Source organism: Mesobacillus subterraneus, assembly GCF_003937825.1.
Lineage (GTDB): Bacteria > Bacillota > Bacilli > Bacillales > Cytobacillaceae > Mesobacillus > Mesobacillus subterraneus.
Genome location: NZ_RSFW01000017.1, coordinates 115344 through 228455, shown reverse-complemented (window position 1 = coordinate 228455; position 113112 = coordinate 115344). Strand labels below are relative to the sequence as shown.

Annotated in this window: 126 protein-coding genes, 1 tRNA gene, 1 pseudogene, 1 riboswitch and 2 other annotated features (2 of these 131 running past the window's edge); of the genes and pseudogenes, 89 read left to right on the top strand and 39 right to left on the bottom strand. The window is 42.2% G+C overall.

The window, feature by feature from the left end:
- The 4 genes from EJA10_RS15640 to EJA10_RS15625 form a co-directional block, all read left to right on the top strand.
- Positions 1-1089, top strand: partial view of a lmo1851 family serine protease gene (locus EJA10_RS15640; protein ID WP_425462101.1) — the 3' portion only. The gene continues 414 nt to the left of window position 1, outside the view; the window shows 1089 of its 1503 coding nt (coding positions 415-1503); the start codon falls outside the window, past its left edge; its stop codon occupies positions 1087-1089.
- A gap of 65 nt (positions 1090-1154) precedes the next feature.
- A complete protein-coding gene (locus tag EJA10_RS15635; protein WP_125480948.1) occupies positions 1155-2069 on the top strand; it encodes a CobW family GTP-binding protein in 915 nt (304 codons plus the stop codon).
- Between the two features lie 64 nt (positions 2070-2133).
- A complete protein-coding gene (locus tag EJA10_RS15630) occupies positions 2134-2313 on the top strand; it encodes a DUF2188 domain-containing protein (protein ID WP_125480947.1) in 180 nt (59 codons plus the stop codon).
- A gap of 530 nt (positions 2314-2843) precedes the next feature.
- Positions 2844-3689, top strand: coding sequence for a hypothetical protein (locus EJA10_RS15625; RefSeq protein WP_125480946.1), 846 nt, complete (start codon positions 2844-2846; stop codon positions 3687-3689).
- 72 nt (positions 3690-3761) lie between these two features.
- Here the strand turns inward: EJA10_RS15625 and EJA10_RS15620 are convergent, their stop codons facing one another.
- Positions 3762-4001: a DNA alkylation repair protein gene (locus EJA10_RS15620; RefSeq protein ID WP_125480945.1), complete on the bottom strand. Its 240-nt coding sequence runs from the start codon at positions 3999-4001 to the stop codon at positions 3762-3764.
- A gap of 119 nt (positions 4002-4120) precedes the next feature.
- On the opposite strand from EJA10_RS15620, the gene EJA10_RS15615 reads away from it, so the two are divergent.
- The 10 genes from EJA10_RS15615 (at position 4121) to EJA10_RS15570 (ending at position 10809) form a co-directional block, all read left to right on the top strand.
- Entirely contained in the window at positions 4121-4387 is a 267-nt protein-coding gene (locus EJA10_RS15615) for a hypothetical protein (RefSeq protein ID WP_125480944.1), read from the top strand.
- 194 nt (positions 4388-4581) lie between these two features.
- Complete coding sequence (locus EJA10_RS15610) at positions 4582-4908, top strand: rhodanese-like domain-containing protein (RefSeq protein WP_125480943.1); 327 nt, start codon at positions 4582-4584, stop codon at positions 4906-4908.
- 12 nt (positions 4909-4920) lie between these two features.
- Positions 4921-5184 (top strand): metal-sensitive transcriptional regulator, encoded by a 264-nt coding sequence (locus EJA10_RS15605; protein WP_125480942.1) that lies wholly within the window; start codon positions 4921-4923, stop codon positions 5182-5184.
- 120 nt (positions 5185-5304) lie between these two features.
- On the top strand, positions 5305-5670 hold the full coding sequence (locus tag EJA10_RS15600) for a rhodanese-like domain-containing protein (protein WP_125480941.1): 366 nt from the start codon (positions 5305-5307) through the stop codon (positions 5668-5670).
- A gap of 19 nt (positions 5671-5689) precedes the next feature.
- On the top strand, positions 5690-5983 hold the full coding sequence (locus EJA10_RS15595) for a rhodanese-like domain-containing protein (RefSeq protein ID WP_125480940.1): 294 nt from the start codon (positions 5690-5692) through the stop codon (positions 5981-5983).
- 160 nt (positions 5984-6143) lie between these two features.
- A complete protein-coding gene (locus EJA10_RS15590; protein ID WP_125480939.1) occupies positions 6144-7127 on the top strand; it encodes a YncE family protein in 984 nt (327 codons plus the stop codon).
- Positions 7114-7794: a response regulator transcription factor gene (locus EJA10_RS15585; RefSeq protein ID WP_125480938.1), complete on the top strand. Its 681-nt coding sequence runs from the start codon at positions 7114-7116 to the stop codon at positions 7792-7794. The genes EJA10_RS15590 and EJA10_RS15585 overlap by 14 nt, the downstream gene beginning before the upstream one ends.
- Positions 7791-9194 carry a sensor histidine kinase gene (locus EJA10_RS15580; protein ID WP_125480937.1) on the top strand — a complete coding sequence of 468 codons (1404 nt, stop codon included), beginning with the start codon at positions 7791-7793 and terminating at the stop codon, positions 9192-9194. Before EJA10_RS15585 ends, EJA10_RS15580 begins: the two co-directional genes overlap by 4 nt.
- 23 nt (positions 9195-9217) lie before the next feature.
- On the top strand, positions 9218-9691 hold the full coding sequence (locus EJA10_RS15575; protein WP_125480936.1) for a FixH family protein: 474 nt from the start codon (positions 9218-9220) through the stop codon (positions 9689-9691).
- A 383-nt stretch (positions 9692-10074) separates the two neighbouring features.
- Positions 10075-10809, top strand: coding sequence for a CAP domain-containing protein (locus EJA10_RS15570; RefSeq protein ID WP_125480935.1), 735 nt, complete (start codon positions 10075-10077; stop codon positions 10807-10809).
- 56 nt (positions 10810-10865) lie between these two features.
- Here the strand turns inward: EJA10_RS15570 and EJA10_RS15565 are convergent, their stop codons facing one another.
- A complete protein-coding gene (locus tag EJA10_RS15565) occupies positions 10866-11279 on the bottom strand; it encodes an Hsp20/alpha crystallin family protein (RefSeq protein WP_125480934.1) in 414 nt (137 codons plus the stop codon).
- Positions 11280-11552: 273 nt separating this feature from the next.
- On the opposite strand from EJA10_RS15565, the gene EJA10_RS15560 reads away from it, so the two are divergent.
- Both EJA10_RS15560 and EJA10_RS23455 read left to right on the top strand, forming a co-directional pair.
- On the top strand, positions 11553-12329 hold the full coding sequence (locus EJA10_RS15560; protein ID WP_125480933.1) for an SDR family oxidoreductase: 777 nt from the start codon (positions 11553-11555) through the stop codon (positions 12327-12329).
- Between the two features lie 238 nt (positions 12330-12567).
- Positions 12568-12732, top strand: coding sequence for a hypothetical protein (locus tag EJA10_RS23455; protein ID WP_170169149.1), 165 nt, complete (start codon positions 12568-12570; stop codon positions 12730-12732).
- A 43-nt stretch (positions 12733-12775) separates the two neighbouring features.
- On the opposite strand, the gene EJA10_RS15555 is transcribed toward EJA10_RS23455, so the two are convergent.
- Together EJA10_RS15555 and EJA10_RS15550 are read right to left on the bottom strand one after the other, a co-directional pair.
- Positions 12776-13336 (bottom strand): GNAT family N-acetyltransferase, encoded by a 561-nt coding sequence (locus EJA10_RS15555; RefSeq protein ID WP_125480932.1) that lies wholly within the window; start codon positions 13334-13336, stop codon positions 12776-12778.
- Between the two features lie 280 nt (positions 13337-13616).
- The gene (locus EJA10_RS15550) at positions 13617-14741 is read right to left on the bottom strand and encodes an amidohydrolase (RefSeq protein ID WP_125480931.1); all 1125 of its coding nucleotides are present in this window, start codon (positions 14739-14741) and stop codon (positions 13617-13619) included.
- Between the two features lie 245 nt (positions 14742-14986).
- Between EJA10_RS15550 and EJA10_RS15545 the strand changes: the two genes are divergently transcribed.
- The 8 genes from EJA10_RS15545 (at position 14987) to dapF (ending at position 22301) form a co-directional block, all read left to right on the top strand.
- Positions 14987-15307 carry a DUF4870 domain-containing protein gene (locus tag EJA10_RS15545; protein WP_125480930.1) on the top strand — a complete coding sequence of 107 codons (321 nt, stop codon included), beginning with the start codon at positions 14987-14989 and terminating at the stop codon, positions 15305-15307.
- 142 nt (positions 15308-15449) lie between these two features.
- Positions 15450-15650: a PLD nuclease N-terminal domain-containing protein gene (locus EJA10_RS15540; RefSeq protein ID WP_125480929.1), complete on the top strand. Its 201-nt coding sequence runs from the start codon at positions 15450-15452 to the stop codon at positions 15648-15650.
- A complete protein-coding gene (locus EJA10_RS15535) occupies positions 15650-16558 on the top strand; it encodes an ABC transporter ATP-binding protein (protein ID WP_125480928.1) in 909 nt (302 codons plus the stop codon). Before EJA10_RS15540 ends, EJA10_RS15535 begins: the two co-directional genes overlap by 1 nt.
- Complete coding sequence (locus EJA10_RS15530) at positions 16555-17334, top strand: ABC transporter permease (protein ID WP_125480927.1); 780 nt, start codon at positions 16555-16557, stop codon at positions 17332-17334. Before EJA10_RS15535 ends, EJA10_RS15530 begins: the two co-directional genes overlap by 4 nt.
- 289 nt (positions 17335-17623) lie before the next feature.
- The gene (locus EJA10_RS15525) at positions 17624-19012 is read left to right on the top strand and encodes a S8 family peptidase (RefSeq protein WP_125480926.1); all 1389 of its coding nucleotides are present in this window, start codon (positions 17624-17626) and stop codon (positions 19010-19012) included.
- A gap of 123 nt (positions 19013-19135) precedes the next feature.
- Positions 19136-19915 carry a hypothetical protein gene (locus EJA10_RS15520; protein WP_125480925.1) on the top strand — a complete coding sequence of 260 codons (780 nt, stop codon included), beginning with the start codon at positions 19136-19138 and terminating at the stop codon, positions 19913-19915.
- Positions 19916-20004: 89 nt separating this feature from the next.
- The gene (locus EJA10_RS15515; RefSeq protein ID WP_211340586.1) at positions 20005-20370 is read left to right on the top strand and encodes a four-helix bundle copper-binding protein; all 366 of its coding nucleotides are present in this window, start codon (positions 20005-20007) and stop codon (positions 20368-20370) included.
- A 950-nt stretch (positions 20371-21320) separates the two neighbouring features.
- Positions 21321-22301, top strand: coding sequence for a diaminopimelate epimerase (dapF, locus tag EJA10_RS15510; RefSeq protein WP_125480923.1), 981 nt, complete (start codon positions 21321-21323; stop codon positions 22299-22301).
- 41 nt (positions 22302-22342) lie between these two features.
- Here the strand turns inward: dapF and EJA10_RS15505 are convergent, their stop codons facing one another.
- Positions 22343-24172 carry a DNA ligase D gene (locus EJA10_RS15505; RefSeq protein WP_125480922.1) on the bottom strand — a complete coding sequence of 610 codons (1830 nt, stop codon included), beginning with the start codon at positions 24170-24172 and terminating at the stop codon, positions 22343-22345.
- Positions 24173-24309: 137 nt separating this feature from the next.
- Here EJA10_RS15505 and ku point away from each other — a divergent pair, with 137 nt between their 5' ends.
- A complete protein-coding gene (ku, locus tag EJA10_RS15500; RefSeq protein ID WP_125480921.1) occupies positions 24310-25164 on the top strand; it encodes a non-homologous end joining protein Ku in 855 nt (284 codons plus the stop codon).
- A gap of 117 nt (positions 25165-25281) precedes the next feature.
- Positions 25282-26172 carry an NAD-dependent epimerase/dehydratase family protein gene (locus tag EJA10_RS15495; RefSeq protein ID WP_125480920.1) on the top strand — a complete coding sequence of 297 codons (891 nt, stop codon included), beginning with the start codon at positions 25282-25284 and terminating at the stop codon, positions 26170-26172.
- A 36-nt stretch (positions 26173-26208) separates the two neighbouring features.
- Here EJA10_RS15495 and EJA10_RS15490 read toward each other — a convergent pair whose 3' ends face one another.
- Entirely contained in the window at positions 26209-27261 is a 1053-nt protein-coding gene (locus tag EJA10_RS15490) for a sulfite oxidase (RefSeq protein ID WP_125480919.1), read from the bottom strand.
- A 147-nt stretch (positions 27262-27408) separates the two neighbouring features.
- On the opposite strand from EJA10_RS15490, the gene EJA10_RS15485 reads away from it, so the two are divergent.
- The 3 genes from EJA10_RS15485 to EJA10_RS15475 all read left to right on the top strand — a co-directional run bounded on the left by EJA10_RS15485 (position 27409) and on the right by EJA10_RS15475 (position 29054).
- Complete coding sequence (locus tag EJA10_RS15485; RefSeq protein WP_125480918.1) at positions 27409-27936, top strand: hypothetical protein; 528 nt, start codon at positions 27409-27411, stop codon at positions 27934-27936.
- A gap of 46 nt (positions 27937-27982) precedes the next feature.
- Entirely contained in the window at positions 27983-28471 is a 489-nt protein-coding gene (locus EJA10_RS15480; protein ID WP_125480917.1) for a metallophosphoesterase family protein, read from the top strand.
- 187 nt (positions 28472-28658) lie between these two features.
- Complete coding sequence (locus EJA10_RS15475) at positions 28659-29054, top strand: cytosolic protein (protein ID WP_125480916.1); 396 nt, start codon at positions 28659-28661, stop codon at positions 29052-29054.
- Between the two features lie 27 nt (positions 29055-29081).
- Here EJA10_RS15475 and EJA10_RS15470 read toward each other — a convergent pair whose 3' ends face one another.
- On the bottom strand, positions 29082-29393 hold the full coding sequence (locus EJA10_RS15470; RefSeq protein WP_125480915.1) for a DUF6509 family protein: 312 nt from the start codon (positions 29391-29393) through the stop codon (positions 29082-29084).
- Positions 29394-29503: 110 nt separating this feature from the next.
- Positions 29504-30124 (bottom strand): LysE family transporter, encoded by a 621-nt coding sequence (locus EJA10_RS15465; RefSeq protein ID WP_125480914.1) that lies wholly within the window; start codon positions 30122-30124, stop codon positions 29504-29506.
- A 361-nt stretch (positions 30125-30485) separates the two neighbouring features.
- Between EJA10_RS15465 and EJA10_RS15460 the strand changes: the two genes are divergently transcribed.
- Positions 30486-30692 (top strand): cold-shock protein, encoded by a 207-nt coding sequence (locus EJA10_RS15460; protein WP_125480913.1) that lies wholly within the window; start codon positions 30486-30488, stop codon positions 30690-30692.
- Between the two features lie 73 nt (positions 30693-30765).
- Here EJA10_RS15460 and EJA10_RS23950 read toward each other — a convergent pair whose 3' ends face one another.
- Positions 30766-30900, bottom strand: coding sequence for a hypothetical protein (locus tag EJA10_RS23950; protein ID WP_281274523.1), 135 nt, complete (start codon positions 30898-30900; stop codon positions 30766-30768).
- Between the two features lie 250 nt (positions 30901-31150).
- Positions 31151-31234: transfer RNA gene (locus EJA10_RS15455), tRNA-Leu, on the bottom strand.
- A gap of 174 nt (positions 31235-31408) precedes the next feature.
- Between EJA10_RS15455 and EJA10_RS15450 the strand changes: the two genes are divergently transcribed.
- The 7 genes from EJA10_RS15450 to EJA10_RS15425 all read left to right on the top strand — a co-directional run bounded on the left by EJA10_RS15450 (position 31409) and on the right by EJA10_RS15425 (position 38078).
- Entirely contained in the window at positions 31409-32041 is a 633-nt protein-coding gene (locus tag EJA10_RS15450) for a LysE family transporter (protein WP_125480912.1), read from the top strand.
- A 196-nt stretch (positions 32042-32237) separates the two neighbouring features.
- The gene (locus tag EJA10_RS15445) at positions 32238-32990 is read left to right on the top strand and encodes a DeoR/GlpR family DNA-binding transcription regulator (RefSeq protein WP_125480911.1); all 753 of its coding nucleotides are present in this window, start codon (positions 32238-32240) and stop codon (positions 32988-32990) included.
- Entirely contained in the window at positions 32987-33898 is a 912-nt protein-coding gene (gene pfkB, locus EJA10_RS15440) for a 1-phosphofructokinase (protein WP_125480910.1), read from the top strand. The genes EJA10_RS15445 and pfkB overlap by 4 nt, the downstream gene beginning before the upstream one ends.
- Before the next feature lie 15 nt (positions 33899-33913).
- Positions 33914-35770, top strand: a complete 1857-nt coding sequence (locus tag EJA10_RS15435; RefSeq protein WP_125480909.1) for a PTS fructose transporter subunit IIABC — start codon at positions 33914-33916, stop codon at positions 35768-35770.
- Between the two features lie 247 nt (positions 35771-36017).
- Entirely contained in the window at positions 36018-36815 is a 798-nt protein-coding gene (locus tag EJA10_RS15430) for a DUF2935 domain-containing protein (protein ID WP_125480908.1), read from the top strand.
- A 158-nt stretch (positions 36816-36973) separates the two neighbouring features.
- The gene (locus tag EJA10_RS24085; protein ID WP_425462100.1) at positions 36974-37066 is read left to right on the top strand and encodes a putative holin-like toxin; all 93 of its coding nucleotides are present in this window, start codon (positions 36974-36976) and stop codon (positions 37064-37066) included.
- Positions 37067-37307: 241 nt separating this feature from the next.
- Positions 37308-38078: an alpha/beta fold hydrolase gene (locus EJA10_RS15425; RefSeq protein WP_211340582.1), complete on the top strand. Its 771-nt coding sequence runs from the start codon at positions 37308-37310 to the stop codon at positions 38076-38078.
- Positions 38079-38158: 80 nt separating this feature from the next.
- On the opposite strand, the gene bcbE is transcribed toward EJA10_RS15425, so the two are convergent.
- Complete coding sequence (bcbE, locus tag EJA10_RS15420) at positions 38159-39433, bottom strand: bacillibactin exporter BcbE (protein WP_125480906.1); 1275 nt, start codon at positions 39431-39433, stop codon at positions 38159-38161.
- Positions 39434-39575: 142 nt separating this feature from the next.
- On the opposite strand from bcbE, the gene EJA10_RS15415 reads away from it, so the two are divergent.
- The 8 genes from EJA10_RS15415 to trpA all read left to right on the top strand — a co-directional run bounded on the left by EJA10_RS15415 (position 39576) and on the right by trpA (position 47243).
- Entirely contained in the window at positions 39576-40217 is a 642-nt protein-coding gene (locus tag EJA10_RS15415) for an MOSC domain-containing protein (RefSeq protein ID WP_125480905.1), read from the top strand.
- A gap of 59 nt (positions 40218-40276) precedes the next feature.
- Positions 40277-40524, top strand: a binding site (T-box leader).
- A 53-nt stretch (positions 40525-40577) separates the two neighbouring features.
- Positions 40578-40826, top strand: a binding site (T-box leader).
- Positions 40827-40883: 57 nt separating this feature from the next.
- Positions 40884-42266 carry an anthranilate synthase component I gene (gene trpE, locus EJA10_RS15410; RefSeq protein WP_211340581.1) on the top strand — a complete coding sequence of 461 codons (1383 nt, stop codon included), beginning with the start codon at positions 40884-40886 and terminating at the stop codon, positions 42264-42266.
- A complete protein-coding gene (locus tag EJA10_RS15405) occupies positions 42263-42865 on the top strand; it encodes an anthranilate synthase component II (protein WP_125480904.1) in 603 nt (200 codons plus the stop codon). Before trpE ends, EJA10_RS15405 begins: the two co-directional genes overlap by 4 nt.
- Positions 42849-43874, top strand: coding sequence for an anthranilate phosphoribosyltransferase (trpD, locus tag EJA10_RS15400; protein WP_125480903.1), 1026 nt, complete (start codon positions 42849-42851; stop codon positions 43872-43874). Before EJA10_RS15405 ends, trpD begins: the two co-directional genes overlap by 17 nt.
- Position 43875: 1 nt before the next feature.
- Positions 43876-44664, top strand: a complete 789-nt coding sequence (gene trpC / locus EJA10_RS15395) for an indole-3-glycerol phosphate synthase TrpC (protein ID WP_125480902.1) — start codon at positions 43876-43878, stop codon at positions 44662-44664.
- Positions 44661-45266 carry a phosphoribosylanthranilate isomerase gene (locus EJA10_RS15390; RefSeq protein ID WP_125480901.1) on the top strand — a complete coding sequence of 202 codons (606 nt, stop codon included), beginning with the start codon at positions 44661-44663 and terminating at the stop codon, positions 45264-45266. The genes trpC and EJA10_RS15390 overlap by 4 nt, the downstream gene beginning before the upstream one ends.
- Before the next feature lie 13 nt (positions 45267-45279).
- The gene (trpB, locus tag EJA10_RS15385) at positions 45280-46482 is read left to right on the top strand and encodes a tryptophan synthase subunit beta (RefSeq protein WP_125480900.1); all 1203 of its coding nucleotides are present in this window, start codon (positions 45280-45282) and stop codon (positions 46480-46482) included.
- Complete coding sequence (gene trpA / locus EJA10_RS15380; protein ID WP_125480899.1) at positions 46479-47243, top strand: tryptophan synthase subunit alpha; 765 nt, start codon at positions 46479-46481, stop codon at positions 47241-47243. The genes trpB and trpA overlap by 4 nt, the downstream gene beginning before the upstream one ends.
- Positions 47244-47598: 355 nt before the next feature.
- Here trpA and EJA10_RS15375 read toward each other — a convergent pair whose 3' ends face one another.
- Positions 47599-48198 (bottom strand): SAM-dependent methyltransferase, encoded by a 600-nt coding sequence (locus EJA10_RS15375; protein WP_125480898.1) that lies wholly within the window; start codon positions 48196-48198, stop codon positions 47599-47601.
- 445 nt (positions 48199-48643) lie between these two features.
- On the opposite strand from EJA10_RS15375, the gene EJA10_RS15370 reads away from it, so the two are divergent.
- The 5 genes from EJA10_RS15370 (at position 48644) to odhB (ending at position 55249) form a co-directional block, all read left to right on the top strand.
- On the top strand, positions 48644-49216 hold the full coding sequence (locus EJA10_RS15370; protein ID WP_125480897.1) for a hypothetical protein: 573 nt from the start codon (positions 48644-48646) through the stop codon (positions 49214-49216).
- A gap of 186 nt (positions 49217-49402) precedes the next feature.
- The gene (mnmH, locus tag EJA10_RS15365; RefSeq protein WP_125480896.1) at positions 49403-50461 is read left to right on the top strand and encodes a tRNA 2-selenouridine(34) synthase MnmH; all 1059 of its coding nucleotides are present in this window, start codon (positions 49403-49405) and stop codon (positions 50459-50461) included.
- A gap of 131 nt (positions 50462-50592) precedes the next feature.
- Positions 50593-50829, top strand: a complete 237-nt coding sequence (locus EJA10_RS15360; protein WP_125480895.1) for a hypothetical protein — start codon at positions 50593-50595, stop codon at positions 50827-50829.
- A 282-nt stretch (positions 50830-51111) separates the two neighbouring features.
- On the top strand, positions 51112-53943 hold the full coding sequence (gene sucA / locus EJA10_RS15355; protein WP_125480894.1) for a 2-oxoglutarate dehydrogenase E1 component: 2832 nt from the start codon (positions 51112-51114) through the stop codon (positions 53941-53943).
- A gap of 13 nt (positions 53944-53956) precedes the next feature.
- Positions 53957-55249, top strand: a complete 1293-nt coding sequence (gene odhB / locus EJA10_RS15350) for a 2-oxoglutarate dehydrogenase complex dihydrolipoyllysine-residue succinyltransferase (RefSeq protein WP_125480893.1) — start codon at positions 53957-53959, stop codon at positions 55247-55249.
- Positions 55250-55306: 57 nt separating this feature from the next.
- Here the strand turns inward: odhB and sda are convergent, their stop codons facing one another.
- On the bottom strand, positions 55307-55441 hold the full coding sequence (gene sda / locus EJA10_RS15345; RefSeq protein WP_125480892.1) for a sporulation histidine kinase inhibitor Sda: 135 nt from the start codon (positions 55439-55441) through the stop codon (positions 55307-55309).
- Between the two features lie 309 nt (positions 55442-55750).
- Between sda and EJA10_RS15340 the strand changes: the two genes are divergently transcribed.
- From EJA10_RS15340 to EJA10_RS15285, 12 genes are all read left to right on the top strand, one after another.
- Positions 55751-56884, top strand: a complete 1134-nt coding sequence (locus tag EJA10_RS15340; protein ID WP_125480891.1) for an MBL fold metallo-hydrolase — start codon at positions 55751-55753, stop codon at positions 56882-56884.
- A gap of 427 nt (positions 56885-57311) precedes the next feature.
- On the top strand, positions 57312-57809 hold the full coding sequence (locus tag EJA10_RS15335) for an NAD(P)/FAD-dependent oxidoreductase (RefSeq protein ID WP_246017816.1): 498 nt from the start codon (positions 57312-57314) through the stop codon (positions 57807-57809).
- A gap of 144 nt (positions 57810-57953) precedes the next feature.
- Positions 57954-59594 carry an AMP-binding protein gene (locus tag EJA10_RS15330; RefSeq protein WP_125481020.1) on the top strand — a complete coding sequence of 547 codons (1641 nt, stop codon included), beginning with the start codon at positions 57954-57956 and terminating at the stop codon, positions 59592-59594.
- A gap of 768 nt (positions 59595-60362) precedes the next feature.
- A complete protein-coding gene (locus EJA10_RS15325) occupies positions 60363-60911 on the top strand; it encodes a GNAT family N-acetyltransferase (protein WP_125480890.1) in 549 nt (182 codons plus the stop codon).
- Positions 60912-60916: 5 nt separating this feature from the next.
- Positions 60917-62017 carry a threonine aldolase family protein gene (locus tag EJA10_RS15320; protein WP_125480889.1) on the top strand — a complete coding sequence of 367 codons (1101 nt, stop codon included), beginning with the start codon at positions 60917-60919 and terminating at the stop codon, positions 62015-62017.
- A gap of 184 nt (positions 62018-62201) precedes the next feature.
- The gene (locus tag EJA10_RS15315; RefSeq protein WP_125480888.1) at positions 62202-62474 is read left to right on the top strand and encodes a hypothetical protein; all 273 of its coding nucleotides are present in this window, start codon (positions 62202-62204) and stop codon (positions 62472-62474) included.
- A 116-nt stretch (positions 62475-62590) separates the two neighbouring features.
- On the top strand, positions 62591-63259 hold the full coding sequence (locus EJA10_RS15310) for an SOS response-associated peptidase (RefSeq protein ID WP_125480887.1): 669 nt from the start codon (positions 62591-62593) through the stop codon (positions 63257-63259).
- Positions 63260-63358: 99 nt separating this feature from the next.
- A complete protein-coding gene (locus EJA10_RS15305; RefSeq protein WP_125480886.1) occupies positions 63359-63562 on the top strand; it encodes a hypothetical protein in 204 nt (67 codons plus the stop codon).
- A gap of 69 nt (positions 63563-63631) precedes the next feature.
- Complete coding sequence (locus EJA10_RS15300; protein WP_125480885.1) at positions 63632-63838, top strand: DUF6501 family protein; 207 nt, start codon at positions 63632-63634, stop codon at positions 63836-63838.
- Positions 63839-64153: 315 nt separating this feature from the next.
- Positions 64154-64738 (top strand): GNAT family N-acetyltransferase, encoded by a 585-nt coding sequence (locus EJA10_RS15295; protein ID WP_125480884.1) that lies wholly within the window; start codon positions 64154-64156, stop codon positions 64736-64738.
- A gap of 22 nt (positions 64739-64760) precedes the next feature.
- Positions 64761-65159: a fluoride efflux transporter CrcB gene (crcB, locus tag EJA10_RS15290; RefSeq protein WP_125480883.1), complete on the top strand. Its 399-nt coding sequence runs from the start codon at positions 64761-64763 to the stop codon at positions 65157-65159.
- Positions 65156-65506 (top strand): fluoride efflux transporter FluC, encoded by a 351-nt coding sequence (locus tag EJA10_RS15285; protein WP_125480882.1) that lies wholly within the window; start codon positions 65156-65158, stop codon positions 65504-65506. Before crcB ends, EJA10_RS15285 begins: the two co-directional genes overlap by 4 nt.
- Before the next feature lie 40 nt (positions 65507-65546).
- On the opposite strand, the gene abc-f is transcribed toward EJA10_RS15285, so the two are convergent.
- From abc-f to EJA10_RS15270, 3 genes are all read right to left on the bottom strand, one after another.
- Positions 65547-67262, bottom strand: a complete 1716-nt coding sequence (abc-f, locus tag EJA10_RS15280; protein WP_125480881.1) for a ribosomal protection-like ABC-F family protein — start codon at positions 67260-67262, stop codon at positions 65547-65549.
- A 362-nt stretch (positions 67263-67624) separates the two neighbouring features.
- A complete protein-coding gene (gene yidC / locus EJA10_RS15275; protein ID WP_125480880.1) occupies positions 67625-68395 on the bottom strand; it encodes a membrane protein insertase YidC in 771 nt (256 codons plus the stop codon).
- Between the two features lie 16 nt (positions 68396-68411).
- Positions 68412-68702: a hypothetical protein gene (locus EJA10_RS15270; RefSeq protein ID WP_125480879.1), complete on the bottom strand. Its 291-nt coding sequence runs from the start codon at positions 68700-68702 to the stop codon at positions 68412-68414.
- 161 nt (positions 68703-68863) lie between these two features.
- Here EJA10_RS15270 and EJA10_RS15265 point away from each other — a divergent pair, with 161 nt between their 5' ends.
- On the top strand, positions 68864-69184 hold the full coding sequence (locus tag EJA10_RS15265) for a hypothetical protein (protein ID WP_246017815.1): 321 nt from the start codon (positions 68864-68866) through the stop codon (positions 69182-69184).
- Positions 69185-69249: 65 nt separating this feature from the next.
- On the opposite strand, the gene EJA10_RS15260 is transcribed toward EJA10_RS15265, so the two are convergent.
- The 4 genes from EJA10_RS15260 to EJA10_RS15245 form a co-directional block, all read right to left on the bottom strand.
- Positions 69250-69981 carry an urease accessory protein UreH domain-containing protein gene (locus EJA10_RS15260; protein ID WP_125480878.1) on the bottom strand — a complete coding sequence of 244 codons (732 nt, stop codon included), beginning with the start codon at positions 69979-69981 and terminating at the stop codon, positions 69250-69252.
- Positions 69982-70074: 93 nt separating this feature from the next.
- A complete protein-coding gene (gene pflA, locus EJA10_RS15255) occupies positions 70075-70818 on the bottom strand; it encodes a pyruvate formate-lyase-activating protein (RefSeq protein ID WP_125480877.1) in 744 nt (247 codons plus the stop codon).
- 81 nt (positions 70819-70899) lie between these two features.
- Positions 70900-73125, bottom strand: a complete 2226-nt coding sequence (gene pflB, locus EJA10_RS15250; RefSeq protein ID WP_125480876.1) for a formate C-acetyltransferase — start codon at positions 73123-73125, stop codon at positions 70900-70902.
- 529 nt (positions 73126-73654) lie between these two features.
- On the bottom strand, positions 73655-73993 hold the full coding sequence (locus EJA10_RS15245) for a cupredoxin domain-containing protein (protein WP_425462104.1): 339 nt from the start codon (positions 73991-73993) through the stop codon (positions 73655-73657).
- Positions 73994-74245: 252 nt separating this feature from the next.
- On the opposite strand from EJA10_RS15245, the gene EJA10_RS15240 reads away from it, so the two are divergent.
- The 4 genes from EJA10_RS15240 to EJA10_RS15225 all read left to right on the top strand — a co-directional run bounded on the left by EJA10_RS15240 (position 74246) and on the right by EJA10_RS15225 (position 79037).
- Positions 74246-75454 (top strand): DHH family phosphoesterase, encoded by a 1209-nt coding sequence (locus EJA10_RS15240; RefSeq protein ID WP_125480875.1) that lies wholly within the window; start codon positions 74246-74248, stop codon positions 75452-75454.
- 168 nt (positions 75455-75622) lie between these two features.
- Positions 75623-76789 carry a D-alanyl-D-alanine carboxypeptidase family protein gene (locus EJA10_RS15235; RefSeq protein ID WP_125480874.1) on the top strand — a complete coding sequence of 389 codons (1167 nt, stop codon included), beginning with the start codon at positions 75623-75625 and terminating at the stop codon, positions 76787-76789.
- 161 nt (positions 76790-76950) lie between these two features.
- Positions 76951-78324 (top strand): alkaline phosphatase, encoded by a 1374-nt coding sequence (locus EJA10_RS15230; RefSeq protein WP_425462099.1) that lies wholly within the window; start codon positions 76951-76953, stop codon positions 78322-78324.
- A 59-nt stretch (positions 78325-78383) separates the two neighbouring features.
- Complete coding sequence (locus EJA10_RS15225) at positions 78384-79037, top strand: lipoprotein (RefSeq protein WP_246017814.1); 654 nt, start codon at positions 78384-78386, stop codon at positions 79035-79037.
- A 172-nt stretch (positions 79038-79209) separates the two neighbouring features.
- On the opposite strand, the gene EJA10_RS15220 is transcribed toward EJA10_RS15225, so the two are convergent.
- Positions 79210-79461 (bottom strand): YkuS family protein, encoded by a 252-nt coding sequence (locus EJA10_RS15220; protein ID WP_125480873.1) that lies wholly within the window; start codon positions 79459-79461, stop codon positions 79210-79212.
- A gap of 102 nt (positions 79462-79563) precedes the next feature.
- On the opposite strand from EJA10_RS15220, the gene EJA10_RS15215 reads away from it, so the two are divergent.
- Positions 79564-79695: a YuzL family protein gene (locus EJA10_RS15215; RefSeq protein WP_125480872.1), complete on the top strand. Its 132-nt coding sequence runs from the start codon at positions 79564-79566 to the stop codon at positions 79693-79695.
- Between the two features lie 43 nt (positions 79696-79738).
- Here EJA10_RS15215 and EJA10_RS15210 read toward each other — a convergent pair whose 3' ends face one another.
- Positions 79739-81358 carry an ABC-F family ATP-binding cassette domain-containing protein gene (locus EJA10_RS15210; protein ID WP_125480871.1) on the bottom strand — a complete coding sequence of 540 codons (1620 nt, stop codon included), beginning with the start codon at positions 81356-81358 and terminating at the stop codon, positions 79739-79741.
- 343 nt (positions 81359-81701) lie between these two features.
- Here EJA10_RS15210 and EJA10_RS23450 point away from each other — a divergent pair, with 343 nt between their 5' ends.
- Complete coding sequence (locus EJA10_RS23450; RefSeq protein ID WP_170169161.1) at positions 81702-81839, top strand: hypothetical protein; 138 nt, start codon at positions 81702-81704, stop codon at positions 81837-81839.
- A 329-nt stretch (positions 81840-82168) separates the two neighbouring features.
- Here the strand turns inward: EJA10_RS23450 and EJA10_RS15205 are convergent, their stop codons facing one another.
- Positions 82169-82768, bottom strand: coding sequence for an SCO family protein (locus EJA10_RS15205; RefSeq protein WP_125480870.1), 600 nt, complete (start codon positions 82766-82768; stop codon positions 82169-82171).
- Between the two features lie 174 nt (positions 82769-82942).
- Here EJA10_RS15205 and EJA10_RS15200 point away from each other — a divergent pair, with 174 nt between their 5' ends.
- Both EJA10_RS15200 and EJA10_RS15195 read left to right on the top strand, forming a co-directional pair.
- Positions 82943-83341 carry a CidA/LrgA family protein gene (locus tag EJA10_RS15200; RefSeq protein ID WP_125480869.1) on the top strand — a complete coding sequence of 133 codons (399 nt, stop codon included), beginning with the start codon at positions 82943-82945 and terminating at the stop codon, positions 83339-83341.
- Positions 83316-84002 (top strand): LrgB family protein, encoded by a 687-nt coding sequence (locus EJA10_RS15195; RefSeq protein WP_125480868.1) that lies wholly within the window; start codon positions 83316-83318, stop codon positions 84000-84002. The genes EJA10_RS15200 and EJA10_RS15195 overlap by 26 nt, the downstream gene beginning before the upstream one ends.
- Before the next feature lie 75 nt (positions 84003-84077).
- Here the strand turns inward: EJA10_RS15195 and EJA10_RS15190 are convergent, their stop codons facing one another.
- Positions 84078-84779 carry a Crp/Fnr family transcriptional regulator gene (locus tag EJA10_RS15190; protein WP_125480867.1) on the bottom strand — a complete coding sequence of 234 codons (702 nt, stop codon included), beginning with the start codon at positions 84777-84779 and terminating at the stop codon, positions 84078-84080.
- Positions 84780-85253: 474 nt separating this feature from the next.
- On the opposite strand from EJA10_RS15190, the gene EJA10_RS15185 reads away from it, so the two are divergent.
- Both EJA10_RS15185 and EJA10_RS15180 read left to right on the top strand, forming a co-directional pair.
- Complete coding sequence (locus EJA10_RS15185) at positions 85254-87176, top strand: endonuclease MutS2 (protein WP_125480866.1); 1923 nt, start codon at positions 85254-85256, stop codon at positions 87174-87176.
- A gap of 447 nt (positions 87177-87623) precedes the next feature.
- Complete coding sequence (locus tag EJA10_RS15180; RefSeq protein WP_125480865.1) at positions 87624-88460, top strand: formate/nitrite transporter family protein; 837 nt, start codon at positions 87624-87626, stop codon at positions 88458-88460.
- Between the two features lie 44 nt (positions 88461-88504).
- Here EJA10_RS15180 and EJA10_RS15175 read toward each other — a convergent pair whose 3' ends face one another.
- Complete coding sequence (locus EJA10_RS15175; protein WP_125480864.1) at positions 88505-88675, bottom strand: XapX domain-containing protein; 171 nt, start codon at positions 88673-88675, stop codon at positions 88505-88507.
- Positions 88676-88891: 216 nt separating this feature from the next.
- On the opposite strand from EJA10_RS15175, the gene EJA10_RS15170 reads away from it, so the two are divergent.
- The 3 genes from EJA10_RS15170 (at position 88892) to EJA10_RS23445 (ending at position 90576) form a co-directional block, all read left to right on the top strand.
- Positions 88892-90067, top strand: coding sequence for an MFS transporter (locus EJA10_RS15170; protein WP_125480863.1), 1176 nt, complete (start codon positions 88892-88894; stop codon positions 90065-90067).
- 128 nt (positions 90068-90195) lie between these two features.
- The gene (locus EJA10_RS15165; RefSeq protein WP_211340580.1) at positions 90196-90396 is read left to right on the top strand and encodes a YozQ family protein; all 201 of its coding nucleotides are present in this window, start codon (positions 90196-90198) and stop codon (positions 90394-90396) included.
- Positions 90397-90417: 21 nt separating this feature from the next.
- The gene (locus EJA10_RS23445; RefSeq protein WP_170169148.1) at positions 90418-90576 is read left to right on the top strand and encodes a hypothetical protein; all 159 of its coding nucleotides are present in this window, start codon (positions 90418-90420) and stop codon (positions 90574-90576) included.
- 32 nt (positions 90577-90608) lie between these two features.
- Here the strand turns inward: EJA10_RS23445 and EJA10_RS15160 are convergent, their stop codons facing one another.
- The 4 genes from EJA10_RS15160 to yhfH form a co-directional block, all read right to left on the bottom strand.
- Positions 90609-91649 carry a class I SAM-dependent methyltransferase gene (locus EJA10_RS15160; RefSeq protein ID WP_246017813.1) on the bottom strand — a complete coding sequence of 347 codons (1041 nt, stop codon included), beginning with the start codon at positions 91647-91649 and terminating at the stop codon, positions 90609-90611.
- Between the two features lie 325 nt (positions 91650-91974).
- Positions 91975-92229: a transcriptional regulator SplA domain-containing protein gene (locus EJA10_RS15155; RefSeq protein WP_125480860.1), complete on the bottom strand. Its 255-nt coding sequence runs from the start codon at positions 92227-92229 to the stop codon at positions 91975-91977.
- Between the two features lie 18 nt (positions 92230-92247).
- A complete protein-coding gene (locus tag EJA10_RS23440; protein ID WP_170169160.1) occupies positions 92248-92415 on the bottom strand; it encodes a hypothetical protein in 168 nt (55 codons plus the stop codon).
- 868 nt (positions 92416-93283) lie between these two features.
- Positions 93284-93415, bottom strand: a complete 132-nt coding sequence (yhfH, locus tag EJA10_RS15150; RefSeq protein ID WP_125480859.1) for a protein YhfH — start codon at positions 93413-93415, stop codon at positions 93284-93286.
- Positions 93416-93771: 356 nt separating this feature from the next.
- Here yhfH and EJA10_RS15145 point away from each other — a divergent pair, with 356 nt between their 5' ends.
- The 3 genes from EJA10_RS15145 to EJA10_RS15130 all read left to right on the top strand — a co-directional run bounded on the left by EJA10_RS15145 (position 93772) and on the right by EJA10_RS15130 (position 99394).
- Positions 93772-95931 (top strand): PAS domain S-box protein, encoded by a 2160-nt coding sequence (locus EJA10_RS15145; RefSeq protein ID WP_125480858.1) that lies wholly within the window; start codon positions 93772-93774, stop codon positions 95929-95931.
- Positions 95932-96216: 285 nt separating this feature from the next.
- A complete protein-coding gene (fdhF, locus tag EJA10_RS15135; RefSeq protein ID WP_246017812.1) occupies positions 96217-98277 on the top strand; it encodes a formate dehydrogenase subunit alpha in 2061 nt (686 codons plus the stop codon).
- 355 nt (positions 98278-98632) lie between these two features.
- Positions 98633-99394, top strand: a complete 762-nt coding sequence (locus EJA10_RS15130) for a 3D domain-containing protein (protein WP_125480855.1) — start codon at positions 98633-98635, stop codon at positions 99392-99394.
- Between the two features lie 40 nt (positions 99395-99434).
- On the opposite strand, the gene EJA10_RS15125 is transcribed toward EJA10_RS15130, so the two are convergent.
- Positions 99435-100214, bottom strand: coding sequence for a hypothetical protein (locus tag EJA10_RS15125; protein ID WP_125480854.1), 780 nt, complete (start codon positions 100212-100214; stop codon positions 99435-99437).
- A 151-nt stretch (positions 100215-100365) separates the two neighbouring features.
- On the opposite strand from EJA10_RS15125, the gene EJA10_RS15120 reads away from it, so the two are divergent.
- Entirely contained in the window at positions 100366-101121 is a 756-nt protein-coding gene (locus EJA10_RS15120) for a TraR/DksA C4-type zinc finger protein (RefSeq protein ID WP_125480853.1), read from the top strand.
- Between the two features lie 141 nt (positions 101122-101262).
- Positions 101263-102108 (top strand): YihY/virulence factor BrkB family protein, encoded by an 846-nt coding sequence (locus EJA10_RS15115; protein ID WP_125481015.1) that lies wholly within the window; start codon positions 101263-101265, stop codon positions 102106-102108.
- A 60-nt stretch (positions 102109-102168) separates the two neighbouring features.
- Here the strand turns inward: EJA10_RS15115 and EJA10_RS15110 are convergent, their stop codons facing one another.
- Entirely contained in the window at positions 102169-102420 is a 252-nt protein-coding gene (locus EJA10_RS15110) for a sigma-G-dependent sporulation-specific acid-soluble spore protein CsgA (RefSeq protein ID WP_125480852.1), read from the bottom strand.
- A 3-nt stretch (positions 102421-102423) separates the two neighbouring features.
- Positions 102424-102624 carry a hypothetical protein gene (locus EJA10_RS15105; protein WP_125480851.1) on the bottom strand — a complete coding sequence of 67 codons (201 nt, stop codon included), beginning with the start codon at positions 102622-102624 and terminating at the stop codon, positions 102424-102426.
- A gap of 145 nt (positions 102625-102769) precedes the next feature.
- On the opposite strand from EJA10_RS15105, the gene EJA10_RS15100 reads away from it, so the two are divergent.
- Positions 102770-103903, top strand: coding sequence for a zinc-dependent alcohol dehydrogenase (locus EJA10_RS15100; RefSeq protein ID WP_125480850.1), 1134 nt, complete (start codon positions 102770-102772; stop codon positions 103901-103903).
- A gap of 206 nt (positions 103904-104109) precedes the next feature.
- Here the strand turns inward: EJA10_RS15100 and EJA10_RS23815 are convergent, their stop codons facing one another.
- Positions 104110-104271 (bottom strand): hypothetical protein, encoded by a 162-nt coding sequence (locus EJA10_RS23815; protein ID WP_246017825.1) that lies wholly within the window; start codon positions 104269-104271, stop codon positions 104110-104112.
- Between EJA10_RS23815 and EJA10_RS15095 the strand changes: the two genes are divergently transcribed.
- The 5 genes from EJA10_RS15095 to EJA10_RS15075 all read left to right on the top strand — a co-directional run bounded on the left by EJA10_RS15095 (position 104197) and on the right by EJA10_RS15075 (position 107816).
- Positions 104197-105009, top strand: coding sequence for a nuclease-related domain-containing protein (locus tag EJA10_RS15095; protein WP_246017820.1), 813 nt, complete (start codon positions 104197-104199; stop codon positions 105007-105009). The genes EJA10_RS23815 and EJA10_RS15095 overlap by 75 nt on opposite strands.
- A gap of 289 nt (positions 105010-105298) precedes the next feature.
- Positions 105299-105556, top strand: a complete 258-nt coding sequence (locus tag EJA10_RS15090; RefSeq protein ID WP_125480848.1) for a hypothetical protein — start codon at positions 105299-105301, stop codon at positions 105554-105556.
- A 63-nt stretch (positions 105557-105619) separates the two neighbouring features.
- The gene (locus EJA10_RS15085) at positions 105620-106219 is read left to right on the top strand and encodes a class I SAM-dependent methyltransferase (RefSeq protein ID WP_125480847.1); all 600 of its coding nucleotides are present in this window, start codon (positions 105620-105622) and stop codon (positions 106217-106219) included.
- Positions 106220-106283: 64 nt separating this feature from the next.
- Complete coding sequence (locus tag EJA10_RS15080; protein WP_125480846.1) at positions 106284-106712, top strand: ferritin-like domain-containing protein; 429 nt, start codon at positions 106284-106286, stop codon at positions 106710-106712.
- A gap of 174 nt (positions 106713-106886) precedes the next feature.
- A complete protein-coding gene (locus EJA10_RS15075; RefSeq protein WP_125480845.1) occupies positions 106887-107816 on the top strand; it encodes a c-type cytochrome in 930 nt (309 codons plus the stop codon).
- 38 nt (positions 107817-107854) lie between these two features.
- Here EJA10_RS15075 and EJA10_RS15070 read toward each other — a convergent pair whose 3' ends face one another.
- From EJA10_RS15070 to EJA10_RS15050, 5 genes are all read right to left on the bottom strand, one after another.
- Positions 107855-108634: an energy-coupling factor transporter transmembrane component T family protein gene (locus EJA10_RS15070; RefSeq protein ID WP_125480844.1), complete on the bottom strand. Its 780-nt coding sequence runs from the start codon at positions 108632-108634 to the stop codon at positions 107855-107857.
- Entirely contained in the window at positions 108621-110312 is a 1692-nt protein-coding gene (locus tag EJA10_RS15065) for an ABC transporter ATP-binding protein (protein WP_125480843.1), read from the bottom strand. The genes EJA10_RS15070 and EJA10_RS15065 overlap by 14 nt, the downstream gene beginning before the upstream one ends.
- Positions 110296-110892, bottom strand: coding sequence for an ECF transporter S component (locus tag EJA10_RS15060; protein ID WP_125481014.1), 597 nt, complete (start codon positions 110890-110892; stop codon positions 110296-110298). Before EJA10_RS15060 ends, EJA10_RS15065 begins: the two co-directional genes overlap by 17 nt.
- The gene (locus EJA10_RS15055) at positions 110892-111494 is read right to left on the bottom strand and encodes a YkoF family thiamine/hydroxymethylpyrimidine-binding protein (protein ID WP_125480842.1); all 603 of its coding nucleotides are present in this window, start codon (positions 111492-111494) and stop codon (positions 110892-110894) included. Before EJA10_RS15055 ends, EJA10_RS15060 begins: the two co-directional genes overlap by 1 nt.
- A 98-nt stretch (positions 111495-111592) precedes the next feature.
- A riboswitch (TPP riboswitch) is annotated at positions 111593-111691 on the bottom strand.
- A gap of 88 nt (positions 111692-111779) precedes the next feature.
- Positions 111780-112019, bottom strand: a complete 240-nt coding sequence (locus EJA10_RS15050; RefSeq protein ID WP_125480841.1) for a hypothetical protein — start codon at positions 112017-112019, stop codon at positions 111780-111782.
- A 225-nt stretch (positions 112020-112244) separates the two neighbouring features.
- Here EJA10_RS15050 and EJA10_RS15045 point away from each other — a divergent pair, with 225 nt between their 5' ends.
- Positions 112245-112433, top strand: a complete 189-nt coding sequence (locus EJA10_RS15045) for a hypothetical protein (RefSeq protein WP_125480840.1) — start codon at positions 112245-112247, stop codon at positions 112431-112433.
- 126 nt (positions 112434-112559) lie between these two features.
- Complete coding sequence (locus EJA10_RS15040) at positions 112560-112802, top strand: hypothetical protein (RefSeq protein ID WP_125480839.1); 243 nt, start codon at positions 112560-112562, stop codon at positions 112800-112802.
- A 139-nt stretch (positions 112803-112941) separates the two neighbouring features.
- Here EJA10_RS15040 and EJA10_RS15035 read toward each other — a convergent pair.
- Positions 112942-113112: pseudogene (locus tag EJA10_RS15035) on the bottom strand (transposase); its annotated part runs 401 nt beyond the window's last position; the annotation flags it as partial.

The window sequence follows — 113112 nt, the reverse complement described above, 5'->3', positions numbered from 1 at the left end:
GAAATCCAGGAAAGGGAAGGCAGTATCTTTGTCGTAACTCCTTTGAAAGGGTCCCCCGCTGAAAAAGCTGGACTCCAGCCTGAAGACAAAATCATGTCTGTAGATGGAAAAAGCCTTCAAGGTATGAGTTCAACAGAAGCAGTCTCACTCATCAGAGGAGAAAAAGGGACTGACGTTAAATTGTCCATCCTTCGCCAGGGTGCTGAAAAGCCAGTGGATGTCACAATTACCCGGGATACAATCCCGATTGAAACGGTTTATGGCGAGATGCTTGAAGATGGAATCGCTAAAGTTCAAATCACAAACTTCTCCCAGAACACTGCTACCGAGCTGGTCGACATCTTGAACGACCTGCAAAAGCAGGGGATGAAGGGGCTTGTCCTTGATCTCCGCCAAAATCCAGGTGGACTTCTTGACCAGGCAATCAAAATCTCCAGCCTGTTTGTTCCCGAAGGGGAAATTCTGTTCCAGGTGGAAGACAGGGCAGGCAATGTTGAAAAATATGGATCAGAAAACAAGAACAATCATGAACTTCCATTAGTCGTCCTGATCGACAAGGGAAGTGCTAGTGCCTCTGAAATCCTGGCTGGTGCAGTCAGTGAGTCAGCTGGTGTGCCTTTAGTAGGTGAAAAATCCTTCGGAAAAGGTACTGTGCAGAGAGCGGAAGATTTCTCTGATGGTTCCAATATGAAATTCACGACAGAAAAATGGCTGACACCAAAGGGCAACTGGATTCATAAGAAGGGCATTAAGCCAGACCATGAAGTTGGCATGCCGGAATATGCAAGCTTGCCTTTCATTGATCCGGATGCAGAACTTACTGTATCAACCGCTTCCGAGCAGGTGAGGACAGCCCAGAAAATGCTGAAGGCTCTTGGTTTTGATCCAGGCCGTGAAGATGGATATTTTGACGAGAAGACGAAGGATGCTGTCGTTGAATTCCAAAAATCTAAGGAACTGGAAGAAACAGGCTTGCTTAAAGGCAGCTCAACAATTGAATTGATGAATTCGCTTCGTGAGCAAATCAAACAAGATGATCCGCAGATTAAAAAAGCAATCGAAGTTCTAAAGCAGGAAATGAATAAATAATCGAGGATCTCCAGCTTTGGCTGGAGATTTTCCATATTACATACCCTAAATAAGGCGGAAAGCTAATGAAAAAAACTGAAGTGTACATTTTATCTGGTTTCCTGGGAACAGGGAAAACGACTTTATTGAAGCAAATTTTACAGCATGAACAAGAGACAGGACGTACCATTGCAGTCATGATGAATGAACTTGGAAGTGTGTCGATCGATTCGGATGCGGTGGATTCAGATGTTCCTTTAAAAGAACTTCTTGGAGGATGCATATGCTGCACAATTCAGGACAAGCTTGAGTCTCAGCTGCAAGGCTTGCTTTTTGACCATGCTCTTGATGCCATTTATATCGAAACAACTGGAGCGGCACATCCTGTCGAAGTTCTCGACGCAGTCTTGTCTCCTTTGTTTGCAGATAAGCTGACCATAAAAGGAATCATCACAACAGTGGATGGAACACAGTGGCTAAACCGATCGAGCCTTGATCCGCAAGTGCACCAGCTTTTGCTGGAACAGGTGAAGCATGCTGACCTGGTCATCGTGAATAAATCTGATATGATCAGTGATTCAGAACAGGCTCGAGTCAGCATGGAAATGCAGTCTTTGAATTCCAGTGCAAAATGTTTATTGAGTTCCTATTCGAAAATCCCAATGAAACTGCTTGAAGGCATATCATACAGTAAGAAAGCAGACAGTGCAGACGCCCATGTCCTGACAGATTTAAGACTAAGCACCTTTGTTTATAAGTTTGAAAACCCAATCAGCCAGGAGGCCTTTGAAGAGTTTCTCAGGTCTTTGCCAGATTCCATTTACCGGATCAAAGGATATGTTCTATTTAGACATTCTCAGTATCCTGACCTTTTCCAGTATTCGTACGGGATGCCTTTATATATGAAAGAGTACATGAAAATGCCTCTTAACCTTGTGTTCATCGGTCAAGTGCCAGACTGGGGACAGATTGAAGGGAAGCTGAGGGAGCTGGAAAAGTAAAACGGTTTGGTATCTTTGGCAAAGGGGAAAACAAGGTATATCTTCTATGGAAAGGATGAGCAAAATGCCTTGGACCAAAAATGACTATCCAGCTTCAATGAAGAACCTTGACCCCGCTGTCCGTGACAAAGCAATTGAGATTGCCAATGCGCTTGTAACGGAAGAGCACTATGAAGATGGGAAAGCCATCCCGATTGCGATCGATAAAGCAAAAGAATTTGTTGAAAACCATAAAAATGACTAAAAGGCAGGACTCCCTTTTTGGTTATTTTTTGCTTTAACCACAGTACTAGGTGCTGTGGTATTTTTATTTGCCTTCTGCGTTTAGTCCGTTAAACTTTGGCCAGTGATTGTAATGGGAAAGAAGGGTATTTTATTTTTCGAGGGAGCTATTTCAGAACTTACTGAACTATCCCTAAAAAAAACAGATTTTATCACTACTGAAATAACCTGAACCACTACGAAAATTAGCCTAATCTCTAGGATTACCGTCTTATTACTACTTTTCCCGTGTAATGGTTGATTTTCAACACAAACCCTAAAGGGGTCCACTCATATATCTCCATTAACCTGAATAGATAAAAGCAAAAACGCAAAAACTTTCATGAAGTAATTTTTTGTGTGTCGTCCACGTCAGGTAGATCATTTCAGACTTAAAGCATTCAGAGTTTTGTCTGGTATAGAATAACAAAAACATCGTCAAGCTTCCCGAAAATCTTGCTAGGTGCAGAGACGATTTTCTGGAAATCCAAGAGTAAAAAGAGTGATGAGAAAATGAAAGCATTAAAAATCCTTTTAGTTGTCATTGTCTTCATTTTTTTTTATGGGGAAGACATCTATGCAAAGAAGCAGTCAAAGAAGGATTCAATCAAGATGACACAGTGGGAGAAGGTTAATGAGATTCTGCCTAGATACAGTAAGTTCACTGTTGTTGACCTTGAAACGGGTTTAAGGTTCCGTGTTCAGCGAAGAGCCGGGAGTAATCATGCGGATGTTCAGCCGATCACTTCCAGGGACACTGCAATAATGAAAAGAATATATGACGGAAAATGGAGTTGGAAACGACGGGCAATCATTGTTCTTTCTGAAGACAGGAAAATTGCGGCTTCCATGCATGGAATGCCACACGGAGGAGGGGCATTGAAAAACAACTTCCCGGGGCATTTTTGCATTCACTTTTATGGCAGTACGACCCACAGGACGAACTTTATGGACTTATCCCATAAATTGATGATTCTGAAGTCCGCAGGCAAGCTTGAAAAATACATTGAGCAAACAGATCCTTATGACCTCGTAAACGCGTACATTGCCGGCATTAAACAGCAGGATCCCAAGATAGTGTCCTTGATATCGTTGCAGGAAATGGACTGGGATACGATATTTCCTAAAATTGAAAATATCCGGATTTCCAGAATGGAAGTCCTTCCTGCCGAAGATGTCGGCGATCAGCTTACCCTGACAGTTCCTGTTGAACTCAATTGGCAGCTTAAAGGCACAGGTGGAAGGAGCTTTACAGGATTGATCAAACTGGTCAGATTCATGCCGCATGAGCAATGGAAAGTCGATTCAGTACAATTTTTTGAAGAAAACAGAATTAAAGCAGAAAGAAAAAAAGCTTGAGAAGAGTCTCAAGCTTTTTTTGGCCATTCAGGAAATCAGAGGCTCTATATGACGGCGCTTGTTTTCAAACGGTTAACTTTCACCAAACTTCGCAAAGGTCTTTTCATCTTCCACCAATCCGCATGCAGCGCACTGAATCTTTAATTCTGGTCCCCTATAAGGAAGATGAAAAGGGTCGAGCTGATCGTTCGAATATTGTTCCACGACTTCGCCTGACTGAGGGTTTAATTTTACAGCTTGCGGCACCTGTGAGATCATATTGAAGCGAGTTCGATTAGTCTTGCAGTTTGGGCATCTGTACGGTGTGCTCATATTCATTCTCCTTTAATGAAATTTAACTTTATTTTTTGCATTGGCCGGCTGAAATATGTAAATATAACTAGAGAAGGTGAATCATCAACCTATTAAATGCAGGAGGCCGTGAGAACCTTATGAATTATGAAAATCTGCTCGATGAATATCGAATGATCTGGAACAACCGAAGGCTCGAATCCGAAAATGCTTCTGAAGAAATACTGAAAGAGGCAATTTCAAGAGATTTAAAAGATGAAAACGCCCATCCGAGGGCGAGGAGAAAGCTGATGGAGAAATATTACCTTGCGACCAAGAGAATCTTGGAATCATCCCTTTCCCATGAGAGCAAAGTAACGCTGATCCAGCTGCATATGGAGTTGGCAGAGGAAATTCAAAAAGGCTGAAGGTAAAAAAGAGAATCATTATATGTAAACTATTAAACAGTTCACATTCATCCCACACTCCCTCTTAAGAAAAGCGACCGCAAAAAAATGTCAAAAATGGTCATGCAAAAGTATTGCATTTATACCCCTTGTGGTATAATATAGTGATTGTAAGTTCAGTAATGAACAAGAACAATCAAGAGGTGAAGAATAAGTTGCTAACAGGTTTTATCATCATTCTCTTTCTGGTGACGATTATTTTCAATCGCTATGTTCCTGTAAAGAATGTACCACCGATTAAGGGTGAGGATCAGAATGCGGTTTTTGTCGACCTTAGAGATTATCAAGATTCAGCAAAGAACCCAGTAAATGGCGCAATCAATATCCCATGTGGATATCTTAAAAGATATATGAAAGAAATTCCCGACAAGCAGATTGTCATTATTGCCTCCAACGAAGTAGAAAAGAACTTTGGCGCAAGGCTCCTAAAAAAATATGGTTATCATGTTAAAGGATATACAATTACAGGCCCATCACAATAGGAGGTGGCAAATTTGGAGTACAATAAAGAGGTCATCAATCGTTTGAAAAGAATTGAGGGACAGGTACGCGGGAGCATCCGTTTAATCGAAGAGCAGGATGAATGCAAATCTGTCGTCACACAGCTATCGGCGATCCGGTCCGCAGTTGACCGGGCGATTGCCTTGATTGTAAGCAAAAATCTTGAGCAATGCCTGATCAATGATCTCCAGGAAGGCAGGGAAACTTCCCAGGCCGTCAATGAAGCTGTAGAATTGCTTGTCAAGAGCAGAAAATAAAAAATGCTGTTCTTGACAAGTTGTTTTTTGTTACGTAAAATACCCATATGGGTATAGAGGGTTGTTTGATTCATCCCTTCAATGTTGAAAACAAAAACGAATTTAAAGAGGTGCATATGGATGGATGTATTAATTAATGTGTTAATCGTTGTACTTGCCGCTGCTTTTTTATGGAGCAGATTTGCCCCAACCAAAGGAGTTAGCCAGATTACCACTGCACAGTTGCGTGACACGATGAAATCGAAACAGCCAGGAACACAATATTTAGATGTAAGGACTCCGGGGGAATACAAAGGAAACCATATAAAGGGATTCAAGAATATACCGCTTCAACAGTTGGCCAAAAGGACAGGTGAACTTTCACAGGACAAAGAAGTTGTTGTGATTTGCCAAAGCGGCATGCGCAGCAGCCAGGCAAGCAAACTGCTGAAGAAAGCTGGATTTAAAAATGTAACGAATGTAAAGGGCGGCATGAGCGCCTGGTAAATATAAGGAGGAAGAGAAAATGCGTCAAATGACACCAGAAGAAGTACAAAATGGCTTAGGTTCAAATGAATTTGAAGTAGTCGATGTTCGTGAAGTTAGTGAAGTGGCTCAAGGTAAAATCCCAGGAGCGATTCACATTCCACTAGGGCTTTTGGAATTCAGGATGAATGAATTGGATAAAAATAAATCGTATGTAATGGTTTGCCGCTCTGGCGGAAGAAGTTCAAGAGCGACACAATTCCTTGAGTATTACGGCTTCAATGTGATCAACATGCAAGGCGGCATGATGTCATGGCAGGGACCAACTGAATAAAATAAATCAAAATAGAGACGGAAACTGCCGTCTCTATTTTTGCGTAGAGAGTGAATCATTTTTTTAGCAGGATATGTAGGTACGTTTCAATTTCATAGAATTATCACAAATTAGGGATATAATGATGTGAGATACTAGTGGAAGAGAAGGAGTTAATTTTATGAAGTGGATCTTTTTTATGACCTCGGTGGCTTTCACTGGCTTTTTAACTGCTTGTTCATTTGAATCGTTTGATCCTGTTCCCGGGAATTCTTCTATAATATCAACAGTAAACATCAAGGAAATGACAATTTCCTTTTATGATATTGAAAAAGACAAGAAACTGCCTGACTGGAGCGTGGACCGTCCATATATAGGCGGCCTGATCCTGCCAGATCAGGATACCTTTTTACTTTATGGAAAGGGAGTAAGTTCAGCTGATTTATATTCTCTTAGTAAAGGTAAAAAAGTCGCCTCCTGGGATACAGGGGAAGGAATAGTAAATGCACTCCTGGTTCGTGACGGCACCGAGATAGCTTTTGCAGACCAGGACAGGGACAGTATCCGTTTTTTTGACCTGAAAGGGAACGAGACGGATGAAGTGAAAACGGAAAAGGAACCGCTCACCCTGCTAGAAGCGGAAGAGAAGCTTTATGTCATCAGTTTTCATCAAGAAAAGCTGGGCATCATTGATTTAGCTGGAAAACAGGTACTTCCGGGATTTGAAATTCATCCTGCCGCAGCTGGAGCAATTTTGTGCAAGGAGGAAAACGAGCTCTGGATTGGAGGGCACGGAGAAGGATCGGCAGTCGAGGAATTGATCCACATTTACGACCTTGACAACGGAAAATTGAAAAAAGAGATTTCCGCGCCTGTCATGCCTGTTAATTTCACAAAGAATCAAGAGCATATTTTTGTTCTCAGCCATGGCTCTAATACACTATATAAATTAGCTGAAGACGGTACAAAAATGGATTCGCTGAAGGTGGGGGCCAATCCATTCGAAATCGAGTTTTTTGCCGAAAAAATTATTGTTGCTGGTTATGACAGCAATGATTTGATTATTATTGATCCGCAAAGTCTGGAAATAGAAAAAAAACTGCAAGTTGGCAAAGGGCCGTTTCAAATTGTTACAAGGGAGGGGAAACAAGATGAATCCCGTTAATGTGTTGATTATAGATGATGAAGAAGATATGAGGAATCTTGTCCAGATGTATCTGGAGAATTCAGGATTTCACTGTGTTCATGCTTCTGATGGCGCAGAAGGTTTGAAGAAAATGCAGGAACAGGATTTTGACCTAGTCATCCTGGATATTATGATGCCATTTGAAGATGGCTTTGCAGTCTGCAGTAAAATCCGAACGCTCTCACAGGTTCCAATTATCCTTTTGTCTGCAAAAGGGGAAGAATGGGATAAAGTCAGGGGGTTGCAGCTCGGAGGCGACGATTATATCGTAAAGCCGTTCAGCCCTGGTGAATTGGTAGCCAGGATCCATGCTCTCCTGAGAAGAACGTCGGTCATTAAAAATGAGGAAGATGCTATTACTCTTGGGAAAATCAATATTGATAAGAAAGGCAGAAAAGTTCATGTAGAAGGTGAGAATGTCCCGCTCACTCTGAAAGAATTTGAACTGCTTGTATTCCTTGTGGAGCATCGGGGGCAGGCCCTAAGCAGGGAGCAGCTCCTTGAGTTCGTTTGGGGTATGGATTATCATGGAAGCTTGAGGACAGTGGATACCCATATTAAAACCCTTAGGATGAAATTGGGGACAGGAGATTACATCCAGACAATCTGGGGGGTCGGCTATAAGTTTGAGGTGCCGGCAACATGACCGAATTTTCGGATAGCCTGTTCAAGAAATTATGGCTGACGGTCACCACCACAATCCTGGTGACTGTGTTATATTCCTTCTTATTATCATACATTTTCTATGAAAAGCTCTACGTTGATATTGTTGAGGAGTCGTTAATTGAGGAAGGCTACCGTCTTGCGGGCGACTACACTGGCGGTCCGCTTACTGATGAACTTAAGGACCGGGTTCAATGGTATAACGAAAAATCTGAATCCGAAGTTTTCCTCGTAAGCAATCCCAAGGAACTGAGCGCCTGTCTTCCCTATGCCATCGATTACGAAACATTGATCGGAAAGGAAGAACGAGACCAGCTATTGAAGGGGGAACCTGTTATTAAATCAGGTTTTGAAGAGCGGTTTGGCCGGAAAATTCTTGCCGTCGCTATCCCTCTCCTGGATAATAGCAGGCTTGAAGGAATTGTTTACTTATACGTTCCTCTAGCAAAAATCTCGGAATTGACCGTTGACTTTTCTTTCCTGTGGTTAGCGGGTGGTGTAGCCTTTATCATCATTGCTGCATTCCTGGGCTTTAAGATGCTCCATAAACTGACAAGGCCGCTTGCTGCCATGAAAGAAGCTGCAGAAAAAGTTTCTGAAGGAGATTATTCTGTTCGTGTTGGAATCCAATCGAAGGATGAAATTGGCCAATTGGCAAAAGCGTTCAACCATATGTCGGAGTCAATCCAGAAGGAAGATGAAAAAAAGCGCGAATTTCTTGCAGATGTTTCACATGAATTAAGAACACCATTAAGCTATATCAAAGGTTACAGTGAAGCATTGGAAGCGGATATGATTAAAGAGCCTTCTGAGCAGAAAAAATATTTAAAGCTGATCAACCGGGAGTCAGGAAGGATGGTAAAGCTTGTTTCAGACCTGCTGGACCTCTCAAGACTGGATGCTGATGAGTACCAACTCGTTAAAACCCCATTTCCGTTGGCGCAGCTGATCGAGGATTTTATCGCGAAATATGGTCCGGCTTTGAATGAGAAAAAAATTTCCTTAAAGCTGGATCTTGATCCTGAGGTAATCATCAATGGAGATGAAGGAAGGGTCGAGCAAATTTTCCAGAATATCATCGATAACTCAATTTGTTATACGGAAAGCGGAGGAACCATTTCAATTAAGCTGTCCCAACACTCTTATGGCACCATGGTTGAAATCAGAGACACAGGAATCGGAATACCTGAAGAAGATATCAGTAAGCTGACAGATCGTTTTTATCGAGTGAATAAAGCTAGATCCAGATCTGACGGAGGAACCGGCCTGGGACTCGCGATAGTCGATAAACTGGTAAAGCTCCATGATGGCAAAATGGAAATTTCCAGCGAGCCAGGCAAAGGCACAACCATCAAGCTATACTTTCCAAGTGTCCATATTTAGGAATATAAGTAAGGAGTAAAAGAATGAAAAAACTCTTATTATTATTAATGATCATGATCGCTGGCACAGTGCTTGTTGCGTGCTCACAGCCAGAACTTGATGAAGAGCCACAGTTTTTGGAAGTGGAACTAGCCGCAAATCCTGAGAAGGCTGACGTCAATGAAGAAATAACGTTCGAGGCTAAAATCACCTATGGCACAGAAGAAGTAGAAGATGCTGATGAGGTTAAATTCGAGATTTGGCGGGCCCATGATGAAGAGCATGAAAAGATCTTGGTAGAACATAGTGAAAATGGGCTGTATGTGTTAAAAAAGTCTTTTGACCGAGAAGGAACCTATTATATTATCTCTCATGTAACGGCACGCAGCATGCATAACATGCCGAAAATTGAATTTGTTGTCGGTGCTCCAAGTGAACAAGAAGAAGGGGCGGCTTCGGATTTGGAGGACATGGAGCATAAAGAGGAAGAATCTGAAGACGGACATAATGGCCACTAATGTAGTAAAAAGATAAAGCGGTGAATGCCGCTTTTTTTCTTTGGTTCAGTTTGTTACATTATAGGCTTTTTGTCATATTGACGAAAAAAATGTAACAAAGAGGTTCTGAAAATAAAGCTGTCAACACACAGTTTTTGCGAAATTCTGGCATAGTTGGCTGCCAGCATAAATTTCTAGAAAATTATAGAACCTTCGAAAATGACTCAAATAACCGTTGAAAGCCTTTTAAAAACAGACATTTACAGTGCAGGGAAATATTTAGCAATTAAAATTATTAAGAGAATAATAGTTTTCCCATTATAAACCAGGTTTATTACAAAAAAGCCGTGATATCATTAGTATGCAAGAGAGAGACAAAATAAATTTTCGGGAGGAATTCGAGAATGAAGAATAAAATGATCCTATCAATTGCGGCTGCTGCAGCCTTATTTGCAGCAAATCCTGGTATGGATAAAGCAGATGCGTCCACTATTGAAACAAAAGTTTACTATTATCAAAATGGTAATTTAAGCAACGAGCAAATCAATACTATCCTACAAAAATACTTTAAGAACTACCAATTCTCATGGAAACAAGCTCAGCCAACTCAGCAGCAGCCAAAAGCTCCTGCACAAGAGCCGGCTAAAGCACCAGCACCAGCACCAACTCAAACTCAAACTAAAGCACCAGCTCCAGCACCGGCACCAGCACCGGCACCAGCTCCAGCACAAGAGACTGCAAAAGCTCCTGTTTCTTCAGCTGTAAGTGCTTATGAACAAAAGGTTGTAGACCTTACAAATCAGGAAAGAGCAAAGAGTGGCTTAAAGCCACTTGCGCTTGATACAGAACTGAGCAAGGTAGCGAGAGAAAAATCACGTGACATGCAAAGCAAAAACTACTTCAGCCATACAAGCCCAACTTACGGCTCACCTTTTGATATGATGAAGAAGTTCGGCATCCAATATCGTTCTGCTGGCGAAAATATCGCTATGGGACAGCGTACACCTGAAGAAGTAGTAAAGGCATGGATGAACAGTGAAGGGCACCGCAAGAACATTCTAAGCTCAAACTACACACATATTGGTGTAGGGCATGTTGCGACAGGTAACTACTGGACACAAATGTTCATCGGCAAATAATTCTTTGATTGAAGAACAGCCTTTTTCAGGCTGTTCTTTTTATCATGTGCAAAGGATTAGGAAATATCAATTTCGGAATAATGTAAATCAGTTATCTTCGGGAACCGGAGCTCTAGCACATAGTCCCTGTGGGTTGCCGAAGCACCTTTTCTTTTTACCGTAGCCGGTAAAATCAGCGTGTGTTTGTCAGAGAGTTCGGGTAAATGCTCAATGATTACCTGATTGGTTGTGTAAAAAAGCTTCATTTGCTTGAGGTGTGTCTCGTCTTTCAGGGGAATCCTCACAAAAACATAATCATGTGTTTCAAACATCTCAGCTCCAAGGGTGTTCGATGGCTTCTGTGGTTCATTCATGTTTTGATGTTGTATATCTTTAAGCCACTCTTCAGGCTTAAGCATGCCCTTCATATTTGGCTGAAGCATCTTGCCCATCATTTGCTGTACATATTTCTCAATTTCTTCCGGCTTCATTTCCAGAAATTTTTTTGTGTGTTCCGATCGAACGGCAATAGATTCCAAGGAAACAATTCAACTCCCGCCTTTCCAGCTGACCATCATCGATATTGATATCCTATGCAGGAGCCCGCCCAACGGTTAATTTGAGAAACTCTGTTTTTATGGAGAGGACGTTTCCAGTCTTAAAGGATTTTATCTTGCGATCGGAGCAACACTAAAAGTTGCAAAACCTCTGGCTTCTTTTTAGTATAGTGGTAAGTAATCTAAAGAAGATAAGGGGTACAGGTTGTGGAAATTAGAACTGCTTTAATTACCGGAGGTGCTACCGGGATAGGACGGCGAACAGCACTGCAGCTTGCAGCCGAAGGAATCAATATAATCATCAATTACCGGAATAGCAGGACTGAGGCAGAGGAACTGGCCGAATACCTGACGAATCACTATAAAACAAAAAATATTTGTGTACAAGGGGATATCACTAAATACGAGGATTGTGAAAGAATTGTCTCCGAGGGTATAAGGGAGTTTTCCGCTATTGATATAGTTGTCCATAATGCAGGACCTTATATTTCTGAACGTAAAAAAATGGCAGATTACAGTGTTGATGAATGGGATTATCTTGTTAATGGGAACTTGAACGCTGTTTTCTATTTATCAAACTTGATCATTCCATCCATGAGGGAACGGGAGTGGGGCCGAATCATTACGATCGGTTTTGACCGTGTTGAGTCCGCCCCAGGGTGGATATACAGATCAGCATTCGCGGCAGCCAAATCCGGATTGGCTTCGCTGACAAAGACACTTGCATTGGAAGAGGCTGAAAATGGAATTACCGCAAATATGGTTTGCCCGGGTGATATTATTGGCGAGTGGAAGGAAAAAGCCATCATCGAATCGTTAAATGCCGAAGACCCCTCAGTGCCAGTGGGGAGACCGGGGACGGGAGAGGACATTTCAAGAGTCGTAAGTTTTCTGGCAAAAGAAGAGTCCAGCTTTATTACGGGAAGCATCATACCCGTAACAGGTGGCAAAGATGTTCTGGGAAAAATATTCCGGGACCAATAAACCAGCAGAAACGCCAGAAACGTGGCGTTTTTTTATGCTCGAAAATTAATTTTCCAGGAATATTAATTAATCATAATAATGTTATGTAAAGTAATTATTAAGCCATAAGAAAAAAAGATGACTCATTTCCTGAATAACTGAAATCCTGCTGGGAAAGCTAATAGCAATAAAAACTCAGGTGGTTCAAATTATCTAACTATTTCTATGATTGTGTTTATTTTTTTGCGAGGTGATAGCAATGGGAATTGGCTTCAACATGGATAGGATCAATCCAAACCAGACTCAGGTTTTCTTTGAGGACGGACGATATGAAACCTTGACTGACGCTGAACTCGAAGTTTTTCTATCGGAAGCGGCTTTGTCCGACAGGGAGGAGCCAAAGGGTCAGGATCCATTGAATTAGAAAACGCCCTGCTTATTAACAGGGCGTTTTTACATGCAGGCGATTATGCTTCCAGCAACTGAACCGCTTCTTCTTCGTGGGCTCCATTTCTCTTGAGGTAAAGTGTATATTGGTCCTTAGGGATTTCGTATAGATCGTATACTTCTCCGTTTGCATTCAACTGATCATAAATGTTTTTCCGAGTTTCATTCGCTTTAACAACATATGGAAGTTTCTCTGCAGCCTTGATGGAACGGGTATTCACTTTACGGATACGCATGAAGATGGTTTCAAGTCCAAGTTCATAGAATAACTCCTGAAAAAATGCATCTTTTGCAATATTGTTATAGCCCTTGCCGTGATATGGCTTACCAAGCCAGGTCCCCAGGAAGCCGGCGCCTTCCTGGATATCAAAAAGATTGATGGTGCCAATCGGAGATCCCCATTCATCAAGGATGGTGCGGGAAATCAGCTCTCCTCGTTCTTCCGCTTCAATCGTTTGCTTTGTCATAAATACGAACTCGTCGTATGAATTTGCCTTTTGGCGCACAAAAGGGAAGACATCCGGGTGCACCATTAACTCAAATAACTCATGGCAATCATGCAGATCGCGTTTCTTGAGCATTTTGTATCCCTCCATACAGGGCAGTCCTATCCCGTGCGAATGTAACAACACGGCCACCCTCGAAATTTTTTGTAAGTTGCTAAAAAATTTCGGGGTGGGAATCGAACCCACTAGAACCAGGATACTGGTGGCGCACCATTTGCCTTCCCTAATCACTTTAATCTATTAAATTTTAAATTTTATTTCCAAAGAGTATATTACAGGATAATTTAAAAAAAGAAAATAGGTTTTTCACCCTTTTTTTCTGTGTTTTTTTGCCAAAATCCAACACGCCTTTCGACTAATTTCGATAGACGATTTCTCCATTAATCATGGTCCAGTATGGTTTGGCATTATAGTGGAAAGGATGCTGGCTCCATAGGACCAGATCGGCATCCTTTCCAGGCTCAATGCTGCCTACCTGATCCTCGACCCGCAAGTTCCTGGCCGGCAGAATGGTGATTCCCTCAAGCGCTTTCTGCTCGGATAAACCCTCTCTGACAGCAATTGATGCACACAGGTTCAGATACTGGATAGGTGTGTACGGGTGGTCAGTCGTAACCGACACTTCGACACCATGATCGGTCAATTCCTGATAGGTTTTCCAGCTTTTGTTCTTAAGTTCTACTTTTGAGCGTCGCGTGAGAGTTGGACCTACCGAAACTTTCAAATTCATGCCGGCCAGTTCATCGGCAATCAGGTGGCCTTCCGTACAATGTTCAATTCGTAAATCAAGATTGAATTCTTCCGCAAACCTGATCGCTGACATAATATCATCCGCCCGATGAGCATGAATCCTGACGGGAATTTCCCTGTTCAATGCTTTAAGAATGGGCTGAACCCTCAGGGATTCCGGATTTTCCGAATTCATGGCTTCGTAAAATGCCTCCCTCAGCATGCCCATGATGCCCATCCTTGTTATGGAATCCTTGTTTCCCATACTATGGATGCGCTTGGGATTCTCGCCCAGAGCTATTTTGAGTCCAGCAGTTTCTTGAATGATCATGTTTTTTATATTTTTGCCTGCTGTTTTTATCACTGAAGTTGTGCCGCCGATGACATTTGCACTGCCAGGCATTACGTGTGCTGTAGTAATGCCATACTTGAGGGCATCACTGAATGCCGGGTCGAGCGGATACACTCCATCGATTGCCCGTACATGGGGGCTCATGGGTTCGATCGTTTCGTTTGCGTCATTTCCAGCCCAACCAGTGCCTTCATCGTAAAGTCCAAGATGCGTATGGACATCAATGAATCCAGGAAGCAAATAGCCATTGGAGCAATCAATCACCTTGTCACCTGCTGCAACTGCAATATTAGGTTCAATTTTGCTAATTTTACCCTCGCTGATTAGCACATCACAATGGGCCTTTGGTTCAGACGTAATTGGTAGTATATATGCATTCTTCAATAAAATTCTGTTCATGGTCCATCCTATCCTGCCTCGAAATTTTCTGCCTCCATAACGGAGAGAAAGGTAATACCCTTATTTTCTTTAGGCAAAAAATGAGCCTATATAAAAGATATTAATATCTTATCGACATTAGCTTGATTTGACACTACTTCTAACTTGCGTTTAAGAAATATTATAATGAAAAATCTAAACAAAAACGAAACTTTTTCAATGCTTTTCCGTAAATTTAAATATAAGATGTTTGGAGGGAAAAAACGATGCCAAAAAATGATGAACGGCTGATTGCTGCAGGCATATATGTGATAAGCTTTTTTACAGCTTTTTTGGGGCCATTGATTATCTGGCTTCTGAAGAAAGATGATTCCAGCTATGTGGATTACCATGGCAGAGAGTATATGAACTTTTTTATTTCTTACACTGTGTATGGAATTGTAAGTGGAATCCTTGTGATCCTGTTGGTTGGGATTTTCATGCTATGGGTGATTGGGATTCTGGCGATGGTCTTTACCATCGTTGGAGCGATTAAGGCATACGAAGGTCAGGAATACCGCATTCCTTTCATTTTCAGGATTCTTTAAGAAGACATTAACGGAAAATATGGTCTGAAGTTCTATTGGGGAAAAATCCGGCAAAATTAACTGCCGGATTTTTTTATTTTTTTTGAACGAATTTGAACTTCATGCGTCTTACAGTTGAAAAACGATTGAGGGGGAAATGAAAATGGAATTACTCGAAAGCGTAAACTGGGCTCTAATTGCACCACTGATCATTATTCAGTTGATTTTAATGGCTGTTGCATTGGTTGATTTAATAAAAAACGATAAAACGAACGGACCGAAATGGATGTGGGCCATTATTATTTTGGTCGTTAACATCGTCGGGCCCATCCTGTACTTCGTGATTGGAAGGAGAAATCACTGATGGCTTTAGTTCGCGTAGATAACCTGGTGAAAAATTTCAAAGAAATGAAGGTCATCAAAGGGCTTGATTTCGAATTGGAAGCCGGGAAATGTGTTGCCTTGATCGGGGCAAACGGAGCCGGTAAAACAACCACCTTGAAAATGTTGGCTGGCCTGCTGGATCCAACGGAAGGTACGATTGAATTTGAAGGAGAGGAGAAAGTAGGTGACCACAGGAAATTGATTGGTTACCTTCCGCAGCATCCGGTTTTTTATGAATGGATGACAGCAAGAGAGTTTCTCGAATATGTTGGCAAGCTTTCGGGACTTAGTGTGAAGGAAGCGAAGGAGCGAACAGAGGAACTTCTCGAGCTGGTTGGTATATCTGATGCAAAAAACCGGAAGATCGGCAAGTTTTCCGGGGGAATGAAGCAGCGGCTTGGCATCGCCCAGGCGATAATCCACAGGCCCAAATTGATCATGCTGGACGAACCTGTTTCTGCTCTTGATCCTTTAGGGAGAAGGGAAGTACTTGAACTGCTTGATAAGCTGAAGCTGGAAGCAACAGTTTTATTCTCCACTCATATTTTAAATGATGCAGAAGAAGTCTGTGAAAGTATCCTGTTCCTTCATAATGGGGAAATCATTGAATCTGGGACCATGGAACAATTCAGGGAAAAATACCAGCAGTCTAAAATTGACCTTGTTTTCAAAGGTTGTGCCGAAAACTTTGTGGAAAAGTTTGCAAATAATGATGATGTCATTTCCATAAAGCATGAAGGAAATAAAGCGAGTTTATATGTCAGAGACCTAGAAGCTGCAAAAGTGTCGATTTTAAACAGCGCAGTGGATGAAAATTGGCCGCTCTATAAATTTGAAATCAGTTCGATCAGTCTCGAAGAGGTATTTATGAAGGTGGTGCAAAAATGAATCAGTGGTTTATTTTATTGAAAAAGGAATTTCTCGAAATGTCCCGAAACTATAAATGGGTCTGGGTACCGATTACTTTTATCTTACTGGGTATTCTTGACCCTCTCACATCATATTATTTGCCGCAAATCATTGACTCAGTCGGAGACCTCCCGGAAGGTACAGTCATTCAAATACCCGAGCCATCTGCAGCAGAGGTTTTCATCATGAGCCTTAGTGAATACCAGTTGATTGGAATCCTGATTATTGTTCTCTCTACAATGGCGATCGTGTCTGGTGAAAGGAAAAGCGGGGTTGTCCAGCTGATACTTGTGAAGCCTGTTTCCTATTTTTCTTACATTACTTCCAAATGGGCTGGTGCACTTATTTTGATTAGTTCCTCACTTTTTTTGGGAATGCTGGCAAGCTGGTATTACACAGGTGTTCTTTATGAGTTCCTCCCATTTAGCGATTTCCTGGCTGCTTATTGGGCCTATGCACTTTGGCTAATCCTGGTCCTGACGCTTGTTGTTCTTTGCAGTGCAGCTTTGAAGCATCCTGGAGCAACAGCTATGGTTACGTTAATAACAGTTTTCGTTTTGAATCTGGTCGGCGGATCGCTTACACATGCACTTGAATGGAGTCCGACGCAGCTTCCGCTATATGTATCCGAAAGACTGACCACCAATCAGTGGCCGGAGCATATTTGGCCGGCTGCCGGATTAGCAGCTCTGTTCACCTTTGCCTTTCTTGTTATGGCAATCCTCCTCTTTAAAAGAAAAGAGCTTGCAGACTAATTAACTGTTAACCTGGTTCGGCGGAGCCAGGTTTTTATTTTTTTCGCCATTTTCTTTAGGAAGGAAGAACTGTTTTTTTGAATGGATTTGTCGAAAGAAAACCCAGGCAAAAGATAAAAAATAATTCTTTCAGCATATTTCGCGGCTTGCTCCGATTAAAAAGATTGAAGGAAAATAATAAAAAAGACCTTGTTTTAGTAAATATACTAAGCTTTTCGTGTCGAAGTCATTATATTGCGAAAGTTTAGAATTTAAATATAATGAAAATTAAGAAAAAAGGAGGGGTATTATGTCGACGAGAAAGAAATTATATGCAGGAACACTTGCAGTCCTATTAGGGGCAGCGACAATTTTCAATGCTGGAATCGGCAAAGGGGAAGCAGAGGTCAATACTGAAAATACATATTTGGTAATTTTTAAGGACCAGGACAAACTTCCTGCTGGCTATGCTGAAGCAATCAAAAAAGCTGGCGGCCAGGTTGAAGACCAATTGAACAAGCTTGGTGCTGTCGAGGTTACTTCAAAGAACGCTAACTTCCTGAACGAAGTGAAAAAATCTTCACTAGTATTAGAAGCAGGTGTTCAGAGCACAGTTTATCCGGAGAAAACCATTGATACAGAGCCTGTGGCAGTTGATGACCTGGGTGAAGGAGCAGATATTTATAATAATATGATGTGGGATATCAAGCAGGTGACAAATGACGGCGAATCCTGGAAGCTTCCTGGAGGGACAGGTTTAACAGCTGACGGAGATGATATCGTAGTCGGCGTCATCGACACAGGAATTGACTACAACCACCCGGATTTAAAGGATAACTATGTTGGCGGGAAATCATTTGTTCCTGGCTACGGGGACCCAATCGATCAGAATAGCCACGGAACGCATGTTGCTGGTTCCATTGCTGCAAAAGGCAGAGCGCTTGGGGTAGGACCAGACCTGAAGGTTGCATCATACCGAGTATTCGGCCCGACTGGCGGCGCGGCAACTTCACATATTGCTGAAGCTCTTATGACTGCTGCAGATGACAATGTGGATGTAGTAAACATGTCTCTTGGAGGCTATGATTGGTTCCAGGATCCTGCATATGCTACGAAGGACATTGTCGCAGATGTACAGTTGTTCAACCGTGCTATCCAGTACGCAATCAAGAAGGGTGTAACGGTTGTTGGATCAGCAGGTAACAATGCAGTGGACCTTAGCAGCCCGGGCAAATTGTCTGGTGATGATAAAGGAGCAACCCACAGAAGCCCAAGCAGCCAAACGTTGATCCGTGTTTCTGCTGGCGGCGCGTTGAAGAATCTTGCTTTCTACTCCAACTATGGCGTTGGTAAAATTGATGTAATGGCTCCTGGCGGCGACCTTGGACCGAACTATGATCCTGCTACAGGTGCAGGAAGAGACAACAATTACCTTGCATGGAGCACAGTTCCTTTATTGGATGCCAACAAACAAGTTATCGGACACGGTTATGGCGGCAAGGGAGGCACTTCCATGGCAGCTCCTAAAGTTGCAGGACTTGCTGGTGTTGTCATCGCTAAGCACGGAAAGGACAAATTGACGCCTGCACAGGTTAAAGCAATCGTCCTGAACTCTTCAGAAGACGTGTTCAAAGCAGGTTATGATGCTGAGTCTGGACATGGACTGATCAACGCAGTTAATGCTTTAAATCTGAAATAAGATATCAAATTGAACCGGACAAGATACTTCTTGTCCGGTTTTTTCTGTGAAATTAGAATGAATGGGAGAAATGATTAATAGACTTAGAATGACGAAGTAGATTTCAACAAGGAGATAATAGATATGAGTATTCGGCAATTCTACCAGCAAGCTGCCTCGGTCAACTTAAATGGTTCTATTGTTTCAGCAGGGATTTTGTGCATCATTTTAACAGCGGGTCTGCTGTTTTCCTGGAATTTTCCCCTGTTTCCAGTTGCCATTCCCTATGTGCTTGTTTCCCTGCTTCATTATAATAACTACCTTCTAAATAGGAATAAGTGGGCAATGGCAAGCGATTCATTTCATCGATTTGGGGACAAGAATTTTCTTGAGATTAATCAGATGCTGATCGCATTTGCACCTGCACCAGCAATCAGGATGATATTTTTCAGCCCGGATGGCATGCTTGCAGGCGAATTGAGAGAGTTAAAAACTAGCTTTTGGCGATGGGTTCTGCCTTATTTTATCGATAAAAGAGTAAAGAAAAGCTTTGGGATATACGATAGCCATGGTCACTTGCGAGCCACGCTCATCCAGGAGCAGCATGGGGTAAGAATGCTCAATGAACAAAATGAAATCGCAGGCTTCTATTATTCAAAAAGGGCTGAGAGTGGTGTTGGCATTGCGGTTTTAAGCGGCGGACGGAAAATGAGAGTGACAGAATGGATGGGTGATATAAGGCTGGAAAATGAAGATAGTGCAACAGCATCCAGGCTTCGAAGAGGCTGGATGCCTCTGGAGTGGACGAGTCATTTCAAAGACGCGCAAACATCGGTACTATCATTCGAATATACCACCTGTGAAGCGGAACGGATCGCTATGTTCACCGCTCTTACACATCGATTTATGTACCGGGACCATTAGTTGAAAATTGTTCCATCTTTGCTTGTTTTGTTTATCTCCTTTTTAAATAGGCTAACAATTAAGTAGAATACCAAAGGAGGTAAAAAATGATGAATCAACAATATCAGGATTGTATCCAGGCTTGCATTGATTGTATTGAAGCGTGTAATGTATGCTTTGATTCGTGTCTAAAAGAAGAGAACGTAAAAATGATGGCTGAGTGCATCAGGCTGGACAGGGAATGTGCTGAAATCTGCGGCATGGCTGTTACCGCGATGCAAACGAACAGTCCCTTTGTAAAACAAATCTGCGGCCTGTGCGCAGATATCTGTGATGCCTGCGGCGACGAATGCAAGAAGCATGACCACGACCATTGCCAAAGATGTGCAGAAGCATGTTTCAAATGTGCTGAAGAATGCAGGAAGATGGCATCGCAGTTAAAATGTTTAGAAATGGATTACTCAAAAGGTCGATAAATTCGAGGTTCAACTGGTTTGGGTAATAATTTTTGTACAAGAACCTCTCTTCTTTGTTTGTTTGGTTGTGGTGACTTAAGTTACCCGCGGAAAGCGAAGTGCCTGGAACCGATATCAACGGCTTCATTTTACAAGCTATCCTAAAAATAAAGAAGGTGCCCAAAAGTTCCTTTTGGGACACCCTCTTCTTTTAGGTTTATAATTGTTTGTCGTTCATTTGACCGGCGAGTTCTTAAGAAACCCTACATTTTTCTAATTTGTTCAATGTATTTTTTATATCTGTTTTCTGTATAGATCCAAGTACTTACTCCAAAAAGAACACCGAATAGTAATGATGTAAATATATACTCAGTCATATTTTTGAATTCTTTATAGAAGAAAAAATCCAGCCCGATCTTGCCCAATAAAAAACCAGCAGCACCTAATAAAACCCCGTAAAAAAGGATATATCTCCACTTGCCAATTTTTCTGGTCTCCCCCCACTTATCCAATAACTTTTTGTCGCTAAATATAGCACTCACTCCTTTATATTATTGGCTTTGTTAAACTTGACTGTTGATTACGTTCCACGCGCAGTCCGGGAGCCTCCTCGGCGCTTAAAGCGCCTGCGGGGTCTCCCGATGACTTGCTAATCCCGCAGGACATTGAGTAAGCTTCCTCGAACCTGCCCACGCACCATGGAATTGCTTTAGCATTTTCGGAGGAGTCTTCGCGCCTTCCACTACAATCAACAGCTGCTAAAAAACAACATTTTGCTATAACAGAGCCTTATTATTTAAAGTGCTGCTTTGGTAAAGATTTTTTAGTTGAACGAATATTAAAATAATTATACTATAAAAAGTAAATGTTTTCCTATTTGTTTTCCTGCCTTTATTCGTTTTAATAATATTGAACATTCTCTTGATTTATGGCATCTTGTATTATAACGATGGATTTTTGGGGGCTGACGTATGTTAATTGATTTGATTAAGTGCCATGGATCGAATAACGATTTCTTATTAATAGATGAAACGGACAGGAACTATAAGTTGGATGATTTCAAAAGGCGGGACTTGGCCCTGGCGCTTTGTGACCGTGAGAATTCCCTGGGAGCTGATGGTATATTGTTCATCCGGCCCAGCAAGGTTGCGGATGCTCAGTACAGGATCTTCAATTCAGATGGAACTGAGGCATCCATGTGCGGAAACGGCCTCCGCTGTGCAGGACGTTATGTGTGTGAAAAGCTTGGCAAGGAAGAGGCAGTCATCGAAACAATGAAAGCCAACTTAAAGGTAAAAAAACATGAAGCCATCTTTGAAGACATACCAACCTATCAAGTGGAGATTTCACCGGTGACCTTTAACCTGAAGGATTTACCGCTCAACCTTGAAATGGAGACATTGATTCAGGAGAAAATCCCACAGCTGTCTGAGGAATTGACGTTTACAGCTCTTGCCGTGCCTAACCCACATTTAACGGCGATTGTCAGCAAAGAACAACTGGAATCAAATCTGCAGACGGAATTAAGCGAAAAAGTGAATCAACCCAATGATCTGTTCCCAGATGGTGTGAATGTGAGCTTTATCAGGCTCCTTGAAAAAGGAAGTATATTCGTTAAGACATATGAGCGGGGCGTTGGTTACACGAATGCTTGTGGTACAGCCATGTCAGCGTCCACACTTGTCACTTGCCTGATTGGAGAGAATGACTTGGATCAGCCAATCAATGTCTACAATAACGGCGGAATGGTACAGTGTGCTGTTCACAAAACAGATGAAACGTATACAATTGATTTGATCGGAAATGCGACCTACGTGTATGGGGCGCAGATAGAGGTAGAATTCACAAAAGAAGGCATTGCAGCTGACATTCTAGATCAGGATGAATATAACGAGGATGCAGAATACAGCAGACTCCGGGATCATGCAAAAGGTTATCTTAGCCAATTTTGAACAATCAAACGAAAAAATCCTGAGGGCACCCTTCAGGATTTTTATTTTTTTGCTTTTAAAACCTGCAGAACCGGTTCGAAGTTTTGTACTTCTTTTACCTTGAAATATTCACGAAAAGGGCACCCCAGTTTCTTCACACGTTGAATAATTGTGCCCAGTTGGAATTCTTCAATATTCAAATCCTCATTTACTTCCTCCCAGAACAAGGGTGTAGCAACTCCTGCGTGGGATTTGCCTCTGGCAGAGTAGGGACAGACAATTGTTTTGCCCTCAGCATGCTGAATATAGTCCACATACAATCTGTTGCCTCGATGTTTCTTAAGTCGTTCGATCGTGAAAGAATCAGGATCTTTCGATACGAGATAGTTGGCAATAAAGGAAGTGAACAATCTCGTGTCCTCATAGCTAAAAGTATTGGCTGGCAATGGTATGTAGATTTGGAGCCCTTTGTTGCCAGAAGTCTTTATGAAGCTGATCAGCTTCAACTCATCCAACACTTCCTTAATATAGACAGCAGCCTTTATCGCCAGGTGAAAATACTCCCTGAATGGAGGATCCAAATCAAAAACGATCTCATCGGGTCCGCTGGTTCCGATTGTCTGGAACGGAATATGGAATTCAATGGCAATTTGATTCCCGAGCCACAGCAGGGTTTTCATATTGTCGCAGACAATGTATTCAATGCCCTCTGATTTGGAAGTTGCCACGAAGTCCGGAGCGTAATCCGGGACATTTTTTTGATAAAAAGCTTCACCGAACATGCCATGTGGATACCGAATCACAGTCAATAGCCGGTTATTCAAAAATGGAAGCATTAAGGGTGAAACTTCCCGCAAGTAATGGATATAATCCATTTTCTGAATGGGCGGCTTTTCCCATAACGGTTTATCGGGATGAGTAATTTCAATTCCAGGAGGCAGGTTTTTTTGCTGAAAAACAAACTTCTCATATGAACAATCATCAGGCGACAAATCGAAACGAAATTGATGGAAATGCGGCTCCCTAAGCTGTTCTTCATAGATTTCAAGGTATTTCACATCCAGGCAGATACCAGGCTCTACATAGATGAATTGTTGATCTTCAGAGCTATTATTCTGTTTGATAATTTGATGAAGGGCATTTTTTTCATCAGGCTTAAAACCGAAGATCACAAGACCGATTTGGTGGATTTCTCCTTCTCGATAAACGGAAATATAGAAATACCCATTTGATTTCTCATATGCGGTGACAAAACAGGAAACATACTTCCAATTCTTCGATTTAATCCATGTTTCCGCACGTTTTCCTTCTTCCCATTTGCTGTTAAGCTGCTTAGCTACGATCCCCTCGCCATCATGGAGGACAATCATCTCCCATAAGGCATCCAGGTTTGTTTCACTTGGAACCAACTGTATAACCTCGGGCTTTTGATTGTCCGGGGTGAGGGGGAGTCCAAGGTCGGAAAACAAGGAGTGCAGCCTGTTTCGTCGTTTCTGGTAGGTTTCCGACGCTGTGCTTTTTCCTTTCAGTTCCAATAAATCAAATACCAAGAGTCTGCAGGGATTTTTTTTTGCTTCAGCCTGGATTCTCTCCTGCGATCGCATTCTTCCTCTTACCTGAATAGCGCCGAAATTGGATTTATAGGAATTCTCGAGATAAACGAGCTCAGCATCAAGGATGAAGGGCAGGTACGGTTCAAATATGTCTCTATTCGCGTTCAGGAATTCACTTATTTCAGGAAAGATCGGCAGCAGCGGCTTCCCGTTCCTGCTAATCAGTTCAATTTCTTTGTCCCATTTCAGGAGTGCGCGAAAACCGTCAAACTTAATTTCATACCGCCATTCTTCCCCTTTCGGTATATCGAATGCCAGGGTAGGGAGCATAGGTTTCAAGATGTTTCCCATCCTTTCACAAGTCGTAGTTTTATTGTTCCTGATTAGCGGTAAACTAGTCGGCTGGGAAATGTTTTTACGAATGATAAGACGAAACTAAAGCAAATTAGTAATAAAACGACAAGGTGGAGAAATGTATGCATACAATCTGGAAAGGAAGCATCAGTTTTGGTCTGGTCAATATCCCAATCAAGCTGCATGCGGCGACAGAAGACAAGGATGTTAAGCTGAGGACGCTCCATAAAGAGTGCCACTCGCCTATCAAGTATGAGAAAACCTGTCCGGTCTGCGACAAAGAAGTCAAAAATGAAGACATTGTAAAGGCGTATGAATATACAAAGGGAAAATTCGTGGTTTTGGATGACGAAGATCTTGAAGCACTGAGAAAGGAAAACGAAGATAAAGCAGTGGAAATCATCGATTTCGTAAAGATGACTGAAATCGACCCGATCTTCTATCAGCGAAGCTATTTTATGTCACCTAATGAAAGCGGGGGAAAAGCATACTCACTCCTTCGAAAGGCGTTAGAAGAATCGCAGAAGGTCGGAATCGCGAAAATCATGATCCGTGCGAAAGAACAGCTGGCTGTAATCCGTGTTTATGATAATACTCTTGTGATGGAAACGATCCATTTTCCTGATGAAGTCAGGAAAACAGTGGACGTTCCAAATGTTCCATCAGAGGATAAAGTGACCGAAAAAGAACTGGAAACTGCGATCATGCTGATCGAACAGCTGACAACCGAATTTGACCCTGAAAAGTATAAGGATGAATATCGGACAGCGTTACTGGAACTCATTGAAGCGAAGCGAACTGGAAAAGAACTCGTTACTCCAACAGAAAAAGAACCTGTATCCAATGTTACGGATCTTATGGCTGCTTTGCAGGCTTCAATCGACCGAACGAAACCTGAAAAAAAGAAAGAGCAGCCTGCCGCCAAGAAGAAGAAAGCTGCAGCAAAACCAAAAGCAAAAGAGAAGAAACAAGCATAATAGCCTCAAATCCGGCCAATGCATATTGGCCGTTTTTTTTGCATTCTCCCGCTTGTACAAGAAAAGGAATTTCACTCCTTAAAGAAGAATTAGTAGAACAGACAAGGGGGAATATCCATGAAACAAGTGCTTGTATTGGGGGGTACTCAATACTTCGGAAAAAAACTGGCCGAAAAATTAATTGATTCTGGTGATCAAGTCACGATTGCAACGAGAGGAACAAAGGAAGACATGTTTGGAGAGAAAGTAGAAAGACTAGTGATCGATCGCGAAAAAAAAGAAACGATGGTTGAAGCGTTCAATGATCGCCAATGGGACATAGTATATGACCAGTCTTGTTTTTCACCGGCCGAAGCGAAGGATACCGCAGAAGCGTTAAAAGGAAAGGTGAACCGTTATATTTTTACCTCTACACAAGCCGTGTATGAATTCGGCACGTTGCATAAGGAAACAAATTTCGATGCTAATACATACGAAATAGCCTATAAAACTCGCAGGCAATATCCGGGTTATGAAGGCTATCAAGAGGCCAAACGCTCATCTGAAGCAGTCTTGCATCAATTAGGGTATTTCGATGTCGTCTCAGTCCGATTTCCAATAGTTGTTTCTGAAGATGATTATACAGAAAGGCTGAAGTATTATGTTGATAAAATAGTAAATGGAGAACCTATCGTGATAAGTGATCCTGATTTTCGCTACAGCTTCGTCCATGCTGAAGAAGCAGCCGGGTTTTTGCTTGCAATCGGGAAATCAGACTTTACCGGACCCATCAATCCAGGCTCCAGAGGAGATATTAGCTTGCGTGAACTGACTGACAAAATCGCAGAATTGACAGGCAAGGGAGCAATCATAAAATCAAATGTAGACACTGGTGGTTTGTCACCATATGCACTTCCTGGCTCATGGTCGATCGATACGACACTGGCAGAATCACTTGGGTATAGGTTTGCATCGCTGAACCAATTACTTGAAGACTTGATCCAATTTTATATAAAGGAACGAAAATAAAGGAAGAACCAGGTGCTGTATTCCACCTGGTTTTCATTATTCCACTTTCACTGTAATTTTCATAACGCCATTATATCCATAGCCTTTTTTATTCCAGATGGCCTCATCAGGCTGTATGTTTCCTGCACTGTCGGTTGCTCTTACAGTAATATGGTATTCCTTGCCTGAAGCGAGTTCCGCTGTATAATTCCATAAGACCGTCTGATACATTCTGCTGTCTTCTAAAAGGGTGCAGATTTCCCAGTTGTCGCCTTGGTCAAAGCTAATCTCTACCTTTGAAATCGTCCCTGTTCCAGTCCACGCGATTCCCGTTATTTCATGGATTCCCTTTAGCAGTATTTGTTTATCAACTGGCTGCTGGATCGTTGAGTTTACACGATTCTCTGTAACCGCCTCGCAAGTTTCATCAGGATAATAATATACATAATCATCAGTTTGAAATGGCCCGGTAAATGTATCTTCAATCACGACAATATCTGTAAGCCACTTAACGGAAGCCATGCCATACCAGCCCGGAACAACAAGACGGAACGGGTAACCATGCTTATGGGAGAGTGGTTTTCCATTGAATTCATAGGCTACGATAACATTTGGATCCAAAGCTTTGGTGAGTGGTAAACTTCTTTTAAAATGAACATTGCTTCCCTTTTTTAATCCAGAATCCCTCCCCTTGAAAATGACTTCCTTTGCCTGGGTTTTTACCCTGCTATATTGAAGCAGGTCCTTCAAGCGGACTCCTCTCCAAGTTCCCTCGCTCATCGCTCCGTGTTCCCATTGCTCGCCAAAAACCTTCTCCTTGAAAAATGCCCTTTTGTTCCCCGAGCATTCAATGAATGTTCTTATTGTTGCTGACGGAAACATCTGAAGATCAAGGTATGAGAACTTTAAGGTATTTTCAACTGAGCCGGATAGTGTAAGAGAAAAAGCTTCAAGTGTTAAAATAGGATAAGGAAAATGATTCCTTCGATAAAACAGGGAATTCGTGACGGGCTTATTAAATGGGATAAAGTGAATCGGTGTTTCCTGATTTTCTGGCTGCAAGCTTCTGGTTATTAAGTATGGACGTGCTTTTCCTGGTTCCAAATTCATCTTCGTTCCCCCCTACAACGTTAATGTATTTATGGGACAATAGGGGAAGAACAGCAATATTCCGGAAATTCCAGAAGGTATTTGGGACCAATTGTCAAATTATATAAAAACAAGACAAGATCAAAATCACAGGGGGTCAGGCAGCCAATGAACAAGAAAAGAAACTGGAAATGGATGATCCTACCCGCAACTCTGTTTTTAATGGCTTTTGGAGTATATGCAGGCTATTCCTTGTGGGAGTCCGGAAACGGCGGAAATATCAGGAGCTTGACAGCATCAGAAGGTGGACGTGCTGAGACGGTTGCGGTTTTTCAGGAGAATACGGATAAGGGGAATTATAAAAATGTTGGCGATTTCATCTCCAAGTTCCATACAAAATATAATGACACGCTTGGATGGGGCGGGATTGATTCGGTGGAGTGGGAAGAACAGCGAGAAATTGCCAGTGAGATAAGGTCCGTGTTAGCTGCTGTTGAAACAGATAATGTCGAACTTCAATCAGATTTTGAGGTAATCTCTAATTATTTAACTAGCGTTGAGAATGGACGTAAAGACAAAAAGGCATTGTTAATGCTGCATCGATATTTTCATGATCTCGATGTGGAATTCAACGGCTATAGGGGTACCAAAGATTATTTCAATGTGACCAAATATAAATATTCAGAGAATGATTAATGAGAACCAAGCAGGGTAACATATCAAAAAGGGGGGTGTCATCAGAATGAAAGTAGTCGTCATCTCTGACACTCATATGCCCAAAAAGGGTAAGGACCTTCCTGTGAAACTGCTAAATGAACTCCAGACCTGCGACTGCATTGTCCATGCTGGTGACTGGCAGACATTAGAGGTTTATCACGAACTTAAACAGTACGCTGAGGTGATTGGTGTTACTGGGAATGTGGACAGTCCCGAGCTGAAAAGCGTGCTGAAATCGAAAGAGATTTTTATGGCAGGCAGTTTTAAAATCGGCGTAGTCCATGGGCACGGAAGCGGGAAAACCACCGAAAAAAGAGCAGTCGACGCATTTACCGGGGAAAACGTCGATTGTATAATCTTTGGCCATTCCCATATACCGGTTAATAAGGCCGGAGAAGGATTCCTCCTTTTTAATCCAGGCTCCCCAACTGATAAAAGAAGACAAAAGGAATACTCATATGGTATTCTGACGATTGGAGAAAACATAGCTGCTGAGCATGTTTTTTTTGCTTAGAATGTTTTTGGGGTTGATGTCCTCTGGAGGTCTTTTTCGATTATTTTTCCTAAGACATTTTAAAGGGAAAGCAAAGCCTGAAATGTCCATTTGAGCGGTAAATAGAAATTTTGAGAAGACCCGAAGGCCTAAAGGTCCAGTTAGATGGATTTGTTGCTTTAGCTACTAAATTTAGGGGTGTGTACAAATGAAATCATTTGATGTGAAGTTTCATGCTGAAGATCAAGTAGAAACCATGACCGTTCAAAAGTTGAGCAGTGAAGATTATGACTTTGCAACAGGAGGCGGTACCCGCCATCTTTTTGATCTGGATACCAACATTGGATTTTTTGTATTTTTCGATGCTGAGGGCCAGGATGGCAAGGAATCATATCTTGTCCTTCAATACGAGAATGGAAGTGAGGAGCCTTCCAATTGCTATGGCTTCGAGCTGAAGGATTTCTATGAGTTTTCCGCATTGTATTTAAATGATCTTGAATTCACAGAAGAAATGAATGAAGAAGAGGGAGAATATGGCCCGGTCCAACACTTGGCACATCTTCTATATCATATCGTCGAAGAAGGAAAGTCGGTTGAAGTGTAAACTAAAAAAGAGCATTCCTGCTCTTTTTTAGTTTAGTTCATCTCCGTTATTTTCATCTTCGGGTAAATGGTTGAGACAATACTCTTTTACAGCCTCTTCTTCATCTTCCTCAAGCTCAAAATCCAATACTTTTTCTGTTTCCTGTTCAATGAAGTAATTTTGAAGGATTCTGCTTTCGCTCCCATCCACAAGGAAAATCACCTTCAGCAGAAGTCCTTTTTCCGTATATAATTCGTCTTCTTCATCTACTTCAATCGTTAAGAAATATTCATATCTGCTTCCAGATAACAGGTTAAATGGGTCCTCGAGAAGCTCGACGGTATGTCCTGTAATATCCATTCTATTCTCATCCTTTAAGTTTTGTCCTTTTTATTATATATCTTATTTGACCATAACAATCAAGGAATTAGCAGAACGTAAGACATTGCCATTTTAAAGAATCGATGGGCTTATAAGAAAAGTTTCAGAGCCTGGTAGCCAAAAAAAAGCGCAAAGCCGATCAAGGATACTCCAGATAGGATTGAAATGCAGGCCAGGAGTCTGGTTGTAAGAAGCTTGCGGAAACTGCTGGAAATGGCTGCCATCACGATATCCCATAAGATCAAGCCAAGAATGATTCCGAAACTGTATAGGACCAGCTCTCCTGTACCATAGGTAGAAGCGGTTTTTGCCAGTACAGAACCATAGATCCCCAGCCAAAATAAAATGGTAAGCGGGTTGGAAATCGACATTAAAAATCCGGAAGCAAACGATTTGAAGCTGGAATCACCACCACGACTTTCCATGACGATTTTTCCGGAACTGACAATCGTCTCAATACCGGTATACATTAGGACAAAGAAACCGAAAAGCCAGAGAAAAGACTGCATAAATGGGGTTTCGAGGAATTTTACGACCCCGAGATAGACAGTGAGCATATACACAATATCCGCTGTCAATGCCCCCAGGCCGAGCAGCCATGCTTGAAAAAAACCGCTTTTGATCCCCTTGTCCATCTGGGCGGCATTAACTGGACCAATTGGGGCTGCAAGTGATAAACCGAGGAATATGTAACCTAAAAAGACATTCAATGTATGAAACCTCCATTAACATAGCCAGATTTGCTTGTACTATTTCTATTCAGCTTAATGGAGATGTACAACCTGAACTTTGCAAGGAAGGAAGAATTTCTTGTCAACATTAATAAAAAACGGTGGATATGAATATAATAGTAACTGTTGTTTTGCATCAATCCAGAGTCAATTTTGGTAAAAAGAAGAAAGTGTGGTAAAATGAAAATGATATCAACTTTCGAATCATTCATTTATTATAAAAAGTTTTAATTTGCCGCTTTTTATAATAAATGAATTTTTTTATCAATCGAACGATGATTTGGCTTTTTTTGTCAAAAAACGAAAACAGCCAGGATTAAAACGATAGGAGCGTGAGGAAATGGCATTTGGAAGAAAACCGCCTGAAGAAATCGTAACAGCAGAAACGAAAATATGGGTATGTACTTCTGATGATTGCAATTGCTGGGTTCGCGACAATTTCAAGAGCAGCAATGTCCCCGCTTGCCCGATCTGTCAAAGTGACATGGAACAGACGACAAAGGTTCTGGAAGTAGTGAACAACCATAGCCAGAATTTAATTGGTTAGAATATCTTCTGTGGAAACAGCCAGGAATCAATCCCTGGCTGTTTCTTTTTTTGCAAAGGCAGGCACCATTTCTTTAGGCAATAGTGGCCGTATTGCTTCGCGTTTTTTTGTGTTTCTTCCTCGCAGCTCCTGTTAACGCATTTGTTCCGACAGCCAGTGCGCCTGATGAACGTTTTAGGAAACCGCGTCTGGAAATCTCAGTTGTCATTTTATACCTCCAATATGAATGATCTTAACCATACCTGTATTGGTATATAAAAAATTTTTACTACAGTGGGTATTGTCCATCAAGAGCTATAAATGAAGAAAATGCACTGAATCTCCATAGTTCACAAGTTGGTCACAAGCTGAGAGGACAATAGAGGAATTGCCTGTGAGAGGAGAGGAGTATTTTACAAAGAGGTTAAGATGATATGGAAAACAAAAAAGGTACCTTTTGTAAAGGTACCTTTTCCGTATGCGGATGAGAGGACTTGAACCTCCACGGTGTTGCCACCACTAGAACCTGAATCTAGCGCGTCTGCCGATTCCGCCACACCCGCGGATTAATATATTTTCCATCTTTTAGAATAGAATACTATGAGCGGAAAAATTATTATAAAAGAATTATAGCATAAAAGTGGTAGATTGCAATTCAAATTTTTGGGACAAGAAGTATTAAGCTGAAATTTCTTTACATACAATTTATAAAGTTATGTGTGTTGGGGGACGAAAAGTTGAGTATCAGTTTACTGGCAAGCTATATTTTTCTTGGTTTAACCCTGGCCGCCCCAATTGGTCCGGTCAATTCAGCGAGATTGGATAAGGGAATAAAGAATGGTTTTTGGCACGCATGGATTGTTGGAACTGGATCGATGATCGCTGATGCAATCTTTATGCTTCTCATTTATTTGGGGCTTGTTAATTTTTTGGACATCCCCGTCATTCAGATATTTCTCTGGCTGTTTGGGGGTTTCGTACTAATTTATTCCGGGATTGAATGTATGATTAAAGCGGATGATATCAAACTAGCTTTCAGCCGAGGGAAAGAGTCGTTGTTAAAGTGCTTCTTTACCGGCTTTTTGATGTCAATAAGCAGTCCTTTATCGATTCTTTTCTGGCTTGGAATCTATGGTTCAGTTCTTGCGAAAACGGCCACTCAATACGGGAGCGCTGATTTGCTCATATACAGCAGCATGATTTTCCTGGGACTCGGATTATGGGATATTTTTGTTGCGGCAATCACGACAGGTTTCAGACGATTTTTGAATTACAGCAGCCTAAGAGCAATTTCAATCTTATCTGGTCTATCGTTGCTTGCTTTTGGTCTTTATTTTGGATACCAGGGAATTAAAGCTTTGCTTATATAGGATCATTCATTAAAGCCTCCTTGATGGAGGCTTAATTTTTTTTAAAGATATTTTGCATAAATAATCCAAATCAATCATAAGTGTTCAAATAAATTTCAAATTCAATCATAATGTGATTGTTTTTGAAAGAAAATGATTGATTTCTGAAATCGATTACATTAATATTAGAGTACGAAGCGAATAGGAGGTATGGCTCATGTTAACACCTGAGCGCCACCAGCTCATACTACAACTAATAAAAGAGAAACCAATCGTTAAAATACAGGAACTTGTTGATTTGACAGAAGCATCAGAATCGACGATCCGCCGGGATTTGACCTTGCTTGAAGAGGGGAAATTCCTTAAGAGAGTACATGGGGGAGCGGCAAGATTGAGAGGTAAGCTTCAGGAACCAAGCATGGTTGAGAAATCTTCCAAAAACCTTCATGAGAAAAGGCGAATCGCTCAATATGCAGCAAACCTTGTGGAAGAAGGAGACAGTATCTATCTGGATGCAGGGTCAACCATCCAGGAAATGATCACATTCCTTCCTACAAAAGACATTGTAGTGGTAACGAACGGATTAATGCATCTCCCGGCTCTTCTTGAAAGGAATATTGAGACATACGTAATTGGCGGATATGCAAAACCAAAGACGAATGCCATTATTGGCAGGGGAGCACTGGGCAGTCTTGAACAATATCGTTTTGATAAATGCTTCCTTGGAGTCAATGGAATTCATCCACAGTCTGGCTATACGACTCCGGACCAGGAAGAAGCAATGATCAAGCAGAAGGCAATGTCTTTGGCACGGGAGGCATATGTACTTGCCGATGATACGAAGTTTTCCGAAATCACTTTCGCTAAAATTGCTGACTTGCATGAAGCGGCGATTATCACAAACGAGCTAGAAGAAGAGAGCAAAGGGCAATATACCAGCAAAACATCAATAAAGGTTGTGACATCATGATCTACACTTTAACACTGAATCCTTCAGTAGACTATATCGTTGAAGCGGATGAAATCGAATTAGGTAAATTAAATAGAAGCAAGAAGGAAACAAAACTTCCAGGCGGAAAAGGCATCAATGTCTCAAGAGTCCTTCGTTCGATGGGAACAGAAAGCAAGGCTATCGGCTTTTTAGGAGGATTTACTGGAAATTACGTCGAGGAATTTTTAAACAAAGAAGGTATTTTCACTGGGTTTGTGAAAATCGATGGCGATACACGAATCAATGTCAAGCTGAAGGCAGGATCCGAAACAGAAATCAACGCGAGCGGACCAGCAGTCTCGAACCTGGCTCTCGGATTATTGAAGGAGCAAATCAAACAGTTAGGCACCGGGGACTTCCTCGTGATTGCCGGGAGTATCCCATCAAGCATGCCTGAAAGCATCTATGAAGAAATTGTTCAAATTTGCAAAAAATCCGGAGCAGAAGTAATTGTCGATGCGGAAGGAAATCTGTTAAAATCCATTATCCATTATAAGCCTTTCTTGATTAAACCGAACCACCATGAGCTTGGCCAGCTTTTCGATAAAGAGATTACAAGTGTTGAAGAGGCTGTCACCTATGGAAAAAAGCTAGTTGAAGCCGGTGCCAAGAACGTGATCGTATCCATGGCTGAAAAAGGTGCGGTATATATTAATGAAACAGATGCTTTTATAGCAACTGTGCCTTCTGGGAAAGTGAAAAGCTCAGTCGGAGCAGGGGATTCAATGGTTGCTGGCTTCCTGGCACAGTATATCAAATCGAAAGATCGCCAGGATGCATTCCGTTATAGTGTAGCATCGGGAAGCGCAACTGCGTTTTCGATTGGTCTATGCACACCGGAAAAAGTAGAACAGCTGCTTCCAGAAGTGAACATACAAAAAAGGTAGTCAGGGGGAGAAGAAATGAGAATAACAGAATTGCTGACAAAGAAGACCATTCAACTGTCATTGAAGGCTGATTCAAAACTTAATGCAGTTGAGGAGCTTGTAGAGGTTTTGGACCAGGCGGGGAAAATTACTGACGCGAACATTTTCAAACAAGCCATCCTAAAGCGTGAAGAACAAAGTACAACCGGTGTTGGAGATGGAATTGCGATTCCTCATGCGAAAACCTCTGTTGTGAAGGAAGCTGCGATTGTATTTGGCCGTTCCCGGACAGGGATCGATTATAATTCTTTGGATGGCCAGCCTGCACATCTGTTTTTCATGATTGCTGCACCAGAAGGCGCAAACAATACTCATCTTGAAGCTTTGGCACGTCTCTCTACTATTCTGATGAAAGCAGATGCCCGTGAAAAACTTATGGATGCCGAGACTGCAGATGACGTAATTGAAATCATTAACAGCTATGATCAGGATGAAACAGAGGAAAATGAAGAACGTACGAACAAAAAATTCATCGTAGCCGTTACGGCATGTCCTACCGGTATTGCCCATACGTATATGGCTGCAGATTCGCTTAAAGCAAAAGCCGCTGAACTTGGAGTAGATATCAAGGTTGAAACGAATGGATCAGGCGGGGCTAAGAATGTGCTTACACAGCAAGACATCGAAAATGCAGAAGCAGTCATCATTGCGGCTGATACGAAGGTGGATATGGACAGATTCGCCGGGAAACCATTAATTGAAGTACCTGTTGCAGACGGGATCCGCAAACCGAAGGACTTGATTGAAAAGGCAGTGAAACGGGATGCGCCTTTATATAAAGCCACAGGCCAGGCAAATGCAGCCAAGAAAGAAAGTCGTGGCGGTGTATATAAGCACCTGATGAACGGCGTATCCAATATGCTGCCATTCGTAGTGGGCGGCGGAATCTTGATCGCAATTTCATTTATGTTCGGGTACAATGCCTTTAATCCGGATGACCCTTCTTATCACCCAATTGCTAAAGCCCTGATGGATATCGGCGGAGGCGGTGGTGCCTTCGGTCTGCTCGTTCCGATTCTTGCAGGTTTCATCGCCCTCAGTATCGCCGACAGACCAGGTTTCGCTCCAGGTATGGTCGGAGGGTTGCTGGCTGCTGCTGGCGGCGGCGGTTTCCTTGGCGGTTTGGTCGCAGGCTTCCTGGCGGGTTATCTTGTTTTAGGTCTTAAGAAACTATTCTCTGGCCTTCCCGCTTCACTGGAAGGAATTAAAACAATCCTGCTGTATCCGCTGTTTGGTATTGCTTTAACCGGCTTTATTATGCTGTTCGTTGTCAACAAACCAGTTGGCGCCCTCAACCAGGCAATCACAGACTGGCTGTCAGGGTTGGGAACAGGCAATGCCGTTTTGCTCGGCCTTGTATTAGGTTTAATGATGGCATTTGACATGGGTGGCCCGGTGAACAAGGCTGCATATGTTTTTGGAACAGGTTTGCTTGCTAATGGAGTTTACGAACCAATGGCTGCCATCATGGCTGCTGGTATGGTGCCTCCACTGGGGATCGCTCTTGCGACCACTTTCTTTAAAAACAAATTCTCAAAAGAAGACCAGGATGCTGGCAAAGCCAATTATATAATGGGTCTTTCTTTTATCACTGAAGGTGCGATTCCATTTGCTGCAGCTGATCCGCTCCGTGTCATTCCATCGGTAATGGCAGGATCTGCAGTTGCAGGTGCTTTATCCATGATGTTCGGTATCGGTTTAAGAGCTCCGCACGGCGGATTGTTCGTTGTTCCGCTTGTAGACGGAGGCTGGCTGCTGTATCTGGCAGCAATTCTGATCGGAGCTGTCGTTACAGCAATCCTGCTTGGAATACTGAAGAAACCGGTAAAATAATAGGAAATGCCTGCAGCGTAGTGTGCTGCAGGCATTTTTTATACCAAAAAAATCATCGGACGCCGTAATGGATGTGCCCTGTTAGGTAACTCAGATAATAGATGCCTTTTTATGTTGCTTTTAGCCTTTAGTCGATCTTATGGTCCAGATCGCAGCAAAGTTTATGAAAAGAGCCTGTCCAAACAAGAATAATTCTCTGTTTCTCTCGATAAGATTCATTGATGGGAGATGTTTAGGAGGAATGTGGATGAAGGATTTCAGGGAAGCAGCTTTGTATGAGCATCGTTTCTGGCTCCAGGTTCTGGGCGATCATGGCAGATTCCTGCATGAGTCGCTTGCACCTGTTGAGCAGGAGGAGATTGAAACGGCAAAATATTTTATCAATACCTTTGACCGATTGCTTGAAAGAGTGGAGACGACGGATTTGATCCATTTAAGCATGAGGGCAGATGAAGAGGCAAAGAAAATCAGGGAGTTCAAGCTGGACTTGATCGCAAAAATGCTGACTGGCAATGTGAAGATCCATTTGGGTCCTACTTTTGTCAATCATATGGTCAATGAGGTTGAAGAATATATCAGGGTTTTGGAGTATTTGAAGAGAGGAGAAGTTCCTCCTGTATTCCATGAGCTGCATCATCATACCGTATGGCTTCTCGATGCGGCCGGCCATGCTGGAGCCATCCAGGACAATATGGATCAAGTAGAGAAACGGCTGAAGGCAAAAAGCGAAAAATACATGAAGAGTTTCGAAGACTTTTACTTAAAAGCTGTCGAGATGACAGGCTACCTGAGAACAAATTTGACATCTTTCCCGGCATTGCAGCGAATGAACGCGGAAGTTTCGTTAGAAATCCAGTTGTTCATGAAGTTTCTTGATGAATTAAAGGAGCTGGAATTGACAGAGCAGGCATTAGGCAGTTTCGCTCCGCTGATGGCTGACCATATGTTCAGGGAAGAATGCTATTATTTATCAAAGGTTGCAGAAGCGGCACAATTAAGTGCTCCTGATTGCGATCCGGGAAAACCAAGGCTGGAAGAAAATTAATAAGGAAAGATACTAGATGATATGGAAGTAACATCTAGTATCTTAGCCCTAATTTTTATAAAAACAGAACAGATGTTCTTGTTTAGGACAAGGATGTGGTATACTGAAAAGGCAATAGTCTGATCTCAAGGGTGGTCGGCTAGCCCCGCTGGAAGGGGGTGAGGCCTTTGACGGTGTTCGAGACTTTCATGGCAATGTTCTCTTTTGCTAGTCTAATCATCGCCATATTAACTTTTAGCCAAAAAAAATAGACCTCCCTTGACCGTAAAAAGAGGGAGAGGTCCAGCTATTCATTGGCCGATCCTCCATGGGAACGGCTATTGCGAGGACTGTCGGTGGGCCAACACCGGCGGTCTTTATGCTGTCATTAACAATACAAGAATATCATAACAGAGCTGCAATGTCACGGTTATAAGGTCCTTATGCATGAAATGTTTTGCCGATTGGCAATACTAATCAGGCTGAATAAAAAGCGTAAGGAGTGGTATGCGGATGCCGATATGCCAATTGCCTCGAGGTAGCCTATTTTACGAAGAAGCAGGACAGGGCCATCCGATCATCTTTCTCCATCCACCTGGGATGGGCAGGAAGGTTTTTCGGTACCAGCATCCCTTAAGTGAAAAATACCATCTTGTGATGCCAGACTTGGGTGGTCATGGTGATTCAACAGCTGTTCCTGAATCAGTCACCATTCAAAGATATGCTGAAGAAGTATTGCAACTGATCGATTCCCTCAGTTTAGAAAAAGTCACATTGTGCGGCTATTCATCTGGGGGGAGCATCGCACAGGAATTTGCACTGTCCTATCCCGACCGGACAGCATCAGTAATCCTCTGCGGAGGCTTTGCGAAGGTGGAGTCGCCCGCCCTTGAATATGAACATATGCTGGGAATGTACTTTGTCAAGAGTTCTCCTAAAACGCTGGCAAAGGTGATCGCAACAGCGCATACTTTTGATAAAAACTTCAGGAATGAACTGATTGAACATATGCTAAAAACTGACCGGAGGACCTGGCTGCATTTTTATCATGAATCATTGAACTATACCTGTCTGGACAGGCTGAAGAATCTCTCTGCTCCAATGCTCCTTGTATACGGTGCCCGTGATTTTATCAACCAGCATTTACGAGCATATGAGCGGGAGTTGGATGATTTTCAGGCCGTGATCATCCAAAAGGTATCCCATCAAGTTCCCGTGAAAAAATGGCAGGAGTTTAATCAGGAGATTACGGCATTTATTGAATCAAAAGTGATCAGCAACTAAAAAACTGACTGAAAAGCAGAGTTGGCTATTCGATTAGCGAAGAATGAAAAAACGCATTGTACCGTTACAATGCGTTTTTGTCATCCGCCTTTTTTGTCTGGCTTGATTGCCATGAAAGTTGCCAGTGCGGCTGCTAAACTTAATCCTGTAAGCAGGATGAACATCCATTTATTCATCGTCTTCATCATCAAAGCTATTACTGGTGGCCCGGCAGCTACTCCAATAAATCTCATGGAACTATAAATGGAGGTGATTGTCCCTCGTTCTTCCTTTTCAATGCTTTCCGTAATCAGGGCATCCAACGGGGGAAGACTGGCTCCAATGCCAATTCCGGCAACCATGAACATCGATATGATGAACCATAGGTCTTTTGAAAAGCTTAGCAGTGCAACCGCTATCCCCAGCAGGAGTAAACTGCTGAATGTGATCCATTTCATGAGAACCATGTTTTGTTTGATCTTTTTGCCCGTAATGAAAGAGGCTAAGCACAGTGCGCCTAGTGGCAGTGCCAGAACCAGCCCTTTTTGCAGATCCTTGATGCCATATTTATTTTCAAGGATATCGGACAGATAAAATAATACTCCAAACAAGACAAACATCACGATGGCCCCAATAAAAAAGATGGCATAAAGCCAACGGCCATTCTCAGTGAATATCAACTTTATTTTCTTGATGAAATCTTTGAATGGCAGAGGTTTTACTTGCTTTTTCGGGCTTTTGACCAGAAAGGCCATCATTATGATGGATATGGCACAAAAAAACGGGATAGAAAAAAACGGAAGGAACCAGATAAATCCTGCTAAAAAGGATCCGAGTACCGGACTCAAAACCTTTCCCAGAGTGTTGGACGTCTCGATTTCACCAAGTGCACCACTGACTTCATCATCATTTTTAAACATATCGCCAACTAAAGGAAGTACAATCGGAAATGCTCCGGCTGCTCCAACTCCTTGCAAAGCCCTTCCGATGAGCACAACCCAATATCCGTCCTTCATTTGCCATGCCGCCCATCCAGAGACAATGCCGCCGATCCCCGTAATGATCAAGCTGGGAATGATGACTTTTTTCCTGCCTATATGATCCGATAAGTATCCGGCAAGAGGTATGAGAAAAATCGCCACGATTGAGTAAACTGTAATAATCAAGCTTGATTGGAAGGCAGAAATACCCATTTTCTTTTCCATGACTGGTAAAACAGGAATCAGCATCGAATTTCCAAGTGTCATCACGAGAGGAATAGATGCAATGGATACAATTGCCCACTTTTGGTTGTTTGCCTGATTCTTTTTTGAATCTTTCTCTTTTTTACTCGAGATTTCACCTGATTTTGGAAACAAGTTCTCAATATAATTCATATTCGAAACCTGCCTTTTTTCAAACTATTTTTAGTGTGGACTAATTGGGACGTAAAAACTGATGTATTTTATGGTAAAGTTTTGACAGGGCGGTTTGCTAAGATTACATGGAAAAAATTTGAAGTTAAAGGGGATAAATGAATTGGCTGAGATTTTATATTTACATGTTGGTCTTCCAGAGGCAAAGCACTGGAACGGGAAAACTGAGCTATCTGCTATTTGCAAAAAGAGTGTATCTGAAGCATTTCTTTCAAAAGAAACATTTTCGGGAGACGGAGTAGCCGCTACTGAGTTTCACGGAGGTCCTGACAGGGCTGTTTGTTTTTATCCAATCGAGCATTACAGCCAGTGGTCAAGGGAATTCGTCCGCCAAATTAAAGCACCGACCTTTGGAGAGAATATTTCTGCACAGGGCATGATGGAAGCGAACGTATACATAGGTGATATATATCGGTTGGGAGAAGCGACTGTCCAGGTGTCTCAGGGCAGGGTTCCTTGCTCAAAAATATCAAAGAACAATGGCGTGGAGGACCTTCTGAAAAGAGTGGTTCAAACAGGCTATACAGGTTATTTTTTCAGGGTGCTGGAAGAAGGCGTTGTTCGTTCCGGCTCACCGATCAAGCTGCTTGACAGATCACAGGAAAATTTCTCGATTCTCAAAGCCAATGAACTTTTTTTTCATCAACGAAAAAATATCCTTGAGATTGAACAATTGCTTGAGGTTGAAGCTCTTGCTGAAGTGTGGAAAGAAAATCTTCAGAAGTTGTTGAAGCAGAATAATTAAAATTTTCATTTTTTTGTTGACATTTTATTTTTAACGCTTTACTATAATAAACAATATAAGAGCTAGCGTTGACGAAGAGTAGTAACTGAAATGGGTACTCAAGAGAGCTGATGGCCGGTGTGAATCAGTGTAACTGTTACAGTGAATGGACTTCTGAGCTTCCAAACCGAACCCCCACAGGGCAGTAGGCTTTGGCGAAAAGCCTTATCGTTACAAAAGGCAGGCATTAAGCAGGTATGCTTTGATGCTGTTAAGTGAGCTGTAATACAGCTAATTAAGGTGGCACCACGGGTCTCTCGTCCTTATATTTTATATAAGGAGAGGGCCCTTTTTTATTTGTCTCAAATGAATCTTAATAGAGCAAACTCGATGAGCAAGAAGAGTAAGCAGGATATTTACGTTACAGAGAGCCGGAGGTGGTGAGATCCGGTACGGAAATACCTGTCGAATGGCCTTGCGAGAGACAGCCTGAACCTATAGTAGGGCTGTCCGGATTCCTCCGTTAAAAGGATAGGGTATATCGAAATTTCATTCCTGTGCCCGAAGAGAGGGAACTTTTATTAGTTCCAATTTGAGGTGGCACCGCGGTCCAATCCAATCGTCCTCTATACAGCGCAATCTTGCGCGTGTATAGGGGACTTTTTTATTTTCATTAGGAGGATTCAGATGAAGCTTGAGAGACCAGATGTTTTCATTGAAGAAATTCAAGGGGATTTACTGACCCCGATTGCTGTTTATCAGATGATTGAAGGCAGAAAAAAGTTCATTTTGGAAAGCTCCCATAAACATGAAAGCTCAGGACGTTTCTCGTTTATTGGCTGTGAACCTGTCTATGAGCTGTTACAGGAAAATGGTGAGACATACCTGGTAGAACAGGGAGAGAAGACAAAGCTCCATGAGACACTTTCAACTGCTCTGAAAAGGCTGCTACCGGAACTAACTCATAAGTTGGATATCCCGTTCATTGGCGGAGGGTTGGGCTTTGTAAGCTATGATTTCATTCGTGAATTTGAAGAAATCGGTCCATTAAAAGTTGATCCCATGCAAATGCCAGAAGTACATCTGATGTTTTATAACGAAGTCATCGTATTTGACCATCTCAGGCAGAAAATAATACTTATCGGGATTCCCTTTCAGGATATTCCTGTTTGGAGTCTGAGAGAAAAACTGAAAAAAAGGAAAGCTGAGTTGGAGACTCCTGTCAAAAAGAAAGAGCCTGAGCGGTTTGTTTTATCCAATTTCAAGTCAACGAAAACCAGGTATGACTTCGAGAAAGCAGTGAGAGAAGCGAAAGACTTAATCGAAGAGGGGGAAATCTTCCAGGTCGTATTGTCAAGAAGGCTTTCAGCCGAGGCAACAGGAGATCCGTTTTCGTTTTACAGAAAAATTCGAGTAGATAACCCTTCTCCATATATGTACTACATTGATTTCGAAAGTTACATTGTTGCGGGTTCTTCACCTGAAAGTCTTGTAAGATACCGAGATGGGAAAATTCTCACTAACCCGATTGCAGGAACCAGGCCAAGGGGGAAGACAGAATTTGAAGATCATGAGTTGGAAGAAGAGCTGATCCACGATGAAAAGGAGCAGGCTGAACATAAAATGCTTCTTGACCTTTCAAGAAATGATTTAGGGAGGATATGTGAAATTGGCAGTATTGCTGTTCACAAGTTCATGGAGGTAGAAAAATATCAGTTCGTGATGCATCTTGTATCAGAAGTGAGCGGCCGATTGTCCAAAAGCAAACACCCTATAGATGGACTGGCAGCCTGTCTGCCGGCAGGGACTGTTTCTGGAGCCCCAAAGATTAGAGCTATGCAGATCATCAACAAGCTTGAACCAGAAAAAAGAGGAGTGTACTCCGGAGCAGTCGGTTACTTTTCGGCATGTGGAAGCATGGATTTCGCATTGGCGATCAGGACACTTGTTGTTAAAGATGGGAAGGGCTACCTGCAGGCAGGGGCTGGAATCGTGTATGATTCCGACCCGGAAAAGGAGTACATGGAAACAGAATATAAATTGAAAGCGTTGATGGAGGCTGCCCGATGATTCTGCTAATTGATAATTACGACTCATTTACCTACAACCTTTACCAATACCTTAGCCAGCTGGGTGCAGAAGTAAAAACGGTGCGGAATGACAGAGTGACGATTGAAGAAATCGCGAATATGGCACCTGAAGCTATTGTGCTCTCACCGGGTCCAGGCAGACCGGAACAAGCCGGGATATGTGTTGAAGCAGTCAAACAGTTTTCTCAGTCCATCCCTATCCTCGGAATTTGTCTTGGACATCAGGCAATAGGAACTGCTTTTGGGAGTTCGATTATCAAGGCTGAGAAAATCATGCATGGCAAGGAATCCCGTCTCAGCCATACAGGAACTTCAATATTGAGGGATGTAGAAAAAAACACAGAAGTAATGAGATATCACTCGTTAGTGATTGATCATAGTTCGTTGAACGCCGATTTCGAGGTATTGGCTCAATCAGCGGAGGATCGTCAAATCATGGCTATCAAGCACAAGACTTATCGAGTCTACGGCCTGCAATTCCACCCGGAATCCATCGGAACAAAGGATGGGATGAAAATTTTATCTAATTTCCTTGAAGAAATCAGAGGGGAGAGATTCGTTTATGAAACAGTATCTTGAAAAGCTTACTGAGGGAAAATCCCTCACTGAATGTGAAATGGAAAACGCTGCCCAGGAACTGTTCACAAAGGATTTGACTGACAGTGAAATTGCCTCTTTTTTAACAGGACTGAAGTCAAAAGGTGAAACAACTGAGGAAGTCTCTGGATTGGTTAAGGCGATTAGAAATCATGCGCTTCCTTTTACAAAGAAAATACCGAATGTTCTTGATAATTGCGGAACAGGAGGAGATGGATCAAAAAGTTTCAATGTCAGCACGACTTCTGCTTTTGTTATTGCAGGTGCTGGAATCATGGTAGCGAAGCATGGGAACAGAAGTGTTTCAAGTAAAACAGGCAGTGCCGATGTTTTGGAAGAACTTGGCGTGCGGCTGGATATTTCACCGGATATGACAGAAGAGATCCTGGCAGAGAACGGGATTGCCTTTTTATTTGCTCCCCATGTGCATCCGAAGTTAAAACAGATCATGAAAGTCAGAAGGGATTTGAAAATACCGACTATTTTCAATTTGATCGGACCACTGACGAATCCCGTCCAGCTTGACTACCAGCTGCTTGGAATCTATAGAAGGGATTTGCTTGAGAAGTTCGCCCACGTACTTGCGAAGCTTGGCAGGAAAAGAGCCATTGTCATCAACGGTGCCGGGGGGATGGATGAGGCTTCACTAGCAGGTGATAACGAAATCGTACAGGTTATTGAGGATGAAATAACAAGGTACACACTCCATCCTGATGAAATGGGTTTTCAGGTTTATGATAACTGTGAGATACGAGGCGGTGACGCCAGGGACAATGCGGCAATATTGATGGAAGTATTAAAGGGTGAAAAGGGTGCTTACCGGGATACAGTGCTGTTAAATGCCGGTATTGGAATCTTTACAGCCGGCAAGGCAGATTCCATTCATGCAGGAATAGCTTTGGCGGCAGAGAGTATAGATTCCGGGAGTGCGCTTTTGAAACTTAAGAATTTAATTTCCATAAGCAATCGATTAAATAAGGCGGTGGGATGACATGATGACCATTCTTGATTCAATCATAGAAAGGAAAAAAGCAGAGGTCCAAGTGTTAAAGAAATCGGGAGCGACATTTCCTGCCGGAGAATTTCAAGCACGTTCGCTGATAACAGCTTTACAGAGAGCGGAAAACGTTGCAATCATAGCTGAATTTAAGAGAGCATCCCCATCCAAGGGAATCATTAATCAAAACCTGAATCCCGTCCAGCAAGCAAAGCTTTATGAAAGTGCTGGTGCATCAGCTATTTCGGTGTTAACGGACGAAGAAGGTTTCAAAGGTTCTTTTGCCGACCTGAAAAAGGTCAGAGAAGCTGTCGGCATCCCCATTCTTTGTAAGGATTTCATCATTGATGAAATACAGATTGATGCAGCACATGCAGCTGGAGCAGATCTCATTTTGCTGATTGCATCTGTACTTTCTCTAAACGAGCTCACAAAGCTTTACGATTATGCATCAACTAAAGGACTCGAGTGCCTTGTCGAAGTTCATGATAAACAAGATTTAGAGAAGGCGCTAAAGATCAACGCTTCGTTGATAGGAATAAACAATCGGGATTTAAAATCCTTTAAAGTCGATTTATCAATTACTGAAAAGTTAGGTGCGATTGCTAAAAGCACCGGGGCCTTTTTGATCAGTGAAAGCGGGTTAAGTTCCAGGGCGGACATTTTACGGGTAGCGGAATCTGGAGCAGATGGTGTGTTAATAGGAGAATCATTCATGACATCTTCCAATCTTTCGCAAACTTTTGCTGAGTTCACTGTCCCCTCGTTGAGGATGCAAAAATGAAGGTTAAAATTTGCGGTGTAACAACAGCCGAAGATGCATGTCACGCTGCAGCTTGTGGAGCAGATGCCATTGGTTTCGTGTTTGCACAAAGTAAAAGACAAATAACCGCCATAGAGGCCGGGGAAATCATCGGAAGACTACCAAAGGATGTATGGAAAGTTGGAGTATTTGTAAATGAGGCTCCAGACAAAATTAAGCAGATTGCTGAAATGGCAGGACTCACACATATACAGCTGCACGGTGAAGAAGCAGCCGCTGATTACAAGTCTATCGGACTTCCGCTGATCAAAGCAGGATCAATCCGGCCAGGTAAAGACATTCATGACTCTTGTACCGGTGGTGAAGCAGATTACATTCTTCTTGATAGCCCGCCTGAAAAATATCGGGGAGGAAATGGCGTAAGTTTTGATTGGAACCAGGCACATGGATTCGGTAATTCATTCCCTAATATCATTCTTGCTGGCGGTTTGAACCCAGGAAATGTGCAGGAAGCAATTGAAAAAGTTTCTCCATTTATGGTCGATGTAAGCAGCGGAGTTGAAACAAATGGAAGGAAAGACGCATTAAAAATACAAGAATTCATAATAAGCGCAAAAGATTAAAGGAGGAAACAAGATGAATCAAACTTATAGATTGCCAGATGAAAAAGGCCACTTTGGTGCCTATGGGGGCAGGTTCGTACCAGAAACTCTGATGAAGGCTGTCCTGGAGCTGGAACAAGAATATAACCGGGCTCTGGCGGATCAGGAATTCCAGGCAGAACTCGAAAAACTGATGAAAGATTATGTAGGAAGGGAAACGCCATTATACCTGGCAGAAAATCTGACGGAACATGCTGGAGGCGCAAAAATCTATTTAAAGCGAGAAGATTTAAATCATACAGGTGCCCATAAAATTAACAACACTGTTGGGCAGGCCCTGCTTGCTGCAAGAATGGGCAAGCGGAAGGTGGTTGCAGAAACAGGCGCAGGACAGCATGGTGTAGCGACGGCAACCGTTTGTGCGTTGCTGAATCTGGAATGTGTGATTTTTATGGGAAAAGAAGATATCAGGCGGCAGCAATTGAATGTCTTCCGAATGAAACTCCTGGGCGCAGAGGTAATCAGTGTGGATGCCGGCAGCGGGACCTTGAAGGATGCTGTCAATGAAGCACTGCGTTACTGGGTTACGAATGTCCGTGACACACATTATATTTTAGGGTCGGTAATGGGGCCCCACCCTTTTCCGAAAATAGTCCGTGATTTTCAAAGTGTGATCGGGAAGGAGACTAAGCGTCAATTTTTTGACAAGGAAGGGAAGCTGCCTGATGCCCTGGTTGCTTGTATTGGTGGAGGAAGCAATTCAATCGGTCTGTTTCATCCATTTATTGAAGATACAAGTGTTGAAATTTATGGAGTCGAGGCAGCTGGCTTGGGTTTGGAGACAGAAAAAAATGCAGCCTCCCTTGCAAAGGGGAAACCGGGCGTACTTCACGGAGCGATGATGTATCTGCTGCAGGATGAAGCCGGACAGATACAGGAGGCACACTCGATTTCTGCAGGACTTGACTATCCTGGCATCGGGCCGGAGCATAGTTACTTGCATGATATCCAAAGAGTGAACTATAAAGCAGTAACGGACGATGAGGCACTTGAAGCATTTCAATTATTGTCAAAGCTGGAGGGAATCATCCCTGCTCTTGAAAGTGCACACGCAATTGCGTACGCAGTAAAGTTAGCAGCAGGAATGGGCAGGGACAAGAATATTGTCGTTTGTTTATCAGGCCGAGGAGATAAGGATGTACAAACCATTATGGATCGAACAGGGGGATTAGGATGATAGACTTAAAGGGAAATAAAGCTTTTGTACCTTATATTATGGCTGGGGATGGAGGCATGGAAACTCTCAAGGAAAAGCTCCTGTATTTACAAGAATGCGGGGCAGCTGCAATCGAAATCGGAATTCCATTTTCCGACCCGGTCGCAGATGGGCCGACCATTCAGAAAGCAGGAATACGTGCGCTTAAGGAAGGCACCACATTAAAAATGGTCTTAAATGATATTCGAGCGTATAAAGAGGAAATATCGATTCCGTTGATTCTGATGACTTACTTAAACCCAATCGTAGCATATGGTCTTGAAAAGTTTGCAGAAGATGCATCAGAGGCAGGTATTTCCGGATGCATAATTCCTGATCTTCCGCTAGAGGAAGAGGACTTCATACTTCCGATGCTCGATCGGAATGAACTCTCTCTGATTCGTTTAGTAACTATTACCACCCCTGATCAGAGAATAAGAGAGATTGCTTCCAGGGCCACAGGGTTTATTTACGCAGTAACAGTAGCTGGAATAACAGGCGCAAGAAACGATTTTAGCGAGGAACTTACAGACTTTTTACAAAATGTGAAAAGCTTGAGCACTGTACCCGTAATGGCAGGTTTCGGGATTTCATCCGCAGAACAGGTAGTAGAAATTTGCAAATATTGCGATGGGGTCATTGTCGGCAGTAAGATCGTTGACTTGTTCCATCAAGGAGAGAAGGAAGAAATCAAGAGGCTGGTTGGATCGATAAAAGGAGTTAATCAAAACATATTGGCATAGTGAATATTAAAAAAATAGAAATTATGGAAAAAGCGAACACCAAGAAAGGTTATACGTACTCATAAGAGAAATCTTGGAAAAATGGAGCACCAATAATGAGTTTGGTGCTTGAAAAAGTAAAATACCGGAAAAAACGAACACCAAGAAAGCTTATAAGCACTCATAAAAGAGAAATTTTGGAATAAGCGAACACTAATAAAGCTTATACGTGCTCATAAAAGTTAAATATTGGAAAAAAATGAGCGCCGATAAGCCTCTTGGTGCCCATGAAATTTTAACTTTGTATAAAGCATCAATAATGGTGAAGGTCTCTAGATAAAATTGGCCCCAAAGCAGTTGTTTTGGGGCCCCGCTATTATTCTTTTACGGCAGTGACGCTGACTGTCAGTACAGGCCTGACTTTCAAATACGTCACTTCTGCCTTGGTGAACCCTGATTTCAGCAGATCATCCTTCATTTGTTCCCCTAATTGCACCGCTGTTTCGTCTGATGCTCCTTCTTCACGCGGCTGGACAGTCAGGACGATTCTCCCTCTTCGCGCCATTAAATGATATAAATGGTTTAATGACTTCATTGGCTGATCCCAGAGAGGATAGTTATTGACTGAAATAATTTTATTGAAACGGTGGCCTGGCTTATAGTCAACAACATCACCAGCAGAAAGAGTCAGCCTTCCTTCATCAATCCATTCCTTATTCCTTTTTGTTGCTTCCTTCATCATTTTTTTAGACAAATCGATTCCGTCGACAGTAATGAAGCGACAGGCAGACATCATTGTTTTAATGCCGTAGCCAGGTCCATAACCAACTTCAAGGACACGGTCGTATTTCTGAAGTTTTAGTTTTTCTATGCTCCATTTATTGATTTTCCGATTCTCAAAATACATGATCGTTCCAGCTAGTTTACCTAGAAGTCCTTTTGGTTGTTCAAATTGTTTTGCCATTGTATCCATCATATCCATACACTCCTGATGATTTATTTCAATGTTGTACCTGATTTCTTCCTTTACCGATTTTTCCTTATTTTTAAACCTAATAATCTTATATTGCCTCTAGTTTTCACTTTCTAAGGATAAACAGGGAGGGCATTATCAGGGCAAGGGAGGAATCAGCAGCATTGCCAGAATCCAGTCACTGGCAAATATGTACCGGAAGGATCCTCAATATTATAGATAATTTCTGTTTATTCTGAAAATTATTTCTCGGGAAAGCGCAGGATTAGACAAATAACAACATTCAAGTCAAAAAATAGCTGTTTTTGTCAATCGGAGGAATAGTAAATTTTTTGGCGAAACCGTGCGATTTGTTACAGTCGTTTCCTTTATTTGTTGCTTATACTTTATTTAAATCAGCTATGAAAATAAGTGAAATACTCAGTTTGTATAAAGGAAGATGAACGAGATGAAAATGTATGAAGCGATTCTCGAAATTTTAGAAAAAAAGGGCACTGCAACAATTCCCGTGATATGTAAGGAAATGAGTGAACAAAATCAGCGGCCAGTTCATGAAATGAATGTTGAACCTTCATATATAAAGACATTGATCGGCAGCAAAAATGAGCTGTTTTTATTAGAGGACGACATCGTATCTATACGTCCTGAGAAAGAACCTGTTTTGATGACAGTTGTTCTTCATGGATATCCGGGTCCCGAAATGCGGATTAGAATCGACTTTAAAAAGAATACGTTTACCTATTTCGAGTGGCACCTGGACTCAAAAGCTCCTGGTCATATGCAGATCGGAGACCATGGAAGCGTGGAAATGTTTAAGAAACAGCTTTATTCATTCAAAGTATGGGATTGGGATGAGGATTATCAGAAAGCAGGTATCATTGTAGATGGCACATGCTGGTCTGTGAAGCTGCATACCAAGGGAAAAACATACGAAAGTGGCGGATTGGATTCCTATCCAAAAGAATGGCCGAATTTTTGTCAATCAATTAGCGAATTAATCGGTAAAAAGTTTGACTGTTGACCGCATATGAAGTGCGGTTTTTTTATTTTATGACATGGATTGTCATCGATAGTTTAGAATATGGCAATTTGAATGCATTCAGGGTTATAATGGTGGAATGACTAATTTAAATTTATTCCTATTGCAAAAGCAGCGAAGTCTACAAAATGAGCAAGTCATTTGCGGCCATGGAGGTCTAGTTTAAACATGAAAGACATTAGTGTACAAGAATTAACTAATAGCAAAAATTATATCCCTGTTGATGTCCGTGCTCCTATTGAGCATCAGGAATCCCCGATACCAGGATCAATTAATATACCATTGTTTTCGGATGAAGAAAGAAAAGAAATTGGCACACTTTATAAAAAGTCGGGCGAAGAAGCAGCCAAATGGAGAGCGATGGAAATTGTATCTCCAAAGCTTCCCGCATTGCTTAGTGAAATCAAAGATTTAAAAAAATCGGGTGCCGAACCAGTTGTTCATTGCTGGAGAGGAGGGATGCGGAGTAAATCAGTTGCATCGTTCCTTGAATTTGCAGGCTTACCATCCATCCGTTTGGAAGGCGGATATAAAGCCTATCGCGAATATATTTTGGAGCAAATCCCGAAAATGCTTCCTGAAAAGACAGTTGTTTTTCATGGCATGACAGGTACAGGAAAGACAGAAATTTTGAAACAGCTTCAAGAAAAAGGGTTTCCAGTGGTTGACCTAGAACAAATTGCCAACCATCGCGGATCGATTTTTGGAATGATTGGTATGGGCGAGGCCCATAATCAAAAGACCTTTGATGCCTTGTTGTTTGAAAGACTGAAAGAAATTCAGGGGGCAAACTATTTCATCATTGAGGCAGAGAGCAAAAGAATCGGCCGCGCAGCACAGCCTGAGGATATGCTCGAGAAGAAGGAAAAAGGATTCCACTTCCTTATTAGAAGCTCCATCCCAAAAAGAGTGGAAAGAATCTACAATGAATACGTGCTGCCTTTTAAGGGAGAAAAATGGTTCATGGATGAAGTTCATGAAAAGGTATCAAAACTATTAAGAAGAGTGAATCACGAAATAGCGCCATCGCTTGAAAAAGCTCTGATCGAAGAAAATTTCCGGTTATTGATTGAATTGCTCCTGGTCCATTATTATGACCCAAGATATGGACATGCTCTGCAAGGGTACGAGGGGCCATTCATAGAAATTGATGCGGACGATCCGAATGTCATCTCTAATATAGAAAGAGAATTGAAGGTTAATTTTTCCGATTCTTCCGTGGTTTAATATCATGAAGAGCCGGGAATTGAAAAGGGAAGGCAATTTAAGGCCTTCCCTCTTTTTATGATATTTGTCACTGAAAATTCGGAATTTTTTAATATATAATTAGTATGAACAATGAAACAGGAGGATGAAGTATGCGTGAATCAAAGAATTGTCACCATCGTTTCTCACTGCATGAAGAGCATATTGGCTTTACTTCAAACGACGGTGTAAATCTATTCAATGCTGGATCCCGTTTTCAAAAGTGCATTACATGCGGCCATATGGAATTGCCTGTAGAACCTAGTGAGATGATCGAATCGACTCAAATTGAAAAAAGAAACAATTTCTTTGCTCCAAAGAACATGTATGTAACTATGATGAGTCTTTAATCCTTGATTAGAAAGTGCTTTATCAAAAACCGGGAACCCCGGTTTTTTTTTATGGTGTATAAAAATCGGTTTTATTTTTTTGGAATAATAAATCAAGAGAAGTGAGTTAACACTATCCGGATAGTCAAAACCTTTGGTTATTAAAAAATATCATGTTAAAATATCATATGTAACCGTTTGAAATCAGAATAATATCATTATTCTTTGAATTGATTGTTAAATTTGAGTGCGACAGGGTAACAAATAATTAGCACAGAATAGAATTGGCAAGGGGGTTTTACAGTGAGTAAGGAAGCTACGGGCAAAGGGCCAAACTGGCCGGAATTCCACGGGCCCAACCAGGGGTACGTCGAAGAATTATATGAACAGTTCCTGGGAAACCCAGAATCAGTGGAACCAGAAATCAGAGAATTTTTTGAGCAGTATTCTCCTGTAGATGTCGTTGATACGATGGAAACGAAAGTGGTGAATCCAGATGCAAACAGAGGGTATGGATCTCCCGAGAAAATCGCAGCTGCATTAAAATATGCAGACTATATACGTTCTTACGGCCATTTATCTGCACAGATTTACCCTCTGAAGCAAGGGGCTAAGGATTTGCAGCTGGAAAACCATGATAAGTGGGGGGTGACTGAGGAAGACCTCAAGTCCATGCCGGTGGAACTGGTATGTCCAAGCGCACCGGCGTCCATTAAAAATGGCAAGGAAGCGTTAGATTACCTTAAAAAAGTATATAGCGATACCATTGCTTACGAATTTCATCATGTAAATGAATTTGCCGAAAAGGACTGGCTCAGGCAGAAGGTTGAATCAGGCCAGCTGATTTCCCGGATTGAGGAAGAAAGGAAGATTGGTCTTTACAGGCGTTTATCAGAGGTCGAAAACTTTGAAAAATACTTGCATCGAACTTTTGTAGGCCAGAAAAGATTCTCGATTGAAGGTTTGGATGCAATGGTCCCTCTGCTTGATGAGGTGATCGCTAATGCCGTAAACAGTGGAGTAGAAACCATCAATATTGGGATGGCACACCGTGGTAGACTCAATGTATTGGCACATGTATTGAGAAAGCCGTATGAAATGATCTTTGCTGAATTCCAGCATGCACCGAATAAGGAGCTGGTACCATCTGAAGGCTCGATCGGCATTAACTTTGGCTGGACCGGGGATGTAAAGTACCACCTTGGCATCGACAGAAAGATCCAATCTGATACCACGGCTAATGCGAGACTGACACTTGCTAATAATCCGAGCCATCTTGAATTTGCCGGAGCAGTTGTGGAAGGTTTTACACGCGCTGCCCAGGACGAACGAAGTGAACCAGGGTATGCGGAATATGACCCTGTAAAAGCAATGGCCATTCTGATTCATGGGGATGCCGCATTCCCTGGACAGGGGATTGTAGCAGAGACCCTTAATTTAAGCCGTCTGCAAGGATATAAAACTGGTGGAACGATACATGTGATCGCGAATAATACGATTGGATTCACGACTGAATCGTTGGACTCACGCTCAACCCGCTATGCAAGCGACCTGGCAAAAGGATATGAAATTCCGATTATCCATGTGAATGCAGATGATCCTGAGGCATGCTTGATGGCAGCAAAACTGGCATTCGAATACAGAGAGGCCTTCGGGAAGGACTTCCTCATTGACCTTATTGGCTATCGTCGATTTGGACATAACGAGATGGACGAACCAATGACCACCAATCCCGAAATGTATAAGTTGGTCCACCAGCATCCTACAGTCAAAACAATCTATGGCAACAAGCTATCGGATTATGGGGTGCTATCCGAAAAACGCAGGAATGAGATTGATGACCAGATTTCTTCCAGACTGACAGAAGCAAATGAAAAAGTGCCAAAAAAGGAAAAAGAGATTCAAAGGGAACCAGATATACCTGAAGTCATTGAGATGGGCATCCCGCAAATTGAAACAGGAGTGCCATTGGAAACATTAAGAAAGCTGAATTCAGATCTGCTTAATTGGCCGAAAGGATTTAAGGTATTCAGTAAATTGGACAAAATCCTCCAGAGAAGAAGAGAAGCTTTGCAAGATGGAGGGAAAATAGACTGGGGTCTCGCCGAAACTCTAGCGTTCGCTTCCATTATTAAAGATGGGACACCAATCAGGCTCACAGGACAGGATTCAGAGAGAGGGACATTCGCACAACGGAATCTGGTCTTACATGACAGTGAAACAGGGAATCAATTTTCTCCGCTTCATATTTTGCCTGATGCGAATGCCTCGTTCTCAATTCATAATAGCCCATTATCTGAGGCTGCCGTCGTCGGTTTCGAATATGGCTATAATGTTTTTGCACCAGAAACACTGGTACTGTGGGAAGCTCAGTATGGGGATTTCGCTAATGCTGCCCAAATATTGTTCGATCAGTTCGTAGCAGCAGGAAGGGCAAAGTGGGGACAGAAATCTGGACTTGTGATGCTGCTCCCTCATGGCTATGAAGGCCAGGGGCCAGAACATTCAAGCGGGAGAGTGGAAAGATTCTTGACACTTGCTGCTGAAAACAACTGGACGGTTGCAAACCTTTCTTCGGCTGCACAGTACTTCCATATTCTTAGAAGGCAGGCAGCCATCTTGAAGCAGGAATCTGTAAGGCCACTGGTACTAATGACTCCAAAGAGCCTATTGAGGAATCCGCTAGTTGCGGCTGATCCAGGTCAGTTAAGTGAAGGAAGCTTCGAACCAATTATTGAACAGCCTGGATTAGGGGCGGAGCCTGAAAAGGTAGAACGTGTTGTTCTCTGCACTGGTAAAGTAAGTATTGATATCGCTGACCAGCTTGCTTCAGCACACCATGACTGGCTTCATGTGCTGCGGATTGAAGAGATATATCCTTTCCCGCTGGAAAAATTAAAAGAAATATTGGAGCGTTTCCCAAATTTAAAAGAAATAGTCTGGGTACAGGAAGAACCGAAGAATATGGGAGCGTGGACTTTCGTAGAGCCTAGGATCAATGAAGCTGCACCAAAAGGCCTTGAAGTTTCCTATATTGGCAGACGCAGGCGCTCAAGCCCGTCCGAAGGAGATCCAAACATTCACAAATTGGAACAAGCGAGAATTGTAAGAGATGCACTGACAAGGAATAACTGAGGAGGAATGGAAAATGGCAGAGATTAAAGTTCCTGAACTGGCTGAATCAATAACCGAAGGGACCATTGCCCAATGGCTGAAAAAAAAGGGTGACACAGTCCAAAAGGGTGAATATATCGTTGAGCTTGAGACAGACAAGGTCAATGTCGAGATTATTTCTGACTATGATGGAGTACTGACTGAACTCCTCGCTGAAGAAGGTGATACAGTCAAGGTTGGGGAAGCCATTGCTGTTGTAGGTGAACAAGGAAGTGCGGGAAGCAGCGAAAATGGAAATGGTGGAAATGCTGCTGCAGAACAAGGAAGGATGGCTGAGTCTCCTGATGAAACCGTAGAGCAGGTAAAGGGCACCGGCCAAGAAACCGAAACTCAAGCTGTTTCTGAAAAATACGAGAGTTCCCATGAGCGTGTCATCGCTTCCCCGGCAGCCCGAAAACTGGCCAGGGAAAAGGGCATCGATTTGAGCCAGGTGGCTTCTCAGGATCCCCTGGGTAGAGTAAGGAAGCAAGATGTTGAATCATTTTCTCCTGACCAGAGAAAGAATCAGCCTGTTCAACCAAAAGAACCAGTCAAGTCAGCTCCAGCTGTAAAATCAGAGGATGACAGCAGGATAGAAAGAATCAAGATGTCAAGAAGGCGCCAGACGATTGCGAATAGACTGGTAGAGGTCCAGCAGACTGCGGCAATGCTGACAACATTCAATGAGGTGGATATGACTGCTGTTATGGAATTGCGAAAGAAATGGAAGGACCGTTTTTACGAAGAAAATGATGTGCGTTTAGGGTTCATGTCATTCTTTACCAAAGCTGTAGTGGCAGCGTTAAAGAAAACTCCATACTTGAATGCAGAAATTCAGGGGGATGAAATCGTCCTTAAGAAGTTCTATGACATTGGAGTGGCTGTGGCTGCAGATGAAGGGCTGGTTGTACCAGTAATTAGGGATGCAGACAGGAAGAATTTCGCCGAAATCGAAAAAGATATTAATGATCTCGCTGAAAAAGCACGTACAAATAAGCTTTCTCTTAAGGACTTACAAGGCGGCAGCTTTACGATTACAAATGGCGGCGTGTTTGGCTCATTATTATCCACCCCGATTATCAACGGGCCTCAAGTTGGAATTCTTGGAATGCATACCATCCAGCTTCGCCCGGTAGCAATCGACAAGGAACGGATGGAGAACAGACCAATGATGTATATTGCGCTTTCATATGACCATCGTATTGTCGACGGTAAAGAAGCAGTCACCTTCCTGAAGAGGATCAAAGAACTGATGGAAGATCCGGAATCATTGCTGCTCCAAGGATAAACATAAAAATGCACTGCCATGTGGCAGTGCATTTTTTTACCAGAATTCAAATGTCGATTAGCGGTTTTTAAATGGCTTGAGTCCTCTTTTAGTAATTTCGGTTTTTAAAACCTTTGCCCATTCTTTATCATTTTCCGACTTTAATGCATCACGATACGAGACCACCAACTGTTCATTGCTCATAATTTTCATTTGCATTCCTCCTCGGCAAGAATGGATTGAATTTTCAAACTATATTGTATAGTTTCATTCATTGTAAATGTTTATGAACGATTTGAAAACCCATTATGGCGAATTTTTTTTAACAATTTTTTCTTATTGACTATTATGAAATTAAGACCTTGGATACTTCAGTTTTTAAGCATTTAAGAAAAACACCATATGCACATTATTAAACAAAAAAAGCTTGCATTTAATACGACCACGTTATATTATATACCCACAAGGGTATCTTAATGGGGATTAGGGTACTCAATTATTCAAATCATGGGAGGAATTATAATGGGAATGCAAGCTATTACAGCTGAAAAATTAAATGAGTGGGTAGTAAATAAAAAGGAATTTTTTATTTTTGATGTCCGGAACGTCAAGGATTTTGAAGACTGGAAGGTAGAAGGGGAAAACATCGAGTATTTGAACATCCCTTATTTCGATTTGATTGATGGAGTGGAGGAAATCGTTGATCAGCTTCCAAAGGATAAAGACATCGTCGTAATTTGTGCCAAGGAAGGATCATCAGTAATGGTGGCAGAAATGCTTTCTGACGCTGGTTTTGAAGTTTCTTATCTTTCAGGCGGGATGAAATCATGGAGTGAATACTTATATCCAGTGGAAGTCTATAATGATGACAAAATTAAGGTTCTCCAATTCATTCGTGTAGGAAAGGGCTGCTTATCCTATATGGTCCTCTCTGAAAACGAAGCACTGGTTGTCGATCCTTCCCGATTCACAGACCGCTATATGGCTGTCGCAGAAAAAGAAAATGTGAAAATCACTCATATTGTTGATTCTCACCTTCACGCCGATCACCTATCAGGTGGCAAGCACCTTGCGGATCTAACTGGTGCTAAATATTACTTGATGAAGAGTGAAGGCGCAGTGTTTGACTTTGAAGCGCTTGAAGAGCATGATAAAATTGCATTTGAGAACATTACACTGGAAGTTTTGGCAGTTAAGACACCAGGACATACCCCTGGCAGTGTTTCTTTCTTCGTGAACAACAAACTTCTGTTCTCCGGTGACACGATCTTTGTCAATGGACTTGGCCGCCCAGACCTTGGGGGAAAAGCAGCAGAGTGGGCAAAAGATCTTTATGACACAGTTTATAGCAAAGTATCCCAGATTGCTGATGATGTCATTGTCCTGCCAGGACACTATGCAGCCTTTGACGATGAAGTGAATGCTGAAGGGTTCATTGGAAGCCAATTAGGCTTAATCAGAAAACAAAACGAGATGATGGAAGGCAAAACGATTGAAGAGTTTGTCGACCATGTTGCTCAATCTGCATCAAGCGATACACCACCTAACTTTGAAGATATCGTAGCAATCAACCGCGGTGTAAAAGAAGTGACAGCAGACGAAGCGATGGAGCTTGAAATTGGGCCAAACCGCTGTGCTGTCCACCACGCACACTAAGTAAAAGTAAAAAAAAGAGGAGAGCTTTGCTTTCCTCTTTTTCCATAAGATTATTTGAATGGTTTTCTCAAAATGGAACGACAGGCATCAGTGTGTTATTTATTCTAATCTTTATGTGAGGTGAGCAGGTTGGAAGAGGAAAGAAAAAATAAGAACTGTTCAGGAGGCTCCTGAGGAATCGGATCAAAGCGTAAAGGTGATGAGAGCCAGGGGGAATTTTCCGGGTTTCCTCCTATATGACCAGCCACGTACGTATGGCTCCTGGCAGGAGTCATTTATCTGATTTCTAAATTTCTAAATTATTCTAAATTCCTCTTTAAATAGAGGGATTACATATGAAACAGGGGGAAGCGCAATGCTGGATGTTTTAGTGATAGGCGGCGGGATATCAGGGAGTTCAGCCGCAATCTATACTGCTTAAGGTGGATTGAAGACAACCATCATTAATTCAGGTAAATCCCAAATCAACCAGGTTTCGAAGCTTTATAATTATCCAGGAATAAAAGAAATCAGCGGTTCAGGCCTCCTGGAAACTATGAAAAAACAGGCTGTCGCTGCTGGAACCCAATGGGTTGAGGGTGCCGCGGAGGCGATTATACACAAGGATAATGGCTATTCAGTCATTTTAACAGACGGAACCGAGCTAAATACAAAATATATTATCATTGCGACGAATCTGCAGACTGGATTGTTAGAACGTCTGGGCTTTGAACTGACAGTAAACGAAAAGGTTCCAAGTGGAAAAATTAAAAAAGTATTGGGAATAGAAGCAGACGGATCCACACACCTGTCAAACTTGTATATTACAAGTTTGCTCGCAGGTATTCCAAGCCAATCCGTTATCGCAGCTGGGCACAGAGCCAGCATAGCCATCACGATTGTAACCAGGGAAACAGGAAAAGTATATATGTGGCACGACAAGTAAACAGGGAGGAGACTTTCTGTTTTTTGTATTTTTTTTAGGAAAAAGGAAGGAATATATTTTTAAAATATTGAATATTCAAACATAGGTGATATAGTAATGGGTAAACGCTTACATATTTTTAGAGGAGGGAAATAGATGGAAAAGTTGCTGCCATACACGATCGGTGAGTTATTAGAAGTACAAGCTAAGGAATATCCCAACCATGAAGCACTGGTCTATGCAGATAGGGATCTCAGGATGAATTATGAAGAATTCAATAAACTTTGCCGCAAAGCAGCAAGGGGATTCATGAAGCTTGGTGTAAAAAAAGGGGAGCATCTAGCTGCCTGGTCCTCCAATACTCCTGAGTGGGTCATCAGCCAATTCGCCTCGGGGAAAATGGGTGCTGTCCTCGTGACTGTGAACACAAATTATCGGACCGCGGAATTGGAGTATCTTTTAAAACAGTCTGATTCCACTACCATAATTCTGTTGGAACAGTTCAAGGACGCGTCGTACATTGAGATGTTGTATGAAATCGTACCTGAGCTGAAAACAAGTGAACCTGGCAAACTGGCGAGCAGCAAGCTTCCATTCCTTAAGAATGTCATTGTCATGGGTAAAAAACGCTTCCCTGGGATCTTCAGCTGGCAGGATATTATGGATATGGCGGATGGTGTCACTGAAGAGGAATTGAATCAACGTCTGGCGACTCTAAATTCAGATGAAGTCATCAATATGCAATATACTTCCGGTACGACAGGTTTCCCAAAAGGCGTCATGCTGACTCACAGCAATATTGTCAACAACGCATATAATGTTGCATCTGCAATGAAACTGACTCATCAAGACAGACTGTGCATTCCTGTGCCGTTTTTTCATTGCTTCGGTTGTGTCATGGGTACCCTAGCATGCGCGACAGTAGGAGCCACAATGGTTCCTGTTCAAGAATTCAGCCCAAGGGCGGTTCTGGAAACAGTGGAAAAAGAGAAATGTACAGCGCTCCATGGAGTCCCAACGATGTTTATCGCCGAGCTGAATGATCCTGAATTTGTGAAATACGACCTTTCCTCTTTAAGAACTGGAATCATGGCCGGCTCCAATTGCCCAATCGAAGTCATGAAAGCTGTTAATGAGAAGATGGGTGCCACAGAAATAACCATTGCATACGGCCAGACCGAATCATCTCCAGTCATCACGCAAACAAGAACGAATGACCCGCTTGAGTTAAGGGTAGAAACAGTCGGAAAGGCTCTGCCTCATGTAGAAGTGAAAATTGTCAAGCCAGGGACGATGGATGAAGTACCCCGTGGCGAGCAGGGAGAGCTCTGTACACGTGGGTATCACGTTATGGAAGGGTACTATAAAAACCCGGATGCGACCAAGGAAGCCATTGATGAAGAAGGATGGCTGCATACCGGAGACCTTGCCGTCATGGATGAAAACGGCTATTGCAGGGTAACCGGACGACTAAAAGACATGATCATCAGAGGAGGAGAAAACATCTACCCCCGTGAAATCGAGGAATTCCTGTATAAACATCCGAAAGTGCTCGATGTCCAGGTAGTTGGCATCCCTGATAGTGTATATGGTGAGGAAGTAATGGCATGGATCATTTTGAAAGACAGCGTGTCCGCAACAGCCGATGAAATCAAAGAGTACTGCAAAGGAAAAATTTCAAAACACAAGATTCCTAGATACATCGAATTTACAAACAGCTACCCAATGACAGCTTCTGGGAAAATCCAGAAATTCAAGCTTCGTGAGCAGGCAATGGAAGCCGCAGAAAATCTAAAGAGAGTGTAAAAAAATAAAAAAGGATGGAACCAGCCAGGTTTCATCTTTTTGTTTGGCTGTTTTCACATTGATTGCTGCTTTTCGTATAACATAAGTAATTCCGTATCAGTTTCTACGGCTTCTCCACCTGATATTGTACGAAGCCCTGCCATCTTCGGCCATTTTCACAGCTCCTGCACCTGATTTTGTCCGAAGTCCTACCAACTTCGGACATTTTCACTGCTTCTCCCACGGATTTTGTCCGAAGTCCTATCAACTTCGGACATTTTCACTGTTCCTGCACCGGATTTTGTCCGAAGTCCTGCCAACTTCGGACATTTTCACTGCTTCTCCCACGGATTTTGTCCGAAGTCCTATCAACTTCGGACATTTTCACTGTTCCTGCACAGAATTTTGTCCGAAGTCCTGCCAACTTCGGACATTTTCACGGCTTCTCCCACGGATTTTGTCCGAAGTCCTATCAACTTCGGACATTTTCACTGTTCCTGCACAGAATTTTGTCCGAAGTCCTGCCAACTTCGGACATTTTCACGGCTTCACCACCGGATTTTGTCCGAAGACCTATCAACTTCGGACATTTTCACGGCTTCACCACCGGATTTTGTCCGAAGTCCTGTCAACTTCGGACATTTTCAGTGCTCCTGCACCTGATTTTGTCCGAAGTCCTGCCAACTTCGGACATTTTGTAAGAAAGGTGCTTTATCAATGAATAAATTACCTATACAAAAACAGGGCAAGTCTATAAAATTAATGAAAAAAGTATAGGAGATATGAAAATTGCAGATTAGTGAAAAACTATTTAATGTAAAAGGTTTGAATTATACAATCCGTTCTGCAGTTGAGCGTGATGCTTCAGCTTTGTCAGAACTCAGGCTGAAAATCGATGGCGAAACTGAAAACCTGGACAGGGAACCTGGTGAAGCATTCATTGATTCCCAAGGCTTTGAAACCTTGATTAAAGCAGACTCCGAAAGTTCAAGAAATTTATTTTTAGTTGTAGAAACAGAAGGAACGCTTGCAGGTTTCTCACGTTGTCAAGGAACTGAACTGAAAAGGCTTCGACACAGAGTTGAGTTCGGGATTGGCGTTTTGAAGGAGTACTGGGGATTTGGAATGGGCAAAAACCTTCTGCTTGAATCTATTTCATGGGCTGATGCAAATGGGATTCGAAAAATAAGCCTGCAGGTACTAGAATCAAATGAAAATGCAAAAAAACTGTATGAAAAGCTTGGGTTTGAAGTTGAAGGAGTGTTAAGAAAGGACAAGTTTCTTTCCGACGGAAATTATTATAATACCGTTCTTATGGGCAGATTCAATAATCAATAAAAGGGGTGGTGGATTTGACTGGTTTGCAAACAGCATTTAAACAATCCAGCTGTCAATTCGCAGGACATGGAAGGCGAAATATTGAAGTCTTAAAAAAGGCTTTTGAACAGGTTGATCCATTTCTTGAAAGTGATGTTTATGGGAGCGGAAAAATCATTGAAGATTTCCAGGATAAAATGGCTGCACTTCTAGGGAAAGAAAGTGCTGTCTTTTTTCCAAGCGGAACAATGGCACAGCAAATCGCATTGCGTGTCTGGTGCGATAAGAAAGGGCTGGCAAAGGTTGCGTACCATCCTTTAAGCCACCTTGAAATACATGAGGAAGATGGGTTGAAGGAATTACATAAAATTAAAACGATCTTGCTTGCAGATAAAACGCGTGTCATCGATCTGAAAGATATTGTCTCCATGGAAGAAGATGTGGCATGTGTGCTGCTCGAATTGCCTCAGCGCGAGATTGGGGGGCAACTGCCGAATTTTGAGACGCTCGTCGAAATCTCAAGATATTGCAAGCTAAACGGAATAAAGCTGCACCTTGATGGTGCGAGGCTCCTTGAAGTGCTGCCTTTTTATGAGAAAACAGCCAAGGAAGTATGCGATCTTTTCGATAGCATTTATTTATCCTTTTATAAGGGAATCGGCGGAATTGCAGGTGCGGTCCTAGCGGGAGAAGAAAAGTTCATCAAGGAGTCCAAGGTATGGAAGAGACGTTATGAAGGAGATTTAATCAGCCTTTATCCTTACATCATTTCAGCGGACTATTATTTTCAAGAAAGAGCTAATAATATGGGACGGTATTACGAACATGCTAAGGAATTGGCATGCTTTTTCAATAACTGTCCTGGGGTTTCAACGGTTCCGGAAATACCTGTGTCGAACATGTTCCATGTCCATTTTTCCTTCCCGATAGAAGCTGTTGAACCTCTGATTGCTGACGTTATCCAAAAATCTGGTGTAGGGATTACAAATCACCTAAGGAAGACAAGTGATTCTTCGTGTTATTTTGAGATGAGCCTGGGTGATGGCTATGCAATGATTCCAAAAGAAAAAGTGGAGAAATCCATATCGCTGCTTCGTGACGCACTAAAGGAAAAGTCAGCAGGCTAAGAAGCTATATGCACACTCTTTTTAATTTTGCAAATTATATCCTATCTGTGGCGAAATTTTGAATATCATTTTGAACATTTTGTTACAACTGTGATGTGTATATATTAATTAATAACATTACTCCCTATAATATAGTGTATATATCCGAGCCTTTTAAGGCCGGGATTTTTGGGGGTATGATCGCATGAAATGGCTATGGGTTTCACTGCTTTCGGTCATAAGCGTGTTATTCCTTATCAAGGGAATTGAACTTTGGTCAATTATTGACCATGTAGATGGCAACGGCATAGGCGTAAGCTTTTTGGGATTTAGTATAAGCGACAGGGTGGCGACTGAAAGTATTTCCGGTTATGCGCTTGGCTTTACAATTGCGTCGCTGATACCTTTTCTTGTAGCAGCAAATATTGCGCTTAGGTTTAAAATGAAAAAGAAAATAGATACGAAGAATTTATTGTAAAGTCATGCGGACATATTAAAGCCTGGCTTTTTTTTGAAGAGGCAGGGAGCCGTTTAACTTCCTGATGTAGTAGGGAAGTATAGTAAAAAACAAAGCGGATGGGGGAAGGGTAAAATATGTGTGGCCGTTTTTCATTATATGAGTCCATCGATTCACTTCAGGAGCAATTCGACTTTGATATAGCTGGAGAGGTTACACCTCGGTTCAATATTGCGCCAGGGCAGGAGATCCTTACTCTCATCAACCGGGAAGGCAGCAGGGAAGGAACAAATATGAAATGGGGGCTTATTCCTTTCTGGGCTGAAGATGAAAAAGTCGGCTATAAAATGATTAATGCACGCGGAGAAACAGTAGATGAAAAGGCGAGCTTCAAGCATGCTTTTAAACAAAGGCGCTGTCTGATCCTTGCTGATGGATTCTACGAGTGGAAGAAGGAAGGGAAACAGAAACAGCCTTATCGTTTTGTCCTGAAAAGCAGAAGGCCATTTGCGCTAGCAGGTCTTTGGGAAAGCTGGAGCAAAGGAGGCAAGACGATTTCATCCTGTACGATTATCACAACTGCTCCCAATAAGGTTACCGAAACTGTGCATGACAGGATGCCTGTCATTCTTCCGGAAGACAGTCTGGACATGTGGCTTGATCCGGCAATGGCTCGGACCGATGAGTTAAAAAAGCTGCTGATTCCTTTTGATGGAGATTTAATGGAGGCTTATCCTGTTTCAGCAGACATCAATTCTGCAAAAAATGAGGGAAAGGAATTAATCAGGCCAATCAATAGCCTTTAAGAACCTATTTTATCCAGGATGTTTAATACAAGTCTAGATGGTGGTATAGAATGACACAGCCAACACCAAGATGAATACATCCTGGAAAGAGGGATTTACATGAAGGTTTTTTCTACAGAAGGATTTTATGAGCTGATTTATAAAAATGAACGATTTTCTTTTTTACAATATATTCGTAAAGACATTATATGTGATGTTTGTTATATAACTTTAAAAAACGTGATTACTGGGGAAACAATGACGTTCAACCAATCAGAGATTCGCGGTTTGCGTATTGCCGGTGAAGAAGCGAATGCCAGCTAAATCTTGCTAAATGGATCGCCTTTTCTTTATACTTAAGGATATGAAACTGAATTAAAGGAAGTGCAGAGAATGATCCATATCGATTGGCAGGAACGTGAAACAATAAAAAAGTTACGATGCGTTCATACAGATGCGAAGAAATATATTGTCAACAACAAGCTGACTGCAGGAAAAGAATATGATTTGAAAAACGAAACAGAAGAGTTTTATTTTATTGTCGATAACTCTGGAAAAGTCGGCGGATACTACAAAGAGTACTTTGAAGAGGTAAAATAGCAAAAAAAAAGCAAAGCTCAGGCATCCTGGGCTTTTTTGCATTCCATCCATCAGGCTCTTGTAAAACCTTGTAGCTTCACCCCGAAAGGTAAAAAGCGGCTTATCGGTTTTTACGAATATTTTTGCATATCCGACTTGGAACATATTCGAAAAGAATCCAGAAACCCTAAGGGCCGATAAGTTCATGTGGAAAAAAAGAACAATCAAGTCGAAAACAGCCATCAATAAAGTAACAAAAGGCAGGCGGCATTGGTTATTTCCGCCTGAATGGAAGAGTGGTATGATGGATGAAACAGAATATCGGGAGTGGAGAGAATGGAGAGAGAAATCATACTGAAGGGTCCAACGCTGCTGCTCGTCCCCATGAAGGGCGACCAGCTTGATGAATTGTGGGAAGCAGGGAAAAATCCTGCAATATGGGAATTTACATCCTCCAAAATCAGAAGCAAAGAGGATATGAGAAAGACGATAGAGACAGCAGAATCAGAAAGAGAAAAGGGGACGCAGGTTCCATTTGTCGTGGTTGACCAGGAGACAGGAAAAATTATCGGCAGTTCCAGGTATCTTGATCTGTCTCTGGCACACCAGACTCTTGAAATTGGCTGGACATGGTATCAGCCGGAATACTGGCGGACAAGGGTGAACACAGAAACAAAATTCCTCTTGTTGCAGCATGCTTTCGAACAGCTGGGCATGAACAGGGTTCAATTTTGCACGGACAGCAGAAATATTCGTTCCCAAACGGCGATTGCCCGGATTGGTGCCCATAAAGAAGGTATGCTTCGAAAGCATCGTATCATTGCTGATGGATATGTCAGGGACACAGTCGTTTACAGCATTATTAAAGAAGACTGGCCATTCGTGAAGGGACAGTTACAGGAAAAAATGAAAGTGAATTAGCTGGTCAGGAAGGTTGTTTCGAATGGTATACATTGGAGTAGCTCTGGGCGGAATGCTTGGCAGTCTTCTAAGATATATTCTCAGCCTGGTTACGGCAAATATATTAAATGATGGCTTTCCGACGGGAACCTTAATTGCCAACCTGGCAGGATCCTTATTCCTTGGATGGTTTACGAGTCGATTGATCGAACAGAAAAAGTTGGATGCTGTGTGGGCTGCTGCGATCGGTACCGGGATAACAGGGTCATTTACCACATTCTCGACTTTCAGTCTTGAAACATTGCTATTGTTGGAAACAGGCCATATTGGAATGGCCTCTCTCTATATCCTCATTAGTGTACTTGGAGGCCTCTTTTTTGCTGCAGCTGGGTATAAGCTGGGGTCGAAAAATAAATCAAGGCCGGGGGTGGGAGTTAAATGATTGAGTTTGTTATGGTCGCTGCTGGCGGGATGGCTGGCGCTCTTCTAAGGTTTCAGGTTCAAAGAATAACCCCAATTATGACTGTGCCGCTAGCAACAATCATAGTAAATCTGATAGGCTCCTTCTTGCTTGGCTTAATGATCGGCGCAGGAATCCATGGGAACTTGTACCTTTTCGGTGCAGTCGGCTTCATGGGGGCGTTCACCACTTTCTCCACCTTGAATGTAGATCTGGTCAAGTTGATTTTAAATAAGCGAGCCAAGCCCATCCTTTTTTATACACTTGCTACATACATTGGCGGGCTCCTCTCAGGAGTTGCAGGATTATGGATTGGCAGAGTCATCTAAACAAGAAAAACACCTCAGTTTAGGTGTTTTTCTTTTTAGCTTATGCCAAATCTCTTTTTTTCTTCAGTAGCTCAGTAAGTTTGCGATCGAGTTCTTTGTACTCGGCTTCCTCCCTGGAAAGGAAAGAGAGCTTACTGATGACGGCAGATATTTCATTTTGCAGGATCATCAGCTCCGCTTCTTTTTCTAAATGGTTTCGGGGAACAGGAGAGCTGTTATACTCTTTCATTCCAAACTCACTTCTGACAATTTTCCCTTCCTCAATGACTAGAAGTTTTTCGCTGATTTTCTCGAGGAAAAAAACATCATGCGAAACGGCCAATATTGAACCACTGAACTCTAGCAGGGTCCTTTCAAGACTTTCCCTGCTGGCTAAGTCAAGGTGGTTTGTTGGTTCATCCAGGATAAGCAAATCCAGTTCTTCCAAGAGCATCATGACCAGTTTGATTCTTGTTCGTTCACCAAGGCTGAGCTGACCAATCGGAACCATGAGTTTTTCTTCACTAAGGCCTATATTGGACAAAATGGTCCGTGCCCTCCGGAGAGAATCCCTGTCCGTCAGACCTGTATATTCAATTATGGTTTGATTGAGAGGGAGGTCGGATACATCCTGGCTCAGGTACCCGATCTTTAAAGTTTCACTAATCCAAATATCACCCTCAGCAGGAAGTTCCTCTCCGAGCAGGATTTTTAAAAGAGTTGTTTTTCCGCTGCCGTTTTTGCCTAAGATGGCCATCCTTTCACCATGGTTCATATAAAAATGGCTATTTTTAAATAAGCAGCGTTGGCCATACTGCTTAGATAATTTGCGGGCTTCAAGGATTCTCTTTCCACGTTTCCGGCTTTCCATAAATTCAAAGCAGACTTTTGCTTCTTCCTTAGGTTGTTTTACTTCATTTTTTTCAAGTTCGTTTTTCAGGCGTTTCAATTTGGACTTAACCTGGTTATCCAGTTTCTTAGCTTTCACCCGATGGTATTCCTTGAACCCTATTAGCCTTCTCTCAGAATTCGTGCCCTGTTTGGTTGAATCCCGATGGGCTTTCTCTGACCAGTTCTTGAGTTTAGAAATTTGCTGCTGAATTTGCAATTTATGTCTTTGTTGAATTTCATACTGGTGAAGCTGGGTCTCATACAGCTTTTGTTTTTCCTGCCGGTAGACTGAATAGTTCCCTGAAAATGATTTAGTGACCCCGTCTTCGATCTCGATAATTTCAGTTACGGTTTGGTCGAGGAAGTAGCGATCATGGGAAATGATGATTACTGCTCCTTTGAAGACGGTAAGTTCAGCGATCAGCCAATTTACACCGTGAAGGTCAAGATGATTGGTAGGCTCATCGAGAATCAGCACTTCAGGATGACTTGCCCAGATCCGGGCCAGCGAAAGCTTCAACTTTTCACCGCCGCTTAATTTTTCCCAATCAGGATCATGCCAATCCAGATCTGAAGAGAGTCCCAGCTGACTAGACAGATGAAGTAAACCGTTCTCTGCCAATGAGAAAGTATTTTTAAACTCATGAACTGAATAATCCGTTGATTGCTTCAGGTAGCCAATGTTCAACGAGCCGTTTATTGTTTCTACCGTGCCATTGTCCGGCATTGTAGTTCCATAGATGATATTAGCCAGTGTCGTCTTGCCTGCCCCATTGCTTCCGACCAGACCGATTCGGCTGCCTTTTTTTATATCGAATTCCGCATTTTGTATTACTTGTTTTTCATTAAAGCTCTTTTGTATAGCTCTTATTTTCATTATGGTCATATAAAATCCACCTTTCAATTTTTGCTCTATTGGTTGAAGGTGTGTATTTTATCCATTTAAAAAACCTCCCAGGTGCTCCCGGGAGGTTCTGCTTTGCATCCGTTTGAATTGATCCAGTTCCAAACAGGCATGAAATTGCCAGTGGCAGATTCATGCTTGCTTCAGTGATGAAAATCAAAAGGAATGGCAAAATGAGCAGACTAATCCTATTTCCGGGCAGCACTTTTTTCTTCATTGAAAAAGCGGGCTGAAAATAAGATTAGTTCTTCATCGGCTCTTTACCATTCCCTTCAGGTATTGTTAAGTCAAAGTATAACTTGAGGGAAAATCAGCTGTCAACTATATCCAGAAATGTTCATAAATTATATTTGTTGTTCAACTTTTAAGGGGTTTTCTTTAACCCCATAGATTTTCCTGGCCAGCATGGTCTGGATAATCAAGAAAATTCCGCCAATCGTCCAGTAAAGAGGTAGGGCGGATGGTGCGTTTAATGAGAAAATAACAATCATCATAGGGGACAGTAGCCCCATGAATTTCATTTGATTTCTTTGATCCTGCGATACATTCGACATAGACACCTTGAATTGAAAATAATAAATTAAGCCAGCTGCGGCTGTAATCAGAATGTCGGAATGGCCTAGATTGAACCAGAGGAAGGAGTGACTGGCAATTTCCTCTGAACTGCTGATGGCATAATACAAACCCATCAGGATTGGCATCTGAATCAGCATCGGCAGACAGCCGACCGAAAGCGGGTTTACCCCATGCTTCTGGTAGAGTGCCATCATTTCCTGCTGGAGTTCCTTCTGTTTAACTGGATCCTTTGTGTCCTTTAACTTTTTTTGGATGTCATCCATTTGAGGCTTAAGGACTTCCATCTTTTCTTTCATATCCTGCTGTTTTTTATATTGCTTTAACATCAGCGGCATTAATACCAGTCTAATGAGCAGTGTGATCAATATGATCGCCAGGCCGAAGCTTCCGCCAGTAAGACCGGCAAGGATGTGGATCAGCCAGGTGAATGGCTGTATAAAAGTAGACTGGAAAAATGAGCCGTCGCTTGTCAGCCCCTGGCACCCGGTTAAAACAGATGGTAAAAATAGAATCAAGATCATGGTGTAGAACTTTTTCATTTTTCTCCTCCTAAAATTATCTTGTTTTTAAATCAGGAGAAAAATGTTGGTCCTCATCACCGGGATCAATTTTTATTTTGATTACTTTCAGGATTTGGAGGTGAAGTTTCATCCCCAGGTCCGCTTTATTTTTAAAGGCTGTTTCAGAAGCGGAAGGCTCGAATGTAACCTGCATGAAACAGGAATCGATAAAGGACGTGTCTTGGATGATCCAAAATGCGGACATCGTCAGACTGATGAGCAAGGTCAAGTAAACGCTGTAAACTGCCGTTGCGTCAACTGATTGTGCATATAATTCCACCAGCATGCCATCACCCCATCCTAAACCTATAACAAGAATAGTATCATATACGAACCCAAAAGGGAAAAGTTTCATTACCATCTATTTCATAGACCATCGTGGTTTGAAATGGTAGAAAAAGGGCTAAGTATATAGAACAAAACAGCGCCTATTTGAAAGGGGTAGCAATGATGAAAGTTGTTTACGGATTAATGATCAATTCAGGGGATGCTGACGAGATGCTTTGGGACCATGGCGTGTGGGAAACAGAAGAAGCAGCGAAAGAATATATAGAAAATGAAATGTCCAGCGTCACCGGCATATGGGTGGGAGAGTTAAAAGTGAATGACTCTATTCCGGAAGCAGCAGAAGATCCATCGGAAGTAATGATAGAGTGCGACCTTTGCGCAGTTGAATATAACAGGGAAGACGTCAACACTGACGATTATGATGAGCGTGTTTGCATCAATTGTGAGCCTGGATACAAGGAGACTATGAATATCGCATAGTAAGAGAAAAGCCATGGTTTACCCTATGGCTTTTTTCTTACTATAATCAATAAGGATTGTTCCTCTTAGCCCCAATACGTGATCGTATCAAGTATTCCAATTAAAATAATTGTGTACCCGGCCGCTTTTTGCACGAATGATCCGAATCTGCGGCTTTTTTTCATCAGTGAGCCATCTAGACCGATATAAGAAATGATGCCGGCAAAAACAATCAGCGGAATCGATGTTCCAATCGCAAATAAGGAGGGAAGAACCGCTCCATATGGAGAACTGAGAACGATTGGCATCAGGGTGAAAAAGAACAGGGAGAACATCGTTGGGCAAAACGCAATTGAAAAGCTGACCCCCATTAAAAATGACCCTGTCAAGCCGCTGCCTTTCCATTCAGGCAGTCGGGATGTCACTCGGCTGATCCAATGAAATGCAAATACACCGACGAGGCTTAAACCGATCAGTATGAACAAGGGGCCCATCAACTTGCGAAACCACGAAAAAAATCCCGGGAGTGCTTCCTGGAACCCATGTCCTATCAACCAGACAGCCAGTCCGAGCAAAGAAAAAACCGTGATTTTTCCAAGGATGAAGAATGCAATGGCCATCCATTGGCTTTTGGATTGCATGCTGCGGTTTCCATAGTAGGTAATCGCGCCGATATTTCCTGTAAGCTGACAGGGTGCTAGAGCACCGACTAATCCAAGAAGGAAGCTTGCAAATATAGGGATTCTTTCAAATTCATTGACCAGGTTGAAGAATGGCCCGCTTAAGAAATTGCTGATCTCGGTAAAAAGTTGATACATCAAATCCCTCCGTGCTGCTGATAAGTCCATCATACTAGAAAAATATCAAAAAGGTATGCAGAAAAAACAGCAGGTGAATGCCTGCTGTTTCTGCTAATTAACCAGCTTTAGATGGGCTGTCAACAACTGATGCGCTTGCTCCACCTCGTCATCCCCAGGCGGTTCAACATTCTTCAGTGGATACTCAAGTCCCAGAGCCTCCCATTTATAGACGCCGAGTTTATGGTATGGGAGCACTTCTACCTTTCGTACATTTTCAAGTGTACTAATGAAATCTCCAAGATTAGTCAGATCATCGGTTGCATTTGTAATGCCTGGTACAAGCACGTGTCGGATCCATATGGGCACTTCACGAATGGACAGGTAGCGGGCAAATTCCAGGATGTGATCATTTGCCATCCCAGTCAAACTAATATGCTTTTTCCGGTTGATGTGTTTTAAGTCCAGAAGAATCAAGTCAGTATAATTCAACAGTTCCGCTAGCTGCTGCTGGAACAGCGGGGCGCTTGAATAACAGCCGCCTGAAGAATCAATGGCTGTATGGATGCCAAGTTTCTTGCACTCTTTAAAAAGTTCGGTGATAAAAGGAATTTGTAATAGTGGTTCACCGCCACTGACGGTGATGCCGCCTCCCGACGATTGGATGAAAGGAAGGTAGGATTTCAAATCATCGATGATTTCGGAAACAGACATGCTTTTCCCCGTACCGATTTCCCAGGTATCTGCATTATGGCAAAATTGACAGCGAAGCAGGCATCCTTGAGTAAAAATGACATAGCGGATTCCCGGTCCGTCTACCGTCCCAAAAGTTTCGATTGAATGAATGTTTCCGTTCATGATGATTTGCTCCTTTCTGATTAGGAGGTTCCTGCCATCTGGCAGAACCTCCTGGAAAAGCCGATCGTTCCGGCAAGTGAATTACATGGATTCATGGAATGTACGATTGATAACATCCAGCTGCTGTTCGCGTGTCAGCTTGATAAAGTTAACAGCATATCCTGATACTCGAATTGTCAGCTGAGGATATTCTTCAGGATGTTCCATTGCGTTCAGCAATGTTTCTCTGTTGAATACGTTCACGTTTAGGTGATGTCCTTCTTTGATTGCATAGCCATCAAGGATGGATACCAGGTTATTGCTGCGGCTATCTTCATCCTTACCAAGCGCTTTTGGCACGATGGAGAAGGTGTTTGAAATGCCGTCCATTGCGTAGCTGTAAGGCAGTTTTGCCACAGAAGACAGGGAAGCGAGTGTTCCTTTTGTATCGCGGCCATGCATTGGGTTTGCACCCGGTGCGAATGGCTCTCCTGCACGTCTTCCGTCAGGGGTGTTTCCAGTCTTTTTGCCATATACGACATTTGAGGTAATGGTCAGTATGGACATGGTGTGTACAGAGTTGCGATAGGTTGGATGCTTGCGAAGCTTCTTCATGAAGGTCTTCACAATTTCCACTGCAATGCTGTCAACCCGGTCATCGTTATTTCCGTATTTCGGGAAGTCGCCTTCAGTTTCGAAATCAACGGCAATGCCGTTTTCGTCACGAATGACGTTTACCTTCGCGTATTTTATGGCGCTTAAGGAATCAGCTACAACACTTAGGCCGGCGATGCCGGTTGCCATCGTGCGCAGGACTTCCGTATCATGCAGCGCCATTTCAATTCTTTCATAGCTGTATTTATCATGCATGTAATGGATGACGTTGAGTGTATTGATATACAGGCCAGCAAGCCATTCCATCATACCGTCGAACTTTGCCATTACTTCCTTGTAGTCCAGAATATCTGAAGTGATCGGACTGAACCCAGGAGCCACCTGGACCTTGAGCTTTTCATCAACACCGCCGTTGATTGCGTAGAGCAGAGCCTTTGCCAGGTTGGAACGCGCACCGAAAAACTGCATCTGCTTGCCGATTTCCATCGCTGATACACAGCAGGCAATACCATAGTCATCGCCGTATTCACACCGCATTAAATCATCATTCTCGTATTGGATGGAGCTGGTTTTGATTGACATCTCCGCACAATATTTCTTGAAGTTCTCTGGCAGGGAAGGAGACCAAAGGACTGTCAGGTTAGGTTCTGGAGCTGGACCCAGATTATCCAGTGTATGCAGGAAGCGGAAAGAGTTCTTTGAAACGAGAGATTTACCGCTGTGCGCCATTCCGCCGATTGACTCCGTTACCCAGGTCGGGTCGCCGCTGAATAATTCATTGTAATCAGGAGTTCGGGCAAATTTAACAAGCCGCAATTTCATCACGAAATGGTCGACTAGCTCCTGTGCTTCCTTTTCGGATAAAGCGCCGTTTTGCAGGTCACGTTCAATGTAGATATCCAGGAATGTTGCGACACGTCCGAGGCTCATTGCTGCGCCGTTTTGCTCTTTTATCGCTGCCAAATAAGCGAAGTACACCCATTGGAATGCTTCTGCTGCGTTTGTGGCAGGCTTTGATATATCATATCCATAACCCGCTGCAAGCTGCTTCAATTCATTAAGGGAACGGTATTGCTCGGAGATTTCCTCTCTGAGTCGCATTGTATCCTCTGTCATGATGCTGCTTGTCGTTTCGTGGTCTGTCTTCTTCTGCTCCATAAGGAAGTCGACACCATATAGTGCAACACGGCGGTAATCGCCGATGATGCGGCCGCGTCCGTATGCATCAGGAAGGCCCGTGATGATGCCGGCTTTACGGGCTTGGAGCATTTCCTTCGTATAAACATCAAATACACCCTGGTTATGGGTCTTACGGAAGTCGGTGAAGATTTTTTCCACTTCTTTATCTAATTCATAACCGTATGCTTCGCACGCTGCTTTAGCCATGCGAATGCCGCCAAATGGCTGCATGGAACGTTTGAATGGCTGATCTGTCTGGAAACCGACAACCTTTTCCTTTGACTTATCAAGATACCCTGGACCATGTGATGTAATGGTAGAAACGATTTCGGTATCCATGTCAAGGACGCCGCCATTGTCACGCTCCTGTTTAGTTAAGTCCATTACTTGCTGCCACAATTGGAGTGTTTCCTCAGTCGCTCCTTCAAGGAATTTTGAGTCGCCAGTATATTCAGTGTAGTTCTTTAGAATAAAGTCACGTACGTTGATTTCTTCCTGCCAGGCACCTGGTTTAAAACCTTTCCAATGTTCCATTTCCTGTTCACCTCAATAATTTATGTGTATATAACAGTTATCACACTTTAATCATACTACGACTACTACAGTTTTAGTGTGACATATTTGTGAAAATATGAACAATGTGTCTGTATAGGTATTTCGTTGTAGTTATTAATAATTTTATTAACTACCTGTACTATGATAAAAAAGTGTATTGAGAGTTCTGTTATATAAAAAGCTTCTTGTTTAATCTATCGTAACAGGAAATGTAAACACTGTGTCTACACTGTTTTGTATGTTTTGTGTCAATTAAATGCTTCTTTACTTCGGTATTCCTAAAAGGCCAGTTATCCTAATGAGTTTGGCGAGAAAGTGGATTTTACTGGCGATTTTGTTGTTAAGCTAAAAAGCCAGTTGAATTCCACTCCAGGAACCTTATAACTAATAATTCTTGCGGTGAATGTTTAAACGTGAAAAACAAAATAAAAAAGGCTGTCGAGAGGTTTCTCGACAGCCTGACAGGATAGGAAAGTCCGTTCGATTGTGTAGCATGCTTACGATGTTCTTAATCTACGACGATGTAAGCAATCATAGGCCCATTGTTTTCTTTGTCCGGGTGGGTCAGGCAAATAAGCCTGTAAGTGCCTTCCATATCAAATTGCAGTGGGACAACCGTTTCTTCACCTTTTTTTACCACGCCTTTTATGTCTGTCCCTTCGATGATGAATGGATGCTCCTTCCCGTTTATCCCAAGGATTTTCAGACGGACTTTCTCACCTTTTTCCAGGAAGATGGTTCCAGGATCCCAGCGATAAGCTTCAATTTCTTTCCCGTCGTCGGTTGTGGATTTAAATTCTCCCGTCACCATATGGATTTCACGGATTTGATCGCTTTGGCCACCAATGGCAGGGGTGGCATCCGGTTTGAACCCTAGCCATAATGAGCCCACGATCGCAATAAAGACAATAAGTCCGATAAAGTATAGTGCACGCCTTTTTACTACGAAGAAATGCACGAAATCACCTCCTTTGTTTTCTCTTTAAATGTTTATGCTCGTCCCTATACAGAACTTGTCTAATTTTTTCAGGAATTTATCGGGTATAGATTAGTAAGGCTACAACAAACTATAGGTTAGATAAAAAACAAGGAGGGCAATATGTATCGTTTATTCACTCACAACGACTTGGATGGAGTAGCTTGTGGTATTCTCTTCAGGCTGGCTTTCGGGGAAAAAGCAGATGTGCGCTACAATTCAGTATCAGGTCTTAACTTCCAGGTTGAACGCTATTTCGAAAAAATGAATGAACGCATGAAAAAAGAAGATCATCTTTATATCACCGACTTATCTGTCAATCAGGAGAACACCGAGAGAATTGACCAGTTTGTATGTGAGGGCGGTCATGCAAGACTGATCGACCATCATAAAACAGCCTTGCATTTCAATGATTTCAGCTGGGGTTTTGTAAATGTGGAGGACAATCATGGGACGCTCACCAGTGCAGCTTCATTGGTATATGAATACCTGACCAGCGGGAATCACTTGAAAAAAACAGGATCGCTTGATGAGTTTGTTGAGTTAGTAAGGCAATATGATACCTGGGATTGGGATATCCTGAAGAATTATAAAGCAAAAAACCTGAACGATCTCTTCTTCATGGTATCGATTGAAGAATTTGAAGAGCGAATGATGTCCCGGCTGCAATCTGGTGATACTTTCGAATATGACGAATTCGAACAAAAACTGCTAGAGATGGAAGAGGATAAAATTGATCGGTATATAAGAAGAAAGAAACGGGAAATTATCCAGATTGAAACGAACGGACTTTTTGGCGGGATCGTTCACGCAGAATCCTACCATTCCGAATTGGGGAATGAACTTGGCAAAGAATACCCGCATCTCGATTATATTGCCATTTTAAATTTGGGAGGGAAGAAGATCAGTTTCAGAACCATTCATGACGATGTGGATGTTTCAGCAGTTGCCGGAGAATTTGGAGGGGGCGGACATGCAAAAGCTTCGGGGTGCACAATGAATGTGGAAGCTTACAAGCGTTACATTGAGCAAGCATTTCCGCTTGACCCCATTAAGCAGGATGCATTCAGGAATGTGTATAACTTAAAGGAATCTAAACGCGGCAGTCTCTATGAAAATCGAGAAAATGAACGTTACTTTATTTATACAGATGGAAGCCATCATTTTATTCAAAAAGGTACAGAGCGAATAGGAAAGTTTAATGCTTTCCCAGAGGCTGAGCGATATATAAAAAGGGAGTTTGGTGCGGCACTGGCCAGGGACGAACAATATATCAACTACCTGGAAACAATTGTGTATGATTCGCTAATAAAAACAAACCCATCAAGTTAATTGATGGGTTTCTGGCTTTATATTATAACTACTATAGTTGGAAGGTATCTATTTTTTTTACAATCATTTGTATAAAGTTCCAATCATATTAAAATTTATTAACAGCGCAGAAATTTCGACAACTTTCTGATAATATAAGGGAAGATTAGAAAACTGGATGTGTTTTGGATGAGGAAATATCTGATATTCGTATTTATTCTTTTGTTGAACATGTACTTAATTACTGGAGAAGGTAAGGCAGAGGAAGATGCACCTGAACTGACCTCGGAGGCAGCCATCTTAATGGACACTCAATCAGGTGCGATTCTTTACGGAAAAAATGAAGAAATCCAGATGTACCCTGCCAGTTTAACGAAAATAGCGACTGCCATCTATGCAATTGAGACAGCCAATCTTACTGATCAGATAACGATAGGGGAAGAAGTGTTGGACATAGACGGCACACGGGTATACTTAAACCCTGGAGAACAGGTTTCATTGAAAAAGCTTGTTCAGGGAATGATGATCAATTCAGGGAATGATGCCGCACTGGCTATTGCGATTCATCTTGATGGTTCGCTGGAAAATTTCACCCGTAACTTTAACGAATTTCTTGAGGAGAAAATTGGTGTCAAGGCAACACACTTTGTCAACCCTCATGGATTGTTCGATGAAAACCATTATACGACTGCCAAGGATCTTGGCTTGATTCTTAATTACGCTATGAAGAATGAGGATTTTCAAGAGATTTTCGGTACAAAGCAGATGGAGTGGGATGGTGAGTCATGGGACACAACCCTTCTATCACATCACAGGATGCTGAAAGGCGAAATACCTTATGAAGAGGTTACGGGGGGGAAAACCGGCTTTGTGGACCAGTCAAAGCAAACGCTCGCGACCACAGCAGAAAATGGCCAGATAAAATTGACTGCCATTCTTCTGAAGTCAGAATTCAAACGCAGAATTTATCAAGATACTATCAAACTCTTTGAATACGGATTTGCAAACTTTCATTCCACGCAAATCATGAAAGGCGAAAAGTTTGAAAACGGCAAACTGAAGTTCAAAGCAGACGACGATATATATTTGACGGAGCCTGTTGAACAAGCTGAGCGGGTTGTTGACAGCGATGGAGTTCTAAGAATAGAGAACGACAGAGGCGAAACGATTCAATCGGTAGAATTAAAGGCGTTAATCGAGAAAAAACCTGAAGTCAAGAAGACAACGCAAGAACCAGAGCAAAGCAGCATACTGTCATTCAACACTATTCTGGGAGCGATCGTTTTAATAATTGGGGCCGCAGTGCTGGTCATGAACCGAAGACAGAAAAAGAACAGGCGGGCTAGAAGCAGGTAAACAACCTGCTTCTTTTTTATGTTATGAAAAACAGTGGTCTTGAGCAAATTGTAAACAGCCTTAACAAGCTCTTAATCTATTTTTACAAACAGTTAATGATAGATTAACAGGGAGCTACTATAGTAGACAGTGTAAATAATAACTTTTCTGGAGGTCTTAGAATGATGAAAGCAAAATTAAAGAAAAAGATTCTCCCGATCGCTGTCCTATCTACTGTGGCGTTCGGCAGCCTGGCAGGAACATTCGGGGCAGAGGCTAAGACTGAAAAAGACAATAATCAGGCAGAAATCAAGAATGTTATCTTTTTAATCGGGGATGGAATGGGTGTATCCTACACATCAGCATATCGATACTTGAAGGACAATCCTGATACTCCTGAAATGGAGAAAACTGAATTTGATAAATATTTGGTCGGCAATCAAATGACCTATCCTGAGGATCCGGAGCAAAATGTCACTGATTCTGCCGCAGCGGCAACCGCCATGTCTGCAGGAATAAAGACTTATAATGCAGCCATCGCGGTCGACAATGACCATTCTGAAGTAAAAACAGTACTCGAAGCTGCAAAGGAAAATGGCAAGGCAACCGGTCTGGTGGCAACGTCTGAGATTACCCACGCCACCCCCGCTTCATTTGGTGCGCATGACATCTCGAGAAAGAATATGAATGCCATTGCTGATGACTATTATGATGAAATGATCAATGGAGAACATAAGGTTGACGTTATGCTGGGCGGCGGATTAAGCAACTTTGTCCGGAAGGATCGCAATCTGGCAGATGAATTTCAAAAGGCTGGTTACAGCTTTGTAACAGATAAAAACCAATTAATCAACGATAAAAATGATAAGATTCTTGGTCTGTTTGCTGAGGGAGGGATGCCGAAAATGATTGACCGGGAAGAAAGTGTCCCTTCACTTGCCGATATGACTAAAACGGCAATTCAAAAGCTGAATAAGGATAAGGTTGGTTTCTTCCTGATGATAGAAGGCAGCCAGGTGGACTGGGCTGGCCATGATAATGATATCGTCTCTGCCATGAGTGAAATGCAAGATTTCGAACAAGCATACAAAGCAGCCATCGAGTTTGCTAAAAAGGATAAGCATACTCTAGTTGTAGCGACAGCGGACCATTCCACAGGAGGGTATTCTATTGGGGCAGATGGCATCTATAATTGGTTCGGTGCACCAGTCTCAGCCGCGAAACGCACCCCTGACTTCATGGCAGCAGAGATTGCCAAAGGGGCTGATGTGGAAGGAACACTCAATAAGTATATCGACCTTGAATTGACTGCTGAAGAAATCGCTTCTGTAAAGGAAGCAGCAAACGCGAAAAATGAAAGAGCAATCGATGACGCAATCGAAAGAATCTTTGACAAACGATCCCATACTGGTTGGACGACTGGCGGCCATACAGGTGAAGATGTGCCGGTGTATGCTTTTGGTCCAGGAAAAGAAATGTTCTATGGTCAGATTGATAATACGGATAATGCCAAGAATATCTTTGAAATCCTTGAAAATGGAAAAAGGGGAAAGTAATGAACTGACTCCCGCCGGGTACAAGCCTGGCGGGCAAACTTCTTTGAGAAGGTGGTTTCATGATGAAAAAATATTTCGCTTTATTGACAGCAGCTGTTCTTTTATCAGGTTGTTCTGTGGCCGGTGATAAACAGGATCAGGCAATGAAAACTGTTCAAGCAAGCAGTAATGGGTCAAAACCAGCAACTTCTGATCTTCTTATTCCAAATCCTCAAGTCAGTGATGACAGCAGCCTGGCAAAGGAAGGGGATTCCATATCAGATCGGAAAGGCGAACTCACACTTAAACAAATAAAACAAGTGAACAAAACCTTGACGATAGGCGGAATAGATTACACGGTAAAAGATATAAAATTATTACACTATGTCCCTGACTACAGCCTGATTGATTTTTACCATCCATATACACATGATGAGGAATTTGACTTCATAAAGGTTGGGATTGAGTTGAAAAACAGCTCAGACGAAGGTTATCATTTTGCACCTATAGCTTTCATGAAACTGAATAATGACATCATTAAGACTTGGGAAGATGATTTTTACCTGGAAGAATTGAACGGAGGAATTCAACCAGGACAGGTGAAAAAAGGGAATATGGGGTTCATTGTGGATGAACTCGACAGTCTGGAAGCTGTGGAACTCCTCACAGGCGATTTAGTCGATTTGGGTAAAGCGAAAGAGGCTGAGCCTGTTAAATTAAATATTAAGATGTAATGAGTAACAATGAAAAGCTGACGAACCTTGAGTAGCCCAATCCCTAAAAGGGGTTGGGCTGCTCCGGTTGCCTTAAAACCATCATTCATGAAGGAGCAGCATTTATTGAAGGATGAGTGAAAGGATCCCCGGGAATTGAGTCATAAAAAAACTGCCAAATGGCAGTTTCATGTTATTGGATTTGTCCTGATTTCTGGTCGAGCTGCCTGATCACTTCATCTGCAGACAAACCGTTTGCCTCGATGACAGACCCTTGAGTCACAACATCCTGCATTCCCATGACATTTGAATCCATGCCGCTGATTACACAAAAATCGCAGCCCTGTGCATCAGACTCCTGACGTAGTTCGACAACGTCGTAGCCTTTTTGGCGTAAAGCTTCAGAAATATTGGATAAGGCTTGTTCTACTCCTACTCTTGCCATCTGTAACACCTCCTTCACCACTATAAGTTGTCCGGGGAAAGTATAAAATATTCTTCCCGCTGAACAATAGGAATGCCGGGTGAATACAAGGGAGGTGCAGACATGTCAAAACGCAAAAAAGATCCATCCACAATCGGTCTAAATTCAATGCAGGTGGAAGGACAGGGTACAACTGCTCACGAGACTGGGAGCCGGACAGCTTCTTCCTCTCGCAGGAAGCAGAAAAAAGACTGAAGAAAAGAAAAACCCTCGGAAGAGTATCCGAGGGTTTTTATCATTAAGCGTACATATCAGCGATTTGTTTTTGAAGTTCCTGGTTCTCAAGATACTCATCATAGGTCATTTGCTTATCAACCAAGCCTGATGGAGTAATTTCCATGATCCGATTTGCAATGGTCTGTACAAACTGGTGGTCATGGGAAGAGAAGAGCATGGAGCCTTTGAAATTGATCAGACCGTTATTCAAGGCTGTAATCGATTCAAGATCCAGGTGGTTTGTTGGTTCATCCAGCAGCAATACATTCGCACCGGCAAGCATCATCTTTGAGAGCATGCAGCGAACCTTCTCTCCACCGGAAAGGACGCTTGCTTTTTTCAGTACCTCTTCACCGGAGAACAGCATGCGTCCAAGGAAACCGCGGAGGAAGCTTTCGCTGTCATCCTTAGGTGAGAATTGGCGGAGCCAGTCAACCAGTGTCAGGTCACACCCTTCAAAGAATTCAGAGTTGTCCTTAGGGAAGTATGCCTGTGACGTTGTAACTCCCCATTTGAAAGTCCCGCTGTCTGCTTCCATTTCACCTGCAAGGATTTTGAATAACGTCGTAATGGCAATTTCATTTTTCCCAACTAAAGCAATTTTGTCATCCTTATTCATGATGAAGCTGATATTATCAAGAACTTTCACACCGTCAATGGTCTTGGAAATTCCTTCAACTCTTAATAAATCATTGCCGATTTCACGATCAGGAGTGAAGCCGACATATGGATATTTACGTGAGGACGGTCTGATATCGTCCAAGGTAATTTTATCAAGGAGTTTCTTACGGGAAGTCGCCTGTTTTGACTTCGATGCATTAGCACTGAAGCGCGCAATGAAGTTTTGCAGTTCCTTGATTTTTTCTTCTTTTTTGCGGTTCGTGTCCGACTGCATCTTCAGCGCCAATTGACTTGACTCATACCAGAAATCATAGTTTCCGACATAGAGCTGGATTTTCCCAAAGTCCAGGTCGGCAATATGTGTACAAACTTTATTCAAGAAGTGACGGTCGTGGGATACGACAATAACCGTGTTCTCAAAGTTGATCAAGAACTCTTCCAGCCACTGGATCGCTGCAAGATCTAGATGGTTTGTTGGTTCGTCGAGCAAAAGAACCTCAGGTTTGCCAAATAGAGCTTGTGCTAGGAGAACCTTGACTTTATCTCCGCCGCCAATTTCGGCCATTTTTTTCGCGTGAAGTTCTTCGCCAATTCCCAGGCCTTTAAGAAGGATTGCAGCTTCAGATTCAGCTTCCCAGCCGTTTAACTCAGCAAATTCGCCTTCAAGCTCAGCTGCCTTCATTCCATCCTCATCCGTGAAGTCAGCCTTCATGTAGATGGCGTCCTTTTCTTGCATGACTTCATATAACCTGGCATGTCCCATGATGACAACCTTCAGTACCTCAACATCTTCATACTCAAAGTGGTTTTGTTTCAGAACCGCAAGGCGTTCGCCAGGTGTTAAGTTCACACTGCCGGATTGCGGCTCAATTTCTCCTGATAATATTTTAAGGAAAGTGGATTTGCCTGCTCCGTTTGCTCCGATCAGGCCATAGCAGTTTCCTGGTGTGAATTTGATGTTAACATCTTCAAATAGCTTGCGGTCTCCGTATCTCAAGCCAACATTTTGAACTGTAATCATTTATTTGTAGCCTCCATTTATATATATCCCAAAGATTATACCATGTTTGATACACAGGAGCGAATTTTCTTCACGAAAACTAATGGTTGCTTAGTGTGTTGGGAAAGTTTGGATTTTGCTGGCAATAATGTTTTTTTAGAGGAATAAAGGGGAAAAGGCGAGACTAGGAGCAGAATTCACTAATTAAATTGTTTTTGCAGCATAAAAGGGTTATGAAGTCTATTGGGAAAATTTAAGAAAAAATTAATGTTCTCTCGTCAATTTTTTTGCTCATTTTCACACATTTTTCATATTTTTCATGTAGAATAAAAATAGACAAAGACGGATTAAAGGAGTTTTTGAAATGGCTAAAAAGCAGCTGGTTGATTTTGTTAACCGCCTAAAGGAATCAGGGATTAAGGTCAGCTTCACTAAGCCAAAATCAGAATTTTTCTCCCTGCAAAAAAACGAGAAACATCCCACCACAGTGAATTCACATTGAGGAATAGAACGGCTTGTTCGGCTTGACAGCAGTAAAAATCATCCTAGTTACCTTTCACCAGACTGCTCGAATCAGCCATTACATCGTAGAAATGGTCAAACAAAAAAAAGCGGTACAGCATCCCGCTTTTTTTGTTGTTTCGGAAAGAGTTTGGATAGGGTTCTCATCTGGCTCCTGCGCCAGCCCCTCGAAACATAACAGTTTCCCCATGGAGGTCAAGGTCGACTACACTGGTTGGCCCTCCTAGACAGGTCGTGCTAGACCCGACTGCCACACGATGCAGCGTTCCTGCCGGGATTGGCAAATGCGCTTGCGTTTTTGTTCTTTACCTAAAATTCATCCATAATTGCCTCAAATACTTTATCCTTATTAAAATCCTCCCCCATAGGGAACTTTTTGATGAATTTATTATGTTCATCGATTAAATAAGTGAATGTACTATGGACATAAAACCCATTTCCCGGGTCACGATATTGAAATTTGAATGTATCGGCAACCTGTTTAATTTTAAGTTGTTCTTCTTTGATTTTGTCCTGGTCTCCAGTCAGGAATATCCAGTTTCCATCGTTTTCAAGTCCGAAGTTATACATATATTTCTGGAGTACTTCCGGTGTGTCCCGGTATGGATCGATTGTGATGGTTACGAATTGCACTTTCTCCCCATAAACGCCTTCTTTAATTAAATCAGTTCTCAATAAGTTCATTTTTTGAGTTGTCGTAGGGCATATGTCCGGACAATGAGTATAAATGAATTCAACTAGTTTAATTGTGTCAGTATCTTCCCCGAATGTGTACTTCTCTTCATCTTGGGTTACAAGAGTAATGTCCTTAGGAATTTGCGCGCTGGCATCCCGAATAAGGAAAAAAGATATTCCGGAAACAATTCCTATTAATACGATCAATGAGCTGATAAGATAGATTTTTTTCATAGCGATAGCCTCCCCTTTATAAGATATAAAAAATACGAGGAAAATCATATGGACATTGTGTGAACTATGGAAAACAAATATAATATTAAAAGAATATTCTCTTAATATAACTTGCGAGAATTATAATGATGCCAATTCACACCCGAAGTAATAGGGGAAAAAGGGGAATGAACCTTGAAATTTGGAAAGTTGGTCAAATTCATATTACAAATCGCAGGTTTAATCCTGTTAAATAAAATTGGTTTTCTCTTTGTTGATTTTTTTGATTTGCTCATACCTGGGAATGTCGTTGGCATGGTACTGCTTTTTTTGCTGCTCTGGTCGAGATTGGTTCGGCTTGAGTGGATTGAAGATGCCTCGGATTTCCTTGTCAAACACTTATCTTTCTTCTTTGTTTCAATTTCAGTTGGGTTGATGACACTGGGAGGGCTTCTGGCAAAGAATGGTTTGCAGCTTGCCATTATCCTGGTTTTCAGCGCAATTATTGGAATGGCTTTTGCGGGTTTCGCATCACATGTATTGATTCAGCGGAAGGGAGGGGCTAAAGCTGGCAACCCTGATCACGATTTTTAGTATTTTAATAACCTTAGGAGCGTATTTAATCTCGAGGAAAGCGGCAACAAGGTATTCTACTCCTCTAACTTCACCGGTTTTCTTAAGTACGCTGCTGGTGATTTTTATATTGCTGGTGTTAAAGATACCATATAAGGACTATGTTCCGGCGAGTGAAATTATGACATACCTGCTGGGACCGGCTACCGTTGCCCTGGCCGTTCCCTTATATAGACAAAGGAAAGTCATTGCGGCTAATATGGTTCCTGCATTGGTTGGGCTGATAGCAGGAACGGTCTCGACAATTGTGTCCGCTGTCCTCCTAGTCAAGCTTATGAAACTATCAAATCAAATCCTGATCTCTCTGACGATCAAATCCATCACTATACCTGTTGCCTCTGAGGTAGCCAAAATCATCCATGGGGATTCCTTCCTGGTAGCTGCATTTGTGATGGTCACAGGCATGTGCGGAGCAATGCTGGGTCCTTGGCTCATGAACTCACTTAAAATCCTTGATCCATTTTCAAGGGGGCTTGCCATCGGCACCATAGCCCACGGAATTGGTACCGCCGAAGCAGCCAGAGAAGGGGAATTGCAAGGAGCTGTATCTGGTGCCGCAATGGGACTGGCAGCGATCATTACGTCTATAGCAGTCCCCTTCATCCTGCCGTCGATATTATGATCGGTGGGTATTGTATACTAATTCCAACCACCATATTCGGATTAAAAAGGAAGCTGAGTCACCAGCTTCCTTTGTTTATTCAATATTGCAATATTCAATCGGGCAATTCTCGCAATCAATTTCCCGCTTCAGGAAATTAATGTCATGGATGATGACTCGTTTCCTATGGATGGATATAATGCCTTCGTCACGGAGTTCTCCCAGCATGCGGCTTACACTTTCTCTGGCCGTTCCGCAATAATTGGCCAAATCCTGATTCGTAATAGTGGCATTTATGTGAATCCCATCTTCTTTGACGATTCCATAGCTGTTGGTCAATCTGATCAGCGTCGAATACAGTGCCCCTTTCTTACCATGGAGGACGAGGTCGCGGAATTTCGTTATGGTTTTACGGATATGGTCATTCATCCATTTAAGGAATTGATATGCCAGCTGGCTGTTGTTGAATAAGGCTTGTTCCAGATTCTCAATATTCACTGCAGCCGCTTCACCATCTTCCATCACCCTTGCGTTGAATAAATATCGCGGTCCGACAGTGAATAGGGTCAGCTCGCCGACAATGTCGTTCTCCTTGCATAACCTTAAATACAATTCTTTCCCCTCTGCATTCATTTTCGAAATCTGCACCCTTCCCGAAAGAATGATGTACATTTCTTTTGCTTCCTGCCCTTCACGGAAGAGAAATGCGCCTTTTTTGAATTTCACGATTTTTTCCGATGCCTTTATTAATTCGCTGATCTCATAGGTCAGATCTTTTTGCTTTTCGTGGCCGGCCACATAATCCCCACCTTTTCCGTGCCTTTGTCTAACCTTATTTAAATGAAATATAAACAACAGGTCAATAGAGAAAATGTGAACATTCTGTTTTACAATGTTTTTCAAAAAAATGGATGAATATGGGTTGACTAAAGACCTGGCTCAGAGGTAATCTATAGGTGAAGATAATTTTTCTATAGCAAGGAGTATGTTTTATGTTAGGTGTCGTTCTTAACTAAACCGTTAATTTAATACGGTCAGTCCAGATTCAAAAATATGCCTGCTCAGGGTCTATTTTGTTATGCGCTGGATTGAATGTTAAGAACAATGAACATAGTAAAGCATGCTTGATATCCGTAAGCAAAAGCTGTGTACATGTACACAGCTTTTTTTTTCGGGAAGAATCTGTCTGCAGCAACCCTGCCAGGCAATTTTAAAGCCGCTTTGGACTTTGTTTCCATTGCGGCTTTTTTATATTTTAAGGAGGAATAAAAAATGAACGAACAAACGTATTCAGTACTTGGTTTTGACCACATTAAGGAAACAATCAGCAGATATGCTTTAACCGAACTAGGAAGGGAAAAGGCTCGTGCGATGGAACCATCCACACACATCAAACAAATAACTTCATGGCAGGAGGAATTATCCGAAGCCATAGATATCCTCAAAATCAGTTCCAGCGTGCCAATCCATGGGCTGGAAGGTATGGGAGCTGTCATGAAAGGATTCAATAAGGGAGTACCGCTGCGCACTGACCAATTAGTCCAGTTGCTTTCTTTCCTGGAGGCTTGCAATAAAATGCGCCGGTTTATGAAGGATAAGGAATTTTATGCCCCAAGAGTATCTGCGTATGTATTTGGAATGGAAGATCTTCCTGAGCTTGCAGCAGAAATTCAAAGATGCATCCGCAATGGCCAAATCGATGATTACGCAACAAAGGAATTGCTAAAGGTACGAAAGCAAATATCCATTCAGGAAGAACGATTAAAGGAAAAGTTGAACCAGCTTCTTAAATCTGCAAAATTGAAGCCATATTTGCAGGAAGCAGTGATCAGCCAGAGAAATGGCAGGTATGTGATTCCATTAAAAAAAGAGTACCGGGGGAAGGTGAAAGGTTCGGTATTGGACACCTCTGCTTCAGGGTCAACGCTTTTCATTGAACCAGAAGAGATAGGAACTTTTCAGTACCAAATGGAATGGCTCTACCTTGAGGAGCAGGCAGAGGTGGAAAAAGTGCTTATTGCCCTTACTGGAATGGCAGAGGCAAAAGAGAGAGAAATCAAATTTGCCATGGAAACGATGGCCCATTATGATTTCTTGTTTTCTAAAGCGAAGTATTGCCGGGCGATCGATGCAAGTAAAGTAAAAATGATCGACGAACCGATGATCGTATTTAATGAAGCACGACATCCTCTCCTAGGCGACAAAGCTGTTCCCCTGACGATCGAGATCGGGACAGATTACCATGCGCTCGTGATTACCGGCCCCAATACTGGGGGAAAGACAGTCTCGATCAAAACAGCAGGACTGCTCGTCCTTATGGCGCAATCAGGACTGCACTTGCCAGTTACAGAAGGAAGTGTATCTGGCATATTCCATAAAGTCCTTGTGGACATTGGGGATGGCCAAAGCATTGAGCAAAACTTGAGCACATTCAGTTCACGGATTGTCAATATCATCGAGATTTTAAAGGAAGCAAATGATAAAAGCCTTGTCCTTCTTGATGAACTGGGGTCAGGGACTGATCCAGGGGAAGGGATGGGACTCGCAACAGCCATCCTTGAGAACCTGAACCATAAAGGGGCAACGCTCTTCGCCACTACCCATTACAGTGAAATAAAGGATTTTGCGGACCAGCATGAGGATTTCATGAATGGGTCAATGGAGTTTGACCTTGACACACTAAAGCCAACTTACCGGCTTCGCATTGGAAAAGGAGGGGAAAGCCAGGCTTTCGCTATTGCCCTAAAGCTCGGTGTTCATCCGAAACTCATTGAACGTGCCCATTCCATCACTTATAAGGAGGAGAAGAATTATTTGGATCTTTACGCAGATAATCCCGCAGCCTTGAGGGGGATGGAGCAGCAAATCATCGGCAACAGGCATAAAAGGAAGAAGCCTGCTCTTAAGAAAGAATTCCGTCAATTCGAAAAGGGGGACAGTGTCCATGTACTGACTCTCGGAGAGCTCGGAGTTATTTATAAAGGACCTGACAATCATGGCAATTATATCGTCCAGGTAAAGGATCAGAAAGTGGAGTGTAACTATAAGCGACTCAAGCTGAATATACCTGCTGCGGAACTGTATCCGGAAGGCTATGATTTCAATATCATTTTTGAAACCAAGGAGAATAGGAAGCTGCTGAACCAGATGGAGAAAAAATATGTAGACGGGAAAGTAATAAGGGATAATATTTGAGTTAGTTTGAAGAAATGAAGCCTTGTCGGAAGGCTTCATTTTCCCATTAGGCTGTTTTCGCATTGATTATTGCGTTTCGTATATTTACGCATTAACGAATTATGTAAGGCTTCGGGGCTCCTTTCTTACTGCTCCTTAACCAATTGGCTGTAAAAACTCGTAAAAAATTGGGATTGATTTTTTTTACTTTTGTGTCTGAAAGCAACAAAGTTTACGGAAGGAGCCTTTCATAACAATCAGAAACATGGAAGATAGGGGATTTACCCTACGCTCACAAACTTCGGTAGTTTTAATGAAGGTAAAATGCTTTCATTGCAGTGTTGTAATCGCTTTAAATATTGACATAAACTGTTCATCGAGAATTCTATTAACAAAAGGTCTCTTCAGGATTAAGATTAGAACATAAGTGAAATGTGATGTTTTTCACAAAAAAGAGAGGTCTTATCCATGAAAGAGCAGCCGATTGAACTGGCCATTGAAACAGCATTGAAAAAGAGGAAGTACTTGTCGGAATCGAAAGCGAGATACCTGCTGCGAGCGGCTTTGGCAGGTGTGTATATCGGTTTCGGCATCATGGTTTCGTATCGTCTCGGCGAATATTTTTATGATTCCCATTCACCTGCCACTCCAATTGCAAGCTCGATCTTCTTCGGATTGGCACTTGTATTGATCATCTATGGCGGCGGGGAGTTATTTACGAGCAATACCATGATGTTGACAATCAGCACTTTAAAAAAAGCAACGACCTGGAAGGATACATTGGAAAATTGGATCGCCTGCTATGCTGGAAACATGATGGGCGCCATTTTTTTCGGACTGATGCTCATGATGTCTGGATTGTTTGCATCGCCTGAGAAATCACAATATATGATGGAGGTAGTCAGCATGAAAATGAATACGCCGGGAACAGAGCTATTCATTCGTGCTGTACTTTGTAACTGGCTTGTTTGCCTGGCTGTATGGATACCGTTCAGTGTGAAAGGAGACGGAGCGAAAATTGTAGTCATGCTGCTTCTTGTTTTCGCATTTGTCGTCTCGGGGTTTGAACATAGTGTCGCGAACATGGTTTTATTCGCAATCGCAATCTTGGTTCCGCACCCTGATACAGTTACCATTGCTGGAGGAATATTCAATTTGATCCCTGTTACATTAGGGAATATTTTAGGTGGAGCCTTTTTTGTAGGAACTATTCATGTATACCTTCATTCTGCTAATACAGTTGACCAACTCTATAGTCAAAAGGAAGCTTCCCGACAAGCAGTCTACCGTCAGAAGGCCTTATAGCATCAAAAAATCCGCGGAGTCTCTCCGTGGATTTTGTGTTTTAATCAACCCTTAAAGGAATTCAAGATCCATTCCCCCACTAAACCGCCTAAATAAACCCCGACGATCCCAAGTACTCCGGCAAGGACAGGCGGTGCCGGAAGCGGAAGTTTGAGGAATTTGAAAAAGATGCCAACAGCCAAACCTGCAACTAAACTTAAAATAATTTCTTTCAATGGTTTCACCGCCTTTTATGGCAAAATGGTTTAATAAGATTGAATTATATAAGTGAGCAGACGTCTGATCACTTTGGAACAACATTATTTTACCATGACAATCCATAAATGAAAACGCTTTATATTTTCTTTAGTTTATATACAGGGAAAAAAACTATTCTTATATTAAAATAGTGGTAAAATATAACTCATTAATCAGTATGTGTGGGGGAAGTTATGGAGAAACACGTTAAACGGGACATTTTAACCTTACAGGGGTTTTATTTATTTGTTTTTTTTGGGATTGGCAGTTTATTTCCTTTATTAAGTGTCTATCTAAGTGAAGTAGAAAAGCTGAATGGGTACCAAATAGGAATCATTTTATCGATTGGTCCTGTGATCATGATATTCTTCCAGCCGTTCTGGGGGATGCTTGCTGACATGAAGAATCTGCATAACCGCCTTTTGACAATTACTACGATCATTACTGGTTTTTCCGCACTTGGTTACCTCTTTTTTGAAGGGTTTTTCCCTTTTATTATGGTGGCAGTTATGCTTGCTATTTTCCAGAGCGCAATCATTCCTTTATCCGATAGTATCTCATTAAAATATACCAGCAAGGCGGGAGTGAATTATGGAAATGTGCGGTTATTCGGCTCCCTTGGCTTTGGACTCGCTGTCTTCATAATGGGAAGGCTTTCCGAATGGAATCCGCAGGTGATTTTTTATGCGTTTTTCCTGACACTGCTTTTATCGGGAGTCTTTTCTGCGAAAATGCCAAAGGAAGCAGCAGAAAAACCAGCAGGGCTCTTGTCCGGGATGAAAGATTTAGTCGGAATGAAACGGTTTCTGGTGTTTCTTGCAGTAACCTTCCTGGTTTTTGGCCCGAACCTTGCAAATAATTTTTATTTCAGCCTGTTTATTGAAGATAGAGGAGGAACCTATACAGGAATCGGAATTGCTTTTTTAATTGCTGTTTTATCCGAGGTTCCTTTTATGAGGGCAGCCGGCGGCTGGATTCGCAGATTAGGACTTCTGCAAGTCGCAGTAATAGCTGCTGCGGTATCATTTGTTAGATGGCTGTTCTATTTTACAGAGCCATCGTTGACCCTTGTATATGCCTCAGCCGTCATTCAGGGATTTTCACTTGGGCTCTTCATTCCTGCAGGGCTTCAGTATATCAGGGAAATCACACCCTCCCATATTACCGCTACCGCAGTAACCCTCTATTCAGCTGTCGGGAATGGGCTTGGCAACTGGTTCTTTACATTCATTGGAGGCATCGTCTTCGAAGAATATAGCATCTACGGAGTGTATTTGTTTTTTGCTTTTCTTACATTAATCGGAGTGTTGTTGACCGTATGGCTTGTCCGGGATCATAAACAAATGCTTGTTCGGCAATCAAGTGATTGATTGCGCCCCCGTACTCCGGGGGTATTTTTTTTGCAAAATCATTTGATTCATGGATTGGGTTAAAGTTTTTGGATTTTTTCTTCTGTAATATCAAAAAATAACGTGAGCAGGAGAAAGGAGGGATATTCATGAAAAAAGAGAACAAAAGCACCGAACTTGCCGGCCGAATGTATGAGACAGCCGATTACAGCAGGAAGGATGAGCTTTCCAATGGACTGGCAGTCACACATGAACAGGCCAGTGATAGTTATATGGAAGGGGAAATCGGTGGAAAAATCGAACGGTCATCAGGGGCGAAGAAAGAAATGAATAACAGAGGTTATCAATAGATCGCTGGAAGAGGTGATACTGTGTCACATAAAGGTGAGTTCCAAAGCAATGGTGATCAATACAAAATGCCAAATGCTTTGAAGCAGAAAAAGGAATTTGTCTACCGTGTCGGCTACACTGCCAGTACTGGCAACCAGACAAACAATCAGCCAGAACCGGGCAAGCGCTCAGATTTATAAAAAAAGACAGGCTCCTTTTTCAGGGGCCTGTCTTAGCGAGGTTGAGCGATTATTCCATTATGGACTTTAATGTATCCATGCCTGAGTATATCAAGCCCGTTTTCATATAAATAAAGCCCCATTTGCTCAACCGTCATTAATTCTCGATACGTATGGTTCATGACATCAGCCATGATTTCGTAATACAATTTCGATTTTAACTGAGCACGAGGAGTTGTCATTATGATATATCCCCCTGGCCGCAGGAATTTCCGATGCCATTCCACTACTTCGCTCTTCAGGGAATCGGGAAAGTGCTCTAGTAGTCCGACGCTGAGCACAATATCAAATTCTTTTCCGAAGGGAAGCCTGCGAATATCTTCGACAACATAATGAACATTAAAATCGTTTTTATGATAAACCTTACTTCCTCCAGTTGAAGGATTCGTTCCAAGAAAGGGATATGACTCAGGGAAGTGGCCAAAACGGGTTTCCTTGCAGAATGGGTCATAATCCACTAATACGATTTCTCCTCCTGGATACATTGCACTTAACTGCATTGCTTCATAACCTTCTGCCGCCCCCAGGAACAGAATTCGTGGTTTAGACAGATCCAGGCCTTCAAAAAGAGCTCGTTTACCGCGTGGATCCCAAATACCATCCTCGATGCGGTGAGCATAATTCCATAGATGGATTCTTATCATTTCGCCTAATGCTGTTTTCGTTTCACTATAGCTAAAGTTCTTCAAGCCTTTCAAAAAGTTTTGTTTCGACTGATCCATTTCAGCAGGTACATCTTTTACGAACCATTCATGAAAAGACCGATTGAACATCTGCCAGGAGAGATGGGGAGGCAGTTCAGTCTGGTTGCTGGCTTCCCAGTCTTTCTTTTCACGTGCAAATGAAGTGACTTCATAAGGTTTTCCGACATCTTTCCAGCTAAGAAGGCTCCAATCATTCACAGTGTTTAATTTAACGTATTTGTTGTATTCTTCTTCGCTAAAATTTCGCAGGTCAATTCTGAAGGATGGTTCCAGACGGGAATCATCCAGCTCCAATGACGAGCGCGTCTCATATTGAAGCAATCCAATCACCCCAAACTAATTTTTATTGCTTATTAGTTCGTGTTTTGGCAAGTGAAACCCTTTGTTTATTCTGAAAATTATGTAAAAAAGCACATCCGGTTTCGGATGTGCTTTCCTGAAAGAGGATTTGTCGATTCAAAGCTTTCCACGTCGTATCACTTTGTTGGGGGTAAGGGTGCCTTTCTTTAGATAGACAAATCCACCTTCTAGTGCAGAGCCAATGACAAGTTTAGAAGAAGCTGACAAGACTTTCATCTGCAATCCCTCCCAATTGCGTATTGGCTTGCATTTAAATTTTACCCCTTATCAAGACGATAAAACCACCGATTCATACCTAATACGGTGGATTATAGGGATCCTCCGCTTCGAGATAAGCTTTTTCTGCAGCAGCTTGAGATGCGAACAGCGCGTCGTCGTCCTCAATGACGTGAAATGTTTCATTCAAAAACAAGGCAAGTGAGCTCGGGTCTTTCGGATGCTGGACGATTTCTGCTGCCTTAATGTTTGAAACGGATGGGACGTGAGGATTTCGATAAATCACAAACACTTCATCACCAGACTTTAAATCTTTTGGATCAATTAAATCCAATCAAAAAACCTCTTTTCGTTATAAGTTCTCATTTTGCTGCTTGATTTCATCACCTGTCAGGATGATATTTCCTGCTTCAAAGTCACGATGCTCATCAACAGATTCTCCTGGGACATATCTCTGGTTAGGCGCGTAATCCGCTTTGAATGTTTTTTGGTCATTTCGTGGTTCTTCTTTATTGGACATGGACTTCACCCCCTGATGGTTTTAGTTTTTGTATTGGCAAGCAGGATATACATTTTATCAGGGAGGGATTAAACCAGGAAATCGACACTAATTAGACACAAATGTAAGGGTTTACATTTGGATATGGGTGGTATAATAAAAGTGTAAAAAGAAAGTGCTTAACATCTTAGGAGGCTCAACCAATTGTGTTCGTTCCGTAGTGAACGAGAATTAGGTTTATTCCTGAAAAGTTTATTAGCTCAATCCGTAAGCTCAGTGACACCGACGTTTTGCACTAGGTTCCTCCATTCAACTTGAATAGGGATTTTTTCCAGAAGGTTTATTTCAAAAGGGGAAGAGTAGAAGTTCAGCCTATTATCCATTGATACGCTGAATGAAAGCACTTTACCAAAAGAGTATCAGTTTATCTATGATTACTTGGAAGAACCTGATCCTATGGATGAACCCCTTTATTCCGGGAGAATGCGTAAAGGGACAGTAAAGAGTGGAATTCGAAAAGACACCCATATAAAAATGGATGTCAAAAGGGTTGCATGGCGCAAGCGGGGAGAACAGCTAATAAATGAAAGGAATAATGAGTCTCTCGGTGATTATACCGAAAATGTGTTTGTAAAGGGTCTTCATGAAATCAGGGAAAACCTTTTCATGAAAAGACGCCTTTAATGCGGAACAGACACACATCGGCTATAGTAAGAGGATCATACAACTCAATAGTTCCAAAAAAGTTTTGGGCTGATGCTGGTTGGGTCTCCTAAGATGTTAAAGAGAAGCTCTCTATTGAGCTTCTTTTTTTTGATAATGTTGGAGTCCGGGACCCTAATCATATTCGGAGGCACCTTCCTGTATGAAGGTGCCTCATTTTATTTTCTTATTCTTCTCTCTTGGATAAGCAGCGATCACATTCCATTAGATAGGATTCCGCCTGTTCATGCATTCCTTCACCGCATTCTGGACATACCTTCTTTGGTAAATTACGAAAAAATTCAACCGGACTCATCATTACTAACTCCTCCTTTTATAGTACAATTTATTAATTACTTAACCTGTTATAGTACAGTATAAACATAAAAAACAAATTTGTGTAGACTTTTTTTCATAAAAATTTAAAATAGGTGTTTGTTCCCGTGAAATGGAATAAAAGATGTGGATATAGGGGGCATAAAGGGATATTTTTCTTACTGGTTTAAGTAAGGTTTATATTTATTTATGATGAGGAAGATCTAATACAATGAGACGTTTGATATGTCAATAATTAAAAGTGACAAAGTTATTACAAATTATATAAATACCCCTTTAATTATTATGGGATTTACCTTACAATCGATATGAAATCTTAAATAGGGAATGATGCCTAAAATGGATCATCTAGAATTATCTTTTAATCCAATTCTATTGCTTGTGGCAATTTTATTGACTGTCATGTCATCATATACAGCACTCGACTTATATAGTCTGATTAAGTCATCTGATCGGAACAAGAGGTTCCTCTTTTTAGGAGGTACTTTCTCACTGGGAATAGGAATTTGGGTGATGAACTTCTTTGGAATGCTTGCTTTGAACCTGAATGGTTCTATTTCTTATCAGATTCCTATTACCATATTGTCAATCATCCTATCCATTTCGTTTACCGCAATGGCGTTCTATACACTGACAGGGAAAATGGTGGGAAAGAGTAACCTGTTGGCCGGCAGCATCTTCATGATGCTTGCTGTCCTGGTTGTTCATATCATGGGTATGTACTCCATGAATCTTGAATTCAGTTATCAACCTGTAATTTTATTTATTGCCCTTGCGCTGGTATTTGTCTCCTTCTATTTTTCGTTCTGGATGCTTTTCTTCTCCAAAAGTTTTACCCTTGGAAATCACGGATGGATTAAACCTTTAAGTGCATTGTTTGTCACTGCGGCAATCGTGGAAGGTCATTTTCTTTTGACAAGAGCTTCGTCGATTAACATGGTAAATGGTGCTGCACAACAGAGTGGGATCCCCGAATCATTAATCAGTTATTTGATTGTTTTTATTTCCGTCCTTATTCTGGCGGGATTAATTGGCTCAAGTGCTTTGATCAGCAAGAGACTTGCTGTTTCGGATACAAACCTAAAGGATATTACTGATGCACTAAACGCTTCAGCCATTGTAGCAATCACAGACCCTAAGGGGAATATTACGTATATTAATGATAAGTTTATTGAGATATCGGGGTATAGTGAAGCTGAACTGCTTGGCCAAAATCACTCGATTTTGAATTCCAGCCTGCATTCGAAGGAATTTTTTAAGGAAATGTGGAGAACCATTGGTTCAGGAAAGGTTTGGAAAGGCGAAATCCGGAATAGAGCAAAAGATGGCTCGTTTTATTGGGTCGACACGACTATCGTTCCTTTCTTGAACAGTAAGGGCAGACCGTATCAGTATGTTTCGATCCGTTCTGATATAACACAAAGAAAGCAGGCTGAGTCCAGTCTCAAAGAAACACTCAAAGAGGTTAGTGATATTAAATTTGCGCTAGATCAGTCTTCGATTGTAGCATTTACAGATGAAAAAGGCATAATCAAGAGCGTTAACGACAAGTTCTGTGAAATTTCCAAGTACAGCAGGGATGAATTAATTGGAAAAGATCATAGCTTGCTGAATTCTGGCCTCCATTCCAAGGAGTTTTTCAAGAATCTCTGGAAAACGATTGGTTCCGGGCAAGTCTGGAAAGGTGAAATCCGGAATAGGGCGAAAGATGGCTCCTATTATTGGGTAGATACCACCATCATTCCGTTTCTGAATGATAAGGGCAAGCCGTATCAGTACTTGGCGATTCGAAACGATATTACGGAGAAGAAAAAATCCGAAGAAATGCTGCACCGCCAAGATAAACTGGCCGCTGTCGGTCAGCTGGCTGCAGGAGTTGCCCATGAAATAAGAAATCCTTTGACATCGATGAAGGGGTATGCCGAGTTCCTTCAGCTTGACGAAGAAGATCCTCAACGCCAGGAATTTTTGGGGATCATTCTTGACGAAATTGACAGAGTCAATAATATTGTCGAGGAATTCATGGTTCTTGCAAAGCCAAAGGCAGTGGAGCTCGAGGAGAAAAACATCATACCTATAGTACAGAATGTTGTTTCAATGCTTAAATTCGAAGCAAGAAAACGGAATGTAAAACTTGAATTTGATGCCTCTGAAGAAATCATCCAGATTGAATGTGATGAAAATAGGCTTAAACAAGTTTTCCTTAATTTCATTAAAAATGGAATCGAAGCGATGCCTGATGGCGGGGATTTGCGTGTGAAAACGGAAATTCAGAATGATAACGTACTTGTTTCCATACAGGATACTGGTGTTGGGATTCCTCCGGAAACACTGAAGAAAATTGGAGAGCCTTTCTATACGACAAAGAAAAATGGAAACGGCTTAGGTTTGATGGTCAGCTTCAAGATCATTGAAAGCCATAATGGAAAAGTCTATATCGAAAGTGAGCAAAATAAAGGAACAACATTCAAGATTATGCTCCCAGCAAAAACTGCATAAAAAAATTTTAAAAGACAGGAGAAATCCTGTCTTTTTGCTTTCATTAGGACTATAAGGCGCAGAAAGGGAGCGAATGTTTACTTTTGTCGATAAATTGTTGCAAATACGACAAAAAAATCTTTTGATTTTTCAACATCAGCAGGAAAATTTAGACTACTATGAAAGTATGAAAGCACTTTCATTTTGGTTATCCCGAGCTTCTTTCTGCTTCAGAAAAAACTCAACACAAAAGAAGAAGGAGCACCATTCGAGGATGCACTAATAAAAAACGCAGGAGGGGAAGAAATGACTTCAAAAAGCCAGGTTAAGACCGTCTGCGGCTATTGTGGTACAGGCTGCGGTCTTATATTGGAGGTTGAGGACAACAAAATAGTGAAAATCAGAGGAGATAAGGAGGCACCTGTGAACAAGGGACAGACATGTGTGAAAGGTGCGTTTGCTTATCAATATGTCCATGCCCCGGAACGACTGAATTCTCCCATGATCAGGAAAGCTGGCCAGCTGGTGAAGGTTTCTTGGCAGGAGGCATATGATTATATCTCCAACCGTCTGTCTGCTCTAAAAAAAGACTTTGGTCCAGATGCGATTTCGATGTTCGCCTGTGCTCGGACAACAAATGAATCAAATTATATTACACAAAAATTCATGAGGACTGTGATCGGCAGTAATAATATCGATGGCTGTAACCGAACCTGACACGCTCCTAGTGTCGCCGGTCTGGCGACTGTGTTTGGAAGCGGGTTCCCGACGAATACTCTGGAAGATATTGATGAAGCGGAAGTGTTGTTATTAATGGGTTCAAACACTACTGAAGCCCATCCGATTATCGGCAACAGAATAAAAAAGGCGGCCAAAGGAGGTCTCCAAATCGTTGTCATTGATCCGCGAAGTATTGATATGGTCAAATCGGCGCACAAGCATTTGCAAATCAACGTCGGTACGGATATTGCCCTTATTAATGCGATGATTCACGTCATCATCAAAGAAGGATTATATGATCAAGGGTTCATTGGCAAGCATACAGAAGATTTTGATGCATTACAGGCAAAAGTAGCTCGTTATACACCTGAATATTCTGCGGAACTCACTGGTCTATCTGCTGAGGAAATTGCAGAGGTGGCGAGAATGTATGCCACTTCCAGCAAATCCATGATTGCTTACACACTGGGGATTACAGAGCATCATTGTGGGGTGAACAATGTGTTCGATATTGCCAATCTCGCGCTCCTTACTGGACAGATCGGCAAGAAAGGTTCAGGCATTATGCCGCTGAGGGGGCAAAATAACGTCCAGGGTGCGGGCGATATGGGATGTCTGCCCAACCAGCTTACAGGTGCGGTGAGTTTGCTGAATGATGATTACCGCCAGCGGTTTGAAAAAGCCTGGAATGTAGAAATCAGTCAAAAAGTGGGAGATACCCAGACAAGGACATTCGACAAAATTGAAACAGGAGAGATTAAAGCCTTATATTGTATCGGTGAAAATCCACTCCTCGCTGATGTCCATATGAATCATACAAGAACATTGTTAGAGAAGTTGGATTTGTTGATTGTACAGGATATCTTCATGACTGAGACGGCAGAAATGGCAGATGTCGTATTGCCGGCTAAGTCCTGGGGTGAAGTTGACGGAACATACACAAACACAGACAGGCGAGTCCAGCGGGTACGGACTGCAATTGAAGCCCAGCCAAATGTCAAAGAGGATTGGGAAATTCTCTGCGACTTATCTACACTGATGGGATATCCAATGAGCTATCAATCAAGCGAAGGAATATGGGATGAAGTAAGGGAGCTTGCGTGGGAGATGTATGGCGGAATCACATACGCGCGCCTGGAAAATGAGTACGGCATCCATTATCCATGTCCTGATGAATCACATCCAGGGACAAAGATCCTTCACGAAAGATTCCATGCTGATAAAGAAGCCGAGAGACGTTCAAGTTTCGTGCCCGTAGATTTTACGCCGCCTCTGGAAAAACCGGATGAACTTTATCCTTTCACATTGACAACAGGCAGACGTTACGAGTCATACAACACACATACCCAGACCAGGCATTACGCTGCTGGTGTAAAAATTAAACAAACAGAAGAGACGCTCGATATCCATCCAGTGGATGCAGCACGCCTGAACATCAATAATGGTGATCTTGTAAAGGTCAGTTCAAGGCGCGGCTCCCTGACAGTAAAAACTAAGATCACAGAACAGGTGGTTCCTGGACTTGTTTTCATGAGCTTTCACTGGTCAGAGGTGCCAACCAATGTCCTTACCTTGAATGAATATGATCCTATCTCTGGAACTGCAGAGTTCAAAGCGTGTGCAGTCAAGATTGAAACAATCGCATAAAAAAACAGCTAAAATCCCTCGAGGGTTTTAGCTGTTTTTATTTAGGCATTTTTCATAGAAATATGCACAAGTGACCCAAGTTTAGTTTAATGAAAGCCAAATTTTTTTAAAAGGTGAGGTGGAAGTTCGTCGGAAAAATATGGGTAAGGATGAAATACATAGAATAATTTTCAAGTAATCTAGAAATTATACGGACAAAAGTATTATTTTAACTGAATTTTCAGAATATATGACATCTTATCGTTATAATTCTGTTATTCTCGTAACTAAACTTAAATATGCTTGTTCTTTTTCTCCAGAAATTCTATGTTACGATAATTCACGTGATAAAAATTAGCCGATGGGAGGCAAACAAATGAAAAAGTCATTATTATCATTGGTTGCTGCTGCGGCAATTTCTGGAGCTGCCGGCACACAAGCACAGGCAGAGGAAATCGTCGTACATAAGGGAGATACACTTTGGGGTATTTCAATGGAATACGGCGTATCAGTAGAGTCCTTGAAAAAATGGAACAATCTATCCAGCGATGTAATTCATCCAAACGATTTATTAGAAGTTTCTCCAATTAAGTATGCACAAGTCAGAAAAGGGGATACTCTCTGGAATATTGCAAAATCATATGGAGTATCAGTTAATGAAGTTAAAGAATGGAATAAATTATCTTCTGATATCATCCATCCAGGAATGAGTCTGGCTATCTACACAGATATGCCTGCAGAAATTAAAACAAAAAAAGCCAATACCGCTAAACCAGCGGCAACTCCAGTAGCAGCACCTGCAGCACAACCAAAATCAACTCCGGCAGCATCAAAGCCGGCTGCATCATCAAAACAGATTACTGTGGAAGCGACAGCTTATACAGCCAATTGTGAAGGATGTTCTGGTATTACCAAGACAGGTGTAAACCTGAAAACAAATCCTGATGCCAAAGTTATTGCGGTTGACCCATCCGTCATCCCGCTTGGAACTCGTGTGCATGTCGAAGGATATGGTTATGCAACTGCCGAGGATATCGGCGGAGCGATTAAAGGAAATCGCATTGATGTGTTCATCCCTAGCCAGAGCGGTGCACTTCAATGGGGAAGAAAACAAGTGAAAGTTACGATTTTAGATTAGAATAGTGAAAGCATTGGCAAAAAGCTGCCAATGCTTTTTTTTAGTTTTCCTTTTTTACTTTTGTCTTAAACGTTTTTCCATCGATCATTTTCCTCTGGGATAAACTGGGTACGATAAGATTTAGGAAAAACTGGGTGAATTTTGTATACTGATGTTCTATTTTATCCATAATGGCCGTTGCTTTTGCTGATAAAGAAGTATTGATCTCGCCAAGCTGATCGCTAATGGTCCCGCTGGCTGCATCTTGTTTGTCCAGACGTTCCATAATGGTTTCGTGGAAAATTCCCTGTAAATCATCATGCTTAGTGATGATGTTTTGGAGTTCCTCCTGTTTCTTCGCCTGTACAACCAGTGCGGTGGTGACATCCTCGTATTCAAGGAGTTTCCTGTTCAATTCCTGGATCATCGCTTGCTGATGGGCAAGCTGGTCAAGGATAGCCTGATTGGTCAATTCCTTGCTTAAAAACGCCTTAGCAAATTGCTCATGCATTCCCTCCAGCTTAAGGAGCTTTTCATCAATGCCGGAAGTGGATTCCTTTTGTTCAGATATATTCTCCATTACTCGTTCCGAAATATTCTCCTGCTTCGTCAAGAAAGAAATCAGTTCTTGGAATTGGGTATACTGTTCATGACGGTTTTTCTCCAGGGAAGCATCAAAATGGGTAACACTTCCGGTCAATTCATTGTTCAATTTTTGCTGTTCATTCAGTACTTCCTCCAAAAAGTTAAGGCGATATAGAGACTGATTGCTTCGCTCAGCTGCATTTTCATCCCTGTTAAACACCAGCGGTGAAACAGATCCGTTTACAAAAAGTGGCATAGGCATCACTCCAGATAGTAATTAGTCATATATACTATGACTATTGTGGAAAAAATGGTACTTGTTGAACAGCTAACACTTATTACCTTTTATTAAATACCGGCCGTTGCAGCAAGCTAAGAAAAAAGCATTAAAGAAAGGAGCAGCTGATATGCTTACAAATGGCCAGCTGTCGGCATTCAAGGCAGAGCTTCTCAATAATAAAAAGGATCTGGAGTCCCATCTTGACGGCAATGACCACTTCGATTTGACAAGCGGCCATGCCCATGAGTCAACCGGCGAGCTTTCAAGCTATGATAACCATCCTGGGGACGAAGGTACTGAATTATATGAACGCGAGAAAGATATCGCATTGAACGATCATGTCGAATACCAGATCCAGAATATCGAGAAAGCACTCAATGCGATTGAAAAGGGAACATACGGAAAGTGCGAGGTATGCGGAAAAGATATTCCGTTTGAACGCCTTGAGGCGGTTCCTGAAACCACTTTTTGCATCGAACACACGCCAGACAGGACTGTATCCCATAACCGTCCGATTGAAGAAGGGGTATTGATGCCGCCCTTCGGAAAATTTGATTTGGACAATAAGGACGAAAATGTCGCCTATGATGCAGAGGATTCCTGGCAGGAGGTTTCGAGCTGGGGAACTTCGGAGACTCCTTCGGATTTTGTCACACCACAGGACAATTATAATGATGTCTATATTGAATCAGAAGAGAATGTCGGTTATGTCGAGGACTTCGAAAACTTTGTGGGCAATGATATTACTGGAAAAGAAATTACCGTATACCCCAATAAGCAGCATGAAAAATATGAAGATGAGTTGGATCAGGAAGGGATCATGACGACATTTGGAGACCTTCCTGCTTACGAGCATGACCCATATGTGGAAGATGATAAATAAAGTAATATGGCCGCCCTTTCAAAAGGCAGGCCTTTTTTCATTGTCTTTACTGGGTTAATTTATCATGATTAAAACTCTCCATGGCAGGGAAAAGAGAAGCATACAGGATGCCAACGAGAGGTGAGTTATTTGAAAGAAAAGATGATACAATACGGAAAAACACTTATGAAGGAGCTGAAAGAGGACCAGGCTACGGGCTTGGCTGCGCAACAAGCATACTATTATATGCTGGCGCTGTTCCCGATGCTGATTTTATTAATCGCAATTGTTCCATATCTAAATATCGATCCGCAAAAAGCAATTGATGTCGTGAATAAATTGCTCCCATCCGAATCGGCCCAGCTGCTCAGGGAAAATGTAATCAAACTGGTGAGCGAACGGAATGGCGGATTGCTGACATTCGGGATCATCGGAACCATCTGGTCAGCGTCCAATGGCATGAATGCTTTCATAAGGGCAATGAATATTGCCTTTGACGTCAAGGAAACCAGGTCATTCATTAAAGCCAGACTTGTATCCATCATGCTGACAATTGGCTTGATTTTAGCCTTTGTCGTCGCGTTATTGCTGCCAGTATTCGGTAAGGTCATCCTGGATGGAATCCAGGCCTTCATCCATATACCTGCCCCATTTGATGTGATTTTCAATGTGGTAAGGTGGATCGTGGCCTTTGTTGTCATGGTAGCCGTCATTGCCGGATTGTACAAGGTCGCACCAAACAAGCACTATCCATTTAAACATGTCATTCCGGGAGCTATTTTCGCCACAATTGTTTGGCAATTGATCTCACTTGGGTTTTCATTCTATGTCAGCAACTTTGGCAACTACTCAGCCACATATGGAAGCCTTGGCGGTGTCATCGTCCTGATGCTATGGTTGTTCCTGACTGGGCTTGCCCTGGTCCTTGGCGGGGAAATCAACGCGATTTATCACAGAGATAAAACAGGCGAGCCAATCGAAGAAACAACAACCACAGCAAGAGGATAAAATGAAAAAACAGCAGATGATCTGCTGTTTTTTTTTCTGTATTTTAACGAGTTCCAAAAATCAAAAAAGCAATTCATATACTTCGTTCAACTGATGCGCACGTTCTTCATCAAGCTCGTTCTTGGCATATTCAATCGCTTCAGGAAGTATTTTGTTCAAAAATTCGATTTCTTCCATTGTCAGATGTTTAACGAAAGCGCCTTCGGAAGGATAATTTCCCTCTTCCAGCCTTTTATATATTTTTTTACTGAGTGGATAGGTTTCAGTATAATTTGAAACAATCTCGCGCAGATATGCCTGTGTCTTCTCCATGTTCTACTCCTCGAAATATTCTTTGAATTTTTCAGAATCCGTAACCTGATCGTTCCTGTAATAAGGGTTATCCTCAGTAGCGTCACTAGGATCCAGATTTGTTTTTATCACCAGCTGGGGGCCAGTGGCGGGCTGTGCAATCATCCTGTCTGACAGTTCCTTAAAATCGGGCATTTTTTTATTTCCTGGTTGTTTAGGGTCCAATTTTCTACACCTCCATCATTTAAGGTGCTTAAATAAAAGGCACATTATGTACAAGCTAATTATTGGTAAGTCTTCCAAACATGTTTTTTCTAAATATCCATAGGGAAAAATTGAAATGTACTTTATAAGAATGGGGTGGCGAATAGTGAAAGCAGTTACGTATCAGGGTTCTAAAGATGTACAGGTGAAAAATGTTGAAGCACCGAAAATCGAACATGAAAAGGATATGATCGTAAAAATAACTTCTACCGCGATTTGCGGGTCAGACCTGCACCTGTATCAAGGGAATATGCCTCTCCGTCCAGGATACATTATTGGGCATGAACCGATGGGAATTGTAGAAGAAGTTGGGCCTGCAGTACAAAATGTCAAAAAAGGAGACCGCGTCGTCATTCCTTTTAACGTTTCCTGTGGAGAGTGCTTTTACTGCCAGAACCAGATGGAAAGCCAGTGTGACACCACGAATGATTATAAAGATGCAGGCGCCTACTTTGGATATACAGAACAATACGGCAACCACCCCGGCGGACAGGCTGAATACTTAAAGGTGCCTTATGCGGACTTCACTTCTTTTGTCGTACCAGAATCTTGTGAATTAGAAGACGAGTCGCTTTTATTCCTTTCAGATGTCATTCCAACAGCATGGTGGAGCGTTGAACATGCGGGGGTAAAGAAGGGAGATACTGTCATCGTTCTTGGCAGCGGACCTGTTGGGTTGATGACGCAAAAATTTGCCTGGATGAAAGGGGCAAAGCGGGTCATAGCTGTTGACCATCTGGATTACAGGCTGCTACATGCAAGAAAGACGAATAATGTGGAAATTTTTGATTTTACCCAGGAGGATGACCCAGGGAAATTCCTTCAGGATTTGACTGATGGCGGTGCAGATGTCGTCATCGACTGCGTCGGCATGGATGGGAAGAAATCAGCAGTGGAAAAAGTCGAACAAAAATTGAAGCTACAGGGTGGTACTTTGTCCGCCATTGAAATAGCACATACTGCAGTTAGAAAGTTCGGTACAGTGCAGTTGACAGGCGTTTATGGCCTTAGGTATAACATGTTCCCGCTAGGCAGGTTCTTCGAGCGGAATATCACAATGAAAATGGGGCAGGCGCCAGTCATTCATTATATGCCTAAGCTTTTCGATATGGTCGTTAATGGCGAATTTGATCCGACCGACATCATTACTCATAAGATTCCATTGGAAGATGCTGCAAAAGGATACGAGATTTTCAATGACCGCAAGGATGATTGTATTAAGGTCGTGTTGAAGCCGTAGGAATGTCCTATGGAAGACTGTTCAAACCTAAATTCATCGCTGAGACAGGCCGTGTGCCTGTCTTTTTGTTGAGGAAAGCAGGAATTTGTCTTTTCTTGCTGAATAAGCAATTAGACTAAATAAAGGAGTGATAGATTTTGATTGTAAAAAGAAGATCAATACCATTAAGAATTTTAATTGACGAAGCATTATTGCGAAGGCTTCCTCTAAACCATCCGAAGCGGGCTGAAATCTTGCAGGATTTGCTGATCAGAAGAGCCGGCCTCAAAGGTGAGCAGGACCTCGATTACCACATCAACCTCCTCCACGAAACCGACTTTCACATTTTTCAAAGTATCCGCCTTCCATATGGTAAAAACTTTTTCCAAATTGACTTCCTTTTGTTATCCCCTAAATTCATCCTGTTAATTGAAGCGAAAAATATGCCAGGTATCATCGAATTTGAACCAGTTCTGGGGCAAGTTATCCGCACATACAATGAAAAGGTTGAAACGTACGAAGACCCCCTTTTGCAGGTGAAGCGCCAAAGAGAGCAGTTAAGAAGATGGCTGCAAGACCACCATTTCCCCTCCATCCCCATCGAATTCATCGCAGCTTACAGTAATTCAGCAACTACTCTCAGAAATTCCACTAGCGACAGAGAAGTATATGAGCGGGTTTGCAAAGCAGGGAAACTCGTGTTCAAAATCGAGGAGTATAAGCAGAAGTACAGCCATAACTTCTTAACCGATAAAGAATTTAAAAAGATCAGCAAGCAAATCCTTAAAAGCCATATACCGGAAGGTTCCCATCTCCATTTGTTTAATATTGGTCGATCAGATATACTCCCCGGAGTTTCTTGTCCAAGCTGCCACCATATTCCTATGAAGCGAGTTTCAGCAAATTGGCTCTGTACATCGTGTGGGGCAACCTCCAAAGATGCACATCACCAGGCGGTCGCAGATTACTTTCTTTTGGTCAGCCCAACTATTTCTACTAAACAATTTAAGGAATTTCTATTCTTCCCCACCAGGAAAATGGCAGCAGATGCAATTGGAAAGATGGGATTAAAACCAATAGGAGGGAAACGAAATAGGGTTTATATCAGGCCTGAATCGACCATTTAGATACTGCTGGCTGCCCCTAGTGTTTCCCATATTTAGTTAAAAAGTAAATTAAAATAGCAAAAAGATTCATTAATTCTGGAAAAAGGTTAATTAAAATTGGTTATTGGTAAATTAAGCGAAGAAAAAAGTAAATTAACTCGAAAAAAAAGTAAAATAAACCTTTTTATGCGGTAAATCTCCACGTTGGCGCTCCTCTCTTCCTTCATATTCCCAATTATTTTCGATTAAAATGACAAAAGGGTTTTCACTTATCTTCCCCGGAGACCAATTTAAGGGGGTTTTTTAAAATATGGCCAATCAAGGGTGTGTTTATGAAATCCAGCTGTCAGATCTAAGAGAGATGGAAAAAGGGATTGCAGGTCACAATTTTCATCTGTTTCATGCCCTTAGCAATAAACAGGGCATTCTTGTTGGAGTGGAGCCGTTTGAAGTAGAGTTTCATTTCGGCTTAAGCAATGGGCTTAAGGAAAAAATGCCGGAAATCAAAGAAAAAATTCGAACGCTGATTCATGGCAAAGCAGCTGAATATACAAATGGACATGGTTAAGAAATAGCTTTTCCAGGTCATTTTTTTTATAATGATTAAAAATGTAAGATAAGGAGCTTAATTGTGGCAAAATTGTTTGCAAGTTTGTATGACACACTTATGGGGCCGCTTGAAAAAAGATGGATTGCCCGGATCAGGAAACGGATTGTTTCAGGACTTGAAGGGAATGTACTGGAAATTGGTGCGGGAACAGGAGCCAATATCCCTTATTACTCTCAGGAAAAAGTGAGCAGGATTGCTGTTGTGGAGCCTAATCCCTATATGATTGAACAAGCGAAACATAAGGCAAATGGTTATCGTATACCGGTTGAATTTCACCAGGGAATGGCTGAAGCACTGCCCTTTAAGGATGGCGAGTTTGACACAGTGGTCGCTACCTTGGTTTTGTGTTCAGTCAATGATCCGGCACAAGTATTCAGTGAGATCCGGAGAGTATGCAAAAAAGGCGGCAGAATTGTCCTGTTTGAGCATGTCAGAATGGAATCCAGCTACCTTGCCGCTTTGCAGGATGTACTCACCCCTGCTTGGAAGAGGCTTTGCGACGGCTGCCATCTTAACCGTGATACAGGCCGATACATGAGAGAATCAGGAATTAATATAGTAAAAGAAAAGAAGTATTTAAAAGGGATATTCATTGAGTTTGAGGGAATCAATCCGGAATAATTAATACAGGCACAGTAAAATTACCTCGCCATAAACTATTACAGATAGTTTTGGGAGGTTTGACATGTATCCTTATTATAATCATTACAGACAGAATCAAAAGCTGATCAATGATGTTGCGAAAGCCATAAATGGCGAATATAGTGCGACGGTTTGTTATGCAAAACTTGCTGCGATGGCACCGAATTCTGAACAGCGTAATCAAATAAATGAGATTTTAAATGATGAAAAGCGTCATTTACAGCAATTCACTCAGATCTACACAGCCCTTACCGGGAGACAGCCGCAGATGCAAATTACGGAGGAATGCGCTGATACGTATCTCGAAGGCTTGGAAGCTTCCTTGAAAGACGAGCAGGAAACAACCGATTTTTATCTTGATATTGCAGACGAAGCTGCAGACCCTATGATAAAAGAAGTATTTAGGCGTGCTGCACATGATGAACAGAATCACGCTGTATGGTTTTTATACTTTTATGTTAAAGAGAAGTAGGAAATGGTTTTAAAGAGAAGGAGGAGCCGGAGTAATCCGGCTCCTTTTTCCTATTTTTATAGTTTTCACTATTTCTACATATTTAACTCATAAATATCAGCGCTGCCTATACTAGAATGGGTATATAGGAATTGCTTATATACTTTGATTATAGTACATAAAGGAGGAAGCAAAATGAAAAACAGTCTAGCAATCATCATTGGATTTTTAATTTTCGGTTCATTATTCGTTGGCTGGAAAATAAGTCAGGATCTCGGGCCCTCTGAGAAGTCAACTGCACCTCAGCCACAAACAGGAGGCGTAAGCCAGATAATCGAATTCAACCCGCCAAGCATGGAGAATGTGCCTGAGGGCCCGCTTGGCGAAAGCATTAAATATGGGTACGAATTAATGATGGAAACCAATACAGTGGCAGATGAGTATGTCGGTAACAATCTGTCCTGTGCAAGCTGCCATGCCAATGGCGGAACTGTGAAGGAAGAAGCACCGATGGTCGGTTTAACAGCGGTCTACCCGGAATACAGGACGCGTGAAGGAGAGGTCTATACACTTGAGGATCGAATCAATGGATGTATGATCCGCAGCATGAACGGGAAAATGTTCCCGGAAGACAGCAAGGAAATGCGCGCCATGATTGCTTATTTGCATTATATGTCTGAGGGGATTCCTGCTGGAGCTGACATTCCCTGGAGAGCGGCCAAAGAACCAAAACAGTATCCGGTTCCTAGTGCAGAAGATGGAGAAAAGGTTTACGCACAGTCGTGCGCAAGCTGTCATGCTGTTGATGGATCTGGTACAGGTCCAAACACAGGTCCTGCAGTATGGGGTGAAAACTCCTTCAATGATGGAGCTGGAATGTCAAGGCTGACGAAAATGGCTGGATATGTCCAGAAGAACATGCCTAAGGGCCAGGGAGGCGCACTATCTGACCAGGAGGCAATCAATGTAGCCGCATATATTCTCTCGCATGACAGACCGGAATTCGCTGGGCATGAAAATGATTGGCCAAAAGGCGGAAGGCCGGCCGACATCATGAACAAGGAAAAGCGGGAGCAAGTCAAAGATGGCACAATCAACTGGGAAGAAGTTCTTTCAGTGAAATAACATCAAAAACCCCAGCACTTCATTGTGCTGGGGGTTTTTTATAGTTCGCCTCTATAAAGTGAAAGATGGCCGAGCTTGAAAGACACATAAACACTTAGGATCACCACACCAATGAGCATACAGGAGAGCAGCCAGTCCTTTTTTGTTACAGGAATCACTTTATAAAACTCTCTATTCGGCTCTCCGGTGAATCCTTTTGATTCCATAGCAATTGCCGTTCTTTCCGCTTTTCTGATGCCGCTGGCAAGCAGAGGGATGGCGTATTTCTTGATTTGTTTTATTTTATCTGAAAGAGTATGAGACCTGCCTGCACCCCTAACCCGATGAGCGCCTCTGATGATTTCCATTTCCTCCTTCATCAATGGCAGGAATTGATAGCCTGCCATGATTGAATAAGCAATCTTTGGCGATAGCCTGCATTGCTGCATAAGGCTAAGCAAGAAATGGATTGGATTTGTTGTAAGTGCAAACAGAAGGGAAAGGGAAGCAAAGCTTAATACCCTTAATCCGAGTGATATACTTCGCTCTAATCCTTCTTCTGTGACTGTGATGAATTGCCATTCCCATAGGATGTGATCACCCGGATCTACCCGTGGGAATAAGAGGGCTGACCATACATATACCACTGCCATAAACAGAAAGGGCAAGAACAAAAAAATCCATTTTTTAAAGCTGACTTTACCAAAGATAAAGGTGATCGCAATCGTTAATAAGAAACTTAGCAACGGTGTGACTGGGTCGAAGAAAAACGATAGCATCAAGATGCCAACTACTATACTCAAGGCTTTTATGCTTGGATTCATCTCATTTAACAGCATACAGTCCCTCCGAACAAAGCTGTGCCATCTTTTCCATTTCCCTTAGAAAAGGAAGCTTTAATCTGGACTCAGCTAAAATTTCCGGCGCATCCCATAATTTCGATGGAGAGTCACAGAATAACATCCTCCCTTCACCAAGTACCATTACCTTATCTGCATATCTATCAATCAAATCCATATCGTGTGTGATCATTATGATGCTGCCTGATTCAGGTACGGAGTTTACTGTGAACTCCATAATTTCCTTTGCGGTAAGGGCATCCTGGCCAAAAGTCGGCTCATCCATGATCAGCACTTTCTGGCCGTTAATCAGCATAACCGCTACACTCAACCTTCTTTTCTGGCCCTGGCTCAAAGAGAAAGGATGGTTGTGCAGTTGGTCAGTCATACGCAGGGTTTTAAGGATATCGTTGATTTCAAATGCTTGAGTTCCATGTATGCTGGCTTCCAGGCTATAGTTGATTTCATCCAGCACGGAATCAGCTACGAATTGATGTTCGGGATTCTGAAAGACATATCCAAGCCGCGCCCATTTTTCTTCTTCACGCCATTGTTCTAACTCGTCTCCATAAAATTTGATTTCCCCTGCCGATAAAGGAAGCAAGCCGGCCAGGCATCTGGATAACGTTGTTTTTCCTGAACCATTAGAACCTGCAATGGCAAGGAATTCACCTGCTTTCACAGATAAAGAGATTTCTTTTAATAAAGCTTGATGGTTTTTTGTATAACTGATTTTATTTAGTTCATAAATCATAACTGGACTGTCAGTCTTTTCACTGATCCTGTCCTGTTTTAAAAACTTGATCGTGTCAGTAAGCCGACAGCTGCTTTGAATAATCTCTTCAATTGTCAGAGGGAGACTGGAAGTGTTCAATAAATCAGCTTCCAGCAGTTTCAATCCAGCCTCCACGGCACGAGGCAGCCATATGCCTTCCTGGGCAAGCAGCCTGGCGTGTTCGGTAAAACAAACCCGAGTGGGCCCATCAAATATTAATTCTCCTTCAGAATTCAAAATCAAGCAGCGTTCAACCATTTCCAGCCAATAATCAAGATTATGCTCAATGATCAGAATGCTGAATGAATGTTCACGCCTGAGCTCCTTCAACGTTCTCACCAACTCCAGACCAGAAGCAGGATCCAGGTTCGCTGTTGGTTCATCAAGGATTAACACTTCAGGTTCCATGGCAAGGGCGCAAGCTATTGCAAGCTTCTGTTTCTGGCCGCCTGAAAGGGAATGGATCATCCTGTGCTTGAATGCTATCATGTCAACATACTCCAGGGCCGAATGTATTCTTGCTTCCATTTCTGATCTGGGTGTCTGCATGTTCTCCAGCACAAATGCCAGTTCTTCCTCGACAGTCAACATACAAAACTGGGCATCCGGGTCCTGCATGACGAGTCCTATTCTTTGATTAAGTTCACCAGGTTGGAAAGAGGATACATCCCTTCCTTGAAACAGGATATTTCCGCTTTGGATTCCATCTACAGATGAAGGATACAGGTTATTAAGGCAGTAGGCGAGTGTACTTTTACCCGATCCGCTTGATCCCAGCACAAGGATTGCCTCGTTTTCATGTATTTCAAAACTGATATTTTTCAGTACAGGCTCCTGATCTTCATCAAAACGGAACAATAAATCTGAGACTTGAAGAAGGAGTTCATTACGCTGAAATTTCATGATTCTGTTTCGCCTTCCTTACTTCCTTTCCAATAGGGAAGCTGTTCAACGCACCAGTACGTGCAAGACTGTCACTTATGTACTTGCCCAGAAGGCCGGCAAGGATCGCTCCACTTGCAAGTCTCACAATGAACATTGCTGTTACATAACCAGGGGACAGGGCCGAAAAACCACCTAAAAAGTATCCCCATACAAAGCTGGTGACCGAAGAACCCATCCCAGCTGCCACAAGCACCCATAGTGAATAGTTCTTCCACCTCGTTGCTGCAAAAGCAGCCTCTGCTCCTAGTCCTTGAATAATCCCGGCAAGAATCAGTCTGGGGCCCACTGCGTTACCCAGCATAACCTCGATTGCTGCCGCAATTGTTTCTGACATAACAGCTGCTCCGGGCTTCCTGATGATATAGGCAGCAATGATTGAAACGATGAACCATATGCCAAATATCAGATCATAGCCGATCAGTCCGAACATCCCAACAAGGACATTGCCAAGTTGAAGGAAAAGGAGATAAATGACACCGAAAACCACGGCCAAAACAGACATGACGACAACTTCACGAAGCTTCCAATTTCCAAGCATCATTGACCCGCCTTCCGTGAAGGGCTGTTTGCTGACATCGTGACCGTCATTACGATATGTGTTGAGTCACTGTTCCTTGCTCCTTCAAATGCATTTTCCAAAGCCGAGAAAACTTTATTGCCGTCTCCATCCAATCTTGAGGCATAATGAACACCGCCAGAGAAGACGCCCTGCTGATCAACGGTCTTGACCTGATCCATGATGACATCCATATAACCCGGGATCCCTAAAGGATAAAGTGCGAATTGGACTGCAACCTCTTGTTTGATGGAATTGGATAGCCGCTCATTGATCCTTAACGAATCTTCGGCCATGTATGTATCGCCAGCAGTATCACCAGGGCAGCCATTTGAGAATGTAGCATTTAGAACGACATGTTCACCACCGGCGGCGGATGTTAAAAAAATGGCTTTCACCACGTCAAAAACATGTTCAGACCTTCCGCGGACACAGGTGCTGACATCGTCTGTTTCCATCCAAACTTTCTTTGTATCGACCTCCTTCAGTGCTGACAGAATAATGTCGACGAATCGGTCGGACATAGGGTAGAGCGAAAACCTTGCTCCTGTAATTTCACTTGTACCGCAAACATTTTCTTTCATTCGTTCCAACTCCCATTGAATTTTTTAACAACAAAAAACTGCATCCAGCGTAGTGAATGCAGTTGAATGCTATCGTATTAACATGGGAAAAATAACGATGAGCTTCGCCTGCACTTCCCCACGCTGGTATTATCCAGATCGGGTCATAAGGGTCAGAACAACGTTCTTCTCAGCAAAAAGCTCCCCTAGTGCAATAAACTATGCAGTTGTTGTTTTCCACATCATCTTAAAATAAATCTTTGTAGTTGTAAATGAAAAATCAAAAATTTACTATAATCCTACTAATCAGTCGCGGAAGACCTTTCGATGGCGGTAAGCATCTTCGGTGCCCAAGTCTTTGTTCAAAAGCCATTCCATTTCCTCCAACACCTGCTTTGTTACAACTGGATCCTGAATAGACCAGTTCACGGTATAAACAAAATAATAATCCTTGATCCGGCGGAACAAAACGACTGAATTGGGAAAGGCATCAAATTGAGCTTTAATATTATACCTTCTTGTGTAGGACCAATTTGTCAGTTTCATAGTAGATTCTCCAGACATTTTTTCCTTTTGATTGATTTGCTATAAATTTACCCTTTACGCTTATATGGGAAACAAAGGTTAGGTGTAAGATCATGTTACATCCTGCTGGAGTGTGCTAAAATAGAGAATGTTGCCAATCAGTTAGCGACAAATATCAACAGGATATCTGATTGCTAGCAGTTGATAGATTGTGAATTTTAAAGAATTTGGAGGGAAACCATTCCGATGAAAGAGCCCCAGAGAATTCAATTGAATGTAAGAGTAACAAAAGATACAGCAGACAAACTTGATGAAATTGTAGATTACTATCAGGAAAATACGAAGATTGGCAGAATTTATAAAGGCGATGTCTTGACAGATATTATTGAAAAATCATATGACATCATGCAGAAGCAGAAAAGATTGAATCGATAACCATTAGAAGTGTGACAAATTGTCAATATGTAATTGTGGCAAAAATATGAACAAGATGATACACTAGACAATAATGAGTCGTATTATTTAAATAATCTGATAATTATGATGAGGTGGTTATTGATTATGATGCGAATGGCGATTGCTGGTGTAGCAGGTTTTGTTCTTGTGTTCATTGAGTCATATATTGTAATGGTCATTAAACAATATGAGGCAGTTGATTTTGGCGGGATTGCTCCTTTTGTAAGTGTATGGACTATGAATTTCTTCCTTGTCTTCTCCATCCTTACCCATATTAAGTTTTGGTACGAGGAACGGGAAGCGCAGCGTGAGGAAGAAGCTGCCGAACGGGACCGTTTCATCAGTTAGTGGATTGCATTAATAAAGAGAAAGGCAAAAGCCTTTCTCTCAGTTTGTAGACAAAAGGGGTTCGGAATGCTCGCATTCCGAACCCCTTTTTGAGATTTCATCGGTTTTTCAAAGAAAATAGATTCTCTTTGCTTTACTTTTAGGCCATTACTGGACTTCTCCATGTCCAGTTGGCCATCTTCTTCAGGTTCAAGGCAGCGAAAGTAAGCATCGCCTGCATCGACTATTTTTTAAGCCCCCTCAGGGTTGTCCAACGCATGCCATGCTTTTCTTTTGCATCTGCGAATACGCGCTCGATGGTTTCTTTGCG

Coding starts and splice junctions, on each gene's coding strand:
- EJA10_RS15635 (WP_125480948.1), top strand. CDS start 1,155: ATGAAAAAAACTGAAGTGTACATTTTATCTGGTTTCCTGGGAACAGGG.
- EJA10_RS15630 (WP_125480947.1), top strand. CDS start 2,134: ATGCCTTGGACCAAAAATGACTATCCAGCTTCAATGAAGAACCTTGAC.
- EJA10_RS15625 (WP_125480946.1), top strand. CDS start 2,844: ATGAAAGCATTAAAAATCCTTTTAGTTGTCATTGTCTTCATTTTTTTT.
- EJA10_RS15620 (WP_125480945.1), bottom strand. CDS start 4,001: ATGAGCACACCGTACAGATGCCCAAACTGCAAGACTAATCGAACTCGC.
- EJA10_RS15615 (WP_125480944.1), top strand. CDS start 4,121: ATGAATTATGAAAATCTGCTCGATGAATATCGAATGATCTGGAACAAC.
- EJA10_RS15600 (WP_125480941.1), top strand. CDS start 5,305: ATGGATGTATTAATTAATGTGTTAATCGTTGTACTTGCCGCTGCTTTT.
- EJA10_RS15595 (WP_125480940.1), top strand. CDS start 5,690: ATGCGTCAAATGACACCAGAAGAAGTACAAAATGGCTTAGGTTCAAAT.
- EJA10_RS15590 (WP_125480939.1), top strand. CDS start 6,144: ATGAAGTGGATCTTTTTTATGACCTCGGTGGCTTTCACTGGCTTTTTA.
- EJA10_RS15585 (WP_125480938.1), top strand. CDS start 7,114: ATGAATCCCGTTAATGTGTTGATTATAGATGATGAAGAAGATATGAGG.
- EJA10_RS15580 (WP_125480937.1), top strand. CDS start 7,791: ATGACCGAATTTTCGGATAGCCTGTTCAAGAAATTATGGCTGACGGTC.
- EJA10_RS15575 (WP_125480936.1), top strand. CDS start 9,218: ATGAAAAAACTCTTATTATTATTAATGATCATGATCGCTGGCACAGTG.
- EJA10_RS15570 (WP_125480935.1), top strand. CDS start 10,075: ATGAAGAATAAAATGATCCTATCAATTGCGGCTGCTGCAGCCTTATTT.
- EJA10_RS15565 (WP_125480934.1), bottom strand. CDS start 11,279: ATGAAGCCGGAAGAAATTGAGAAATATGTACAGCAAATGATGGGCAAG.
- EJA10_RS23455 (WP_170169149.1), top strand. CDS start 12,568: ATGGGAATTGGCTTCAACATGGATAGGATCAATCCAAACCAGACTCAG.
- EJA10_RS15555 (WP_125480932.1), bottom strand. CDS start 13,336: ATGCTCAAGAAACGCGATCTGCATGATTGCCATGAGTTATTTGAGTTA.
- EJA10_RS15550 (WP_125480931.1), bottom strand. CDS start 14,741: ATGAACAGAATTTTATTGAAGAATGCATATATACTACCAATTACGTCT.
- EJA10_RS15545 (WP_125480930.1), top strand. CDS start 14,987: ATGCCAAAAAATGATGAACGGCTGATTGCTGCAGGCATATATGTGATA.
- EJA10_RS15540 (WP_125480929.1), top strand. CDS start 15,450: ATGGAATTACTCGAAAGCGTAAACTGGGCTCTAATTGCACCACTGATC.
- EJA10_RS15535 (WP_125480928.1), top strand. CDS start 15,650: ATGGCTTTAGTTCGCGTAGATAACCTGGTGAAAAATTTCAAAGAAATG.
- EJA10_RS15530 (WP_125480927.1), top strand. CDS start 16,555: ATGAATCAGTGGTTTATTTTATTGAAAAAGGAATTTCTCGAAATGTCC.
- EJA10_RS15525 (WP_125480926.1), top strand. CDS start 17,624: ATGTCGACGAGAAAGAAATTATATGCAGGAACACTTGCAGTCCTATTA.
- EJA10_RS15520 (WP_125480925.1), top strand. CDS start 19,136: ATGAGTATTCGGCAATTCTACCAGCAAGCTGCCTCGGTCAACTTAAAT.
- EJA10_RS15515 (WP_211340586.1), top strand. CDS start 20,005: ATGAATCAACAATATCAGGATTGTATCCAGGCTTGCATTGATTGTATT.
- dapF (WP_125480923.1), top strand. CDS start 21,321: ATGTTAATTGATTTGATTAAGTGCCATGGATCGAATAACGATTTCTTA.
- ku (WP_125480921.1), top strand. CDS start 24,310: ATGCATACAATCTGGAAAGGAAGCATCAGTTTTGGTCTGGTCAATATC.
- EJA10_RS15495 (WP_125480920.1), top strand. CDS start 25,282: ATGAAACAAGTGCTTGTATTGGGGGGTACTCAATACTTCGGAAAAAAA.
- EJA10_RS15490 (WP_125480919.1), bottom strand. CDS start 27,261: ATGAATTTGGAACCAGGAAAAGCACGTCCATACTTAATAACCAGAAGC.
- EJA10_RS15485 (WP_125480918.1), top strand. CDS start 27,409: ATGAACAAGAAAAGAAACTGGAAATGGATGATCCTACCCGCAACTCTG.
- EJA10_RS15480 (WP_125480917.1), top strand. CDS start 27,983: ATGAAAGTAGTCGTCATCTCTGACACTCATATGCCCAAAAAGGGTAAG.
- EJA10_RS15475 (WP_125480916.1), top strand. CDS start 28,659: ATGAAATCATTTGATGTGAAGTTTCATGCTGAAGATCAAGTAGAAACC.
- EJA10_RS15470 (WP_125480915.1), bottom strand. CDS start 29,393: ATGGATATTACAGGACATACCGTCGAGCTTCTCGAGGACCCATTTAAC.
- EJA10_RS15460 (WP_125480913.1), top strand. CDS start 30,486: ATGGCATTTGGAAGAAAACCGCCTGAAGAAATCGTAACAGCAGAAACG.
- EJA10_RS23950 (WP_281274523.1), bottom strand. CDS start 30,900: ATGACAACTGAGATTTCCAGACGCGGTTTCCTAAAACGTTCATCAGGC.
- EJA10_RS15445 (WP_125480911.1), top strand. CDS start 32,238: ATGTTAACACCTGAGCGCCACCAGCTCATACTACAACTAATAAAAGAG.
- pfkB (WP_125480910.1), top strand. CDS start 32,987: ATGATCTACACTTTAACACTGAATCCTTCAGTAGACTATATCGTTGAA.
- EJA10_RS15435 (WP_125480909.1), top strand. CDS start 33,914: ATGAGAATAACAGAATTGCTGACAAAGAAGACCATTCAACTGTCATTG.
- EJA10_RS15430 (WP_125480908.1), top strand. CDS start 36,018: ATGAAGGATTTCAGGGAAGCAGCTTTGTATGAGCATCGTTTCTGGCTC.
- EJA10_RS15425 (WP_211340582.1), top strand. CDS start 37,308: ATGCCGATATGCCAATTGCCTCGAGGTAGCCTATTTTACGAAGAAGCA.
- bcbE (WP_125480906.1), bottom strand. CDS start 39,433: ATGAATTATATTGAGAACTTGTTTCCAAAATCAGGTGAAATCTCGAGT.
- trpE (WP_211340581.1), top strand. CDS start 40,884: ATGAAGCTTGAGAGACCAGATGTTTTCATTGAAGAAATTCAAGGGGAT.
- EJA10_RS15405 (WP_125480904.1), top strand. CDS start 42,263: ATGATTCTGCTAATTGATAATTACGACTCATTTACCTACAACCTTTAC.
- trpD (WP_125480903.1), top strand. CDS start 42,849: ATGAAACAGTATCTTGAAAAGCTTACTGAGGGAAAATCCCTCACTGAA.
- trpC (WP_125480902.1), top strand. CDS start 43,876: ATGATGACCATTCTTGATTCAATCATAGAAAGGAAAAAAGCAGAGGTC.
- EJA10_RS15390 (WP_125480901.1), top strand. CDS start 44,661: ATGAAGGTTAAAATTTGCGGTGTAACAACAGCCGAAGATGCATGTCAC.
- trpB (WP_125480900.1), top strand. CDS start 45,280: ATGAATCAAACTTATAGATTGCCAGATGAAAAAGGCCACTTTGGTGCC.
- trpA (WP_125480899.1), top strand. CDS start 46,479: ATGATAGACTTAAAGGGAAATAAAGCTTTTGTACCTTATATTATGGCT.
- EJA10_RS15375 (WP_125480898.1), bottom strand. CDS start 48,198: ATGATGGATACAATGGCAAAACAATTTGAACAACCAAAAGGACTTCTA.
- EJA10_RS15370 (WP_125480897.1), top strand. CDS start 48,644: ATGAAAATGTATGAAGCGATTCTCGAAATTTTAGAAAAAAAGGGCACT.
- mnmH (WP_125480896.1), top strand. CDS start 49,403: ATGAAAGACATTAGTGTACAAGAATTAACTAATAGCAAAAATTATATC.
- EJA10_RS15360 (WP_125480895.1), top strand. CDS start 50,593: ATGCGTGAATCAAAGAATTGTCACCATCGTTTCTCACTGCATGAAGAG.
- odhB (WP_125480893.1), top strand. CDS start 53,957: ATGGCAGAGATTAAAGTTCCTGAACTGGCTGAATCAATAACCGAAGGG.
- sda (WP_125480892.1), bottom strand. CDS start 55,441: ATGAAAATTATGAGCAATGAACAGTTGGTGGTCTCGTATCGTGATGCA.
- EJA10_RS15340 (WP_125480891.1), top strand. CDS start 55,751: ATGGGAATGCAAGCTATTACAGCTGAAAAATTAAATGAGTGGGTAGTA.
- EJA10_RS15315 (WP_125480888.1), top strand. CDS start 62,202: ATGAAATGGCTATGGGTTTCACTGCTTTCGGTCATAAGCGTGTTATTC.
- EJA10_RS15310 (WP_125480887.1), top strand. CDS start 62,591: ATGTGTGGCCGTTTTTCATTATATGAGTCCATCGATTCACTTCAGGAG.
- EJA10_RS15305 (WP_125480886.1), top strand. CDS start 63,359: ATGAAGGTTTTTTCTACAGAAGGATTTTATGAGCTGATTTATAAAAAT.
- EJA10_RS15300 (WP_125480885.1), top strand. CDS start 63,632: ATGATCCATATCGATTGGCAGGAACGTGAAACAATAAAAAAGTTACGA.
- EJA10_RS15295 (WP_125480884.1), top strand. CDS start 64,154: ATGGAGAGAGAAATCATACTGAAGGGTCCAACGCTGCTGCTCGTCCCC.
- crcB (WP_125480883.1), top strand. CDS start 64,761: ATGGTATACATTGGAGTAGCTCTGGGCGGAATGCTTGGCAGTCTTCTA.
- EJA10_RS15285 (WP_125480882.1), top strand. CDS start 65,156: ATGATTGAGTTTGTTATGGTCGCTGCTGGCGGGATGGCTGGCGCTCTT.
- abc-f (WP_125480881.1), bottom strand. CDS start 67,262: ATGACCATAATGAAAATAAGAGCTATACAAAAGAGCTTTAATGAAAAA.
- yidC (WP_125480880.1), bottom strand. CDS start 68,395: ATGAAAAAGTTCTACACCATGATCTTGATTCTATTTTTACCATCTGTT.
- EJA10_RS15270 (WP_125480879.1), bottom strand. CDS start 68,702: ATGCTGGTGGAATTATATGCACAATCAGTTGACGCAACGGCAGTTTAC.
- EJA10_RS15265 (WP_246017815.1), top strand. CDS start 68,864: ATGATGAAAGTTGTTTACGGATTAATGATCAATTCAGGGGATGCTGAC.
- EJA10_RS15260 (WP_125480878.1), bottom strand. CDS start 69,981: ATGTATCAACTTTTTACCGAGATCAGCAATTTCTTAAGCGGGCCATTC.
- pflA (WP_125480877.1), bottom strand. CDS start 70,818: ATGAACGGAAACATTCATTCAATCGAAACTTTTGGGACGGTAGACGGA.
- pflB (WP_125480876.1), bottom strand. CDS start 73,125: ATGGAACATTGGAAAGGTTTTAAACCAGGTGCCTGGCAGGAAGAAATC.
- EJA10_RS15240 (WP_125480875.1), top strand. CDS start 74,246: ATGTATCGTTTATTCACTCACAACGACTTGGATGGAGTAGCTTGTGGT.
- EJA10_RS15235 (WP_125480874.1), top strand. CDS start 75,623: ATGAGGAAATATCTGATATTCGTATTTATTCTTTTGTTGAACATGTAC.
- EJA10_RS15230 (WP_425462099.1), top strand. CDS start 76,951: ATGATGAAAGCAAAATTAAAGAAAAAGATTCTCCCGATCGCTGTCCTA.
- EJA10_RS15225 (WP_246017814.1), top strand. CDS start 78,384: ATGATGAAAAAATATTTCGCTTTATTGACAGCAGCTGTTCTTTTATCA.
- EJA10_RS15220 (WP_125480873.1), bottom strand. CDS start 79,461: ATGGCAAGAGTAGGAGTAGAACAAGCCTTATCCAATATTTCTGAAGCT.
- EJA10_RS15215 (WP_125480872.1), top strand. CDS start 79,564: ATGTCAAAACGCAAAAAAGATCCATCCACAATCGGTCTAAATTCAATG.
- EJA10_RS15210 (WP_125480871.1), bottom strand. CDS start 81,358: ATGATTACAGTTCAAAATGTTGGCTTGAGATACGGAGACCGCAAGCTA.
- EJA10_RS23450 (WP_170169161.1), top strand. CDS start 81,702: ATGGCTAAAAAGCAGCTGGTTGATTTTGTTAACCGCCTAAAGGAATCA.
- EJA10_RS15205 (WP_125480870.1), bottom strand. CDS start 82,768: ATGAAAAAAATCTATCTTATCAGCTCATTGATCGTATTAATAGGAATT.
- EJA10_RS15185 (WP_125480866.1), top strand. CDS start 85,254: ATGAACGAACAAACGTATTCAGTACTTGGTTTTGACCACATTAAGGAA.
- EJA10_RS15180 (WP_125480865.1), top strand. CDS start 87,624: ATGAAAGAGCAGCCGATTGAACTGGCCATTGAAACAGCATTGAAAAAG.
- EJA10_RS15170 (WP_125480863.1), top strand. CDS start 88,892: ATGGAGAAACACGTTAAACGGGACATTTTAACCTTACAGGGGTTTTAT.
- EJA10_RS15165 (WP_211340580.1), top strand. CDS start 90,196: ATGAAAAAAGAGAACAAAAGCACCGAACTTGCCGGCCGAATGTATGAG.
- EJA10_RS23440 (WP_170169160.1), bottom strand. CDS start 92,415: ATGTCCAATAAAGAAGAACCACGAAATGACCAAAAAACATTCAAAGCG.
- yhfH (WP_125480859.1), bottom strand. CDS start 93,415: ATGATGAGTCCGGTTGAATTTTTTCGTAATTTACCAAAGAAGGTATGT.
- EJA10_RS15145 (WP_125480858.1), top strand. CDS start 93,772: ATGGATCATCTAGAATTATCTTTTAATCCAATTCTATTGCTTGTGGCA.
- EJA10_RS15130 (WP_125480855.1), top strand. CDS start 98,633: ATGAAAAAGTCATTATTATCATTGGTTGCTGCTGCGGCAATTTCTGGA.
- EJA10_RS15125 (WP_125480854.1), bottom strand. CDS start 100,214: ATGCCACTTTTTGTAAACGGATCTGTTTCACCGCTGGTGTTTAACAGG.
- EJA10_RS15120 (WP_125480853.1), top strand. CDS start 100,366: ATGCTTACAAATGGCCAGCTGTCGGCATTCAAGGCAGAGCTTCTCAAT.
- EJA10_RS15115 (WP_125481015.1), top strand. CDS start 101,263: ATGATACAATACGGAAAAACACTTATGAAGGAGCTGAAAGAGGACCAG.
- EJA10_RS15110 (WP_125480852.1), bottom strand. CDS start 102,420: ATGGAGAAGACACAGGCATATCTGCGCGAGATTGTTTCAAATTATACT.
- EJA10_RS15090 (WP_125480848.1), top strand. CDS start 105,299: ATGGCCAATCAAGGGTGTGTTTATGAAATCCAGCTGTCAGATCTAAGA.
- EJA10_RS15080 (WP_125480846.1), top strand. CDS start 106,284: ATGTATCCTTATTATAATCATTACAGACAGAATCAAAAGCTGATCAAT.
- EJA10_RS15075 (WP_125480845.1), top strand. CDS start 106,887: ATGAAAAACAGTCTAGCAATCATCATTGGATTTTTAATTTTCGGTTCA.
- EJA10_RS15070 (WP_125480844.1), bottom strand. CDS start 108,634: ATGCTGTTAAATGAGATGAATCCAAGCATAAAAGCCTTGAGTATAGTA.
- EJA10_RS15065 (WP_125480843.1), bottom strand. CDS start 110,312: ATGAAATTTCAGCGTAATGAACTCCTTCTTCAAGTCTCAGATTTATTG.
- EJA10_RS15060 (WP_125481014.1), bottom strand. CDS start 110,892: ATGCTTGGAAATTGGAAGCTTCGTGAAGTTGTCGTCATGTCTGTTTTG.
- EJA10_RS15055 (WP_125480842.1), bottom strand. CDS start 111,494: ATGAAAGAAAATGTTTGCGGTACAAGTGAAATTACAGGAGCAAGGTTT.
- EJA10_RS15050 (WP_125480841.1), bottom strand. CDS start 112,019: ATGAAACTGACAAATTGGTCCTACACAAGAAGGTATAATATTAAAGCT.
- EJA10_RS15045 (WP_125480840.1), top strand. CDS start 112,245: ATGAAAGAGCCCCAGAGAATTCAATTGAATGTAAGAGTAACAAAAGAT.
- EJA10_RS15040 (WP_125480839.1), top strand. CDS start 112,560: ATGATGCGAATGGCGATTGCTGGTGTAGCAGGTTTTGTTCTTGTGTTC.